Origin of the sequence: Photorhabdus kayaii, assembly GCF_025384895.1 — a bacterium.
GTDB lineage: Bacteria > Pseudomonadota > Gammaproteobacteria > Enterobacterales > Enterobacteriaceae > Photorhabdus > Photorhabdus kayaii.
The window spans coordinates 113,803-216,264 of record NZ_JAJAFZ010000001.1; the positions used below are offsets into that span (position 1 = coordinate 113,803).

The following is a 102,462-nucleotide window of genomic DNA, read 5'->3' on the forward strand; positions in this document are numbered from 1 at the left end:
AGAATAGATAAGTTTTCACATTGGTTAAATCCGGTTTATTAGTGTAATTCCAGGAGAGACATCATGGAATGTGTTTTTTTTAGTTTCAACAAAGATACATTTGATGTTCTAAATATTGCTACCTTAGGCCCATCAGGTACAAGTAGCGAACAATCCGCTATTCGTTTTGGTGAATTTGCCATTAAAAATAAAGTCGCCAAAAGCTACCAGGTTGTTTTATGTAATACTTATGAAGAAGCAAGTAATCAAATTATTTTAAATAACTGTCAGGCATTGGTAGTCGCCAATGCTTATTACAATATCAGTGAGTTTTATATGGATAACAGGTTTAACTTGTCATCCGCATTTTTAAATTACACGCCTAATTATGGTATTGCTATTCGTGATGAATTAACTACAGATAATATCGTCATTGCAACCCATCCGGCACCAAAGGCTTTAATCCCAGAGTTGTTGCCTGATAATCTAAAAATTGCAGATATCATTTTTAAAGACTCAACCAGTTCAGCCGCAAAAGCAGTCGCTAATTCAGAGGTAGATGCCGCACTCACGACAGAAGTGGCAGCAAAATTACACAATTTAAAATTTATTTCTCATATTCGACCAATTCAAATGCTTTGGTCAGTATTTACAGCCGCATAAAAGCTAATGTTGCTTTAAAATAGGCAAATATATATACCCAATGGATTTCAAGATGGATCGCGACGGCAAGGGAGCGAATCCCCAGGAGCATAGATAACGATGTGACCGGGGTGAGTGAGTGCAGCCAACAAAGAGGCAACTTGAAAGATGACGGGTATATACCCAATGGATTTCAATATACAGAGGTCATTATGTCTTTACTTACTCTACACACCATTACTACCACACCTGAAAAAAGTAAAAAATTACTTCAAAGTTCTATTAATGATTTCGGCTGGATACCTAACCAAAGTGGTTATATGTCAGAATCTCCTTCACTATTAGCCGCTTACCAACGAGCACACGACCTATTTATTGATAGTTCACTGAATGAAGAGGAAAAAGCTGTTGTGTGGATTACAACCGGAGTAGAAAATGGTTGTCATTACACGATTCAGGCACACGGCTATATTGCAATTCATAATGGTGTGGACAAAAAAATAGTTAAAGCATTGATTGAAAAAACCGACGATCTCTCCCCACGATTATTGGCACTACGTGAATTTACCATCGAGGTTATTTACTGCCGGGGACAATTGAAAAGAAGTGCTATTGATCTATTCCTAAGCCGTGGTTTCAGCAAAGAGAATATGCTGGATGTTGTGTTAGGGGTTTCTCAAAAGAATATGTCGACAATTCTCAATAGCATTGCCGGAACCGAGATTGATGATAAATTCAAGCTGGACAACCTTTAACTGATCTTGAAAGGCATCAATATGCTTTATGTCGATAAAGAAACCGTTGCGCGTTATTTGACGATGGAACTTAGTCTTAAGCTAAGTGAAATAGCATTTAAATTGCAATCGGAAAGAAAAGTAGAGCAACCTTTGCGCAATATTGTTAAAGGTGAAGACGGCTTAATGGGCACCATGCCGATTTATATTAAGGAGGGGCCATATAAAGGGTTTGGGTTAAAGTCGGTGGTAGTGAGGTTTCAAAGCAATAGCGATAAACCTTCACACATCGGTAGTGTGCTGGTTTACGACGAGCCAGGTGTTTCAGGGATTGCCGCGGTGGATGCCGGCGCTATCACAGAAATCCGCACCGCCGCCGCTTCTGCTTATGCAACCCACCTTCTCGCCGCAAAAGATGCTAGCCGGTTAGCGATACTTGGCACGGGTTTACAAGCAAAAGCACATTTGCAAGCCATGTTATATGTACGCCCGATTAGAGAAGTCACTTTATGGGGTCGTAATGCAGAAAGATGCCGTGAGTTTGTCACATGGTGTGATAAAACACTCAATCTTCCTATTTCGATCAAAGCCTCACCTGCTGAGGCTGTACTCAATAGTGACATCATTTGCACAACTACGGCATCGCGTGACCCTATACTCAGTAGAAAAGAGCTACCGGGTAAATGTCATGTCAATGCCATTGGCGCTTCGGCACTGGGATTCCAAGAACTCAGCGAAGATATGTATAGCAATACAACCCTATTTACTGATTCCAATGAATCGGTACTTGCCGCCTCTCAATCTGTTATTAAGGCAAGGGAGAAAGGTATTCTTAGCGGGTCAGACATTGGGATAGAAATTGGTACCGTTTCTCAATCTCATTCCAATTTGTGCGATCAGGGTGTGACTATCTTTCAATCCGTTGGTTTGGCCGTTCAAGATATGGTATTTTCTCGGGAAGTCATTCGACAACTAATAAAAATGTCTTAATTATTTTGGATGAAAATATGCCAAACTTAAGACGTTCAGTATTAGAAAAATGTCGTTATTGTCTATAAAGAGCCCTATTTGTCACTTGCATACGCAAGTGACATTTTTATGTTCTGTTACTTCAAAGTGTTATTTTGAGAGGAAAGATATGCTAGAAGTGTCCCAAATAGTAACCTATACCGCAGCACTGACTGTTGCTGCGGCGATACCAGGCCCAGGAATAGCAGCATTGGTCGCCAGAAGTGTGAGTAGTGGCGCGTTAGCGGGATTTAGTGTGTTGTTTGGCCTGATTATTGGTGATCTCACTTATTTATCCTTTGCTGTTTTTGGCTTGTCCATTATCGCGAACAGTTTTGACACCTTATTTGTTGTGGTGAGATGGGGTGCCGCATTATATTTGGGTTATCTGGCGTGGCAGTTCTGGTTTGCCGATCATCAACCCATTGGTGAAGACCAACCCATTAAGAAAAAGGAGTTGGCGGCGGCCTGGTTATCTGGTCTCACTCTAACGTTAAGTAACCCTAAAACGATCGCTTTCTATCTCGCACTATTACCTTTGGTGATTAATATGGAATCTATCTCGTTGCAAAACTGGGGATTCATGTTAGTACCACTGACGGTTTTTGTCTTATTCAGCGTAGGAACGGTATTTATTCTCGGCGCTCTCAGTATTCGACATCTGTTATCAAGCCAACGGGCACAACGGATTTTATTTAAAGGTGCGGCTGTCATTATGTTCGTAACCGCTGTAACTATGCTGTTCAAAGCCGATTAAAAAAGTTTAATTTTTTATACCCTATGGATTTCAAGATGCATCGCGACGGCAAGGGAGCGAATCCCTGGGAGCATAGCGAACGATGTGACCGGGGTGACCCACACCATTCCGACTTATACTCCCGGCGACTGGAATTTGAAACGTTGGCAAAGGAAAGAATGGCCGACTGGGCAGTTACAGCCTGTTGATCGCCGCATTGATATCGCGGTCATGTTCGACATGACAAACCGGGCATTCCAGATCCGCTTAGGCAGCGACATTTCCGGCACTTTGTGACCGCAGCAATGGCAGGTTTTCGAACTGGCGAACCACAGATCCAGTTTGACCCCCGCCGCTGCGGCTTTGTATTCCAGTTTCATGAGAACGCTATTCCAGCCCGCACGCCGATAGCAGTGCCTAGTGCCTCTATGAATGGTCACCTTATGGCTATGAAAATGGATTAATTATTATCTGAATGGCATATGGAAATGAAAAAACCCCATGCAAGAAGATGCATGGGGTCATTATTTGGCGGAAGGATAGAGATTCGAACTCTAGGATGGTTTCCCATCGGCGGTTTTCAAGACCGCTGCCTTCGACCGCTCGGCCATCCTTCCATGGCGCGAAATTATGCGCCTAACATGATAATATGTCTAGTCTCTATCGTAAAAATTCTGTAATTTCTTTACTATTCGCTCAATCCTCAATCTATAATATCCTTTTCAGCCCTGATCCTGCTAAAATTAGCCTAAATAGATCGAATCATAAGATTCACCAATTTAACGAGCTCGCTAAACAGCCAAGCAATTATTAAGGCTTTTACTCAACGAATGTATAACAAACAATTTTCTATTAATTCATCAACCATAAACCGTTACTACGGTCTGTTCATTATTCTGCTTTTTGTTTCCCTGTTTTTATACAGCTATAACTACTTCAATGCCTGGCTAATGGGGAAAAAATATGCGCTAAATAGTGTTGCAACCAAAATAGTATTACAGATAGAAGATTATCGTTACCACGCTAATTCTATCTTTAAACAAGCCAATAGCTCATCTTTTAAACCACCAGAACTCGTCACACCGATGAAGCTACGACCTGATGTTTACTGGCTTGAGAATCGTTATCAAACTATCGACACGATTATTTTTGGTCACCACAGCACTGCAAGTGTAGAGTTGGCACAACGCCTTTCCAATTATATGGAGATTTTGTGGGGCACCCGCAATGAATACAACTCCATGTACTATCTGAATGGTAAAGATAACAATCTGTTTCTGATAACCACTCACTCTATTCTTAAACCAGAATTGAGATTTAAAGAAAGTTATCTAACACTGACTGCCGAATCAAAACGTTCAGAAATGCTGATGCAATCCATCGCGTTAGATGAACGGGAAAATATTTCATCAATCCGTAAGTTAAATGGCGAAAATATCTATTTTTATACTTATCGGGCGACGTTCAATTCACCGGGTCAATTGGCAACAGTTATCGCTTTTGATTTGCCTATTTGTCATCTTCTTCCTATGGATATGGCAGCGGCCAACTTCAGTCTATTGTCGGATGACGAGCAACCCCCTAATGAAATTAATAAAGTCAATATTTCACAAAATGGTTTCTGGCTCGAATTTTCTCAATCAATTAAAGGTACGCAATACAAACTGTTGTATCGGATATCACTCAAAGATTTGCTAATCGATTTGTTATATAGAAACATCTGGTTGTTACTGGCTGATTCAGTATTTATTATCCTGTCCTTGGGTGGGCTTATTTACATTCGTAGAAAATATATCGCGCCAAATGCCCTGATGAGCCACGAACTACAAGTCAAGGATGCGTTAAGTCACGATATTATCTCCAATATCCCCATTGGCTTATTGATTTATGATTTCTCAGTCAATCAGATAATTATGTGCAATAACATCGCCGACCATCTGTTGCCGAATGTCGATTTAAATAAAATTAAGATGATGGCAAAGCAACATCATGGTGTCATCCAAACCTCAATTGATGATTCAGTCTATGAAATTAACATGTACAGCATTCGCCTGTTGCCAGAAACTTATCTGTTTTTACTGCAAGATAAAGATCAGGAAGCATTAATTAGCCGGCGTCTACAACTTGCCCATTTGGAACACGATAAGAGTGTACAAGCTCGACGTTTTATGTTGACCAACATTCGTTCTGAATTAAAACAACCAATAAAGGAATTAGATCATATCGCTTACCAACTGAAACAAATTCTTATAGAAAAAAATAGTGTTCGTATCGTCGATAATTTATTAACTAAATCTGAATATATATCCGACTGGATCGAGAATATTTCATTACTCAATGAATTAGAATCAGGTGAATGGCAAGCAAAAAATGAATCGTTTTCATTATCAGTCATTTTAGAAGATATTATTAAAAAAGTGTTTCCTAAGATGAATAATAAAGGATTGAATTATTATTATCACTGTAATATTAATCCTGAATCACTATTTATTGGCGATAGTACTGCCATCAGTAAGATTGTCCTGATGTTAGTCAATTATGCAATCACGCTCACATCTTATGGCAAAATATCTCTCATCGTTAATTATTCTCAGGAATACAAAGAACAAATTCAAATCGAAATTATAGATACAGGAACCGGACTTAATTCAACAGATTTAACAAACTTGAATTATCCATTTTTAAGCAAAGCCACTGGTGATAAATATCAATCCAATTCAGGACTGACCTTTTATCTATGTAACCAATTATGTAGAAAATTAAATGGCCATTTTACTATAAACAGCAAACCCAACCTGGGTACGCGCTATGCTATCAGTCTGCCCTTAATAATCGGCGAAAACCAATGCCCGCCGCTACTGGAAGACATTACTGCCTTGCTGGATATCAGCAATACGGAGATCCGTAAGATCGTGCAAAATCATCTGCATCATTATGGCGCTGTTTACTTCGCTAAAAAGCCAGAAAATATGGATCGAGAATACGATATCATGTTGACGGATAAACCCTACGATTCGGCAAAATCGACTATATTACTGGTTGATAATCTGGCCGGCTTTGAACAGATAAAACCTGACTATATTCGATGTAACTACAATCTGAGTGAAGCGGTTATCAATGCCATTTCGTTATTAATTGAGAGAAGTTTCAGTTTTAACGAATTCACTGCAAATTCAGAAATGTCAGCATTTAACGATGAAAGCAGCGATTACGATTTTGGCAATGTTATAAATAGTTATCAAAAACAGCTAACTGATAGCGATTACCGACAATTATTTGTCGAGACAGTACCGATAGATATTAATAAGCTGTATACTGATATAGAACAATATGATCTGATATCGCTTTCGCAAACAGCACATCGCCTGAAAGGCGTCTTTGCTATGTTAGACCTAGAACTCCTCAAACTTTCTTGCGAAACACTGGAACAACACATAACAGACAGTAACGTAATAGAGATTAAAAATAGCATTGGCCGTATTGAATCCTTCACCAAAAGGCTATTGCAGCAGGGTAACTAATAAGATGAATAACCTTAACGTCATTATTGCTGATGACCATCCGATTGTCCTGTTTGGCATCCGCAAATCACTTGAGCGGCTTGAATGGATCAACGTCGTCGCTGAGTCTGAAGACTCGACCACATTGATCAACAATCTGTCCTGTATTAAAGCAAACGTACTGATCACGGATCTGTCCATGCCTGGGGACATATACGGCGATGGGATCAATTTGATTAAATACATCAAACGCCATTATCCCAGGCTATCCATCATTGTTCTAACCATGAACAATAATCCAGCAATTTTAAGTGCTGTACTCGAACTTGATATTGAAGGCATTGTCTTAAAACAAGGAGCGCCAACAGATCTACCTGATGTATTAACGGCCCTGAAACAAGGGGAAAAATTTATGCCAGACAGCGTTTCTGAACTGTTGAAAAAAGTGACGAAAACCCCCTATGGCGATAAACCGTTATCACAAAAAGAGAGTGAAGTTATACGTCTATTTGCCCAAGGCTTTTTGGTAACAGACATTGCCAAAAAACTTAAACGCAGTGTCAAGACTATCAGCAGTCAGAAAAAATCGGCTATGGTAAAACTGGGGGTAAATAACGATATTGCATTACTCAATTATCTTGCTTCTGTCACTATCGATACGAACAATCACGTTCAGTAAATACTGTTCGTTATTTTAACCTGAAAGTCGTCCTGATGCCCGGTAACTATTTGTTTGTACCGGGCATTTTTTTGTACCGGGGTTTCAAATCATTTGCGTCAGTGTCTGCCTGAGAGTCACCAGAGAAACCGGTTTAGACAAACAATCATCCATTCCCGCATCAATACAGCGTTGTTTTTCTTCTGCTAGTGCATTTGCCGTAATACCAATAATCGGCAGCTTACACCCATCATTCCGTAAATACATTGTTAACGCATAACCATCCATATTGGGCATATTGACATCCGTCAGAATAATATCAATCCCCCCGTTCTTCAGATATTCCAACGCATCTAATCCATCATTTGCCATCGCTGTTTGAAAACCAATGGATTTCAACTGATCGGCCAATAAACGGCGGTTGATAGGATGATCATCTACCACCAGAACCACAATAGTATTAAACCGGGTGTTTGCCTGAAAAACAGGGGCGGCGGTATTCAATACCACATTATGATTCGGTGAAATCAGCCGCTCAATCATTACCGACAAATCATGTAAATGGTAAGTGTTATGTAACCAATAGTTTTCTCTGATTTGTTCCGGTGAGCCAATATAGTCCGTCGATAATTCAATATAAGCGTATACAGAGGAAATAACCGCATCAGGAAAATCGCTGATAATAATTTCACTACCCTCTGTATTTTGCTCACTGTATAAAACAGTGTGTAAGCCATGATGAACCAGAAAACGCTGTAAAAACTCCTCCAGATAAAGATTACGTATAGCCAAGATGATTTTCCGCTGAGACTCATTTATTAACTGAGTTTTTGGCCTATATTTCGCACCATATAAAGGTAAACGAATAGAAAACATACTCCCTATCTGTGGTTGGGAAATGACTTCAATATCACCATCCATCAGATTGATAAGTTTTTCACAAATCGCCAGACCAAGCCCTGTTCCCTGAGATGAACTTTCCGTATTTGGCATGATCTGGAAAAAGGGATCAAACAACTGAGTAAGCGCTTTATCAGAGATACCGACGCCAGTGTCCTTTATTCTGACGTATAAGTAATCTTTATCAACTGTCACATGGATAATCACACATCCGGTATCAGTGAATTTAATCGCATTATTTAACAGATTAGATATAACTTGTTGTAATCGAACCGGATCATTGCAGATATAATCTGGAACACCCGGTTCAATATAGCAATACAAGGTCAATGGCTTTTTCACTACTAACGGTAGATAGTTAGAAATAACATGAGAGATAACTTCCTGACAGGAAAATTCTCTAGATTCAATTTTAAGCTGTTTAGATTCGATCTTTGAAAAGTCGAGAATATCACTGATAATTTTTAGCAACAGCGCTGAGGAGTTATTCATCGTTGATAACAAACGGACAGATTCAGCAGGCAATGAATGTGCTTGTAATAACTCCAGGTTGCCAATAATACCGTAAAGCGGCGTTCTCAACTCGTGGCTGACGGTAGCTAAAAACATAGATTTAGAATAGTTAGCCTGTTCTGATGCTAACGCCATTTCCTGTAATGATTTTTCCATCCGCACACGGACACTAATATCAACCAAGACACAAATTGCCACCTCTTCATTCCTGTAGCGGGAATGAACAAAACTGATTTGCAAATGATGATGATTACTGGTGACAACATCAACATAACTGCTGGTTCTGTCACAAATAATATGAATAATCCGTTCCCGATCTTCGTGCGTTAGCATTCTCAAATAATTATGTGCCAACTCATTACTCAGAATATTACTCCCATCACTGACCCGCAATATACTGATCCCAACCGGCGCTGAAGCCACAATTTTATGATTAAATTGCTCATGTTCTTCCAGGCGGATGGCATTCTCTTCTGCCGGAACAAACATTTTCCGCTCAAACAGATACACCAAGATAATGATGACAAAGGCAGATAATGCATTAAGCACAATACTGCTAATAATCTGTAGCTTAAAACCTTCAAAAATAGTTTTCAGTGACAGGGCATAAATGATACTGAATGAAGATGGCATTAACCGACGTTTTAGCAGTAAATCAGTAAAATTATCATCATAGCCAAAATAAGGCGCTGCCAACTGATAATCAGCATAATGAAGTTTATAGTCATCATTTGCTGGATAATGCAACACCGGGTGATTACTGCTATTCAATAACGTTATTGAAATTGGGCGGTCTTGTCTCTGAATAAAAGAGTCCAATCTGATGAATTGTTCAATGCCTATCATGGCAACCATCTGACCATTGACATATACCGGAGCCAACACGTAGAGATAGCCGCTATCAGATCTTGCACCCGGTATAACCCAATAAACATTTCGTTCTTTACCTTGCTCTTTCAGGCTGATAAGCCTACGTGAATTTTCATAAACTATTTTTTTCAACGTATCGGGTTCAGTCGTGGTATTACGGATAGAAAAACTTACCATACACATACTTTGCGTACCCACCAGAAAAACCTGATTCAACCCCTGAGGCGCCGCAAGATTATCCTTCCAATAGAAGATAAGATTATTTAATGAATTTAAATAACTATGAGTGTTGTTGCGAAAAGTATGACAGTCAGCGTTTTGGTTCAACGGATGATAAGAAAACGCCGGGTTATTATGTGGAAAATCAAAAATAGCATTTTTTCCATTAGAATTCAGTAAATGCTTCTCTGTCATATATTGGATATCCCGCAGAACACTTGCTGTATGACGCACATAAGAGAGCGTGGAATCATAATTAGCATTGTATTCTTGCCGAATATCTGATTTAACTTCATTAAAGATATTAACCAGGTAAAAAGCTGTTAATAAAGCGCCCAATGCCCACAACATTAAGCCAAGCACCCGGAAAAGATAACGGGATATTTTCAGCGATGTACGAAAAGAAGAAAGATATCTCAAAAGGTTACCTGATAAAAACCAGCATTATTCAATGTCATTAATGACAAGATATATACCCGTTATCTTTCAAGTTGCCTCTTTGTTGGCTGCACTCGCTCACCCCGGTCACATAGTTACCTATGCTCCCGGGGATTCTCTCTCTTGCCGTCGCGATGCATCTTGAAATCCATAGGGTATCCAGAGTTTAAAGATTAAAAAGGCCCATCTGTTGCAGATTTTGATACTAATAAAAATTCCTTTAAAAAAACAGGCACCGAAGCACCTGTTTCTTAAATTAAGTGAAAAAATATCCTCACTTAAACCGGATCAACTGACTCACTGCTGTTAGCATCAGGTAAATCGGTGCTATCACTTTTCACTTCTTCCCCTTCTGTTGCCAGCCCGTCTTCATCATCATCTTCAGGCTCAGCAACCCGCTGTAAGCCGACAACTTTCTCATCTTCAGCGGTACGAATAAGTGTTACGCCTTGAGTATTCCGGCCAACAACGCTAACTTCCGACACCCTTGTTCGTACTAATGTGCCAGCATCAGTAATCATCATTATTTGATCGGTTGGTTCAACCTGAATTGCCCCGATCACGTTACCATTACGCTCACTGACTTTAATCGAGATAACCCCCTGTGTTGCACGGGATTTAATTGGATACTCGTTTTCAGCGGTACGTTTACCATAACCGTTTTCAGTGACCGTTAGAATTTCTCCTTCTCCACGCGGGATAATCAGAGAAACAACTTTATCTTTACCATTTAGTTTAATACCACGTACACCGGTAGCTGTACGCCCCATTGAACGAACCGCTTCCTCTTCAAAACGAACAACCTTCCCTTCCGCGGAGAACAACATAACTTCGTTACTACCGTCAGTCAGGTCAACACCGATCAGCTCATCACCTTCATTGAGATTAACGGCGAGAATACCCGCACTGCGCGGACGGCTGAAATCTTGCAACGCGGTCTTCTTCACGGTCCCACTGGCGGTAGCCATAAAGACATACAGCCCTTCTTCATATTCACGCACCGGCAGAATCGCCGTAATTCTCTCATTTTGCTCTAACGGCAACAGGTTAACAATCGGACGACCACGCGCACCACGGCTCGCCTCCGGTAATTGATAAACCTTCATCCAGTACAGGCGGCCACGGCTGGAGAAGCAGAGGATCGTATCGTGAGTATTGGCAACCAACAACTTGTCAATAAAATCTTCTTCTTTAATACGCGCTGCGGATTTACCTTTACCACCACGGCGCTGCGCTTCATAGTCAGACAATGGTTGATATTTGACATACCCTTGATGTGACAAGGTGACAACAACATCTTCCTGATTAATCAAATCTTCAATATTGATATCAGCCGTATTCTCCGTGATTTCAGTACGGCGGGCATCGCTGTATTGCGACTTAATTGCCAACAACTCTTCACGGATCACTTCCATCAAGCGCTCAGGATTTTCCAGAATGAACAGCAATTCGCTAATTAATGTCAGCAATTCACGATATTCATCCAGCAGTTTTTCATGCTCCAGGCCGGTCAGTTTCTGCAAACGCAGATCCAGAATGGCCTGAGCCTGTTGTTCGGTCAGATAATATTTACCGTCATGCACACCATATTGTGGTTCCAGCCATTCAGGGCGGGCAGCATCATCACCAGCACGTTCCAACATGGCAGCAACACTACCTAATTCCCACGGCTTAGCAACCAATGCGGCTTTTGCCTCGGCGGGCGTCGGTGCAAAACGGATAAGTTCGATGATAGGATCGATATTCGCCAGTGCTACAGCTAATGCCTCAAGAATATGGGCACGTTCACGGGCTTTACGTAATTCAAAGATGGTACGACGAGTGACCACTTCACGGCGGTGGCATACGAAGGCCGAAATAATATCTTTTAGATTCAGCAACTTCGGCTGCCCCTGATGCAGGGCCACCATGTTGATACCAAAAGAGACTTGAAGCTGAGTCAGGGAGTAGAGATTATTCAGAACCACTTCCCCCACCGCATCCCGTTTCACTTCAATCACAATCCGCATGCCGTCTTTATCAGACTCGTCACGAAGTGCACTAACCCCTTCGATGCGTTTTTCTTTCACCAATTCGGCAATTTTTTCAATCAGACGGGCTTTATTGACCTGATAAGGAATCTCGTGCACTAAAATAGTTTCACGACCATTCTTCTCATCCACTTCAATTTCCGCACGGGCACGGATATAAATTTTACCGCGACCAGTACGATAAGCCTCCTGAATACCGCGACGACCATTAATAATCGCAGCAGTAGGGAAATCTGGGCCAGGAATATACTGCATCAGCCCTTCAATGCTGATATTTTCATCTTCAATATAAGCCAGACAACCATCAATAACTTCGGACAAGTTATGAGGAGGAATGTTAGTTGCCATACCCACTGCGATACCGGAAGAACCGTTGATCAGCAGGTTTGGTACTTTCGTTGGCATCACTTCCGGGATCTGTTCTGTACCATCATAGTTTGGCACAAAATCAACAGTCTCTTTTTCCAGATCCGCTAGCAGTTCATGGGCAACTTTCGCCATACGCACTTCGGTGTAACGCATAGCGGCGGCTGAGTCACCATCAACTGACCCAAAGTTACCCTGACCATCAACCAACATATAGCGAAGGGAAAATGGCTGAGCCATACGAACAATCGTGTCGTAGACTGCACTATCCCCATGTGGGTGGTATTTACCGATGACGTCCCCGACAACACGGGCAGACTTTTTGTAGGGTTTATTCCAATCATTTCCCAGCACACTCATGGCATAAAGTACGCGACGGTGTACCGGCTTTAGTCCGTCTCGAACATCTGGTAGTGCGCGTCCAACAATAACAGACATCGCATAATCCAAATACGAGCTTTTCAGCTCTTCTTCGATATTGACCGGGGTGATTTCTCTAGCAATGTCGCTCATGGAACCCACTATCCTTCATACATTCCGAATTCAAAGGCTTAGAACTATACCACACCCCAACAGTTTTATAAAAATCAGATACGGGTATTTAAAAATTAAGCCGTGTATACTATCTCAGAACTGAGTGAATCCGCCTGTTTAAAGAAAGTTTAAGGAGCAACAACCGCTGATGAACATCAAAACCCCTTCCACCCCAAACAATGTTGATCAACAGGAAATAGAAAAATTTGAAGCGATTGCTTCTCGCTGGTGGGATTTGGAAGGTGAATTTCAGCCACTGCACCGGATTAACCCACTACGCCTGAATTATATTTTGCAACGTTCTGGCGGCATTTTCGGTAAAAAAGTGTTAGATGTGGGCTGTGGTGGCGGTATTTTGTCAGAAAGTATGGCCCGTGAAGGGGCTGATGTGACCGGACTGGATATGGGTACAGAACCACTTCAGGTTGCCAGACTGCACGCCCTTGAAACAGCTATCCCCGTGACCTATGTACAGGAAACAGTAGAAAGCCACGCCGAAAAATATCCACAAGCTTATGATATCGTCACCTGTATGGAAATGCTGGAACATGTCCCCGATCCACAATCGGTCGTTCATGCTTGCGCTCAATTAGTGAAACCCGGCGGACACGTCTTTTTCTCTACCATTAACCGCAACAAAAAAGCCTGGCTTATGGCGGTAATCGGCGCGGAATACATTCTAAAAATGGTACCGAAGGGAACCCATGATGCGAAGAAATTTATCCGGCCATCAGAATTGATAGGCTGGGTTGACAGAACATCCCTGCGGGAAAAGCATATTATCGGCCTGCATTACAACCCGCTAACGGATAAATTTAGCCTTGGTCACAATGTAGACGTCAATTATATGTTACACACCCAATATGTCTGACATGTTTATCTGACCGATTAATAAAGCGGCAAATAAATCACATTTTCAGGAATTTTTTTACCCATTTTTGCCGGTGTTTCTGTCAGAGCAACCGCTAGTAATGATGCAGGCTTCCGGCTTTTTAATAAATTTTAGTCCTCAAGTTATCCACAAGAATCCGTATTTTTGTGCACTTGATAAAAGCTGATTTTAACATTATCTTGTTGTCATTATTTAGTGTACCCCCTACATATTGTGTTCCTTAACATTCCATTACCACTACTCTCTCGTTGGTTTTTCCGCCACTGAGAGGATTATGTTTTGGTCCTAAGTCAAAGACACAAAGCAGGTGGGAGCGAATTTGAAAGTAAATGTAAGGTATGCCTGTCCATGAACCATAGTCTGCTAGTAACAAAGCGTGATGGCCACAAAGAACGAATTGACCTTGATAAAATCCACCGGGTTGTTAACTGGGCAGCCGATGGACTGAAAAATGTCTCGGTATCACAAGTAGAACTGCGTTCTCAAATCCAATTTTACGATGGCATCAAAACCTCAGATATTCATGAGACGATGATCAAAGCTTCCGCTGATCTTATCTCCGGTGATGCACCTGACTATCAGTATCTGGCCGCCCGCTTGGCAATTTTCAACCTGCGTAAAAAAGCTTACGGTCAATTCGAGCCACCCGCGCTCTATGACCATGTATCCCGTATGGTGAAAATGGGCAAATATGACAAGCACTTGCTTGCAGACTACTCGAAAGAAGAATTCGAGCAAATGAACGAGTTTATTGACCATTGGCGTGATATGAACTTTTCTTACGCGGCGGTCAAACAGCTTGAAGGTAAATACCTGGTTCAGAATCGCGTTACTGGTGAAATTTATGAAAGTGCCCAATTCCTCTATATTCTGGTCGCGGCTTGCCTGTTCTCCGGTTATCCGAAAGAGACACGTCTGGGCTATATTCGCCGTTTTTACGACGCAGCTTCCACATTTAAGATCTCTCTGCCTACCCCGATCATGGCAGGTGTACGCACCCCGACTCGTCAATTCAGCTCCTGTGTGTTGATTGAATGTGATGATAGCCTGGATTCCATTAATGCGACTTCCAGCGCGATTGTAAAATATGTTTCTCAACGTGCTGGTATTGGTATCAACGCAGGCCGTATTCGCGCGCTGGGCAGCCCAATCCGTAATGGTGAAGCCTTCCATACTGGCTGTATTCCTTTTTATAAACATTTCCAGACCGCGGTCAAATCCTGCTCTCAGGGGGGCGTTCGTGGCGGTGCGGCGACACTGTTCTATCCATTATGGCATCTGGAAGTTGAAAGCCTGCTGGTACTGAAAAACAACCGTGGCGTTGAAGGAAACCGTGTTCGTCACATGGACTATGGCGTACAACTTAATAAACTGATGTACGAGCGCCTGATCAAAGGTGAAGAGATTACCCTGTTCAGCCCATCGGATGTTCCTGGGCTATATGAGGCATTCTTTGCTGATCAGGATGAGTTTGAGCGCTTGTACACCAAATATGAGCAGGACAGCAATATCCGTCAGCAACGTCTGAAAGCAGTTGAGCTCTTCTCCCTGATGATGCAAGAGCGTGCTTCTACCGGCCGGATCTACATTCAGAACGTAGACCACTGCAACACCCACAGTCCATTTGATCCTTTAGTCGCTCCTGTGCGCCAATCAAACCTGTGTCTGGAAATTGCACTACCAACCAAGCCATTGAATGATATCAATGATAAAAATGGTGAAATCGCACTGTGTACCTTGTCCGCATTCAACCTGGGGGCAATTGAAAATCTTGATGAGCTGGAAGAACTGGCTACTCTCGCGGTCCGTGCCCTTGATGCCCTGCTCGATTATCAGGACTACCCTATCCTTGCCGCCAAGCAAGGGGCAATGGGTCGCCGTACATTAGGCATTGGTGTCATCAACTATGCTTACTATCTGGCGAAACACGGTGTACGTTACTCAGATGGCAGCGCTAACAACCTGACTCACAAAACATTTGAAGCTATCCAGTATTACCTATTGAAAGCCTCTAATGAACTGGCGAAAGAACAAGGTGCTTGCCCGTGGTTTAAAGAAACCACCTATTCTAAAGGTATCCTACCTATCGATACCTATAAAAAAGCGCTGGATACATTGACCAATGAACCGCTGCACTATGACTGGGAAGCATTGCGCAACGATATCAAACAATATGGTCTGCGCAATTCAACATTATCTTCTTTGATGCCGTCAGAGACCTCTTCACAGATCTCTAACGCCACCAACGGCATTGAACCACCTCGTGGTTATATCAGCATCAAAGCATCAAAAGATGGCATTTTGCGCCAGGTTGTACCGGAATATGAGCGTCTGAAAAGCGCTTACGAACTCTTGTGGCAAATGCCGGGTAATGATGGCTACTTGCAGTTGGTTGGTATCATGCAGAAATTTATCGATCAGTCGATCTCTGCCAATACCAACTACGATCCGACACACTTCCCGAGTGGAAAAGTGCCGATGAATCAACTGCTGAAAGATTTGCTGCTCGCTTACAAATATGGTGTGAAAACACTGTATTACCACAATACCCGTGATGGCGCGGAAGACATTCAGGATGACCTGGAAGAAGTCGTGGAATCTGCTGATTCCGATTGTGAAAGCGGCGCATGTAAGATTTAATTTGAGGAAGTTATGGCCTATACCACTTTTTCACAAGTCAAAAACGATCAGTTACAGGAACCCATGTTTTTTGGTCAGCCAGTAAACGTAGCCCGTTATGACCAACAAAAGTATCCGATTTTCGAGAAATTGATCGAAAAACAGCTCTCTTTCTTCTGGCGCCCGGAAGAAGTCGATGTGTCTCGCGATCGCATTGATTACAATGCGCTGCCAGACCATGAAAAGCATATTTTTATCAGTAACTTAAAATATCAAACGCTGCTGGACTCTATTCAGGGCCGCAGCCCGAACGTGGCTTTTCTGCCCTTGATCTCCATCCCGGAGCTGGAAACCTGGGTTGAAACTTGGTCTTTTTCTGAAACGATTCATTCACGTTCTTACACTCACATCATTCGGAACATCGTTAACGATCCGGCGGTTGTGTTTGATGATATTGTCACCAACGAAGAGATTCTGAAACGGGCGAAAGACATTTCCTCTTATTACGATGATCTGATTGAGATGACTAATCACTACCAGCTATTTGGTGAAGGCACACATCAGATTACCGGTAAAACCATCACGGTGAGTCTGCGTGAACTGAAAAAGCAATTATATCTGTGCCTGATGAGCGTTAACGCACTGGAAGCGATCCGCTTTTACGTCAGTTTTGCCTGTTCATTTGCCTTTGCTGAACGCGAATTGATGGAAGGTAATGCAAAAATCATCAAATTGATCGCCCGTGACGAAGCACTACATCTGACCGGCACACAACATATGCTGAATCTGTTGCGCTCTGGTCAGGACGACCCGGAAATGGCAGAAATTGCCAAAGAGTGTGAACAACAGTGCTATGACCTGTTCGTTCAGGCGGCGGAACAAGAAAAAGAGTGGGCAGATTACCTGTTCAGCGAAGGCTCGATGATTGGCTTGAACAAAGATATTCTGTGTCAATATGTTGAGTACATTACTAACATCCGCATGCAGGCTGTCGGGCTGAAACTGCCATTTGAAACGCGTTCTAACCCGATTCCGTGGATTAACGCCTGGCTGGTGTCTGATAACGTTCAAGTCGCGCCACAAGAAGTTGAAGTTAGTTCATATCTGGTTGGTCAGATTGATGCTGAAGTTAACCCTGACGACCTGAGTGATTTTGAACTCTGATGACAAGCTATAAAGTAACCCTGCATGGTATGCAGGGTTATCATATCTACAGCTCTCCCGAACTACATAACAGTCTGCTAGAGGCACTGGAACAAGGTAGAGTTCAAGCTGAATACCAATGCCGCGAAGGTTATTGCGGTTCCTGTCGTGTCAAATTGATAAAAGGCAAAGTCGGCTATCGACGCAAACCTCTGGCTTTTGTTAATGAAGGCGAAATTTTACCCTGCTGCTGTCATCCGCTTAGTGATATTGAGATTGAGCTTTAGTATTTATCTTAAAAACTAACACTCAATAATGAATACGAATATCCACACCTTGATAGCATGGACAAAGAATCCCCGAATTTATACCCGTCATCTTTCAAGTTGCCTCTTTGTTGGCTGCACTCTCTCACCCCGGTCACATAGTTATCTATGCTCCCGGGGATTCGTTCCCTTGCCGCCGCGATGCATCTTGAAATCCATTGGGTATATAAGGGCTTTTAATTTATTAACAGCAGGTTATATAGTAATTTAGATGGAATGGAACTCCTCAGCCCTACGCTCAAGCTCTGTAAGAAATGACGTCTTTGCTAATTCGTGAGCCTTTGGGCTCATAATACTTATCACCTGAAAACTCTTACTATCCATCCAATGCTGCACATACACTAAATAATTATCCGAACATCGATCAATCTGTGGCTTATATTTTTCCCACGGTATTTCATCTGGCATCCTAATATGCAATTTATAGATATTTGAATCTAAGGTTCTGCTATTATGTTCCCATTGACCATCCCGGCCAAATACAGAAGGTAATAACGCCGTCCTTTTCCAATGCTCTAACAACTTTGCATAAACTATTGCAACCTCATGAAATTCAACATCTTTATGAACAGTAACACTGACTCCCATTATAAAAATTCCGGCTCTGACAGACCAAGGTTTTTATGTTCTGCTAATATCATCAATTTAACTTCTCTAGAAGTAGGTAAATTATCAGGATGATATGTCTTTGTCGGAGGCAGGCTTTGTTCAATAGCCGAAAGAATATCACACGCAGTATATTCAGAGTTCGCTATTGCTCGACCGAACTTCACAATATTCACCCGAAATATTTCTCGCTGAGACGGATCTGTAAAATTCTTACTCAGATTATCAGATGACAGAACGATACGTATTGCCTCTTTTATCCTCATGCAATATTCAATGTTGTCATTGGCTAATTTTCTTATGCGTACTGAATTTGAAAACAATTCACCACTCCCCTTAGCAACACGATGAGCGATAGCTTCAGATAACGACTTTCGCGTGTACTCATTCAGACTTTGCAAGTAAGCAGTTGCCTCTGACAAAGGCAGAAAAACCTGTTCATCTTTCAGGTTAAATGTCAATGTAGATATCAAACCTGCCGATTTTTGTATTTCAACGACCGTCATCGGTAGAACGGTACTTTTAGCCGGAACAGGAGCCAGAGACGCCAATAACGCCGCTGTCATCGCTGGGAGAGTCATTGTTTTCACTTGTCTCTTCATATCCTCACCACCTTCAATGTTGATATGTATTGATTATAAATGTTGTGGATTTGATGATCAATTCACCAAATTTCTGGTGACAAAAAAATATTCTGACCGAAAAGCCCACTAAATCACATTTCATCAAGCTAGCATTGACTATATCAATCAAAGACTATAACTGATTAATGTAAAACAACTACTGTAAAAATTGCACCGTCGAAATCACCTGATATTAATACTGGGGAAAAATCATATTAACTTACTTGCTTGAAAAATAAAAAACATGTTATATACATAGATATTGGATAGAAAAAATGAGATAAGTCAAATCTCAACTATAACCCTCACAAGTATTTAATTAATAAACGATTCGATATGTATATTGCAACACCACCCTACACACATAAAGAATATACCATTTTAGCGGCTAAAGCTGGCAAAGCAATATATGTAGAAAAACCTATGGCATTAACATTTGATTCAGAAGTAAAAAACATGTTATATAATCATATATTGGAACGAAAAAAATGGGATAAATCAGAATTCTATTATAATCTCCACCAAGATTTTATTAAGAAAAAATTCAATATATACCTTATGGATTTCAAGATGCATCGCGACGGCAAGGGAGCGAATCCCCGGGAGCATAGATAACGATGTGACCGGGGTGAGTGAGCGCAGCCAACAAAGAGGTAACTTGAAAGATGACAGGTATATACGTCATTTTTATCCATATATATACCTAATAAAATCAATAATTCAACAATATCAAACACTATTTTATAACCATAATTAATTTATCGGGTTATCTAAAGTTTTATTTGTAATTGTATATTACAATAAGCTTTAAACTCCATTTATTTTATTAAAAAACAATCTATTACTATTTTTTTCATTCAGTTTAACTGAGCTACATCACAATAAATAACTATAGTAAGTACTGTATCTAAATATCCTAAAATTACTCATCTTTTACCTAAGAAAAGACCAATCATCGTACTTGGCAAACCCTAAAAGAAATTCAAGCTAATTGGTATATTAGCTTGAAAAATATCAGTACCAGCAGAAGAAAAGCTTTCCAAATTTGATCTCAAAATACTCTCCCATATTTGGAGGAAAGGAGAATTTAATAGGAGCCATGCAAACATAAAATAACTAAAAATAGTTATTTTTAAATAAAAACATTGTATTCAGAAAAAAATCAACTTATGCTTCATCCCTGTTTATCATAAACTAATTAATGATCATAACCCTCTAATATCTAAACAAAAGTATAAAATGAGAAAAAGAATACTATTTATAGTTGCTGGCTATCCTGGAATCGGAATGGGACATACTTTTAGGGTGGCTGATTTAAGCAAAAGTTTAAAGAATAACGATGTATATGTTTTATGCACTCATGAAAGTATAAACGCTTTTAATTATTTAAAATCTTTAGATATAAAACTTATCCTACAAAATAGGAATATACCCATTTACCAATATGTCAAAAAAATAAATCCAAACTTAGTGATAAATGACACATTAGACACTGATGAAAGTTATATTGACGCCATAAAAAATTTAGGCAAAAAAATCATTACATTTGAAGACACCGGGAGTGGTGTAAAGAAAACAGATCTTACTATAAATGCTATTTATTCTTCAGGAAGATATCCTCATGTCCTTTATGGACATAATTATATTGATCTACGAGACGAATTTATTTCGTCAAATAGAATAAAAATAAATAAAATGGTAAAATCTATATTATTATCTTTTGGAGGAGAAGATCCAAACAACCTAACTTTGCGATTTTTGAAGTTATTATCCACATGTAATTTCTTCCAAGATATTATAGTAACAGTTATTACAGGCCCGGCTTATCCTTTTACCCAAGAATTAAATTCTTTCTTAAATTTTGGAAATTATAAAAATATTCAATGGATAAATAATATTAAGACCGGTATGTCCCAACATATGTTGGCTGCTGATATTGCAATCAGTTCTAATGGAAGAACAGTATATGAACTAGCTGCATTAGGTATTCCATCTATATCAATTTCTGCAAATAAACGAGAAAATTTGCATTATTTTTCTAATACAGTAGGTTTTTTCAAATTAGGTTTACATAATGATATTTCTGATGATGTTTTTATAAATTCCATTATAAAAATATTTGATTATGAAACCAGATTGAAAATTCATAGACAAACAATGTGTTTAGATATAAAGACCGGAAAAGAAAGAATAATAAAAAATATTATTAAATTCCTCAATGACAATACTCCAGAAAATTATTCTACAATATAAAAATAATTTTAATTACTTAAGGTTAGTAAATATGCTAAATAAAGATGAATTATTACAGTTTAATAAAGATGGGTATATTATTAAACCTATCTTATCAGAGTCTAAAATTGATCTATACTTAAATATAATACATAATCATATCAAACAAAATAATGATAAGATGTTTAATATTCAATTTATTCAACCCAAAATGGCAATTAAGGGAATTCAATCAATTATTAATAATAATAAAATTATTGAGATTTGTAGCCATTTATTAAAAGGTGGAGACATCATACTTGATGGTGCCTCATTATTCTACGCAAATAAAGGGGTTGACTACCGTCAAGGCTGGCATCGTGATGTAATACAAATTCCTGATGAAGAAATTCTCGACTCATGGTATTCAGATAAGCATTTCCATAATAATATTCAAATAAACATACCGTTATATAAAGATGAATGTTTATGGTTTGTAAAAGGTAGCCATATTCGTAATTTTAATAATATAGAAAAAGCATTATTTTCTGGTTCAAAAAAAATAGCCCCAATGAAATCGCCTGACATTAATATCGGTGAAAAAATCATACTAAATCCAGGAGAAGCTATCTTTTATAATAATTTGGCAATACATAGAGGATATGGTGGCATACTGAAACATAATCGCGCAACAATACAATTGGGTTACCATACTAATAGATGTGAACCCACATGTCACTTCGGTGTAATGGATTATAAGAAATTTGATGAAGATTATATTAACTCGCTTGATTCAGAAGTAAAAAACATGTTATATAATCATATATTGGAACGAAAAAAATGGGATAAATCAGAATTCTATTATAATCTCCACCAAGATTTTATTAAGAAAGAATTCGATATAAACATATTGGGAAAATAAAATGAAAAAAACAATAAAATGGGGCATTATTGGTTGCGGTGATGTTACTGAAGTAAAAAGTGGCCCTGCCTTTTATAAATTAGATAATTCTGAATTAGTTGCAGTAATGCGGCGCAACGCTAATTTAGCAGAGGATTTTGCTAAGAGACATAATGTCCCTAAATGGTATTCTGACGCTAATTCACTTATTAATGACAAAGACATTGATGCAGTATATATTGCAACACCTCCCTCTACACATAAAGAATATACTATTTTAGCGGCTAAAGCTGGTAAAGCAATATATGTAGAAAAACCTATGGCATTAACATTCGAAGAATGTAATGAGATGATCGCGACTTGTAAATCCCAAAATGTTCCCTTATTTGTAGCTTATTACAGAAGAGCATTGCCAAGATTTTTAAAGATCAAAGAATTAATTGAGTCAGGCGCGATAGGAACACCAAGGATAGTAAACTGTATACTTTATAGAGAGATAGAGAAATGTTACCAAGATCCTCATCATTTACCTTGGGTTGTTAATCCAGAAATTTCCGGTGGTGGGTTATTTGTTGATTTAGCATGTCATACTCTTGATATATTAGACTTTCTTTTGGGAAAGATTATTTCTGTCAAAGGACATGCAAATTCACAAGGGAATGCTTATCCCGCTGAAGATTGTGTATCAATGTCATTTATGTTTGAAAATAATATTCAAGGTGTGGGTATATGGAATTTTGTGTCGAACTCTAGAGGAGATAATGTTGAAATAATTGGTACTAAAGGAAAAATATCTTTCTCTACATTTGGAAATTCAGCCATTTCATATTATGACGAAAATAATAAATTACACCAATTTAATATTGATAATCCAAAGCATATAGAAATGCCATTGATTAATACAATAATTAATGAATTACAAGGAAAAGGATTTTGCCCATCAACAGGAGAATCAGGCTCACGAACCAGTTGGGTAATAGACCAAGTATTAAAAGACTATAGAATTAATAATTATTTACAATATAAAAATTAATAAATTAGTTTTTAGAGGAAAATAAAAACCAAATATATATGAGTTCATTAAAAATATCGGAAGTTAATAAATGGTCTAAAAGACTTTATTAACTTCTTTTTATTACCATTTTTATCAACTAAAACAGTTTTACTATTCATAAGATTTATTCTTAACAGAACAATGCCATATATTCTGTTTACTGATGATTTTATATAATGGATATCGCTATGATCAGTTACGAAATAAAACTTAGGTTCTTTAATCAAACATAACTCCTACAACGTGAAAAAGCCAGCCGTAATGCCGCACCAACTTCCTCAGGAGAACTGTTTGCCGGAATAATGACATAATCAGATTCGACAATACCCTGCCCTGTCCAAAGCTCAAGTTTTTTGTGACCGTAGGGCATAATAGTTATCACACCATCTAACAAGCGAATATTGCAATTGTTCATCTTCTTGAATAACTGACGTTTTGAGCGATAACCATAAGATCCCATCATCTCTGTGATCCAGTTTTTATACTGTTTGTCATTTGCATCATGATCAAAATAATCCCCATACTCATCAAGTGGGATTATCCTACTTTTTGATAAAGCATCAAGCACAGCCTTTCCCAACTCTTGATCAGATGCAACTGGCTGTAATAGGTATTCGCTTCCTAAGGGATCTACCCCTAATAAACCGTTGCCTGAATAGGTTTGTATTGAATAAAAATCACCATTAAACTTAACACCCGCATTCAATCCTTGATCAAAATCTATGTTCATTACTTCACCACCGTAATTTTAGCAGTAAGGCTTATTTAATAACTATTTGAATCTTTTCGAAATAATTAGCGGACACATAATAACTACTACGTGTCCACCTTAATTAACTCTCTAAATCAAAGATCATGAATAATCAATGTAAAAACAAATTGTTATTTTATTGTCAAACATAACTTCTGCAACGTGAAAAAGCCAATCGTAATGCCGCACCAACTTCCTCAGGAGAACTGTCTGCCGGAATCACGACATAATCAGCTTCAGAAATACCATCTTCAGACCAACCTTCCAATTTTTCATGGCTAGATGGTCTTATCGTTATTTGGCCATCAAGCAATTGGATTCCACAGTTATGCATTTTTTTAAAAAGCTGACGTTTTGAACGATAATTGTAAGTTTCCATTAAGAGTTTAACCCATTCTTTATATCTCTCAGCCTTTTTTTCATTGTCAAAAAAATTATCATCGGGATCAATCAGCCGACTTTTAGAAAGAGCATCCAGAATTACAATGCCTAGCTCCTCATCAGAAACATCAGAAGTTAACATATAGTTGCCTCTTGAAGTATCTAAATTAAGTGCACGATAACCAGAATAAGCTGTTACTGAGTAGAAATCACCATTAAATACACATCTGGCATTTTTCCATCGTTCAAAAATTTCACTCATTATTTCACCACTGTAATTTTGACGTTAATATTCTTTTCTGCACCATAAACTATTGCACGGTTAATTTGCTCCCACTGATTTACCGTCGTGGCTTTTGGTACAGCAATGCGAATCTCTCGTTGTGAAATCATCGATGATGTTACTTCTTCACCCTTTTTAACATGCCCACTAAAATCTACCACTGAATCAATGTTCCCTTTTATGGAAGAATAAAGTTGTTTCGGATCTTTAATCCTTGCCGCAGTACGTGTATCCAATGTTTTTACACTGGTAGCCAAACCTGTTTTTTCATCATAAAAATCAAAAGTCTTAAACCTTTCAGGCAACCGAGAACCTGCTGGCATTTGCGTAGCAACAAAATCCTCAAAAGGATACCCATACTATTTCAATCGCAAGACTCCATTGGATAGATCCAGTAAGCAGTAAAAAATTTCCTAATACAACACAAAGACTATCTAAGGTAATAAAAAAATATATATTTGGTAACATCGGTATGGAAACCGATGTTACCCATTTTTACTACATAGCAATATCGCATATCAATCCAAGATAAAATTAGCTTGATATACACTAACTAATAGAATTAAAGAAATTATTGATATCTTCTTTTGATAATCCTCTTATTAGAACACTTACAATATTTTCATCATCGTCCAATCCCAACCACAAAGAGTTGCTACATTTAATCCAACTGGATAACATACATTTCTCTTTTATGACCAACATTATAGATTCTTGATAAATCAATGCCTTAATCACACAATTGAATTCATCGATAAAACGATGATTAAAATCATTATTTTCAGTAAATCTCCATATATTCACATCAACTATAGGAAAACCACATTTACTTTCATATGATTCAATAAGATAATCATCTGCATATTGAATAAACTCTGGATTAATTATAACCAAAGTAATCGCTGCAATTCTGCCATTACTAGGCAAAATAGCAAACTCTAATAAACTCTTCTTATCATCACCAACTCTCCAATATAAAGGAGTTTCGTTTATATTATCAACTAATTGGATATCAATAGGTGTGTAACCATCAATATTAATGATTACTTCCTGATCATTTACTGGCTTGATTATTTTCAGCATCATTATTTATACAACGCATGTTTTAATACTGGATAAGGATCTGTAGATCGCTGACTAAATATTAACTCCCAACGACCTACTTGCATTTTTTCATTAAACTTCAAACCTTGAGATGATGCATTCTTGATCGCATGTTGAAGACTTGACAACATAGCTTGGCTCCCTTCTGTTGTGCTGTGTGACAATCCATTACGCGTTAGATATTCCTCCATATGCTTGGTTGCATTTGGGTTAACCCATACAACTTTTCCATTTACCGTCATCTCAAACGATTTTGGTATTGATGTTCCAGGAATTGCAGGCTGTGTTGCTTTTATAGAATCCCATACTGTTCCTGACTTACTAATATCACGCTTAATTTCATTCAACAATATCCTTGTTTCAGGGGCATTTTTAGCTTTAACCGCAACTTTAAGTTTTTCAATGATTTTTACTGATAACTTCCCACTAGGAATAACACTGAGAGTAGCAAGAAGATAATCTTCCAATTTCTCTGCATCATAAAATCCTTTCGTTGCGCCAATGACAGGGATGTAATCCATAACTGCTAACGCAGCTTGTTGACGAGCTTCCACACGAATTAAAGCCTCTTTATCACCTTCCATTGCAGCCAACATATCTTTTTGGTTTTCTAACGCTAACTGAGTAAGCTGATGATCAATATAGTTATAACGAAAAACTATCTCAGATGCATTTGCACCACTGTAAGCACCATCCGGCGTTCCTGTTACTATTGCTCCCGCTACTGAACCAAAAACTTTTGCTAGCTGGGCATTAGATTCATTATCAGACATAGCCTTTATTAGCTTATTTAACTGACGTTCTGATTCATCACGAAATTTAGGCTCAAACAAGCTATTATCCATAATAGAACCAGCCAATTCCGCAGCCAAAGCCCCTGCCATTGCGCCTTTAACATTTCCTCTGCCAATTTCAGCGCTTATCCCTGCGACAACTGCATGGCTTAACGTTTTACCCGGCACTCCAAGCACTTCGCCGTTGTCACCAATTAATCTGGCACCTTCCGCATTAATCTGGCTGCCAATATTAGCCAACAGAGCCGTAGTCAAATTATCTTTAAAGCTGCCGCCGTTAATGGCGGTATTCAAGCTAGAACTAATAATGGATTGACCCGCTACCCGTTGGACGACTTTATTCCAATCACCATTGCTGATTTGGGGTAATTTCGCTTTTGTGGGATCTAATTTGGTACCATCAGCCGCTTTATCCCATCCCATGTAGGAATCAAATCCGGCCAATGCGCCACCAATCGCCATTGAGGTAATTGTTGATTTAACCGCATCACTGCTACCTAATACTTTTAGCGCTTTGGATATGTCCCCCTGATTATCCACAATAGCAACGGCCGCCTGTGCCGCCAGTGATGACATTCCCGCAGTTAACGCCCCACCCGCAACGCTATTACCCGCATAAGATGCAACAGATGCCGCTAAAGAACTGCCTGCGGTTGCCGCCGCCGCTGCAATCGCAATTACCGCAGAAACCACTGGATTCAAATGCTGGCTCTTGTGATCCCAACTGTCATAAGCGTCTTTGACCACATTCCACTGGATATCTTTATTTTCTCGAAGCCCTTTCAACCAAGCTGTTTCTGGCGTATTTCCCAATACGGCTAATACATTTTGCAATGACTGACCATTTTTAGCTTTAATATCAGCACTAACACCGTTGGCTGCTTCCACTGTCAGTTTTCCACCAGTGAAAATCTGCGGTAATACCCATTGGGTTTCGGTATAACCTTTATCCCTTTGCTTAATATAAAAGCCTTTGGAATAGGTAATAGTCTGTTCAAAAGAGGTATTTTTTACCGCCTTAAAATTAACTTTACCGTGAGTGCTGGTCAGTTTGGCGTTTTTATTAGTCGCAATTTTACTGGCTTCGTAAGTGCTATCATCCCGACTTAACAGGTTAATATCACCACCCGCGGTAAATTCAGTGACTTTATTAGTAACATCATGGCGGGTACGTTTAATGGTTTTCTTTTTGCCATACCACTTACGTTTGGTTTCTGTTTTCTCATAGTGGCTAGATTCTTCCATTGCCTGAGCGTACAGATAACCGCCTTTCGCCGCGACGTCCATCGCACCTTTGGCAGTCAGTTTAGTGGCTTGGAAAAGAATACTGCCGTTTGAAATAACAGTTAATATACCGCCACTAGTCAATGCAGTACCTTGCTGTGTGACTGATTCGGTGAATTCCCTGCCTTTTTCCCGGTAAGCGTGATTCTGCACTGATTCAAAACGCATATTGCCGCCGGAAGAAATCGTTGTATTTCCGCCTGAGCTTAATGTAGCGCCTTGGGTAATCAGCGTTCCATTAGCAGCTAAGGTAAGCTGTTTTCCACCATTAACTACAGCAACGATATGGCGATCATCTTTATTGTTATCGTTCTTATTATCAATAGCGGAATAGCCCAGAGCTAACAAGTTAATATTCCGACCTGCTGATAATAATGTGTTACCTTTGGCGTTAATTTGAGCCGCCTTGCCATTGATATCTGCACCACTGATAATATTGATATTATTTCCTGCGGTTAATCGGCTACTTAATTCACCAGAACGGGATGTGGAAAATAGTTTATTCAGTGAAGGAGATAATTCACGGGGAGCGAGATCAATGTTTTTTGCAGCGGTCAAGTTGATATCTTTTACCGCTGAAACATTAACTCCCTTAATAGATAAATTTCCGCCAGCATTAATCACAACAGAACTTTTAGCATCAAGTTTACCTATTGTAGATAACATCTGATTAAACAGCGTTTGTTCTTTATTTTCAGCGTTCACATCCCCCATTCGTTTATGTGTCAATAACTCACTGTTATTATCAATGGTAATATCATGATTTGCAGTTAAAGAAATATTATGACTTTTCGTTAAGAAAATATTGCGAAGAAGAATATTTTTACCTGCATGTAAGAGTAAATCACCCGTAGCTTCCAAGCTGCTTATTTTACGCGTATTATCAGGATTAAAATATCCTGGCTTACTACTACTCTGAAACTGAACATTCCCGTTGCGGCTGATAATAGTTACATCTTTGGCTTTTAGTTCACCTTGCAAAGCATTAATATTATTAGTTGCTGTCATAGATAAGCTATTTGATGAAATCAATGCTGAATTATTAAGATTAATATCATTCTCGGAAATAATATTTAACCCATCAATAGCCTTTAGTTTATCAGTGATATTGATTTTACCTGCGTGAAGCAAAATGTTTTTTGCTGATAATGTGTCAGGTCGGGCAGTTACTGTTATTTCTGACAGATTTTTTGCATCATCAGGAATCAACGTTCTGATATTTAAGTTATTTTTAAAATCCGCTACTAGATTTTTTTCCGCACTAATTGAAGACGATATATAACTTTCTTCTCCCCAAGTATATAACTCTCCTTGCTTAGTATATTCTGCATCTTCATAAACATAAAATAAATCCCAATCACCCGGTGGTGCATCATCATCTTTGAATTCACTGCCAACCATAGGGTTTGATGTAGTATAATGCCAAAATGTATTTTTCTTACCTAATTGACGACTGATAATATCAATATTTTCCCCGGTGAGAATAAGATCCTTTTTCGCATATATAGATGAAACATCATTTCGCAAATTAGTTGCATTAATATAAGCATTACCACCAGAAACAATATTCCCTGCTGGGCTTATCGCCTTTATTGAAAATCTATCCTGTTTAATATTGATAAAGTTATTTTTTAATAAATCAATAATACCAAACCATTTATCCCGATTAAAATCTTTCAATTTCACAGCCAATGTAATGACGGAATCAACACCTTGTCTGATACCATAAAAACTACCAGCCCATTTATTAATTCCTACGGAGTCAGCCGGAATGGTTTTCCATTCAGTTATGGTTTGATCTCTTATATTATCCAGTTTATCAGTGCGAACAACCAAATCCCCTTTCACAGTCTTTATCGTTGCAGATTTATTTTCAATCAGAGTGCTCTTATTTCCCTGAGAATCTTTCTGTAACCACATATTATTATTGGCTTGCAAAAGTGCTTTATCACCGGTATTACGCAAGGTATCACCAAATATCCGCATATCCCGGCCCGCAGTTACACTCCCTTTATTATCCAATTTAGTACTTGCCAGAGTAATATCCCGTTCCGCTTGTACCTTAATATTTTGCGCAATATGAGTCTCTTTTGCGCAATATGAGTCTCTTTAGCGCTAAGATTAAAATCCGTTTTGGCTTTGGCATTTCCCAGCTCAATTTTGCCATTAACGTTTAAGGTAATATCACGCTGATTGCTGATTAAATCCTTAAGATTAACACCGACACCATCTTCCGTAGCAACCAAACGGATTTTATTGGCATACATGCCGCCTAATGCTTTGGTATCAACGGCTAATTGAGGTTTAACACCTTCTCCAGTGATTTTTTTCACTGTGCCATCGTTAAAATCAATCCGGTTAGCTCCCTGCGTCAGGGATAAATTATTAGCTTGAATTTTTCCATTTAATTCAGTCACTCGGCTGATAATATCGATATAATCCGTTGTCTTACCATCCAACCCTTTGCCACCAATAGTAATCTGGCCTTTTTTAACCTCCAATGCCTCCAATGCGCCCTGTTTATCAAATTGAGGTTTACCCGTGGTCAATGTTGCACTGCCAGTATTGATAAAACCACAACCATCACAAATAATGCCATTAGGGTTGGCAATCATCACATTGGCTTTATGACCAACTATCTCTAGTTTTCCTTGAAGATCCGATCGACCACTACCGGTGACTTCATTAATAATCAATTCAGCCGATTTACCATTCAAGTTAGGGTTAGCGTTAAGTTGCCCGGCTAATTGTGATTTAGCAACCTGAGTGGCGTTATTTAATACGGCACCCTGAGTGGCAATATTAAACTCTTTATAGGTGTTGTGAGATATTCCTGCACCATTAGGCGTAGCAATATTTACGATCGGCACATTACCCTGGTTTTGTACCTGTGTTCGGTTATTATCTGGCGTGATCCCGGCCGCAATAGCAGGATGAAGGGGATATACGGCAGTAAGATAAATTAAAAGATAACAAGCGCCCCTTGCCATAGGGCCGTTACGTCTTTCCATTATTCTGTCCTTTCTTAATTTGAGTACAAAGTTATTGGTATAAATATCCGTATTACATCGCTAAAAAATCAGTGATACAGACCAGTAAACTACCCAGTTATCCGGTTTCAGGTGGTCTGGATAAATCAGAGGTGTTCCCAATGTCATCGTTTGATTGAACTTGCTGTGCGTCAGTGATATGCCAAGCGCTGTACCGGTAACATTACCGCCATCGATTTGCTTGGTTTTTCCCTGTAACCAACCCGTATCCAGCGCTCCCGTTAAGGCCAGTTCACCCAGCACAGGCAACTCTGAAATTTGCCAATTCAGTTCATTACGCCAATACCCACCGCGATTGCCGGTCAGATATTGTTCTTTAAATCCCCGAACAGAATATTGCCCGCCTAACGAGAGACGCTCATTGGCATAAAGGTTGTACGGTGTGGTTTGACCGTAAGCAGATGAAAGGTAATAAAGCGAGTCGGAGATCGGGACAAAATAGCTAGCACTCAGGCTGAATTTGCGAAATTGGCTACGTGGAGCATCCGGGAAATGCGGATCATCTTTTGTTGCGCCTAACACGGGTAAGCCATAACTCAATGCAGGGTTGAACGTGATATAGCCACCCGCCAGTACCGAACTGTAATTAATACCAAGATTGGCAACACTTAATGTCGGGCTGCTGATGGATAATTTCTTTCCTGCAAACAAATTAGCCGTCTGACGATGTGTTATTCCTGCATTCAAAGCCAGTTTCTGCTCACCGTCACGATATAACGTCCGGTTTATTGCTAGCCGGTGAGTTTGATTGTCACCTTCATAACGGTAGGTTTGTGAGCCGATCGGAATCTCCTGAAAAGAATCGTTCCACGCATATTGATAATTGAACAACCAGTCACCATAAGGAATCGTCACATTGGAAGAGAGACTTCGACTACGGTGGTTATTACGAAAATCGTTGTTGCGACTGACAGATAATGACCATTGGTCTGCAAGATGTAATAGGTTATCTACATTCACACTGGCGTTGATTTGCCCGGCGCCAGTACTTTTTTGACCACTATTATCTATCCCCAAACTAGCGCCAACCGGCAAACGAGTCGATATTCGTTTTAAGATAACCGCAGAATGACCGGGCTGTTTTCCTGGCTGAATATCAATGGTTATCTGTTGGGAAGGAAGCCGGTTCAGTTGTTCCATCCCCTGTTCAATATCCCGTAGATTCAGTATGTTACCAACCATCCTCGGAAAGGCCATTTTCAATGAAAGGGATGTCTCACCATCAAGCGTGATTGATTCAACTTTGCCCTCACTCACGGTAATAATGAGCGTACCGGTGGATAAATCCTGTGCTCTGAGCCCAGCCCGAGAAGTGACATAACCTCGCTCGATATAGGCATTCGATACTTTACGCACCAGTTCATTAATATCTGGCAAGGTTAAGCAACGGGTTAAATAAGGTTGTATTAGTTTTTCCCTTACTGATTGGGAAAGGCTCTCAACACCTTCAAATTGAATATAGCGGATGGTATGACAAACAGATTTAGCACCATCAGTTTCGGGCTCTAAATCTGGAGACAAAGTGATGTTGTTACGTAACGCCTCCCGCTGCTGTTGAGCCTGCTGCAATAACGCTTTCTGTTGTTGCGTGATAACCTCTTGATCCGCCGGGCCAATAAACTCTGAAGCATAAGCTTGCCCCGATATAGCGAATAGAACAGATACAACCAATGTCCTAAAACAAACAGATATTCTTTCCATTGATAATTTTTATTTCACCATGCGTTAATTGTTAAGATAATGAATAACGTCTTATTTTAATTGGCAATCTAGATGAAAATAAAAAATTATCTTATTTAAGTGTGAATAAAGTCTGGTTTTTTAAATACTTAATAGAATAAGTAACTTTTTATATTTAATGAAATACATCATTTACGATCATGCAAAAACACAATTGTAATTATTTATTTACACTAAGTGTAACCTTAATTTGACATGAATAAATTAATCCTTTAGCCTGCCTTTCCATAACGATTTCAATCAGTTCAGAAACTAGGGGAAAGCGTGAAGAATCGTACTCTTGGCAGTATTTTTATCGTAGCGGGCACGACAATTGGCGCAGGAATGCTGGCGATGCCGCTGGCAGCAGCCGGTGTCGGTTTTGGAACAACCTTCGTGATGTTAATCGCTCTTTGGGTTTTGATGAGCTATACCGCTTTATTGTTGGTGGAAGTTTATCAATACAGCCCGGCCGATACGGGCCTGGGAACGCTGGCAAAACGTTATCTTGGGCGAGGAGGCCAATGGCTCACCGGTTTCAGTATGCTTTTCCTCATGTATGCTCTGACAACCGCTTATATCAGTGGTGCAGGTGAGTTGCTGTCAGGCAGCCTCTCTTCATGGCTGGATAAACCTATTCCTGTTTCATACGGTGTGCTGATTTTCACTCTTGTCGCGGGTTGTGTTGTCACTATCAGTACTCAATCTGTCGATATGATTAACCGCCTGCTGTTTACGGCAAAAATTATTTTTCTGGTTATTATGCTGACCGTCATGATGCCCCACATTAAAAGCACTAACCTGATGTCAATGCCTTTGGAACAAGGTTTGGTATTATCAGCTATTCCCGTGGTATTCACCTCTTTTGGTTTTCACGGCAGTGTGCCAAGTATCGTCAATTATATGGGGGGCGATACCCGTAAGTTACGCAAAATATTTGTTATCGGCAGTGCTATCCCACTGACTGCCTATATCTTATGGCAATTAGCCACTCTGGGTGCCATCTCTTCCCATACTTTTGTCGGCATCTTAGCGGAGCAATCAGGGCTGAATGGACTGTTAAAAGCGGTGAGAGAAGTTGTCGCGACGCCTCGTGTAGAGCTTGCTGTCCGTCTGTTTGCTGATTTGGCACTGGCAACCTCATTTCTTGGGGTCTCCCTAGGTTTGTTTGACTATATGGCAGATCTGTTCAAACGCCGTAATAATGCGACAGGCCGCCTGCAAACCGGCATCATGACTTTTGTTCCACCACTACTTTGCTCCTTGTACTATCCAAACTTTGTTATGGCGTTAACTTTCGCCGCAGTCGCACTGTCCATTCTCGCCCTGTTACTGCCTTCCATGCTGGCTTGGCGCAGTCGTCAAATTGAACAAAAAGCCTATCGGGTAAAAGGCGGAAAACCCGTTCTGATTCTAGTATTTCTTTGCGGAATTACAGTCATTGCCATCCAGATAGGTATTGTCAGTGGTTTACTGCCAGAAGTAGGTTAATTAACTGTCCGCATCAGCAATGGTGCGGACAAAACGCAAAAGTAAATTAGAAATTCAAACCAGCACCGATATAAAATCCATCAGCCAGTTTGTTATCCCTATTTCCCTCTTTCCCTCTCATGTTCATAACCCGATAACCAGCATCCACCGTCAACGGTTTAAATACGGTAAAACGTAAGCCACCCGCAGCCTCAACATAAGAATCAATACCCGAAGTTAATCTGGATGGCGCACCGTAAGCTTCACCGTACAGCGCTAAAGCGGGCATAATAGTCCAACTCAAACCCACACCTGCGGCTAATGCCTCACCATTTTTCCCATCTTTAGGGGATAAATAGAGAGCCTTACCGCCAATGCTGGCCGTCAATGGACCAACAGGCAGGCTAAATGCGGTTCCCAAACTTCCCAACTGCCCATTATGATCACTGCGTGCCCAGTTGCCATTAAAGGATAATCCAGCACTGTTATCACCAATTGCCGCAGAAGTATGGGTGAAATGGCGGCCAGCCTGAACATTCACGGAAATTGCATTCGCTGATTCAGCAATCAACAACAAACCGGTTGCTACCGCGGCAAGATAAACCTTCATGATATTTCCTCTTTATTTACTTAATGTTAAACATATTACGTAAATACAACTAAACCGATAGACAACAAAAAGAAATGAATCATCTATACTTACTAAATATGTGTGAATTTTTCATTTCATTTGCTTAATAATTAATTATGTAAATAGTTTTATTTTAAACAATAAACAAGAAAATAATAAATGAATTATAAAAAAACACAATATTTGCATTTCGCCATTTGACCAGAACATTTTTTCTTAATCAGCGATTCCGCTGTTTTTTTTCATGTAAAACAGGAGAAGTGTGATGAAAAAGAGAGGACTTACAACGAATGCTGGTGCCCCTGTCGTTGACAACAATAATGTCATGACTGCGGGTCAACGTGGTCCTATGTTGTTACAAGATGTTTGGTTTTTAGAAAAGCTTGCCCATTTTGATCGTGAAGTGATCCCAGAGCGCCGTATGCATGCCAAAGGTTCTGGAGCTCATGGCATCTTTGTGGTTACTCACGATATTACTAAGTACACCCGCGCTAAGATTTTTTCTGAAATAGGCAAAAAAACCGAGATGTTTGCCCGTTTCTCAACCGTCGCCGGTGAGCGCGGCGCAGCAGATGCTGAACGTGACATTCGTGGTTTTGCGCTTAAGTTCTATACTGAAGAAGGGAACTGGGATTTAGTCGGCAACAATACCCCGATATTCTATCTTCGTGATCCGCTGAAGTTCCCAGATCTTAACCATGTTGTTAAACGCGATCCTCACACTAATTTACGTAATCCTGCCTATAAATGGGATTTTTTCTCTCATCAACCTGAATCACTGCACCAATTAACGATTGATTTCAGTGACCGTGGCGTACCTAAATCTTTCCGTCATATGCACGGTTTTGGTAGCCATGCTTTCAGCTTTATCAACGAAGATAATGAACGTTTCTGGGTGAAATTCCATTTCCGTTGTCAGCAAGGCATTAAAAACCTGATGGACGAAGAAGCAGAAGCGCTGGTAGGTAAAGATCGTGAAAGTTCTCAACGTGACTTGTTTGCAGCAATTGAGCAAGGAGATTATCCACGCTGGAAATTAAAAGTCCAAATCATGCCAGAGAAAGAAGCTAATCTGTTATCGTACAACCCATTTGATTTGACCAAAGTATGGCCTCACGGCGATTATCCGATGATTGATGTCGGTTATTTCGAGCTAAACCGTAATCCTGATAACTATTTCTCAGATGTTGAACAGGCTGCTTTCAACCCAGCCAATGTCGTGCCAGGTATCAGTTTCTCCCCTGATAAGATGTTACAAGGCCGTCTGTTCTCTTATGGTGATGCTCAACGTTATCGTCTTGGCGTTAACCACCATCAAATTCCAGTCAATACGCCTCGTTGTCCGTTCCATAATTACCACCGTGATGGGGCAATGCGGGTCGATGGCAACAGCGGAAACACCGTGACTTATGAACCAAACAATGCAGGATTGTTCCAGGAACAACCTGAATTCAAACACCCATCATTGTCTTTAGAAGGAGATGCCGATCACTGGAACCATCGTCAAGATGAAGATTATTTCAGTCAGCCTCGCGCACTATATAACTTAATCAGTAGTAAAGAGCATCAGCGTATGTTTGACCGTATCGCCAGTGAACTGTCACAAGCTCATGAAGATACTCAACGCCGCCAAGTCGAGCTATTTAGAAAAGTTCACCCAGAATATGGCGCCGGTGTTGAAAATGCGCTGAAAAAAATGAAAGGCTGATTGCTAACAACCCCGTATCATTAATTATCTCTGCCCATGACTCCATTAGTGATAATGGGCAGTACGAAAATAAATCAAAATAGCTCAAGGGAAACCGGGTAAATCTATCACCCGTAAATCCATCACCCATTTTTTAATTTGCTGGCGGGAGATTTTAATACCGTTATTTTTAAACTGTTGAGGTAATAGATAGTAAGAAATTTAGCATTGATAAGAGTCAAAACAAATATTTCCCGATTTATTTTTAGCTAATTATAGTTATGGATTTCCATTTAGGAAATTGCTAAATTTCGGCTCACCGTTTTGCTGAATTGCTTTGGGCTAGCCATTGCACCTATTCACTTTCTGGAATGTATTGTATGCAATGGAGTGTTATTCGATCGCTCAGCTTATTAGTTCTACTTTATCCACTAGGCATTGATCTCTATTTAGTATCTGTGCCAAACATAAAATTACACCTTTTAGCTTCTGATATAGAAATGAATCGGGTGTTTTCCGTCTATCTCATAGGAGTTGCAAGCAGTCTATTACTTGCTGGAAAAACTGTAGATCGATTTGGTATGTCATTAACATCAGTGTTTGGATCAGCATTATTTATAGCGTCATCAATATCGTGTGCAATTACTCCTGCTCAAGAAGTTGAGCTGTTTATTACCAGTAGATTTCTTCAAGGATGTGGCAGCGGAATATGTTATATAGCGGCACTTTCAACAGTGAGAAAATGTTCTTACGATAGTGATGAGAGAGTAAAAGCTTACGCTATCCTCAATGGTATTTCATGTACAGTGCCAATCCTAGCACCAAGTATAGGAGCAATAATTGTTCTGTTGGGGTGGAAGTCCATATTTTACTCTATGGCTGCTCTTGGTGTGATAGTTAGTGCTGCCTCTGTTAATATGAACAAGAATATCAGACCACTTGAAAATTTAGGGAATAAAGTACAGTCGATAAATTCTTTTCTAGATCCCAATTTTATCAAGATGGTGATTATTTCCTCTGTCGGGCTTACCAGTGTATTCACTTATGTAAATATCAGTCCACTCGTACTAATAAACAAATATGGCTTAACTACCAAAGAATATGCGCTTTGGATGGGATTATTTGCGGCATTAAGTGTGACGACTTCATTTGGTCTGTCTTTATTGAGACGTTGGATTTCTGATAGAATTTTGCTTAACACAGGGCTAATTATACTGGGTGCTGCTGGATGCCAACTATACCAATTTGAAGATATTTTGGGTACTTATAGCTATATGATAACCTTTTCACTAATAGGTATCATCAACTCTATTTTATTTACAATCACGCTAAATAGAGCTCTAGAGCCTTTTAAGACTAATGCCGGTAGTGCTAGTGGTATTCTTCATACAGCCCAATTAGTGATTGCTGCTTGTTATATGTACATATCTGGGTTGTTCAACATTGTGCTGCATGACATGATGGTTTTTCTATTAATTTTCGGTAGCTTGCTAGGTTTGATATGTGTATATACAGTTGAGCAACGCTAGAAGCCAAAAAACCAGTAATGACTTATCTATAAATACAGGTCATATTTCTAGTTTCTAATTTTATTGAATAAATTTTTTATCGTATCTAACTATTTTATATAAATGAGGGGTTAAGTAATATTGCTAAGATCCCCATCCTTATCGATAGAGAACAGAAATTTTTGAACGAATAACTGTGCGTTATATATTCTTCTATAACGGGAAAGAGTATTTTAAATACGATAATCCGTTAAGAGAATACATAACAAATAATATTTGAACTACAAATATATGAACATTCTCTATTAAAATTATTAAATCAGAAGATAGTTCTATTAATCCAAGATTAAGGAGAATTAATGAAACTAGCTATAATTGGTTGCGGAAATATTGTTCTTAAAGAGCACATCCCTACAATAAATACATTAGAGATTGAAATCGTTGGACTCTGTGATATTTTAGAAGAAAACATTATCGAAGCACGTAAGCTAATTAATTACAAAATACCAAGTTATTCTTGCTATCAAGAAATGTTGGAAGAGGTTCCCACTGATTCTGTTCTTGTAGCTCTTCCTCATTACATGTATGAAGATGTCATTAAGTATTGCTCTGGAAAAAAATTAAAAATCATCAAAGAAAAACCATTTGCCATTAGTATCAATCAAGCTAAAAAATTGAAACAACTAGCCTATACCAATAACGTTGAACTATTTACTGTTTGTCAAAAGCGGTATACTAAATCATACAGACAACTAAAATCAGTAATGGATGAAAACAATGGCAAACTCAAACAAATTAAGATTCGATACACAATCCCAAGCAAGGATCCCAATAGTAATTGGCGCGGTAAGTACAGTAATGCAGGAGGAGGTGTCTGGTTAGATATGGGTTATCATATTGTGGATCTGCTTTGCTATATTTTCAATGTATTATGGCGCAGGTATAGGAATAGGCGATGAAGTTATTGTTCCAAGTTACACATTTTTTGCAACCTGTAGTCCACTCCACCAGCTAGGAGCAGAGTTGAAATTTGCAGACTGTACTGACAACGGAAACATTTGCCCTAAGGCTGTAGAATCTTTGATCACCCCGAAGACTAAAGCTGTCGTTGTCACGCATATGTGGGGTATACCTTGTGATATGGATGAACTTATGGCAGTTTGTGAGAAAAATAACATCCTTCTTTTAGAAGATAGCTCTCATGCACACGGTGCTACTTGGAATAACAAAATGATTGGTAGTTTCACTGACGGTTCTGCATGGAGTTTCCAAGGTAAGAAAATTCTAACTTCCGGGGAAGGTGGTTTCTTTGCAACTAAGCACCGCGAGTTTTACGAACGTGCAGTGCTTGTTGGTCACTTTAACAAACGCGCAAAGAAAGAAGTTCATACAGACAATTTGAAAGAATTTGCTATTACTGGAACAGGTCTCAACCTACGTATGCACCCATTAGGCGCTGCTGTTGTACTGCCGCAGATGGATAAATTCCATCAAATGATGGAAGAAAAACGTGAAACCGCTCGTATCCTGAAACATGAAATCGAAAAAATTAATGGCTTGAAGATAACCCGAATTCCAAAAAAAGCAGACCCAGCATGGTATGCAATGCCTATTATGTTTGATAAGAGTAAATTTACAGTTGGCTTGCACGAATTTGTTGATGCATTGATTAAAGCTGGTGCTGTTGAAGCAGATATTCCAGGCTCCACTTGCCCTATCCACAATTACAGTTTGTTCCACTCTCCAGAGCGTATTTCTAAGAACTACGAAAAGAAAGACCGTGTATTACCTGAGAACTTTAAAAATGCCATTAAATTCCATAATAGCATGTTTAAACTAGATATTTGGTATGGTCCTGAGCGCCAATACTTCATTGATAACTACTTGGCAATTATTACTTCTACAACTGAAAGGCTCCGAAAGTGAATAGGCTCATTCCAAAGGAAATTGCAAAGTTATTTTCTGCTTACGATCGTATCGTTGTAGGTGGCATCATCCGAGACCCAGAAGGACGCGTGCTATTTCTTAAACGATCAGAACATGAATTTCTCCCCAATGTATGGGAGATACCCTCAGGTGGTATTGAGAATGCTGAATCAATAGTTCAAGGACTTACACGTGAAATCAAGGAAGAAACCAACTTAAATTTATTAGAATTAGTTAATTTCGTAAGTTCTGCTGAGTACAAAGCAGGTGAAAATAAATGTATTCAAGTCAATTTTGAAGTGAAGTGCGAAGGTACCGTAAAACTCTCCGATGAACACTCCGAGTATTCATGGGCTTATATCATTGATTTTAAGGATAATCTTGATGATTTCATGATGAAGATACTTCAGGTGTGAGCAGTAAAAGACCACCTCTCTAGGGATGGTTTAAGGATGACAATGAAAATGGGTCACAACATATGACCCATTATTAGGCAACATAAAATGACAGATATGCTTAATATTGCACTCAGAGCGATTAAAAAGGTTAAAAAAATCACTCAAGATGGATTCAACGGCTCTCAGGAATTCGAATATAAACTTGATCGTTCTGTTGTAACAGATACTGATGTAAGAATCGAATCTGAAATTAGAAATCTTTTAGAGCAACAATGCCCGGGAGTCCCTATTCTTGGTGAGGAGTTTGGATTGACTGGATCTTGTAAATTTGAAACTGGTTGGGTTATCGATCCTATCGATGGTACTCGGGCCTTTCTATATGGTGTGCCATTGTTTAGCACTCTAATCGCATTTGTCGAGAATGGAGAACCTACTACGGGTGTTATTAGTTTTCCTGCTATTTCAACTATTGTGTACGCTTCAGAAGGGCAGGGTTGTTGGATGAGTAATAATGATGTCTCATTACGCAGGCTTATTATTCAAAACGGTTCTCCAGATACAATTAGTCATGCCGTAATTTCTGCATCAGGGATACATAGTTCATCATACCATCTAGCCGATGGGACAATTCCGTATAATCTCAATTCCTTGGTGAAGACAGCTAAAGATTTTATGTTTATAAATGACTGTTATCAGCACGCAATGGTTGCAAATGGTCGTATTCATTGTGCCATCGATACTTTAATGAAACCATGGGATAGCGCAGCTATTCTGCCTTGCATTAAAGAAGCAGGTGGGGATTACTGCACGCTAAATGGTAGTAGAGAAAAAGTTATGTTTGGTGGAGGATTGGTATCTGCCTGTAATTCACAACTTTTAGATTCGGTTATAGCTTCACTAAATTCATAGCATAATAAGCTGAATCGCTATTCTGAAGTGGCAATATACCCTATGGATTTCAAGATGCATCGCGGCGGCAAGGGAGCGAATCCCCGGGAGCATAGCAAACTATGTGACCGGGGTGAGTGAGCGCAGCCAACAAAGAGGCAACTTGAAAGATGGCGGATATATATCAATAGAGCAAATGGGATGGATATCCATCTCACCACACCAAATACAGATAAAAATAGCTCAAGGGAAACCAGGTAAATCCATCACCCATTTTTTAATTTGCTGGCGGGAGATTTTAATGCCGTTATTTTTAAACTGTTTAGGTAATAAATAGTAAGCTACCGGGCGCTGAAAAGAAGCCAGTTTATCAATCAACCATTCAGGTAATGTATCAATGACCTCAGATGAATTACTGTCTATCACCGCGACAGGGCGATAACCAAATTCAGGATCAGGTACAGGAATAGCAAAACTTTGCTCTACTTGTGGATAGGTATTAATCACCCGTTCAATATCTTCCGGCTGAATGCCTTCTCCACCGCTGAAAAATTGATTATCCATCCGGCCAAGGATACGTAACTCACCCTTTTCGATTATTCCCCGATCACGGGTATGAAACCAGCCATCACGATCAGCTAACGGTTGTAATTTACCATCCAGCCAATATCCATTAGCAAGGCTGCCAGAACGAATCTGAATTTCCTCATTTATCAGTCGAATTTCTTTGCCCGGTAAAGGATTGCCGACACCGGGAAGATCGTCTGCTCGTTTAATGCATACTGTTGAAGCCAATTCGGTCAAACCATAGCTACACCAACAGCAAATGCCTTGCTGTTCCGCTCTTTGAGTCAATTCAATGGGGATCATTGCTCCACCCAACAGCACTTGTTTCAAATTCAGTGTCTGATTTTGTGACTGTTCCAGTAACCGCCAAAGCTGAGTTGGAACCAATGAAGCGTGAGTACAATCTGCCAAAGCATGATCTAACAGATTGGTATTTCTGAGCACTAAAGAAGCCCCTTTGATTAGCCAGCGCCAAATGATCCCCTGACCCGATACATGAAACAACGGCAATGAGAGCAACCAGCTATCTTGTTGCTGAAATTCGATTACTGAAAGTACATCTTGCGCGCTGGCAAGATGAGCATGAATTGAGTGAACAGCCGCTTTAGGCAATCCAGAAGAGCCGGAGGTCAGTATCATACTGGCCGGGCGCATAGCATCCCACATGACTGAATTATCATCAGAATTTAGTGGTTCACTTTGCCAATCGAGGGATTTGGCATCCATCACAGGCAAGTTGTCACCACAAAAATCAGCCACAAAATCGATATTCAAATGTGGCAGTAATTTAGCCAAGAGCATTTCAGGCAGTTGAGGATTCAGTGGCAATACCCGCGCACCACACTGTAGCGCGGCAAGATAGCAAAACAACATCTCTTCGCTGTTTTTCCCTCGCAGCATTACACCACTGCCTTCAACTATCCCCTGTTGGCGAAAATTGGCCGCTATCGTATCCAAAGAGATAACTAATTGATGCCAGGTTAGGGAACGATTACGCAACTTGACAGCAATATTTTCAGGGCTAAACGATGCCCAGTAGCGCCATGGCCACTGGGTAAATGAATTTAACTGCGCCATGCGATGTCTAACTCGTCCAATCTTGTTACTGGCATCGTGCTGCCCGGCCAACAGCGCACCAACTGAGACTGAACCAATTCCAGCGTATCCAGTCCAGGAATAGTCGCTGGCGTCAGCCAATGAGCAATACGGGCAAGCTGAGTCAAACCGAAGCTGGTTTCAATACTGGAGCTAATCACCGCCTCCAATCCAGCGTTGTGCGCGGCTGAAATCAACTGACAGCAACGGGCAAGGCTTCCTATCAGAGTGGGTTTAATCACAATAGCAGTCACCCCTGCTTGTGCCTCTACGTTAAAACCTTCATCACGGACGCTTTCATCCCATGCAATGGCAATCCCTGTATCACGGGCAAAAGCGAGCGATTGTTCCGGGGTTTGACAAGGTTCTTCCAGAAAGGTAATTCGGTTACGGTAATCAGGATTGACATACTTAGCGAAACTGTCCGCTTTAGCACGGCTCCAACTACGGTTAGCATCCAGCCGCAAAGATAAATCCGGTACCGCTTCCAGTAAAACATTCACTACCATGCCGTCACGTACAGCTTCATACAGCCCGATTTTCACTTTGGCAACTTTTTGTCCACTCATTTTACTGAGACGAACAATCAGTTCATCAGGATCACCATTGCATAGTGGCGCTTTCCGGTAATCAGCGTCTTCCGGTAAGTTACCCTGTAATTCAGCTAATGCACAGCTAATCCCAAATGCGACAGAAGGTAATTCACTTTCATCAGGTTCAGCGCCAAGATGCCACTGTCTAAGCCATGCCATCGCTGCTTCACCCGCCTGTTCAACTGTTTCTTTGCTGAATTCCGGCAATGGTGCAATTTCACCCCATCCCTGTTGACCATTTTCCTGTAAGTGAACCAAAAAACCATCACGAGTTTTAAGCCGCTGATATCGCAGGATAACACCTGACTCCATCGGCAATCTGAACCGGTATAAAATTGCAGTACGCATTACGGGTTACGTTTAAATTTGCTGAAATCAGGGTGGCGTTTCTCAACGAATGCATTACGTCCCTCCTGACCTTCTTCTGTCATATAGAAAAGCATGGTGGCGTTACCTGCCAGCTCTTGCAATCCAGACTGACCATCACAATCCGCATTTAGAGCGGCTTTCAGGCAGCGCAGAGCCATTGGGCTATTTTTCAGCATTTCACGACACCAGCGAACGGTCTCTTTCTCCAGATCCGCATAAGGCACAACTGTATTAACCAGCCCCATCTCCAACGCTTGTTTAGCATCATACTGACGGCACAAGAACCAGATTTCGCGGGCTTTTTTCTGACCAACAATTCGAGCCATATAAGATGCCCCCCAACCGCCGTCAAAAGAGCCCACTTTAGGTCCGGTCTGACCGAAAATAGCGTTATCAGCCGCAATGGTCAGGTCACATACCAAATGCAGTACATGACCACCACCAATCGCATATCCAGCAACCATAGCAACGACCGGTTTTGGACAAGTGCGAATTTGGCGTTGGAAATCCAAAACATTCAGATGATGCATGCCGTTGTCATCCTTATAACCACCATGATCACCACGAACTTTTTGATCACCACCAGCACAAAAAGCTTTTTCACCCATTCCCGTCAGGATAATCACCCCGATATTGTCATCATAACGGGCATCATCCAATGCCTGCATCATCTCTTTAACCGTCAATGGCCGAAATGCGTTACGTACTTGTGGGCGATTAATGGTGATTTTAGCCATACCATCTGTGGATTTGTGATAAAAAATATCGTCAAACCCTTCAGAGCAGTCCTGCCATACAATTGGGGCATAGAGTTCTTCTTCGCTCGGGTAAATCATATTCGTATTCCTATACATTAAAGAGTGATAAAAAATGGTTTACTACCGCAGCAAACGCCGCCGTGTCCGCTCGGTGAGCATTATGCCCAACATGTGGAATAGTTTGCAGCGGCAAAGCGCAACGTTTTGCCAATTGTTGGAATTTCTTATCATTTTCGCCACACAGATAAACAAAAGGTAACGCCAGTTGTTGCAATACCGGTACTAACCAAGGTTGATGTCCAAGTGAAGTATTTTCCAGCATATTAGCCACACCATTGCCATTATTATGACGGCGTACTTTGATCAGTTGCTGACGCTGTGCAGGTAATAAATCAGAAAAAACCGGCTGCTGATACCAATCAGATAAAACCTGTTCAATCGGCTGAGAACGAAAACGTCCGGCCCAATTTCTATCGTGTTCGAGACGATTATTCCGCTCCTGTTGGGAAAATAACCCAGGATTTCCCCCTTCAACCAGCAATCCGCATAATCCCTGATTATCACCATAACAGGCATGATACATAGCAATACGGCCCCCTAAGGAGTAGCCAATCAGCCAGTATTTACTCATTTGCTGTTCTGCTAATGTTTCAGATAAAAGACAACTCATCTCCAGAAGATCTTTTACCCGCACGTCAGTGGAATCACCGTGACCAGGTAGATCGATAACCAATGAAGGATGCTGAGCACACAGATTCACTAATGGCAACCATTCATCACCACAGCCCAATAATCCATGCAACCAAACCAGCCACGGGCGGTCATTGTGACCGTTAAACTTACGACAAGCGAGGCTCACAACATAGCCACCTGTTTTAACAGTTGTTGCAAACACTCAGCCCCTTCTCTATCCGGCACTTTTAGCTCAATCAGTGTGGTTTCATTTTGTTGCCATGCCTGTTCAATACCTTGTTGCAATTCCATCCAATTTTGTGGGCTGGCATATTTCAAGCCGAACATCGCCGCAGCATGATCAAAATTAACGTATTGAGGCATACAATAAAAACGCTGCCTTGCTTCTTCCTGAGTGGGTAGTAAAGAGAAAATCTGCCCGCCGTTATTATTTACCACAATTAATACCATTGGAGCGGAAGGATGACGCAATAGAGCCAAGCTATTGAGATCATAAAGCGCCGATAAATCACCGATAACAGCCAAAGTGGGCTTTGCCGTTGCCCGTTGCACACCTGCCGCAGTGGAAATTAACCCATCAATGCCGCTAGCACCCCGGTTACTGTAAACCGGATATCCCGCAGGTAATTGCCCCAGTGCATCGATCAAACGAATAGTCAGGCTGTTACCGACAAACAGCTGCCCGCGTTCAGGCAGTAATTCACACAATCGATAGGCCACCGTTGCTTCACCAAATTTCCCAGCCAATTCAGTTCTGACACAGTTAACTGCTTTTTCTGACCAGACTTTGAGCTCTTCTGCCCACAATGTACACGATTGTGCCCACGGTATACGCGGCTGTGCCGGATGAGCCAGTAACCAGTCAGCAATATGACAGGTCAATTTTTTGCCACGATGATTGGCAGGATCAAGCCGGCCTGGTATCGGATCAATAATCCAAAACTCCTGCGGCTGGCATTTCGCCTGCCACTGTAACAAGCGTTTCCCTATCAGGCTGGAACCAAACTGCACTACCAGTTGTGCTTGCGCTAAAATCTCCTGCACATGAGGATTATCCAACCATAAATCGGCACAAGGCAATGGCTGCCCAGTTTGTGAAAGCACATTGCCAATCAACGGCCAGCCCAATGCCTTTGCCCATTTAGCAACATTAACGCCCTCTTCGGCACTCATTCGACCAGCCAATACAACGCCTTTTTTCTGTTGCCAACAGTCCCAATCCGCTACTTCTGCCACAACATTAGCTACTGGCTGGCTTAACCAAGGTGTTTTACTTTTCCACCAATCGCCTAACTGCTGCTGCCACTCATCATAAGCAGGCTCTTCATTGCCATATAATGGTTCGGCAAATGGGCAATTAATATGCAAGGCCCCATGCCGCAAATTCTCCATACTATGATCTATGACAGAAGCCAGCCAGCTTGCCGGTATATCTACGGTCGGTCTTGGCAAAGAAATTGTTTGGCATGGATGAGAAGCAAAAATACCATTTTGACGAATAGCCTGACTCGCACCACAATCCATCAATTCTGGAGGCCGATCAGCGGTAAGGAAAACCATTCGTTCACCCGTTAAACTGGCTTCAATTAATGAAGGATAGAGATTTGCCACTGCGGTTCCAGAAGTAACGATAACGGCAACCGGCTCTCTGCTTGCTTTGGATAATCCCAGTGCCAGATGTCCTAATCCGCGTTCGTCAAAATGAGTATGACAAATCAGTTTGTTATTTGCTGCGGCAGCTATTGTCAAAGGCGTGGAGCGTGAACCGGGCGCAATGCAAACATGACGTAATCCGTGGCGAGTAAGTGCTTCCAATAAAAGTTCCGCCCAGCGGCGGTTAAATGCGCTGTTTGACATATTTTACTCAAAGAATTTCTATAAATGCTGGCTATTAGCCTAACGGCACCGATAATTATTTCTTTATCCTAGTTCAATGAATTGCCATTTAATCGGAGATTGTTTTCATTCACCTTTCAGTAAAGTGCGCAACCCGGCAGCTTTATTCTCTATCTCTATCCACTCTTGTTGTGGATCAGACCCCATCACAATCCCCGCACCGGCATACAGTGAAAGTAAATTGTTGTTAATTTGTGCGCAACGTAGTGAAACCGCAAACTCACTCTGCTCACAGGAAAGATATCCTGCGGACCCGGCGTACCAATCACGACTGAATAACTCGCTATCACGAATAAAATCACGCGCCGCTTCACGAGGTAATCCAGCAACAGCGGCCGTTGGTTGTAAACGATGCAAGCAGTCACTATCACTGGCACTCTTTAGTTTTCCCTGAATTCGGCGGCGCAAATGCTGAACCTTTCGCAAACGAATCACATCTGGCGGAGCAACATCGACAGAAACCACTGCGCCTTGAAGACGCTGGCAAATATCATCAACAACTAGCAAGTTTTCATGCTGATTTTTTTTATCACCTAGCAACCATTGCCCCAATTTTTCGGCTTGCTGAGCATCATCAGAATTAGCAACCGTCCCCGCCAGCGCCTCTGTATAAAGCTGAGTCTGCTTACGGTGGTAAAGCCGTTCTGGTGAAGACGCCAAAAATGCCTCATGCTGATTAAAAGCTAGCATAAAATGATAACAACAGTGATTTATCTGGCGACTCGCGGCCATAAACTGTGCAGCCGCTAAAGATTCACTCAGTTCTAGTTGCGTCTTACGCGCCATCACTACCTTCTCCATCTTACGATGGGTAATAGAGTCCAAAGCCTGCTCAATCAAATCACTCCACCGGGCGCGTTCCGGCATATCCTCCGCATTCACTACCACCGCCTGTAACGCAGAGAATTCCTGGTGCGGAACTAATTGTTGCAGAAATTCCTGTGCATTCCTTACATCCTGCGGACCAGCTATATTCAGATACAACCAGCTTTCATCACGGCAGCGGCGTAATTCGATACGGGGCAAAAACAGATAACTCGTTTCCCCTGCTTCTGATTGCGTAATACGAGCTGGTTGAATCCGATCCCAAGCATTCAGCCCCCAGATCCGCATCTGTGGAAACTGACGGTTTCTCTGCAAAAAGTTTTCGGCTAAAGCGATATCACTGAAAAGATGGATTTGCCCACAAGCAGCGACTTCTTCATGGCCCTCTCTGTGATGCCAATAGAACTGCGGATAATGAGACTGCGCTGCCAGCCATTCCAACCAGTAAGTGCTGCAATCTGCTGGCAGAGGAAATGAAATCTGTTGGATACCAACTTCGCTAACTTGTTCATTATTCAGTGTTTTACATACATCAGCGACAACATTAGCAATTTGATTCACCACTTCTGCCCCAAAAGACATGATAAAAAGTAGGATTATACGGGGCATTAATAATAATTAAAGCCCTGATTATTTATGTCTTTATGCTTGTTCGATTCCGTTAGTGATATGCTCTTATCCCAATACTGAAACAGGCTAAATCAGAGACTCAGCCATTCCGATAACAAATATTAAGTTCATTAGCATAATCAATTTTCACGATGCAATTTATACAAAAACGACTCTTTTATTTACTACGGAAAATTTACTAAATAAATACCGTTATTATAAACAACGGAACAAATATTTATTATTCTAAAAAAATCGCCCTATAAAAAACAGATGTCACTTCCATAATAACTAAATATAATTATAAAAAAATCCTTCTTATCTGTTAATTTAAACCATCATATAAACAATTAAGACTTTAATTAAAATATAGATCTAAAAATAACAAAAAATTTATTCAATGACATAAGGAGAATAGAATGCTATTCCATCTGTTTTTTAATATACCATAAATAACAAAGCAAAAAACATCCAACTTATTCTTGATAAAAAAATCACATTACCTATCTTTTAAATCAATAATATAGAAATCATATAATCTCCACATCATGCAACCAACATAACCGATTGTTTTAAAATGTATTTTATAAAAATAACATTAAAATATTTTATATTTATCATCTTAATGTCAATTAAAAAATGAAATTTCAAACTATATGAACAATAAAGACAAAGGATTTATTTTACATTTAATTATTAAAATAATAAAAATTCATACTATTTAATTTCATATATTAGATATACAAAAATCATAAATAATTTCATTTAAGACTGATAAAAATGTAGACAATTATTTAATAAAACTCATGAATTAAACTGTTTTTACAACAATTAATCATGCAAATATATGTATTTTTAATTCAGATTATTCAATAAAAAACACAACGTTAATTTAACAACATGAGTATTATAACGTTCGGTTATGCCTTGATGTATTTAATGATTTTTTAATAAAGCAAGAACCATTAATGGAGAAATATATGTTATTAGCTCAACTTCCAGCGGAAAAAACACTGAACGAAACAGATATTCCCTCGGCTACCTTGCAATTACTGACTGGTAAACAAGAAGGTGTTGCACGCCCCGGAGGAATATTTACCAAAGAAGACCTGATTAATATCAAACTGTATGTTAAAAAAGGTCTATCACTCCCTTTTAATCTTGAGGAAGTAAAAAGCTACTTGGGTTACCAAAAGATCAATATCGCCGGATTAGAACCAGAAGATATTCACACTTTGTTTGAAGAAATCCGCACTCACTCGTTTAGCTGGAGCGATGTGGAAAACGATATTCTGCAACAGAGCATAGACCTAGAAATTATTGGCCAACAAATCACCGAAACGGGTGAAAACATCATTAGCATCATTAATGAAATGCCAATTATCACACGCATAAAAATGAGACTAGGAGAAATATCGGAGAGACAACTCGCCCAGATCACCTACACCCATGAAGACAGAGAAGTATCATCTGCTCTAGAGGAAATCCTTGACACCATAAAAAATGATATTAAAAAACAGCGTGAGAAAACAGAAAAAGTCAAAACCGAAGTATCCGATTTCAAGCTAAAACTGATTGGCGGCAGATTGTCAAACGGCAGCATTGCTCTAGGTTTACAACCACAAGTCGAAAATAAGCGAAAGCTGATGAAAGACTATAAGATGTCAGTCAGCATCGAAGATCTGGACGATAAGATCATTGAGAAAAAAGAGGAAATTGTCCAACTCAAGAAAGACTACGATAAATTCGTAGGCTTGGCTTTCTCCGGTATCGCAGCGGGACTGATCGGCCTCGCTATTACTGGCGGCATTTTTGGTTCCAAGGCAGAAGAAGTACGAAAACGTAAAAACATGCTGATCGAAGAAGTACGCAGCCTGGAAGAGAGCATCAAAGGTAAACGCGCATTACAAAAATCTATTACTAGTTTATCCCTTGATTTTAGCGACATTGATACCCGCTTATTGGATGCAGAAGTGGCTCTGAACCATTTAGATTACATGTGGCAATCCATGCTGACCCAGATAAATGCTTCTAAAGATAAATTCACCCAAATTAATGATGCACTGAACCTGACCTCTTTTATAACTAAATTCCAGCAAGTCATAAACCCTTGGAAAGAGGTGGAAGGTTCCGCTAAACAATTAGTCAAGGTTTTCGATGAAGCATTGAAAGAATACAAACATCGCTATAACTAATCGTTCCCCGTATTACATAGGATTATAGAAAAAAGGAGTCTTAAAATGACTGAAGTCATTACTTTCCCTCAGAAAACTATCACTTATCCAGAAATTAGTGTAAAAACTTTGAGTCAGGCGGTGAAAAATATCTGGCGTTTAACGCACCAACAAAAATCAGGCATTGAAATCATCCAGGACAAAACTCTGCGCATAAGCTTATACAGTCGTGATATCGACGAAGCCGCTCGCGCCTCTGTACCTCAACTACAAACTGTCCTGAGACAACTCCCGCCTCAAGACTATTTCCAGACCATCATCGAAATTGATACTGCTCTGGAAAATTCAGAATTGGATGACGAGACACGTAATACCTTGTTAGATGCACGTTCAGAACAAGTACGCAATTTGAACAAAGATGTTAAAAACGTCATTTCCAACTTACACGCAGAAGCTAACATAATGACCAGCAAAATTGCTGATGTTCGGAATGTCGTTATTTTAGAACGTCTGGAAGAGCGCCTGAAAGAAGAGCAGGAAAGAAAAGAAGAACTGCAAGCTGATATCACGCAGAAAGAGCAAGATAAGGCCAAATTAATCCCAGATCGCGATAAGCTCATCGAAAGTCAAAACATTATCCGTCAATATAATCTGGCCGATATGTTTAAGGACTATATTCCCAACCTCAGTGAACTGGACAAACTGAATCTGGCTAGCCCTAAAAAAGAACTTATCAAACAAGCAATCAAACAAGGAATTGAAATCACCAAAAAGATTCTGAGCAATATCTCCACAGGACTAAAATATGTTGAGCTAGCTGATGCCAGGATCAAATTGGATCAACAAATCGCTCAATTAACCAAAGATGGCGACGACTTAAATATCCAGTTAAAAGGCGTAGAACAACGGATTGCCGGTATAGCTGATGTGCATCAAATCGACAAAGAACGCACTACCCTATTACTCCAGGCAACTAAACTGGAGCAAGTATGGAGCATCTTTGCCAATCAATTACAGGAGACCATAGATGATCAAACCCGTCAGCAAAACCTGGCTAAGCTCATACACGATCAGCTAGCCTACCTTGATAATCTGGAATCGCAATACAGCGGGATTCTGCTGAAATAAAACTTGCAATAACCCGGTAAGGATAATCTTACCGGGTTTTTATATTCCAAATAATGGGTAACAACCAACTGGCTATTTAGAGAATAATTTTCGCCTGCTGTATCACATCAATCAACGGTTGAGGCCAGATACCTAGCGCTAATACCAATAATGCGGAAATCAGAACAACCATCCCGCCGGCAGTCGATGCCCAGTTCCTTGGTGTGTCACGATTAAGCGCTTTCGGCGCAGGCAGGTACAAACTGACCATGACCCGTAGATAGTAATACAGGCCGATAGCACTACCCACCACCACGGCACCCGTCAGCCACCACAGTTCCGCTTTCACACCCAACACAATGACGTAGAACTTACCAATAAAACCGAACGTCATTGGGATCCCCGCCAGTGACAACATCATCACCGTCATCACCGCAGACAGAATAGGTTTATGCCAAAACAGGCCACGGTATGAGTAGAGGGAATCTGCATCCGGCCCTTTATATGGGCTGGACATGAGGCTAACAACGCCAAATGCACCAATACTGCTAAACAGATAACCTGCCAGATAGATACCGACCGTTTCTTCTGAAAGCTGGTGGTTCTGTATCGCCACCAGTGCCACCAGCAGATAACCCAGGTGAGCAATAGAAGAGTAACCAAGCAGCCGTTTGATATTTGTCTGGGTCAGCGCCATCAAGTTACCGAACAGCATAGAAGCAATTGCAATAACGGTTAATACCGTACGCAGTGCTTCACTATCCGCCATTGGTGCTTCAACAAACAAACGCACTACTACTGCGAAAATCGCTATCTTACTGGCTGTTGCCAGAAAGGTGGAGACCGGAGCAGGCGCTCCCTGATAAACATCCGGTGTCCAGAGATGGAAAGGTACCAGTGATAATTTGAAGCCAAGGCCAACAACCAGCATACCCAAGCCTGACAGTATCAAAGGTTGATAGATATAGCTGTCAGACAAACGATGCCCCAGTGCGGCAAAAGAGAGATCGCCTGATTCCGCATATAACAACGCTATACCAAACAGCATGAAAGAAGAGGCTGCCGCAGACAGCAGCATATACTTGATAGCCGCTTCCAGAGAGCGTTTCTGACGATATGCATAACCAATCAAACCAAACAGCGGTAAAGTTAATAACTCAATACCAATAAACAATGATGCTAAGTGGTTTGCACACGCCAGAAGAATCCCGCCCACTGTCGCAATCAGCACCAGTAAATAGAACTCTTCTTTGTTATCTGGGTAATTTTCTAGCCAGGAATAGGCGAAAGTCGTCGTTGCTAAGCTTGCAACCAGTACGAGACCGATATAGAGCATAGCATAGCGATCCACATGAACCAGTGGAGTGACATCCATCGCTTCTTGCTGTCCGACAAAATAGAGAGACAGCAGAGCCAGATTCAAACCTATCACGGTCAGAGTGGTATTAATAAAGTGATCGCGTCGCCACGCAATGGACAGCATCACAACGACTACCGTCAATCCGACGATCAACAGCGGTAACAGCGCGATCAGTTGTTGAGGAGTTATTGTCATGGCGAATTACGGCCTTGTAGTTGAAATTGAAGCTGAATACCAGGTCTGGATGTTATCCATCGCTGCCGCTGAAGTATCAAGGATAGGTTGTGGGTAGAAACCCATCACCACCAGTAATATCAACAGCACCATTACAATGGATACTTCTCGCATATCCATTCGTCTTAGTGGTTCATCTGATTTTGATTCACCGTAGTAAGCACGCTGCATCATATACAGGGCATAGACAGAGGCGAAGACCAGACCAAACACAGAAATCGTTATAATTAACGGAAATTCACTAAAACTACCAAACAGGATCATAAATTCACCGACGAAGTTACCGGTCCCCGGCATCCCTAGTGTCGCCACAGCAAAAGCGAGCGATAACGCAGGCAGGAACTGCACACGTTTCCACAAACCACCCATAAGATTCATATCACGGGTATGTAAGCGCTCATAAAGCTGCCCACAGAGAATAAACAGACCGGCGGCTGACAGACCATGAGCAATCATCTGAATAATTGCCCCTTGGTAAGCAAGCTGGCTGCCAGAATAGATCGCGATTAACACAAACCCCATATGAGAGATACTGGTATAAGCAATCAAGCGTTTGATATCTGTCTGGCTGAATGCCATCCATGCGCCATAGAAGATCCCAAGCACACCGAACCACATCGCAATGGGAGTAAACTCATGAGAAGCTTCCGGGAACAGTGGCAAACCGAAACGCAACAGACCATAACCTGCGGTTTTCAGCAAGATACCCGCCAGGTCAACAGAACCCGCTGTTGGTGCCTGACTGTGCGCATCAGGTAACCACCCATGTAAAGGCACTACTGGCATTTTTACAGCAAAAGCAATGAAGAAACCGAGCATCAGCAAGTATTGAACGGTGTGTGACATGGGTGTATTCAGCAGCTTTCCATAGCTGAATGTCCACTCACCTGTCCCGTTATAGTGAACCAGTACCAGCGCCATAATCGCAATTAACATCACCAAGCCACTCGCCTGGGTGTAAATGAAAAACTTGGTCGCTGCGGTGATACGGGTTTTACCGCCTGAGCCTCGGTGCCCCCACAGTGCAATCAAGAAGTACATCGGCACCAACATCATTTCCCAGAAGAAAAAGAATAGGAACATGTCGATAGCGAGGAACACCCCCATCACACCACCCAAGATCCACAGCAGGTTCAAGTGGAAAAAGCCCTGATATGGCTGATTTTCCGTCCATGAACAGAGAATAGCCATCAGCCCCAGTAGTGCGGTCAACACCACCATCAGCAGCGATAAGCCATCCAGAGCAAGGTGAATACTGATACCAAAACGTGGGATCCATGGCATAAGAAATTCCTCTTGCCATTGAGGGATCCCTTGCGGATTCGCCAAGGTATAGTCCCCCAGCAACCACAGTTGCAGAGAGAGCACCAGAGTCAACCCCATCGAAATTAACGCGATCCAACGCGGTACACGGGTACCGAAGCGTTCAGCCTGCCAACTCAACAGGCCACCGATGAAGGGCATAAGAATTAGCCAAGGTAATAGCATGGCGCAATGTATCCCTTAAATTAAACCAGTAGCAGCAGAGCTAAAACCAGCACTGCACCCAACCCCATAGAGGCAACGTACCAACGGACCTGTCCATTTTCACTCAGACCAAGACCTTTATTACTCCAGCGTGATAACACCGCAGGAATATTCATCAATGAATTTAGCGGATCGTTTCGCAATACATGTGTAATGTTCTTGAACGGCTTAACAAATACCCAATCATAGAGAACATCAAAACCCCAAGCATTAAACCACCATACGGAGAAGAAACGCCCCGGAGCACTTTGTGCCACACCATTCACTAACTGACGTTTACCCAAATACAGTGCCATTGCCAGCAAAATACCCGCGACAGCGATCACACCAGAAACCACTTCCAAGGTCATTTTTCCTGTGTGATCCGTTGCATGGCTTCCCGGCAATACACCCGCCAATGGTGGCACAATTAGTGCGCCCACAAAGGTGGAAAGCACCAGCAATACCAGTAACGGCAGGTGATGGGTGATACCTTTAACAGGATGAGCTTTTGTTTTCGCCTCACCGTGGAATACAATGAAAATCATACGGAAGGTATACAAAGAGGTCATAAATGCACCCGCCAGACCAGCTAGCATAAGGTTGATATGACCATGTGACATTGCTCCCCACAGAATTTCATCTTTACTGTAGAAACCCGCAGTGACAATTGGCAACGCTGATAACGCCGCGCCACCTACCAAGAAGCAGGCATAAACCAACGGAATGGATTTACGCAATCCTCCCATTTTGAAAATATTCTGTTCGTGGTGACAGGCCAAGATGACGGAACCCGATGCCAGGAACAACAGCGCCTTAAAGAAAGCGTGAGTCATCAGGTGGAAGATTGCTGCATCCCACGCCTGAACCCCCAACGCCAGGAACATGTAACCAATCTGGCTCATGGTTGAGTAAGCCAATACACGCTTAATATCGGTTTGTACTAACGCGGCAAAACCTGCCAACACCAGCGTGACAGCACCGACAGTGCCAACCAGTTGCAGGATTTCTGGCGCCATCAAGAATAGGCCGTGACTACGTGCAACTAAGTAAACCCCGGCGGTCACCATCGTTGCAGCATGAATCAACGCAGAAACTGGCGTTGGACCGGCCATCGCATCGGCCAACCAAGTTTGTAACGGCAACTGGGCTGATTTACCTACTGCTCCCCCCAATAACATCAGAGTCGCCCAGGTAATCACCGAAGAACCGGCTTCCAGATGCTGTGGAGCTAAAATCGCCAACTCGCGGAAGTTCAACGTTCCCAGATTGTCATACAAAATGAACATGCCGATAGCCAGGAAGACGTCACCCACACGGGTAACGACAAAGGCTTTCATTGCTGCGGCACCATTCGCCGGATTGGTATAGTAGAAGCCAATCAGCAAATAACTGCACAGCCCTACCCCTTCCCAACCGAGATACATCAGCATCATGTTATCTGCCAGAACCAGTATCACCATGCTGGCAATAAACAGGTTGGTATAAGCGAAGAAACGGGAATAGCCCTCTTCACCACGCATATACCACGAGGCATACATATGGATCAGGAAACCAACACCCGTTACCACACTCAACATGGTAAGCGATAAACCATCAAGAACCAGAGTGAACGGAATACTGAAATTCCCAACTTCCATCCAGTTCCACAGGTTCTGACTGTAAACCAGATCACCCGCCCCATTCTGACTGTTGAAATCGATAGCTACCCATAAGGTAACCAACGCAGCCAAACCAACAGAACTAATCCCGATGGTAGCTGATGTATTTTCAGACCAGCGGCCACGGGAAAATGCCAACAGCAAAAATCCCAGCAGTGGCAGCAGAATTGTTAAATAGAGTAAGTTCATCCGCGCATCTCACTGACTGTATCAATATTCAGATTCTGGCGACGACGATAGAGCTGCAATAACAGCGCCAAGCCAATACTCGCCTCTGCCGCCGCCAAGCTGATAGCCAAAATAAACATCACTTGACCATCTGGCTGGCCCCAATAGCTGCCTACCACAACAAAAGCCAGAGCCGCAGCATTAATCATCACTTCGAGCCCAATTAACATAAACAACAGATTACGGCGGATGATGAGCCCGGTCAGGCCCAACACAAATAGAACTGCCGCCAAAATCAGTCCATGTTGAAGAGGTATCATGGTTGTTCCTCCGCATTTCGGTTGCTGAGCACTTCACCCTGTTTGTGTTCACGGCCAATGTGATACGCCACCACCATACCGGCAAGCAACAGCAAAGAAGCCAGTTCAACGGCCAATACATACGGACCAAACAAACTGATACCCACTTCTTTGGCACTGACAACTTCACCCGTGATATTGTCGGCAATATCCCCATGAGAAACATTGATAATGGTATACACCAGCACAACAAGCAGCATTGTTGACAGTATTCCCGGACCAATCCACGTCCGCGGTTTCAACCAAACACGCTCCTGTTCAACAACGGATTTGCCAAGGTTAAGCATCATCACCACGAAAACGAACAGCACCATAATAGCCCCGGCGTAAACGATGATCTCTAGCGCACCGGCAAAATAAGCACCCAGCGAGAAAAACACCGCTGAAAGCGCCAGCAGAGAAACGATCAGATACAAAAGCGCATGTATCGGATTGGTATGGGTAATTACCCTGATAGTTGCCAATATGGCAATCAGCCCAGCGGTATAAAACGTAAATTCCATGAATATCGCTCCTTACGGCAACAGGCTTTTAACGTCGATAGGTTTCGCTTCATTGTCGGCTTCACCTTTTGATTTGCCGTCAATTGCCACACCTGTCTTACGGTAAAAGTTATAATCAGGATATTTACCCGGACCTGAAATCGTCAGCTCCTCTTTTTCATATACCAAATCCTGACGCTTAAATTCCCCCATTTCGAAATCAGGCGTTAATTGGATCGCTGTAGTCGGGCAAGCTTCTTCACATAAGCCACAGAAAATACAACGTGAGAAGTTAATGCGGAAAAATTCTGGATACCAACGACCATCTTCATGTTCCGCCTTTTGCAGTGAGATACATCCCACCGGGCAAACAGCCGCACACAGGTTACAGGCAACACAACGCTCTTCACCGTCCGGATCGCGCGTCAACACAATACGGCCACGGTAACGGGGTGGCAGATAAACCGGTTCCTCTGGATACATTTGGGTTTCGCGCTTATGAAAGGCATGCAAGCCAATCATCCAAATACTGCGTACCTGGGTGGCAAAACCAACCACTAACTCTTTCAATGTCATGGTTCATTCCCCCCTTATTGAGCGTTGTACAAAATCACTGCCGCAGTCGCCAGCAGGTTAAGTAAGGTCAGCGGTAGACAGATTTTCCAGCCAAACGCCATCACCTGGTCATAACGCGGACGCGGTAAAGAGGCACGTATCAGGATGAACATCACCATGAAGAATGCCGTTTTCAACGCAAACCAGACAAACGGCGGCAGGAACGGACCATGCCAACCACCAAAGAACATTGTCACAATCAGGGCAGAAACCGTGACAATACCGATATATTCACCAACGAAGAACAGACCGAATTTCATACCGGAATATTCAATATGATAGCCATCAGCCAGCTCCTGTTCTGCTTCCGGCTGGTCAAATGGATGACGGTGACACACCGCCACACCCGCGATGGCAAAAGTCAAGAAACCAAAGAACTGAGGAATGACATTCCACATATGCTCTTGTGCATTGACGATATCCACCATATTGAAGGAGTCCGCCTGCGCAACAACGCCCATAAAAGAGAGACCAATAAACACTTCGTAACTCAGTGTCTGCGCAGAAGCACGCATTGCCCCCAGTAACGAGTATTTGTTGTTACTTGACCATCCAGCAAACAGCACCGCATAGACAGCCAAACCCGCCATCATCATGAAGAACAAAATGCCGATGTTCAGATCAGCGGCCATCCAAGTCGGCGTGATCGGCACAATGGCAAATGCCAGCAACAGAGAAACGAAACCAATCACCGGTGCCAAGGTAAAGATCATTCTGTCCGCAAAACGGGGTACCCAGTCCTCTTTGAAGAACATTTTGATCATGTCAGCGACGATCTGTAACGATCCGCCCCAACCTACGCGGTTAGGCCCATAACGGTTTTGAAACAGCCCTAGCAAACGACGTTCACCAAAGCTCATCAATGCCCCACAGACAACCACCACTACCAGTATCACCACTGCCTTCAGAACAGCGATCAGCACATCAATAATTTCGGGGGTTAACCAACTCATTGTGCAACCTCCCGCAGATTATTCACGGAAACACCTGCCAATACCGGAGGAATACCCGGCATTCCCATTGGCAAACCGATCTGCCCTTGAGCAAGATTTTCACTCAGACGAACTGCCAGACGCAGTTGCTGACCAAAACAATCAAACTCCAGAACAGAACCCGTTTTCACACCTAATTGATCCGCATCTTTGCTATTAAGCATCACATAAGGCTCCGGCATGCGTTCCTGAATCACATCGGAACGTTGAGTTAACTCTTCACTACCAAACAAATGATGGTAAGGAGCCACTGTCCATTGGTTATTTTGTGCAGTAAATGCTGTCGGAATCTGATCAAAATAGTTCAAACCGCCGTCAGTGGTTTCAATCAGACGCACACCAGGATCGCCAAAGCGCAGATGACCACCTACCTCCGCCTGGAATTTGTTCCAAGCCTGTGGTGAGTTCCAGCCCGGTGCCCATGCAAATGGCACCTGCTGACGATGGGCATTAGGACTATTGTTACCTTCCATTGAGAAAGCAAATGGCGAATCGACATCCTGCGGCTGACGTTGCTCATGTACGCTGATATTCGCCAACATAGCAGTACGACCACTGTAACGGTGCGGTGAACGAGCCAGTCTCTGACCGCGGATGCGGAACGTCGAATCAGGCGCGGCATCAACAATGCCTTTAAGCTGTGGCATTGCTTCAGCGCAGGCATCAATCACATGGTCAAGCTGCGTCCAATCCAAATGACGTTCAGCATACGTTGTATGCAAGGAGTGCAACCAACGCCAACTCTCCAGCATCACCACCGATTTGTCATAGAAAGAGGGTTCGAAAACTTGGAAATAACGCTGGGCCCGACCCTCCTGATTCACCAACGTGCCGTCACTTTCTGCAAAGCTGGAAGCTGGCAGAATCAAATGGGCTTTATCCATGATAGCAGTGCGTTGATGGTCAACCACAACCAGGTTTTTCAGATTGTTCAGTGCATCGTCTACCTTATCTGCTGCGGCATGCCGATAGAGATCATTTTCCATCACAATAGCCGTATCAGATTTACCACTACTTATACGTTGCAGAGCAACATCCAGTGGCTGGGCCTCCATCATTGCCAATCCAATACTATTCGCATAGATTGCAACAAACGACAAACCGACATCTGAACCTCGGTCTTTCAGTGCCCAGGCAATATTAGCAGCTGCTTGAATAATCGCATCACTGCCGACGTTACTGCCGCTGATAATTAACGGTTTCTTAGCGCCAATCAATGCTTGCGCCACCATATCCACTTTGGCTCTCAATTCGTCAGGCAAATTCTCGACGGCTGGCGCCGTGTTATCCAATGCATGAGCGACTGCAAAACCAAAACGAGCCTGATCATCAACCGGCGCACGATAATTCCACGCTGCGATATCATCCAGATGCGTATCATCCACGTTGGTTACAAACAGAGGATATTTGGCACGCTGACCAATATTCATCACAGCGGCAATCTGCCAATCAGCAACTTTCTGAGCAGCAGCCATTTCGCGGGCTTTACCTTTCACAGCCTGACGAACCGCCAGTGCCATCCGAGCACCGGTTTGCGTTAAATCTTCGCCTAAAATCAATACCGCATCATAGCTTTCAATTTCACGTAGCGACGGTGTATAAACACCACCCTGTTGCAGAATTTCCAGCATTATATCAAGGCGTTGTTGTTCAGCCGCAGCAATCCCACTATAGAAGTTTTCTGCGCCCACCAGTTCACGTAGTGCAAAATTGCTTTCCAGACTGGCGCGTGGAGAACCGATACCGATGACATTTTTGGCCTGACGCAAAATATCCGCCCCACCCTGCATGGCCTGTTCAGCGTTAAGCGAGATCCAATGATCACCACGCAATTGCCGTGGCTGACGAGGGCGATCTTTACGGTTGACATAACCGTAACCGAAACGACCACGGTCACACATAAAATAGTGGTTTACCGTACCGTTATAACGGTTCTCGATACGGCGTAATTCACCATAACGCTCCCCCGGGCTGGTATTACAGCCAATGCTACACTGTTGACAGATACTTGGCGCAAACTGCATATCCCATTTACGGTTATAACGTTCAGAATGGGTTTTATCAGTAAATACCCCGGTTGGACAGATTTCTACCAGGTTACCGGAGAACTCGCTTTCCAACGTACCGCTTTCAGGGCGACCAAAATAGATGTTATCGTGAGCGCCATAAACACCAAAATCAGTGCCGTCGGCATAATCTTTGTAGTAACGTACGCAACGATAACAGGCAATACAGCGGTTCATTTCATGAGAAATAAACGGCCCCAATTCCTGATTGTTATGAGTACGCTTAGTAAAACGGTATTTACGGAATGTATGACCGGTCATCACCGTCATATCCTGTAAGTGACAGTTGCCCCCTTCTTCACATACCGGGCAATCGTGCGGATGGTTAGTCATCAACCACTCAACCACACTCTCACGGAACTGTTTAGCCTCTTCATCATCAATAGAGATAAAAGTGCCATCCGTTGCCGGAGTCATACAGGACATTATCAGACGACCGCGCGTATCATCCGCATTTTGATATTGCTTCACCGCACACTGGCGGCAAGCGCCAACGCTTCCAAGCGCTGGATGCCAGCAAAAATAAGGAATATCTAACCCCAAAGAGAGGCAAGCTTGTAACAGGTTATCAGCCCCGTCTACATCATATTTTTTGCCGTCTACATGTATCGTAGCCATAGTCAGCATGCTTCCAAATGACCTGCTTTTCAGCAAGTGTTAATCAAAAATTCTGCTAATTTCGTGAAGAACCCATTACCAACGCTGCTTTAACAGGTTTGACTGGATACCCGCAATGAAATGGGTGTTCCCATAGTCTTTGGTCACAATTCCAGCTTCGAATTCATCACGGAAATATTTGATGGCACTCTGTAGTGGTTCCACGGCCCCTGGTGCGTGAGCACAGAACGTATTACCTGGCCCAAGGAAACGACAGAGCTGCTCCAACGTTTCAATATCCCCGGGTTGCCCTTCCCCACGCTCTATTGCACGCAGGATTTTTACGCTCCACGGCAACCCGTCACGACATGGAGTACACCAGCCGCAAGATTCACGGGCAAAGAATTCTTCGAGATTACGCGTCAACGAAACCATATTAATTTCATGGTCAACTGCCATTGCCAAGGCCGTGCCCAAACGGCTGCCCGCTTTAGCAATATTTTCGAAATCCATTGGCAGATCCAGATGTTCAGCAGTCAGGAAGTCAGTTCCTGCGCCACCGGGCTGCCATGCTTTGAATTTCAAACCGTCACGCATACCACCAGCATAATCTTCAAGAATTTCACGAGCAGTCGTACCAAATGGCAGTTCCCACAAGCCCGGATTTTTCACCCGACCAGAGAAACCCATCAGTTTGGTACCGGCATCTTTACTCTTGCCTGCACTTAAACCGATATACCACTCTTTACCGTATTCGAGAATTGAAGGAACGTTGCACAAGGTTTCAACGTTGTTGACGCAAGTAGGTTTACCCCATGCGCCGGAAGTGGCTGGAAATGGCGGTTTTGAACGAGGATTCGCTCGGCGACCTTCCAATGAGTTAATCAGTGCGGTCTCTTCACCACAGATATAACGCCCCGCGCCGGTATGAACAAACAACTCAAAATCAAAGCCGCTGCCCATAATGTTTTTACCCAACAAACCCGCTGCCTTAGCTTCTTCGATGGCTTTACGCAGATATACAGCCGCTTCCACATATTCACCACGCAGGAAGATATAGCCACGATAAGCTTTCAGGGCAAATGCACTGATCAACATCCCTTCCACCAGCAAATGAGGAAGTTGTTCCATCAGCAAGCGATCTTTGTAGGTACCCGGCTCCATTTCATCTGCGTTACATAACAGATAACGGATATTCATGCTTTCATCTTTTGGCATCAGGCTCCATTTCAGACCAGTAGAGAAACCAGCTCCTCCACGGCCTTTCAGCCCGGCGTCTTTTACCAGAGAAACCACTTCATTTGGAGACATGCTTTTCAGTGCTTTCTCAGCACCTCGATAACCATTTTTGCTACGGTACTCATCCAACCATACCGGTTGTTTGTCATCACGCAATCGCCAAGTAAGAGGATGGTTTTCCTCAGTACGAATAATTTCTTTTATTCCTGAATATGCTGTCATGGATACTGCTCCAGTAACTTTTCAATCTCTTCAGGTCTGACAGAACTGTGCGTATCGTCATCGATCATCATCGTCGGGCCTTTGTCACAGTTACCCAGACAACAGGTTGGCAACAGCGTAAAACGCCCATCTTTCGTCGTCTGCCCCGGACAGATATTTAGATGTTTTTCAATTGCAGCCTGGACATCTTGATAACCGGTGATATGACAAACCACGCTGTCACAATAACGAATAATATGGCGGCCCACAGGTTGACGGTAAATCTGGCTGTAGAATGTTGCCACACCTTCCACATCACTAGCGGGAATACCAAGCACATCAGCAATCGCGTAAATGGCACCATCCGGTACCCAACCACGATGCTTCTGTACGATTTTCAATGCTTCTATCGAAGCGGCACGCGGATCTTCGTAGTGGTGTTTTTCATGCTCAATAGCATCGTGCTCTTCGGTGCTCAGCACAAAATCTGCTTTTGCCTGAGACTCTGCTACGTTAACCACATCAAGGCGCGCTTGTTGAGCACTCGCGTTAATTTCACTTTGCATAGTTAGCGATCCACATCAGACATAACAAAATCAATACTGCCCAGATACACGATCAGGTCAGAAACTAAGCTACCGCGAATTACCGATGGGATCTGCTGCAAATGCGGATAACTCGGTGTACGGACTCGGGTACGGTAACTCACAGTACTGCCGTCGCTGGTGAGATAATAGCTGTTGATGCCCTTAGTGGCCTCAATCATCTGGAAAGATTCATTTGCTGGCATTACCGGTCCCCATGACACTTGCAAAAAGTGGTTAATCATGGTCTCAATATGCTGCAAAGTACGTTCTTTCGGTGGTGGCGTCGTCAGTGGATGATCTGCTTTGAATGGACCTTCAGGCATATTGTCCAGACACTGTTTCAAGATTCGCAAGCTCTGACGCACTTCTTCCACTTTCAACATCACGCGGTCATAACAGTCGCCGTTATTACCAATCGGCACGTCGAAATCGAAATTTTCATAGCCGGAGTATGGGCGCCATTTACGCACATCAAATGCGATACCCGTTGCCCGCAAACCCGCTCCAGTGGTGCCCCATTCAAGAGCTTGTTTGGAATTATAAGCAGCAACTCCAATAGAACGGCCTTTCAGGATGCTGTTTTTCAGCGCCACTTTCACGTAGGAATCAAGACGTTTGGGCATCCAGTTGAGGAAATCGCGCAATAATCTATCCCAACCACGCGGCAAATCATGAGCAACTCCGCCAATACGGAACCATGCTGGGTGCATACGGAAACCGGTAATCGCCTCCACCAGATCATACACTTTCTGACGGTCAGTAAAGGCGAAGAACACCGGTGTCATCCCGCCAACGTCCTGAATGAAGGTCGAGATGTAGAGTAGGTGGCTGTTAATGCGGAACAATTCCGACAACATAACGCGAATAGTTTTTACCCGGTCAGGCACGTCAATTCCCGCCAGTTTCTCCACCGCCAGCACATAAGGCATTTCGTTAACACAACCGCCTAAGTATTCAATACGGTCTGTATAGGGAATATAACTGTGCCAAGATTGGCGCTCTCCCATCTTCTCCGCGCCACGATGGTGATAACCAATATCCGGGACACAATCAACAATCTCTTCACCATCCAGTTGCAGAATGATACGAAATGCCCCATGAGAAGAGGGATGGTTAGGACCAAGGTTAAGGAACATAAAGTCCTCATTCTCGGTACCCCGCTTCATTCCCCACTCTTCTGGTTTGAAAGTCAGTGCTTCCATTTCCAGATCTTCTTTCTGTCTGGTCAATTCGAAAGGATCAAATTCTGTCGCACGAGCAGGATAATCCTTCCGCAACGGATGCCCTTCCCAAGTCGGTGGCAACATAATGCGGCGCAGGTTTGGATGGCCGTTAAAGACAATACCAAACATTTCCCATGTTTCACGCTCATACCAGTTGGCATTTGGGAACAGAGGAGTTGCAGTCGGGAGATTCAGGTCTTTTTCACTGAGGGCAACCTTCAACATGATATCGCGGTTACGCTCAATAGAAAGCAGGTGATAAAACACAGAAAAATCTGCCTCTGGCAGACCCTGGCGATAAGTACGCTGGCGTTCATCCATGCCATGCAAATCGAATAGCATGACATAAGGTTTAGGCAGCTTCTTCAGGAAAGTCATTACTTCCAGTAATTGTTCACGCTTCACCCAGACAACGGGTATACCAGTACGGGTTGGCTGAACAGTAAAGGCATCCGGGCCAAAGTGGTTACGCAGCTCACTCATGACCGGATCATCAAGATGATCATGAGTTTGCCACGCAGGCCGGGCGCTTTCTTGCGCTATCTGATCTATCATCATTTTTCACCACAACGCTTTGATCAGTGTTCGTTTTGATCAGGATTAGTATCGCAACACATTGCTCTGGTTACATTCATTAGGCTACTTTGAGTCACGCCTACTGTCTAAAGACAGATTCTTAAACTTCGTCTGGCGTACGCAGATTTTTCACTGCGATACGTTCCCCGTGCTTACGTTCTCTTTCTGACTGCATATTGGCACGGTAAACTCCTTGATCTCCCACTACCCAAGACAACGGACGACGCTCTTTGCCGATTGACTCTTGTAACAACAACAGAGCTTGCATATAAGCTTCAGGACGGGGAGGACAGCCAGGAATATAAACATCAACAGGGATAAACTTATCGACACCTTGAACGACAGAGTAAATATCGTACATACCACCAGAGTTGGCGCAGGCTCCCATAGAGATAACCCACTTCGGCTCAAGCATCTGGTCATACAGGCGCTGAATAACCGGCGCCATTTTGGTAAAACAGGTTCCAGCGACCACCATAAAATCCGCTTGGCGGGGTGATGCACGTAAAACTTCAGCGCCAAAACGAGCGACATCATGAACAGCAGTAAATGATGTCGCCATTTCCACATAACAACAGGAAAGACCAAAGTTGTAGGGCCACAGGGAATTTTTACGTCCCCAATTCACCATATCATGCAGAGCATGCTCCAGTTTGCCCATGTAAACACTACGGTGAACATGCTGCTCCAGTGGGTCTGCGACAATTTCCTGTTTTTGCAGGGGATAACGGTCATTCTCACCGTTCGGATCTATGCGGGTGAGTGTATAATCCATCTTTAAATGCCTCGCTATTACTGCGGATGACTATTGTTAATGTTAATCACAACACTTGGTTTACTTACCTGGCGGCTTGAACGAGATGGCGTCCAATTCAGCGCCCCAATACGCACCAGATAAAACAAGCCTGCGAGTAACACCAAAATGAAAATGCTTGCTTCGATAAAGCCTAACCAGCCACTCTCTTTGATAGAGACTGACCATGCATATAAAAACAGAGCTTCAACATCGAAGATGACAAAGAACATAGCGACCAGATAGAACTTGGCCGACATACGGAGACGAGCACTACCGACAGAATCAATACCAGATTCATAAGGGACATGTTTTGCCCGGGCTTTCGCTCTCCCGCCCAAGAAAAATGCCCCTAACAGCATCAAAGCACACAGACCGAAAGCACCTAAAAGAAATACCGCGAATGCCCAGTGATGGGCAAAGAGTTCAGTGGATGTTGACATACTCATTGCTTACTCATCAAAAGTGGTGTCAAAAGTGTCTGCTCTTTTGTCTGGCAGTGTTGCACCACATCGATTCAAGGGAAGGGGTAACAACCAAATCTGAAACACTGTTAATCAATGATTGATGGAGTGAATCTTCTTGGTTTTTACTCCTCTCAACAATATTTTGTCTGTTATGACAAAATTAATCTAACATTTATTTACAAATAACAAACTTAGTCTTAACGGATCGTGCTACCTCACTGCTAAAACGTGTCAGTCAACTGGCATGCGAACAGTGGCGGCAACTAGTTTAACCGATAATTCGTTTTTACCACATCATTATCTCAGGAAAAACCTGCCTTTCCACTGCTACATAGGGAGTATTTCTTTGATCAAGTACACAATTTGACAGAAAAAAATTTTACTACTGATGATAATTCATTCAAATCTGAAGAAATTATATTTTTATCCATAAGCGACGAGAAAAGCTCCCGTTCACTACAGAAATCTTTATTTCATCAATTCAGCAAATTATTACTTTGTTAACAATATAACAATTTGTTAACCAAATCAGGGGGGTGTTAAGAAAAATGCTACCGTATATTTAATGATTACGATAACAACAGAATAAGGTGAATTTAGTTGATGATTACTTATAAATATATTCGAGGAGCTAATACCTCCTTCCATCCATAATGGAGGTATTAGCAAAAGAGAAGTGTTTCAGATATTACTCATCAATAATATCATCATCAGGAAGTTCTTCAGAAACACCCGTTACCACGTATGGCGTTTTCTTATTCTCTATTGCACTAAAAACCGTAAGAACAGATTCATTTTGTTCATTACTATGTCTATACAGAGAGAACTGGGTTTCAGGTAAACGAGGAAGCCCTTCACTCTCCCCTAAAATACGCAGATCAGCATTTTGCATTTCCAAAGGACGAGCAGTAATACCGACTTCTGCATTCACTGCCGTGCGAACTGCCGACAAAGAAGCGGCTTCATAAGCAATCCGCCACGATACTCCCACCTCATCCAGCGTATCCAACGCCAACTGACGGAATGGATTGGTTTCATCCATCACAACCAGTGGCACAGGTTCATTTGACTGTAGCTGGAAATCAGGGGCACAATGCCATAATACTGGTGTTGAGCGCAGAACAGTCCTTGGATGATGACTGATTTTTGCGGTTGTGAGTGCCAAATCGATCTCATGGCTATCCAGCATACTTTCAATAAACTGAGTACGCTTTATCCGGACGTCTATTGCCATCCGTGGATAAACGGAAGCGATGCGATTTAACAAAAAAGGGAGCAGTGTATCCACCGTATCATCGGACGCACCGATTCTTAGTTCACCTTCTGCATCGCTATAGGTTAATGATGCGCTGGCATCATCGTTAGCGCGCAGAATTTGTCTTGCATAACCAAGAAGTTGAAGACCATGCTCAGTAAGAAGCTTATTACGACCATGACGGGCAAACAACTCTCTGCCCACCAACTGCTCCAAACGTTGCATTTGCTGACTTACAGCCGATTGCGTTCTGCATACTGCTGCTGCTGCTGCTGCAAAAGTATTTAAATCAGCAACAGCAACAAAAGTTCTTAGCAGATCGAGATCGAGATTCATTATCGGACGATTTGCATTTATCATTGTTTATTCATCACTTTTTTTTGATTTTAATTACTAACTAACCTGGTGTTTTTACGTAAGCACTATCAAATTTAAATTAACATCGCTTAGACAGTACTCTACTCTATTAAATAGGGCAAAGATTTACTGCTGTTTTTTTACCTATTGAACCCATTGCGGGTTTTATTTTCTCCTCTTCTTAGCAAAAGTTACTCGGATTCCTAAATAAAATTGAGGACAATCCCTATTTACAACACCCTATATGTGATTTCTAGTTTGGTTATTTTGTTTTCTGACTCACGTCAAAGAATAACATAAGTTATATCAGAAAAACTAAATATAAAGTAAAAATCTACAATATCACTAATGTTTAATAATCCTATTCAGATAAATTTACAACTAGTTTCCAGAAATGATCAAAAATATTGTTTGATCTTTCTAAAATATATAGTCCTAAATTGCCAATTCAAGCCAAATCTTATACATAAGAATAAATTATACAAACACAACAATTTTTATTGGCAAATTGCGCTATGCTCACTTTCTCCCCACAATGGCCCGGCCATGCCGTTATCACGCTAAAAACACCCCCATTTCCACACTAAAAAACAACAACAATCCAGATTATAAATTTGATATCATCAGTAAATTCAGAATTTAACGCTAACATAATTTACATAAAAAGATACTCAAATAACAACTCCCCTACTAAAACAACCATTTTAACCAAATATATCAATGCATCTTCAAAACACTCAGAGGGAGGAGTACATTAAATGTTACACGCTATATGCCAAGCGACTTTTTTTTACCAAGATAAGGTAAGACTCTCTATGCTAGCAGTTAAAAAATCCAGCAAATTGGATAATGTTTGTTATGATATCCGCGGCCCCGTACTCAAGGAAGCTAAACGCCTTGAAGAAGAAGGCAATAAAGTCCTCAAATTAAATATTGGCAATCCAGCCCCCTTTGGTTTTGAAGCACCAGATGAAATCTTGGTAGATGTTATCCGTAACTTACCAACAGCACAGGGTTATTCAGATTCGAAAGGTCTGTATTCTGCACGCAAAGCTATCATGCAACATTATCAAGCCCGGAATATGATGGACGTGACCGTTGAAGATATTTATATCGGCAATGGTGTTTCTGAATTAATCGTTCAGGCAATGCAAGCATTACTGAATACCGGTGATGAAATGCTTGTTCCTGCACCTGATTATCCTCTCTGGACTGCGGCAGTTTCACTTTCCAGTGGCAAAGCCGTGCATTATATGTGTGATGAAGGGTCAGATTGGTTTCCTGACTTAAATGATATCCGTAACAAAATTACGCCCCGCACACGTGGGATTGTGATTATTAACCCTAATAATCCAACGGGTGCTGTATATAGTAAAGAGCTGTTATTGGAAGTTGTTGAAATAGCCCGGCAACACAATTTGATTATTTTTGCTGATGAGATTTACGACAAAATCTTATATGACGATGCAGAACATCATTCAATTGCTGCCCTCGCGCCTGATCTGTTAACGGTAACATTTAATGGATTATCCAAAACATATCGGGTTGCAGGTTTTCGTCAAGGCTGGATGGTATTAAATGGCCCGAAGAAACACGCAAAGAGCTACATTGAAGGCTTGGAGATGCTGGCATCAATGCGTTTATGTGCCAATGTGCCAATGCAACACGCTATTCAAACTGCTTTAGGCGGTTACCAAAGTATCAGTGAATTCATTTTACCTGGTGGCCGTTTGTATGAGCAGCGTAACCGAGCATGGGAATTAATTAATCAAATCCCCGGCGTTTCCTGCGTGAAACCTAAAGGCGCTTTATATATGTTTCCAAAAATTGATGCGAAACGTTTTAATGTTCACGATGACCAGAAGATGGTGCTTGACCTTTTATTACAAGAGAAGGTCTTGTTAGTGCAGGGAACCGCATTTAACTGGCCGGAACCTGACCATCTCCGCATCGTGACCCTACCAAGGCTTGATGAACTGGAGATGGCAATTCAGAAATTCGCCCGATTTATTGGCAAATATCATCAATAAAAATAAGAACCGTTTATATACCCTATAGATTTCAAGATGCATCGCGACGGCAAGGGAGTGAAGCCCCGGGAGCATAGGTAACTATGTGACCGTGGTGAGCGAGTGCAGCCAACAAAGAGGCAACTTGAAGGATAACGGGTATAGAAAAATATCGCTGATAACGGACATTATTCATACCATGCGTTCTATCGGAATAGGCGAAAACTTATTTCTGCTATTCCGATAAGTCTAGCCTACCCACTTTTCCTCACTGGTGAAAACCTCACCTGTCAGATCAGGGCGGGATTCTACTTTGTATAAAAATCAATCGTCACACGGATATTGATAATTTCGCATATTCAATATGCTTTTATTGATAGGTTTTAATATCTCTTTTGTATGTTTATTGAGCTCGCAAAGGGTTATTTTTACTCACAATAACCATATTAAAAATGTGAGATCCGACCCTGCCTGTCAGATAGAAATCCTTGATAACCACGTCCATAACTCTCTTTATTGATACCCATTAATCACTCTCCGCAAAATAAGGTCAATAAATTTTCATTTTTTACCGGTAACACAGACTAATTTTTTTATTTTTATGGACGATTTTTGCAGTGATTATATAAGGCATTAGCAAGATATAAAAGAATTAAACATTGCATTTATTAAACTTAATACAAGAGAACGCCTGGATAAATAACAAACTATTGTAAATTATATGAAATTTTTGTATATAAACTGTATGTAAAATGGAGTAAAAATATAAATTTCATTTAAAAAATGATATCTATTACGATTATAACATTGCCAGTTAATAATAAATGTAAATTAATCATATTAACCTTGCTATACAGTCTGGGTACCCGTTTAGATAAATAGCAGATTTCCCTATGAAAACAAGGGATAAAAATAAGAAACGATTTTAAGGTTTACTTTACCCCTATCCACCGCTCACAATAAAAACAATATTTACTGTAAGAGATGATTATGAGCCACTTTTTTGCCCACCTTTCCCGTTTGAAACTGATTAACCGTTGGCCTCTGATGCGTAATGTACGTACAGAAAATGTATCGGAACATAGCTTACAGGTGGCCTTTGTCGCACACGCCTTAGCCATTATCAAAAACCGCAAATTTGGTGGCAATGTAAATGCTGAACGCATTGCGTTGCTGGCTATGTATCACGATGCCAGCGAAGTTATTACCGGAGATTTACCCACTCCGGTCAAATATCACAATCCACATATTGCACGGGAATACAAAAAAATAGAAAAAATCGCGCAGAAAAAATTACTGGACATGCTGCCAGCAGAGCTGCAAGAGGATTTCCGTCCAATCCTAGATGACAGCCAGCATACAACAGAAGAAACTTTTATCATTAAACAGGCCGATTCCCTGTGTGCTTACCTCAAATGTCTGGAAGAGTTATCGGCAGGTAACCATGAATTCAATCTGGCGATAGCCCGACTTGAAAAAACCCTGGCTGATCGTCACAGCCAGGAGATGGATTACTTTATGAAAGTTTTTGTACCGGGATTCAGCCTGTCATTGGACGAAATTAGCCTTGATATTCCACATTAAAATGGAAACAACCAAGGGATGACCAGCACACTTATCACCATCACCAGCATGGTAAATGGCACGCCCAAACGGACAAAATCGGAAAACTTATAACCACCGGGGCCAAGAACCAGCGTATTCACTGGGGACGAAACCGGGGTCATAAATGCGGCGGAAGCTGCCACACCAATAATCATGGCAAATGGCATGGGAGATACTGCCATTTCACGTGCAGCAGCAATAGCTATCGGTGCCATTAATACCGCCGTTGCCGTATTAGAAATAAACAAGCCGATTACGGCACAAAGTATAAACAGACATACCAGCATCACCCTCGGCCCCATATCACCCGCAATATCCATCAAGCCGCGGACAATCAGCTCAATCCCGCCCGTTTTCTGTAATGCCAGAGCAAACGGCATCATCCCGACAATCAGGATAATACTGGGCCAATGAATAGAGCGGTACGCACTTTCCATATCAATACAACGGAATTTTCCCATCAACAGGCAAGCTATCAATGCGGCAATCACATTGGGTACTTCATCGGTAAGCATCATGGCTACCATCAGCGCCAAGCTAAAAAGCGCATGTGGCGCTTGAGACGTTGCCGGAGCCACCTCTTCGATCTCAACCGGCAGATTAAGGACAATAAAATCGCGCATTTTAGTTTGCAGGATACGTATCAGTTTCCAGTCACCAATAACCAGCAAAATATCGCCAAGTTGCAGTGGCACATCAACCAGTTTACCCGACAACGATTCACCATCACGTCGAATACCAACAACATTCAAACCATAGCAGGTACGAAAACCTATTTCCCGCAGTGACTTACCCAATAAATCCGACTCCGGGATCAGAGAGACTTCAGCCATACCTACGTTACGAGATTGTTCAGAGAAATACTCCCCGCGCAGCACCATCGGTTCTAATAATTGCTCACTGCAAAATTGACGCAGATCCACCTCACCGTCTGACATATCAACCAGCAACACATCCCGTTCTCTCAATTCTGTATTGCCCATCGCACTGACCATAACGCGCCGGAAACGCCGCCAACGCTCGATACCAACGACATTAGCCCCATAGTGAGCACGCAAATTTGACTCATCAAGAGAAAGACCTATCAACGGGGAACCTGAGCGGATCGCCAGGCGACGCGCGCGACCTGATAATTTATAGTCGCGGATAAGGTCACGGAAAGTACGACGATGCCATTTATCATGGCCTTTATCCGATTGATTATTTCCCAACCAATGGCGAGCGATCAGCATATAACCCATACCGGCAAACAGCATCAAAATACCAATAGGTGTAATAGAAAAGAATTTGAAACCGGGAAGCCCTTCCCGTATCAACTCACTGTTAATCACCATATTGGGTGGCGTCGCTACCAATGTCATCATGCCACTGATAAGCCCGGCAAAACTCAAGGGCATCATCAACCGACCCGGCGAAATTTTCATCCTTACCGCGACACTGAGCACCACCGGAATGAAAATCGCGACCACACCCGTAGAACTCATAAACGCACCAAGCCCTGCAACAGTCATCATCAGTAATGCCAACATTTTGGTTTCGCTGTTTCCAGCAGCTTTTACCAGCCAATCCCCCATTTGATAAGCAACGCCAGTTCTTACCAATCCTTCACCAATAACAAACAGGGCAGCTATCAACAACACATTGGGATCACTAAAACCGCTGGTCGCTTCACCGAGCGTCAACGTTCCACTCATGACAAACGCGATAATCACCAATAATGCAACAATATCCATGCGCAGTTTATTGGTGGTAAAAAGAACAATAGCTATCAGTAGCAGGGTCAATACCCACAAGAGTTCGCTATTCAAAATGGCCTCTATCAACAAAAAAGAAGATATTAGTGTCAAAAACTTGGCTAGTAGACCATTTTATTAAGAGAAAATCTCCGGTTGCGATCAACAATGTGTCCACTTTTCGTCATGAACCATCATCTCTGATTTTCCAGTACATTGACTGCAATAATCTAGCAACGGGTTTCTCCCGGTTCAAATATCATCAAGAAACGAACGATCAAGTTGTTTAAATGCGCGTTTCAGCAGTTCTGCGAGAGATTGATAAGTTGGCGTTTGCTGCACAGGTGCCATTGCGATACCCGCTGCGGCGAATTTATCACGGATTTCATGAAACCATTTCAGCAATGCCGCGGGTAACGGGGTTGATGCCCGTTTCCCCAACCACCATAACCCTTGCATCGGTAAACTACACGCGAACAGTGCCGTCGCCACCGCTGGACCAAGCTGACCACCCAGTGCGATTTGCCACGTCAGAGTAAAAATAGCCAACGGCGGCATAAACCGGATACCAAAACGAGTTGCCTTAATAATCCGATTTTCAGGGAACGCGGGTGCCAACTGTTTCTCAATCGGCCAAGTTTTCATGTATTGCTGTCCCAGTTGCATCTTTCTCAGCCATCCGTTACTGGGGGGAGGTATTGCGCTCATCATGACCTCAATCAATTAAAAACACATTTTTTAAAAAAACATTGTAACTGATAAAATATTTTTTGTAGGATTAAGTATATTTTGTCTTTGCTGCTCGCTATAGGTATCCTACATTCACTTTTATGTTATACACAGCAGCAAAGCGGCATATTTTACCTTTTTGAAAATTTAAACCTTATCATCATGCTCTTTGCACTTAGCATGATGTTAATCATTTAATGTCATCACTATATGCTCTACGCTGATGAGTAATTGACGCTTTATTAATCACATGTCTTATCTGTAAGACTCAATGACAAACACGATATAGGTACTTCCATGTCAAGTAAGCTGGTACTGGTCCTCAATTGCGGTAGCTCTTCTCTGAAATTTGCTATCATCGATCCTGCTAACGGTGAAGAATATCTTTCTGGTCTAGCTGAATGTTTTAACCTGCCTGAAGCCCGCATTAAGTGGAAAATGGATGGCGCAAAACATGAAGCCGCTTTAGGTGCTGGTGCAGCCCACAGTGAAGCATTGAACTTTATTGTTAATACGATTCTGGCCGAAAAACCAGAACTTTCTGATCAAATCGCCGCAATCGGCCACCGCATTGTTCACGGCGGTGAAAAATTCACGGCATCCGTTACCATCAATGATGAAGTCATTCAAGGGATTAAAGATGCGGTTCCATTCGCGCCATTGCATAACCCTGCTCACCTGATTGGCATTGAAGAAGCGAAAAAAGGGTTCCCACACCTGGCTGACAAAAACGTTGCTGTATTCGATACCGCTTTCCATCAAACCATGCCAGAAGAGGCTTACCTCTATGCCCTGCCATACAACCTGTATAAAGAGCACGGCATTCGTCGCTATGGCGCCCACGGAACCAGCCACTTCTTCGTTTCCCGTGAAGCGGCGAAAACGCTCAACAAACCGGTTGAAGAGCTGAATGTTATCGTCTGCCACTTGGGTAATGGTGGCTCTATCTCGGCTATCGTTAATGGTCAGTGTGTTGACACCTCTATGGGATTGACACCATTGGAAGGTCTGGTAATGGGTACCCGCAGTGGTGACATCGACCCGGCGATCATTTTCCACCTACATGATTCACTGGGCATGAGCGTTGAACAAATCAACAAACTGTTGACCAAAGAATCTGGCTTGCTAGGTCTGACCGAAGTCACCAGTGATTGCCGTTATATAGAAGATAACTATGAAACCAAAGCCGATGCTAAACGCGCTATGGATGTCTACTGCCACCGTCTGGCTAAATACGTTGGTGCTTATTCCGCACTGATGGAAGGCCGCTTGGATGCCATTATCTTTACCGGTGGTATTGGTGAAAACTCCGCACTGGTTCGTGAACAGGTGATGAAAAAACTGGCTCTGTTAGGTTTCGAATACGATCACGACCGTAACCTGGCAGCTCGCTTCGGTAAATCCGGTGCAATCACTACCGACAACAGCCGTCCTGCTTTAGTGATCCCAACCAATGAAGAATTAGTGATCGCTCAAGATGCAGCGCGCCTGACCGCGTAATCACTTTACCCACCGCCAGCCACTGCTGGCGGTACTATTTTTGACCAACGAGCAACCGTAAAGAGGTTTCCGTGTCCCGTACAATTATGTTAATCCCTACTAGCACCAGCGTCGGCTTGACCAGTGTTAGTTTAGGTGTAATCCGCTCAATGGAGCAAAAAGGCGTCAGCCTGAGTGTTTTCAAACCTATCGCCCAACCCCGTTGCTGTGGCACCCAAGATCAAACCACCACCATCATCCGCTCTCATTCCAGCATAAAGACCGCTGAACCGCTGGACATGGCGCATGTGGAATCTTTGCTGACAACCAATCAGAAAGATGTGCTGATGGAAAAAATCGTGGCTCTTTACCACGAAAACACCAAAAACGCAGAAGTCATTCTGATTGAAGGTCTGGTTCCAACCCGCAAACATTCATTCGCCCAATCTCTCAACTATGAAATTGCCAAGACCCTGAACGCTGAAATCGTATTCGTATTGGCGCTAGGTAATGATTCCCCGAAACAGTTGAAAGAACGTGTCGAACTGGCTCGTGCTGAATTTGGTGGCAGCAAAAATCAGAACATTACCGGTGTTATTATCAACAAACTGAATGCGCCGGTTGATGATCAAGGCCGTACCCGTCCGGATTTGTCAGAGATCTTTGATGAATCCTCAAAAGCCATCGTATCTAACATCGATCCGAACACGCTGTTCAAAAATAGCCCATTGCCAATCCTGGGTTGCATTCCGTGGAGTTTTGACCTGATTGCAACCCGAGCCATTGATATGGCAAAACACCTGAACGCCCGTATTATCAACGAAGGCGCAATCAAAACCCGCCGTGTGAAATCCGTGACTTTCTGTGCACGCAGCATTCCACACATGTTAGAGCACTTCCGTCCCGGTTCTCTGCTGGTCACTTCGGCTGATCGTCCAGACGTTCTGGTTTCAGCCTGTCTGGCGGCTATGAATGGGGTTGAAATCGGTGCAATTCTGCTGACCGGTGGCTATGCCATCGACGAGCCGATTAAGCAATTGTGTGAACGTGCCTTCAACACTGGCCTGCCAGTCTTTATGGTTGATACAAACACTTGGCAGACTTCCCTGAGCCTGCAAAGTTTCAGCCTGGAAGTCCCGGCGGATGACCGTGAACGCATCGAAAAACTGCAAAACTACGTCGCACACCATATCAACAAAGAGTGGATCGACTCCCTGACAGCAAACTCTGAGCGCCCACACCGCCTCTCTCCACCCGCATTCCGTTATCAATTAACAGAACTGGCGCGCAAAGCGGGCAAACGCATTGTTCTGCCGGAAGGTGACGAACCTCGTACTGTGAAAGCGGTATCTATCTGTGCTGATCGCGGTATCGCACAATGCGTTCTACTGGGTGATCCAGAAGAGATCCGTCGTGTTGCCGCGGCTCAAGGCGTAGAACTGGGTGCGGGTATTGAAATTGTTGATCCCGTTGCTGTACGTGAGCGTTATGTCTCACGTCTGGTTGAATTGCGTAAAAACAAAGGCATGACCGAAGTCGTTGCGCGTGAACAACTGGAAGACAACGTTGTTCTGGGTACGTTGATGCTGGAACAGGGCGAAGTTGATGGTTTGGTTTCCGGTGCGGTACACACCACGGCAAACACCATCCGTCCACCATTGCAGTTAATCAAAACTGCACCGGGTAGCTCGCTGGTATCATCCGTATTCTTTATGCTATTGCCAGAACAGGTTCTGGTTTACGGAGACTGTGCAATCAACCCAGATCCGACTGCTGAACAACTGTCTGAAATCGCCATTCAATCGGCGGATTCAGCTAAAGCATTCGGTATTGAACCGCGTGTTGCCATGATCTCCTACTCTACCGGCAACTCCGGTGCAGGCAGTGATGTTGAGAAAGTTCGTGAAGCAACCCGTTTGGCGCAGGAAAAACGTCCAGATCTGATCATTGATGGCCCATTGCAATATGACGCCGCAATCATGGCAGACGTAGCGAAATCCAAAGCACCAAACTCACCGGTTGCCGGTCAAGCTACCGTATTCATCTTCCCTGATCTGAACACCGGTAACACCACCTACAAAGCGGTACAACGTTCTGCGGATCTGGTTTCCATCGGGCCAATGCTGCAAGGTATGCGTAAGCCGGTGAACGATTTGTCCCGTGGCGCTCTGGTAGATGATATTGTTTACACCGTTGCACTGACTGCGATTCAATCAGCGCAGGGGGAAGCGTAACCGTTTCTTGCACGCGCCCCACTTAAATTAATCAAGGTCTGACCTCCTTAATAAGGTTCAGACCTTTGAATTTATTCTTCTGCACTATATACCCGTCATCTTTCAAGCTGCCTCTTTGTTGGATGCACTCACTCACCCCAGTCACATAGTTATCTATACTCCCGGGGATTCGCTCCCTTGCCGTCGCGATCCATCTTGAAATCCATAGGGTATAAATGCTACACCAATCTTAATTGATGAAATTGGACACAATTCAGTCCGCCTGGTGATTTGTTTTAATTCAGTACAATTTATAGAAGATTAAGGATCATAATCCGTAGCGGGTTATTTTCAGTACTAATAAGTTTAATCGCTAACACACAACATACCAATATCAGCATCGGCCTTATTAAACGAGGGCCTATTTTAACAGCACAACGAGCTCCTAACTGTGCTCCAGCAAAGGACGCGATAGCCATTGCTAAGGCTAACGGCCATATAATGACGCCTTTAGTGATAAAAATAAACAATGCACCAATATTGCATGAAGCATTTGCTAATTTAGTAAAACTCATTGCCCGCATCATCTCAAGGCCACAGAAGAACATAAAACTCATCATGAGAAAAGAACCCGTTCCTGGGCCAAAAATGCCATCGTAAAAACCAAGTATCGGGGCGACTAAAAATGAAAATAACAATACAGATATTCTTTTCCTATTACTTATCCCACTAAGTTTCGGAGCGAAGATAAAATAAATTGCGACGACAATTAATAATATTGGCACACAAGCTTCTAATATTCTCTTACTCACCACAGTGACAAATAATGCACCACTAATTCCTCCTAATACACTAAAAATTATTAAAAATACTGACTTTCTCCACTCAATTAACCCTTTACGCGCAAAAGTTACAGTAGCTGATATACTAGCTGAAGTTGCTTGAAATTTATTAGTAGCCATAGCACTGATAGGTTCTATTCCTGCTAGAAATAGCGCGGGCAATGTTATTAATCCTCCTCCACCAGCTATTGCATCAAAAAAACCTGCCAAAAAAGCAATAGTCGCTAGTATGCCTATTAGGTCCCATTCCATAATGATTCCACATATTATTAAACGTTTTAAAATAGCTTAAATTATTAATAATGCAAGCTATTCAATAGAATTTCATGATTGTACTTCACACTCAGTCAACCCTTTTTGCAAAAGAATGTGACATACTTACAAATCCGATCAAAAAAACCAAAAAGTATTAGTGCAGAACTTTAAAAGTGCCATTTAATATAGCATTACAAAAAATTAAATATAACTATACTTTATTAAATTTCATTGTAATAATACAACGAGTAATTATTTAGCCTTTAAGCAATAAAGGATCATCTGAGATAACAACTCCTTCCGCATATTTTGCAAGACCAAACAACCGAACTAACAATCGACGATTATCCTTTACTATATCCCGACAATGTAATGCTCGATAATTATTAATAGCAATTGCAGATTCCTGTGTTAATACATATCGATACGGTATAGCATCGTTAACTGCCTGACAAAATATTTCATATGCTTTCTTGACAACATCTGAGGCTTTTTCATCAACAGAAAAACGGTAGGAGTTATATCGGATAGAGAAAGAGAATTTTTCATTAAAATCTATTATAGATACCCCCTTACCATCTTCTCCCTTTTCGTCGGCATAAGAGTCACTATATGTAAAATTAAAGTTGTATGACGACAGTGCCAAAACATTAGTTGCACCTACCCTTTCTAATACTTCAGGCATTGGAATAACAAATGTAGGTTCCATTAGAGGATTCCACATTGATGATAAAATCAAAGAAGACGGTGAAGGAGAGTGACTATTTTTAACTTTCACTGCGCTCCAATATGGTCCTTCGGTGTGAGGGCCAAGGGATAAGCCTGAATGAGAACTTAATTCTACTCTATTATTTTCAGAATCAATATCCTGCAAACCTCCCTCTTTAAAATGAGCAACCAGACGCACTATTTTACCATAATTTTCAATATCATATGCAAAAGCTCTATGTTCAACAAGTTCCAGTAAGATTTGATTACGAGCCGCCAAATAAAGGATAGCATATTGATTATCTAGTGAAGAAAACGAGGGTAATTTATCAGGGAGTATATCATTGGTAACTTTTTTTCATCCCTTCAAAAACTAGAGCGGACATTAAACCATCAGAATATACTCTAATCACTTCTTGTTGGATTTCTGAAAATATTTTTTTTAATTCAATACCAGCTTGTACCACAATCATTCTAATTCCGCTAACCTGTGGACCACCACGTTTAGCAATATCTTCGGAAAAATAGTGAAGCAGGTTAGCTTGATGTTCATTAAATATAAATAAGTTAATTTCCTTATTTTTTTGTACAGTATCCGATGAAATCATCTTTTTATTTTTTTCTACAGCTAGATTACATTCCATTTTTATACCTTTAGTTATTTTAATTTAATTTAATTTAATTTAATTTAATTTAATTATGTATTTTAAACTATATTATCAGTTATTAAAGTAATTACCAGAACAAAAACACACTTTAAGATTCTATATTATTATATTTTGTGACTTTAATGAAATTATAAATCAAAGTTGTATTTTTATTTTTTATAACTTCTTACGCTTATTAATTGTTATTTATTAAAAACACAGTATAACCGATATACAATAATCACTAAATAATACAAAATTTTATTTACTAATTTTCTAAAGAAGTTATTTCATAATTATACTCTTCTTCCAACCAGCCCTTGCTGGCCAATACTGCAAGGTATACGCAAGCCGGTGAACGATTTGTCCCGCGGCGCTTTGGTAGACGATATCATTTACACTGTTGTACTGACTGCGATTCAATCGGTACAAGGAGAAGCGTAACCGTTTCTTATCCGTAGCAGATTAATGACTGATAAAGGCTGAATCCTGTACTTCACTGGATTCAGCCTTTTTATTTATCTGAAAAAATTTAAGGTTAATAATTACAGGGTAACAGAATAGATGTTAAGTCCTATTTTTTGAGCTTTTTCGATAATGATACATAAGCAACCTGAGCTTGTATTTCATTCGTTGATAACCATTTATTAAATTCAACTCCTGTATTATATTGAGGAGGAGCCTTGCACTTCGATCCTTTTTTACCTAACCCATACGATAATGTTCCAGCTTCCCCTTTATATTCACACTTATGTTCAGTTGTGAATTCATTAAATAGCCACCCGTCCTTTTCTGTTTTGAATTCAATCACAACACCTGGTTTATCATTGGATAGATAACTTTTTGAGTAAGTGAATTTAGGCGCAATTCCACAGAAAGAGTTGTCTTGAACACAAGGAATTTTTTCATTCCTATTCCTATCAAATCCTTGATATTCATTTATATGCATTCCTCGATACCAGTACATCGATTCTCCTATCTCATTATCACTATTTACAGTTTTATTACTCTCTAGTGTAAATTTATAATCTGTGTTGACTTCAATTCGAAGAACACAATTTTCATATAAAGACATGACTTTGGTATTTGCCAATCCATTTGCAGTTATTGCATTTTTTACCTGATTCCTAATTTCCGCCATATCTTGCATACAAGCCATACTGAAACTACTCATAGCTAATAAAAACGGAGAAATAAAGAAAACCTTTTTATTCAAATTCATATTTCTTTCCTTACTTGATTTATGGTTTTAGCACGAAATGGAACAAAAATAAATTTCGTTATTATTAAGTTAATATTTAATTTACGGCATAAATAATAATTCAAATCACAATTCAGTCGTAAATAATAAATTAATAACAATAGAGCATTACAATATAAATCATTTAATTCAATCGATTATTATTTCCTTCCTTAAGTAAGGATAGGTTATTAAATTAAAAAACACAAATTACAGAATCATTAAACTAAAAAATATCTTACTTAAACATATAAGAACAAATATAGAAAAATTTCAACAATATATAAAATAAGCAACTTATCAACATTCACTGTTATATATATAACAGAATAACCACTGATTTTTTATATCATAACAATCTAAATAACCTTCACAAGATTGCAATTATGCTCGATTATAAAATACATAAAAATCAAATAATTATTTATCACTATTGTAAAATATTTTTCAATGAAAATTTTTCTGCTATCTAACTGAACACAATTAAATACAAAAAACAATTTAATCGTGCCGCATATATGCGGCACCTTACCTTTATAGTTATCTGCGTATATTCAAGATTGATAATTGCATGGTTTCAGCACAAATAAGCTTATTTTTTCTGTTTCTTTAATAATACATACGCGACTTGGGCTTGTACTTTATTCTTTGATAACCACTCATTAAATATATTTCCTATTCCGCGTTGCTTATATGCAGAATCACAACTTGCCGATGTTCCTGTTACACCAAGCCCATACGTTCCTCCACCTTCAGCTTTAGTCTTACATCCATGTTTAGTTGTAAAGTCATTATATAACCAGCCAGCCTTTTCCGTCTTAAATTCAATAACAACACCTGGTTTTTTATTCGTTAGATAACTTTGTGAGTAAGTGAATTGAGGCGCAATTCCACAGAAACTGTTTTCTTGAACGCAAGAAATTTTCTCGTTCCTATTCTTATCAAATGTTTGATATTCCTTTATCTCCATTCCTCGATACCAGTACATCGATTTTTCTGCCTCATTATCACTATTTGAGGTTTTACTACTCTTTAGCGTAAGTTTATTTGGTGTGTTGTCTTTAACTCTAAGAACACAATTTGTGTATAAAGACATTACTTTGGTTTTTGCCAATCCATTTGCAGTTATTGCATCTTTTACCTGATTTCTAATGTTCTCCGGATCTTTCATACATGCCATACTAACACTACTCATCGCTAATAAAAGCGGGGAAATAAGTAAAACCTTTTTATTAAAACTCATATTTTTATCCTTGCTTTATTTGTTTTTTTGATATCTAATTAAATGAAAATAGATTTCATCATTATATGTTGATTTAAAAACACTATTACAGACAATATATAATAAATTAACCAATATATTAATCTTCATTGTTATCATCTGTCGCAAACAAGGTAGATTATTTAACTGTAAAAAACAAAAACAAATTCCAATATAATTAAATTAAAAAATATGTCATTTACATATAAAAAACAACATGACAATAATATACCAGCAACATAAAATAAAAATAACTACAACAATAGAAAAGATAAAATAATTATTCGTTTTTTTATACCATAATAATCTAAAGAATATTATCTCATCATTGTAATAATATCTCAATAATTCATAAAAGCTCCATTGATAATAAATACTAATAATTATTTATTTAAGGAAATCTGGAGAATAGCAGACATGATGTGTCGTCTAACCAGAAACAGTAAAGTTGAGAGCTGACCGAAGGTTAACACCATTATTCAGATAAAATGCGTAAGATACCTCCTTGCCCAATAAGGCAAAGAGGTAAGAGATATTACGGGCGATAACCAATAAAGGCCATGCGCGACAGCCTCCTTTCGATTGAGACTAATTGTGTGGTGGACAAGAAATTCTGCATCCGCTCGAACGCTTCTTCACCCTCTATTGCAATAAATTGCTCCCTGCGCTTCTCACGCCCGGCACGCCAGCGCTCACTAAGTTCAACAACGCTTTGGGTAAGATCCACCTGCCTTTCGAGGCAAAGACCCGCCTCGCTGATTAAACGCTCGTTCAACCCAAGCGGGCTATAGAGGAAATAACCCGGCATGCCACGTATCACGATTTCGTCTTTACTCAGCATACCCGTTACCAAAGTAGGATCGGTATACAAGAACCGTCCGCCCGGTTTCAGTAGCCGGCACCATTCGCGCAGCAAGGCCAATCGATCCGGAATATGAATTACTGAGTCGATGCACCATAATGCATCAAAAGTGCCGTCAGGAAATGGCAGAGGCTGACGAACATCACTGTCGACGAAGTGGCTTCGATCTTCCAGTCCGAAATCTGCCGCAAGTTGCCGGGCGGTAAGGAGGCCATGAGGATGAATGTCAACCCCCGTCACGCTACAGCCGCTGGTCCTTGCCAAAAACAGAGCCGGCCCTCCAGACCCACTACATACATCCAGCACATGCGAGCTGTCAGATAATTGAAGCCATTGGGAGAACTTTCTAAACTCATCAGCAGAGGACCAGTTGTTCTGCCCCAGGTCTTCGCCATAGGTCTCTTTGCGTACCTCAGATACCGCTTCCGCAGAGAAACTACCGAAAGCCCGTTCGTAAAAACCAGTGCCAGGGCTTGGGGAGGAAGTTTGCATAGTCATAGATAATGCTCCTAGCGAATAGAATTTAATCGGAAGACAAGGTGTTCAATTGCGGCATCCAGTATCGCATTATCGAGATCCGGATCAAAACAGAACCGAACCGACGCATTAGCCTGAGCCGAGCTCAAGCCAATGCCAGTGAGCACGTGTGAAGGCTGTAGTTCCGCAGAATTGCAGGCTGAACCTGACGATATAGCCACCTGATGCAACCCGGATATTAGCGCCTCCGAAGCGATACCTTCGAACTGAACGTTCACGATGTATGGGGAACTGCAAGAGATATCGGTATTCAACACGGCATTCAGCACCCTTTGACGAAGGCGAGTAATAAAATAGTCTCTCAATGCAGTGACTTTTGCCTGGCGTTGCATAAGGGTTGACTGAATCATCTGACACGCAAGACCAAACCCGACAATCAACGGCGTTGGCAAGGTACCGCTGCGCAAATGATTCTGGCCGCCGCCATAGATGAAGGGCCTCAAATGCCCCGCAACACGCGCATCGACGAAGAGTGCCCCAACGCCTTTCGGTCCCCGCATTTTGTGGGCGGAAAACGAAAGCATATCAATTCCAGTTTCCTTGACGTTCATGGGAATTTTGCCGACAGACTGGACGGCATCCACATGTAGCCAAGCGCCTGACCGACGCGTGATTGCAGCAATTTCATCCACCGGCTGAACTGTACCCAGCTCAGAATTCACATGAGCAACGCTGACGATACGGGTGTCGGCGGTCAGTTTAGTCATGACATCTTCCGGTTGTACCCGGCCATTGGCGGCAACTGACATGTACTCGACAGCAAGCCCCCGACGGCTCAACTCCTTACCGACGAGTAACACAGATTTGTGGTCGATAGGGCAAAGTAGCGCTCCCGCAGGAGCGCATTCGTTATGGGCAAAACTTGAAAAAAGCGCAATATTGTTGGCTTCTGTGGCCCCCGATGTAAAGGCGATCTCCTCTGGGCGAGCACCGATGAGAGACGCAACTTGTTGGGCGGCATTCTCTATCGCATGCCGGGCGCGACGCCCCATCACATGGGCGGAGGAAGAATTACCGAATTCATGCTCCATATAGAATCGCATGATGTCGACGACCTCAGGAAAGCATGGTGTCGTAGCACAATGATCCAGATAGATTACGCCAGTCGGGTTTTCATTAACATTCATAGCGACTCCCCATCAGGAAGTGAAGACGGCAACGTTAACAAGCTTCGAGTAGATCTCTTGTGTCTGCATCTCTCCGCTTCCACCGGGGTCCGCAACAATCACCTTCATGCCCGAAAGCCCATACAGAGAGAGCGCGGTGCTTACCCCTGTTTTGACCGGTTGGAAACATTCGCCGGGGGCGAAGATCACCAGAAGACGATGTTGCGCGTTGTAGACCTCGGAGATCATCTCGGTGATCTCTCCCGCACATCCGGTAACGCCGCAGGTAATGAGGGGTCGATAATCGCCGTTTTCGTCCACAAGAGAAATTTCAGTTCCGGCATCAGGGCCATTGTCGAAAACGCGGCGATTTAATAGCCCTGCTTTGACCAACTTATCGGCGCTTTTCTGGAATCGGTATTTCAGCCAAGTCTCCGGATAGGCAATAGGATGTTTCCGGCTTGCGAGCATGTTTTGCTCAGAAAATTGCCCACTGCGCTCTAGGATAGATTTGTACGAGGCCGGAAGCGCGGAGAATTGTTCATAGAAGGCACGTCTTAGTTCAGATGCTGGCCCGCTGTCGCGCGAAACATATTGCCAATCGTTGATGAGCAGCAGAAATTTTATCGCTTCGAATTGATGTTTAAGCTGCTCTGCGATTCGAACACCAAGTTCCCAAGTATATCCTGGAAAAATTCCTACGCGTCGTTCAATTTTTTCTCGCATAGGAGCCGTATTTTCTTCGATGACTCCCGGAACAAGGCATCCTCGCTCTTCATCAAGAAAGAGCATGAAATGCCCTGCCATAATGACGAGATCCGGATGTGGAGTATTAGTTACTTCGGCAAGAATAAGGTCGAGTAGCTCAGCCTCAGATTGAACCAAACGGTGGCTGTTTGAGATGTTAATTTGCTGCATATGTGCCTATATTAATATTATTGATTTTATTAGCAATTTAAAGGCTGTGTTATAGCTCTGGAAACTGTATGACCCATTTCGATTTTCCTGGTGGATCGTTAAATTTCACTCACTATGAACATCCGCCTCCACAACAGTTATCAATTATCAGTAGACAATTGATAATAGATTATATATTTACATATAATCTATTATCAAACAATTAGTAATGTTAATGTTTAATCTATACCCTGTACTATTTAATATACACTAATAGCCAAGATTAATGTTGTATATCCTTGCTGTAGAGAGACCAAAGGCATTGACTAAAACGGTCATTTAACAGCCAAATATCAACGCTGCCGATATCATGATTCCCATCAATTCTATTTTAGCTAAACTCACAAAAAACCAATAATAACAGTCTATTCCATTTACATAATTACATTTTGCAAACATATCATTGTGCTCATATTCAAGCCACGTCATGCTGCTGCCCTACGCTAATTATTGACATTATTTAGCGTGATGTTTTTTTATGACAGACGTCCAGCCTGTCTATCGAACATTATCGGTGAACGATTCAAAATAAATTAAAAAATTTGACGAAAAACAAAATAAATCATCAATAAATTTAATTTAAAAATTTAATAAAAGCACCGAGGTCATGAGGTTTAACAAATTCTCAATCGTAAGTAGGTCAAAAGAAATAACGCAACTTTGACTAAAATATCTGCAAAGGCAAGTCCCGGCCCGCCAAACGATTTGATTATCACCTGAGTTAATTGTTTGGTATCCGTTGAATATCATGCAATCAAATGAGCCGTTTCGGCTAATATGAAATCGCCATTAAAGCCATTTTCCTATCTGTTTCAATTCGTTATTTCTTCATTCCTGTCTATGAACGAAAACTCTCTTTTGATATCTGATAACGTTGTTCTTCCTGTGCCTCATTTTTCTTCTTTACGCGCCATAAAATACTTAACAAAATAAACCATAAAGGCGTGCCACAAAGTGCGACCAGGGTATCCGGGTCAAAAACCATTACCACTATAGTAAAAATGAAAAAAGTCAGAGTCAGCCAAGTCATTAACACCCCCAAAGGCATCTTAAAGATTGAACGTTTATGCACATCAGGGTAATTCTTACGATAAACCAAATAGGCAATCAAAATCACACACCAGCTATAAATCACCATAATCGAAGCAACGGTTGATACCATAGTAAATAACTGCATGACATTCGGTACGATAAATAAAAGTGACGTACCAACCACCATACAGAAACAAGAAAATATCAAACTATGTACAGGAATCGCCGTATTGCGGGAAAGAATTTTAAATTTCCGGTGGGCGTTTTTTTCCGTTGATAAGCCATAAAGCATACGTGTACAAGCATATAATCCACTATTAGCAGAAGACATTGCCGAGGTTAATGCAACAAAATTAACCACTGCGGCAGCGGCAGGCAGACCCGCCAAGGCAAATAATGTCACAAAAGGGCTGGTTTCAGCGGAGATCCGTCCCCAAGAAGTGACGGCAATGATACTCAACATGGAGAAAATATAGAAAATCATAATTCTCATCGGGATATAATTAATTGCTTTCGGCAATATCTTTTCCGGATCTTTTGTTTCTGCCGTCATCGTGCCAACTAACTCAACACCGGTAAAAGAAAAAATCGCTATTTGAAAACCAGCAAAAAAACCAAAAATACCATTTGGCAAAAATACCGATGGATCAGTCAAATTATTCACAGAGGCGATCATACCATCCGGTGATTGCCAGCCTACCATCACCATACCAACGCCAATAATAATCAGCGCTAAAATCGCAATTACCTTAATCATGGCGAACCAGAATTCAGTTTCGCCAAATAAGCGGACAGAAAGAAGATTACAAGTACCCAGTAAACCTAGCGTTATAAATGCGGGCACCCAAAGAGAAACACCGGGAAACCAATATTGAATGTAGCCGCCACACACAACAACATCAGCAATACAAGAGACAATCCAACTCATCCAATAAGTCCAGCCGAGAAAAAAACTGGCTTTGGTACCTAAATAATCCGATACAAAATCAGCAAAAGAGCGATAATTCAGTTTAGTCAGCAGCAATTCTCCCATTGCCCGCATCACCATATAGACAAAAAAACCAACAATCGCATAGGTAATAATGATCGATGTACCCGATACAGCAATGGTTTTTCCTGACCCCATAAATAAACCTGTGCCAATAGCACCACCAATGGAAATCAATTGAATATGACGTGCACTCAGCCCTCTATGAAGCGTTTGTGTATCAGCAAATTTCTCTGCCGAAAGGTTTTGTTGAGTTTTATTATTTTTTTTCATGATAATACCCGTCCGTCATCAAAGAAGCAGTTGACTGCTAAATCTTTCTGAAGAAAAGTTTTCACGGCTTCAGGAAGAAAATGGAATAATGCCTTATTTATTTAATTATTTTTTATTTAAAGCAAGTAACAGTCCCGCCCTTAATCCATTAGCAACCTCAGCATTAGGAAATAAAATAAATTTCGCCGGAAATTTAATTTTCCAATGGCGATCTTGTTGGCTGGCGATTTCAAACCCTTCTGGCAATTCAGTAAAGTTCAAGGTATCTGCGGGGATATGAAGTTGAAAACTGTCGTGACTCTTAATAATGGAATTAATTACCTGGTAATGTTTCAGCTCAGATTTAATACGTGCTGTTATTGGCGATAAAGAAATTAAACCATAAAGCGCATCCGTAATTTTTTGAAATTTGGTTAAATCATTTTCCCCAAAAGGCATTGCTTTACCCATCTCCATTGTACAACTATCCGCCCCAAACTTTTCACTCAGAAAATGGCTGAAAGTCCCGGCTTTCTCACGATGATAAACCAGCGCATCAATATCGCTGTCATGCAACCATTGCATAAATTCAGCAGAAAAGGGGCGATTCTGAGCAGGTAACAAGGCAAATTGCTCATGGTGAGAAGCGCGTATAGCGGTATGCAGATCAATATGCCAGCGAATATTTATCGACGACACCAAAGGTTCAGCAAAAAAGCGACTCACAACGTCTTCAAGTTCAGCCGCACGTGATCGCTCATTTCCTAGCGGAAAATTCAGGTAACGGCCACCAAACATGCGATTCAAATCATGATGTAAATAACGTCGATTCACACGCATCGCAGGCAAATTACCAAAGATGATCAACAAGTTATTTTTTAGTGTTAACGTGCCATCCGCCAACTGTGCAAGTAACTGAATCAATATTTCAATAGGCGCGGTTTCATTACCGTGAATACCGGCAGAAATCACCAAAGACCGATTTCCCCCTTCATCGGGAATCAATTGCAGTACCCCTTCTGCCAGCCAATGCGCATTTATTGTTTCTGGAAATATCAGGTGGTCGGCAAGTTTTTTTTCAAGCAATAACGTTAACAGATCCATATCTGCTCCAATTTAGCGCTGAAATTCATAGATCGATCCTAAATTCAGGATCTGCGTAAGCTCATCCAGCGCGGTATAAACTTCGCGAAGTAATTGGGGATCGGCCAGATCACTAGCACATAATTCATCACGATAATGGTGCGCTATCCATTTGGTCAGACGCTGGTGAAGCTGCGTATTCATCAATGTTGCGGGATTAACAGCGCGAAATTCAGCATCGTTAAGTACCACCCTCAGACGCAAACAGGCGGGGCCGCCGCCATTACGCATACTTTCCCGCAAATCAAAAACACGAACTTCATTAATTGGTGCAGAGGTCTGTGCACTCAGCGACTGCAAATAATCCCAGACAGCGGAATGTTGGCGGCACTCTTCAGGAACAACGATCACCATTTTCCCATCGGTTTTACTCAGTAACTGACTATTAAAGAGATAAGAATCAACCGCGTCTTTGATGCTGATCTGCTCAGCAGGTACTTCAATCGTGACAAAATTCTGTCCCAACACCGCCATTTTCTCTTTAATTTCAGTCAGAACCTGAGACTGATTAAGATAAGCATATTGATGGTGAAAAAGGACATTTCGGTTGCTGACCGCAATCACATCGTTATGGAAAACCCCACTGTCAATGGCGACCGGGTTTTGCTGTACAAAAACGGTTTGTGCCGGATTAAGCTGATGCAACCGCGCAATCGCTTCACTGGCTTCCAATGTTTGCCGCGCAGGATAACATTTGGGCATTGGGCCGCCACGAAATGCGCTACGGCCATAGACAAACACCTGTACGCCGGGCGTATCATAATCACCGCCAAGGCGATTATGGTTTGCCGCCCCTTCATCACCAAAATCTTCATGTTGTGGAAGAGCCTGATGATGGACAAAATAGTTTTGATCAGCAAAAGTGGCTTTTAACGCAGCGGCCGTCGTTTCTATTTCCAACGAACGGTGCAATTTATTGTTTAAATTAGCTACCGTGAAATGAACTCGCTGATCAGCGCTATCCGCCGAAGGTGACACGGTTGCCGCATTTGCAGTCCACATTGATGAAGCAGAACTCAGTTTTGATAATAACACCGGAGAATATTTGGCTGCTTTATGCAGTATCTGCTCATCATTGCCCACAAAGCCTAAATTACGCAAGGCTGGAATATTAGGGCGTTGTTGAGGAGGAAACACTCCTTGAATAAACCCCTCATCAGCCAGCGCTTTCATTTTCATCAACCCTTGCAGCGCGGCTTTACGCGGGTTAGATACGCTGTCTTTATTATTAATCGAAGCCTTATTACCCATAGAAAGCCCCGCATAGTGATGGGTCAGGCCGACCAACCCATCAAAATTTGCTTCAAAACCAGCCATAAATCCCCCTGGAAAAATTATATAAGTTGAAAACCTCTCCCGTTAAACGGTTAATCAGGGAAATGAAGCCCCGGCGCAAGTGTTTCAGGTAAAGTGAGTTCGTCGGTAACCAGAGATGCCATCGGCCAGGCACAGTAATCAGCAGCATAATAAGCACTAGGTCGGTAATTTCCTGACGCACCAATGCCACCGAAAGGCGCTTTACTGGAAGCCCCAGTCAACGGCTTATTCCAGTTCACAATGCCCGCTCTGGCATCTTCCGACAGACGTTGGAACAGAGCAGCATCCGGCGAAATTAAACCGGTAGCCAATCCGAATCGGGTGTTATTGGCGATTGCTAGCGCCTCATCAAATGTGTCATAACGCATAAGCATGAGCAGCGGCCCGAAATACTCCTCATCAGGAACATCAGCGACTTGGCTAACATCAATAATCCCTGGGGTCAACAACGTTGATTGCGGCTGGCATTGCTCCAGCGAAACCAAAGAGATACCACCCAATTTTTGTAGCCGATCTTGAGCTTCCAATAGATTCTGCACAGCCTGTAAAGAAATGACTCCACCAATGAACGGTTGAGGTTGGGCATCCCAATGGGATGGTACGATCCGCTCTGTCACCTCCACCAGACGCTTAATCACCGCATCTCCGTGCGCACCATTTTTGACCAATAATCTGCGGGCACAGGTGCAACGTTGACCAGCAGAGATAAACGCTGACTGCACAATGGTGTAAACAGCGGCATCAATATCGTCGCAACTATCGACGATCAATGCATTGTTTCCCCCCATTTCAAGTGCCAACATCTTCTCTGGCTGACCGCCAAGCACTCGGTGAAAGTGAAAGCCAGTATTGGCACTTCCCGTAAACAGCACGCCATCAATCTGCTTATCCTCCAGCAATGCTGTCCCGGTATTGCGTGCTCCCTGAACCAGATTGAGCACACCTGCGGGCAAACCGGATTTTTCCCATAGTTTCACCGTCTCTTCTGCGGTCATCGGTGTCAATTCACTCGGTTTAAACACCAGCGTATTACCCGCAATAAGCGCGGGAATAATATGACCATTAGGCAAATGTCCGGGAAAGTTATATGGACCAAAAACCGCCATCACGCCGTGAGGACGGTGACGCAGTAAGGCACGGCCGTCTGGCATAATCGTTTCTGACTCACCGGTACGCTGTTCCCACGCTTCGATAGAAATAGCCGCTTTACCTATCATGGATTGTATTTCAGTCCGAGTTTCCCATAACGGTTTACTGGTTTCCTGACTGATAACACGAGCAAGCGTTTCTTTCTCCTCATTCAGCAAAGCCGCAAACGTCTGAACAACCTTAATCCGCTCACTGGCGGGCAAATGTGACCAAGCATAAAACGCCTCACGAGCAGCATGACAAGCGGCTCTGACTTGCGAAGCATCAGCGCTGTTAGCTTGCCACAGAATCTGTTGATCTATTGGGGAAAATTTAGTTATCGACTCACCCTGCCCCTCAATCCATCTTCCCCCAATGTAATGTGCTTTATAATTCATGCTTAATTTTCCTTTGGAAAGAGACTAACCCGTCGCACCTGATCCCCATCGCTTACTTGAAGTGCATCCATCTCTGCGGCTGTTAAAAAAAGTTCATTACTGTCACACGCCACATTCAATAAAAGCGCTCGAAATTCACTAAACTGCTGATTGGCAACGATGCAAGGAACACCATCATCTCTGGTCACTGATTCGACTTTACTGACAGAAATGAGACGACTCTCTTTTACCGCACGTATCCGGTCAATCTCAGCCTGTAATAAAGCGCCGCCATCAAAAATATCGATATGGCCTTGATAGATAAGACCTTCTTTTTCAAGAATTGCCCGCGCGGGTACTGTTTTCTCATGGACCTGCCCAATCACCTTCTGCGCCTCAGCAGATAATAAGGAGATATAAATAGGATGAAGGGGCATGAGTTCGGCAATAAAGGTTTTCGACCCAATACCAGTTAAGTAATCTGCCTGGGAAAAAGGAATGCCAAAAAAATGTTGTCCCAGTGAATTCCAGAAAGGGGAATTTCCTTGCTCATCTGCAACCCCTCGCATTTCAGCGAATATAATTTTAGAAAAAATATCCCTAAATGCGGCGATAAAAAGAAAACGTGCTTTGGAGAGAAATGCCCCATTTCTTCCCTTCTGATATTCCGGATCAAGGAACAAAGTACACAATTCACTGTTACCGGTCTGATCTTGTTCCAAAGTCAACGTTTCAATAGATTTATAAATCCCCAATTCACGTGATGAACGAATGGTTTTTTGTACCCGAAAGTTATAAAACGGTTCCTCTAGCCCAACCGCCACTTCGATGGCACTGACACCCGCCACCCGATTCACGCAGGTATCTTCCAGCACAAAAAGGAATCCCTGCTGAGCCCTGGTCAGTTTTCCCTCAAAAGTATCAACGCTACGTGTAATACGTGAACATAATTGCTCCAGGTTATTAGGAAAAGATGTCAAACCTATACCCGCGCGTTGAGATAAAGACTGAACCCCATTTAAGTCACTATGCCGGACAGCTCGGAAAAGCATCATAACGTCACCTTCGATTTACTATTAACCTACAAACTGCATGATGGCGCTTTCAAGACGAACCAGACCTTCATCAATATCAGCAAATTCGATATTTAAGGCTGGCGCAAAGCGCAACACATCTGGACCCGCGATCAAAGCAATTAATCCCTCCTCTGCTGCCAAGTTAGTTAATTGCTTCGCCTTACCCTGCCAAGCCTTATCCAATTCAGCACCTAAAAGCAGCCCTTTACCTCGCAAGCAACTGAATATTTGGTAACGCTGGTTCAGTTTCGATAATTTATCCATGAAGTAATCATGACGTTGTAAAACGCCGGTGAGCAGTTCCGCTTGATTAACAATAGAAAGCACCTTATTGGCAACTGCCGCCGCCAAAGGATTACCGCCAAACGTGGTACCGTGCGTTCCAGGTTGAAAAACCGCTGCAATATGTTGTTTTGTTAACATAGCGCCGATAGGAAAACCGCCACCGAGACCTTTAGCACTGGTAAGAATATCAGGCTCGACACCATATTCCTGATAAGCATAAAGGTATCCTGTACGGCCCACCCCAGTTTGAATTTCATCAAAAATAAGCAGCGCTTGAAAACGATCACATAAGGTACGTAATTCCTGCAAGAATGTAGGATCTGCGGGAATAACACCGCCCTCACCGATAATAGGTTCGACAATAACCGCACAGGTATTTTCAGAAATATGTTCTCTGATCGCAGATAAATTATTATAAGGAAGATGCGTAATTTCTTGCGGAAGAGGAGCATAATCTTGTGAATATTTTGGCTGCCCTCCTACTGTAACGGTAAATAATGTTCTACCATGAAAAGAATCTTTAAATGAAATAATCTCATTCTTATTTTTTCCATATTTATCAGCGGCATATTTTCTGGTTAACTTTAATGCTGCTTCGTTAGCCTCCGCTCCTGAATTACAGAAAAACGCTTTATCAGCAAAAGTATTTTCCACGAGTCTTTTTGCTAATTTCAGGACAGGTTCATTGGTGTAACCATTACCTATATGCCATATTTTATCAATCTGAGAAATTAACGCATCCTTTAATTCAGGATGTGCATGCCCTAATGAATTAACGGCAATTCCACCGGCAAAATCGATATATTCTTTACCATCTTGATCCCATACTTTCGAACCTTTGGCCCGAACAGGTATGAACTTAGCAGGAGAGAAACAGGGCACCATATAGTGATCAAACCAACTTCTCTGAATATTTTCTAACATAGATCATTTCCCCTTAAAATAGAGAGTACGCGGACGAGAGAAAGTAATATGCCCAGCATCATTTTTCATCTCACACTTACACACCTTATTTAATGTATGCCGAGTAAAAGGTTTACCAAACTGAAACCTAAAAAGCCTTAAAGATAATAAGATTACAGGATCTATTTAATATTATTCTTATTAATCCCATGACTATTTCCTAAAACAGAGTTGCTCAGCCATTAGACAGATACTGTTGCCCACACTTAACAAAGTCAACACAAGTTGTACACAAAAAAAATACTTTTTGATCTCGTTCAAAATTCCAAAAAGTATTTTTATGCATTGTCTATGCACATTTAATGAATAAATAGGGAATAAACAGTGAATAAATTAAATCTACTACATATAGATGAAACGAATAAATAAATAATTATTCATTAATAACGCATGAAATTTATCTATTCAAATATAAAATAAAATTTGACCGAATTTAACTTTCAAAAACCAGAGTAAACCGATAACCAAAACAACAAAAGAAGTGAACAATTTGATGATAACTTAATATAAAATTAACTATCCAGTTAAGAAAATTGACTATACCCGTCATCTTTCAAGCTGCATCTTTGTTGGCTGCACTCGCTCACCCCGGTCACATAGTTATCTATGCTCCCGGGGATTCACTCCCTTGCCGTCGCGATGCATCTTGAAATCCATAGGGTATAATCTCATTTGATTTTCTGCAATTTTCATTGGCAAACGCTGAGCTTCATTATTAAAATTGAAATCATTATTTTTATTTATTATGTGAATCTACCAACATTAAGTATTTTTAAATATAAACTAAACGCTTGTATATTTAATTATAAAAAATTTTATTTTGGCAAATGTCATGAAAATTAGCTGCCTATTTTAAATAATAGACATGATATTAATCCAAAATGCGACCTATTCAATATTTAAAAAATCATTCAATGCGACAAATTATACAAAATATAAGATTAAGTTGAAAAACAATTTATTAGGAATTATTTTAATAGAAGGAATTAAAATAATATCGTTAACGTAAATAGAAAAAAGATCAGTACAAGTTAAAACTAATTTGATCACTGATTAAAAATACTGAATTACCTGAATCGATTAGGATATGTCACGGACAGTCAAGGATAATATGAACTTATTCCGCATCATTTATAGGGAAAGGGATAGCAAACGGCTTGAACTAAAGGCGCTAAATGCACCTTTAGTTTGTTATTATCTTATTTTAAATTATCAGTGAAAAATGATGTAATCTTGTCAAATGGAATGAATTTCGTCCGATCATATAAGTCCACATGCAATGCGCCGGAAACAATGTAAAGCTCCTTAGGCTCAGCGGCCAATTTGTAAGCATCCTCGCTGAAATAACGGGAATTAGCTTTTTCACCCGCAATGAACAGAATCGGACGGGGCGAGATTGCCTCTATTTGAGAGAACGGAAAGAAATTCATTAATGCCGGGTTACTGGTCAGAGACATTGCTGTTGTTGAGCGAGGATGGTACCCCCTCGGCGTCCGGTAGTAATCATAGAACTCGCGAGCGACAGCCGGTGACTCGGCGGTAATTTCTTCTGGAGTCCCTATAACATAGCGTTTCTGTCCACCTTCAAATTCGACGTAACGCTGCTGAACAATGTCTTCAAGTGCTTTGACCCTATCCTCTTTGGTCATTGTGTCCCACAATCCCTGACGGCGATCCCGGCCTATATCATACATACTGATAGTCACTATGGCCTTCATACGAGGATCAACAGCCGCAGCACTGAGTGCAAACCCTCCGCTCCCGCAGATACCAATGACACCAATGCGATTTCTGTCAACAAATGAGCGGGTGCCAATAAAGTCAACAGCGGCACTGAAGTCTTCCACAAAAGCTTCTGGAGAGGCAATCGAACGAGGTTCGCCGCCACTCTCGCCGTTATAGGATGCATCCCAAGCCAAAGTGACAAAACCACGCTCTACCATTGCCTGGGCGTATAAACCCGAACTCTGCTTTCTCTGCTATTACCCATGTTTACCCATGAGCAATAACGCCAGGATGGGCTGAATGCTGTGCAGCCCAGGTAAAAATGGCAGATAACGACAGTAATACCGCGCCAAAGACGAAGGGACTTTTCCAGCCCATGACATCGAACATTGCTCCACCGGAACTGGCTCCCAGCGTAATAGCCAACTGAATAGTCGCGACCATGAGGCCACCACCAGCTTCCGCATCATCCGGCAGTACGCGGCTCAACCAGAGTCCCCAAGCAACTGGTGCTGGCGTGGCGACTAATCCCCAAGTTGCCAGTAACGCCGCAACCGCCATGCCAGAACTGCCGAAAATGGTAAGGACTACCGCAACCACTGCCATCGCGAGAGGGATAGCAATCAGGTAGGCAAACAACCGTTTTTTTAATAACAATCCGATGAAGTATGTTCCAACCAAACCACTAGCACCCAACAGAAGGAGTATGAGGGATAATTCAGTAACACTGATGCCAGTAATCGTTTCCAGAAACGGTCGCAAATAGGTAAAAACAGCGAACTGACCCATGAATAACCACATAATGCCAGCCATACCCAAGGCAACCTGCGTTTTTTTCAGCAACCTGAATGGATTAACTGCTTCGCTTTTTTTACTGGCTTCCATCGCAGGAATCCCCCGCCATTGCCAGACAAATGCCAGTATGGCAAGTGGGATCACTATAAAAAAGGCACCTCGCCAGCCAATATACTGTCCCAGAAAGCTACCCAGCGGAGCTGCAATGGTCGCCGCCAGCGCATTGCCGCCGTTTATCAGAGCCAGCCCTTTCGCAACAGAATCAGGTGGAAGCAGCCTCATCACGGTCGCCGTCGCCATTGACCAGAAACCACCAATGGCGATGCCCAATAAAGCCCGTCCGACCATGAACTCCACGTTACTAGCGGCCAGTGTCACAATCATCCCGGATATTGTCAGAAGTAGCGTGAAACTCAGCAGCACTTTTTTCCGGTCGAATTTACCTGTCAGGGGAGTATTCAGCAGGCTGGTCAGCACAGCAAAAAAACCTGAAACTGAAATAGCCTGACCTACCTGCCCTTGGCTCATCTGCAAGTCCTGTGCGATTGGACTCAGCAAGCTGACGGGCATAAATTCTGACGCAATCAGTACAACAACACAGAGAGCCATGGAAAAGACCGCTCCCCATGCAGGAGGCTGGGTTGAATGCGTGTATGACCTTACATCAGTATTAACCGTTTTCATTTTTCTCCGGCATTCATCTGATAGCAGAACGGAATGACGTGTTTTATGCATCCCAAACAGCTATGGCGATAATCAAACTCATGTAGATCTTAATTGCATAATGTTTCTTTGATTAGACGTTATAATTAGCATTCTTTTATGAGAAAAATTCAACAATTGAGGTTTCAAGATGGACGATCTTCAAGCATTTTTGTTAGTGGCAGGGGAGCAAAGCTTTACAAAGGCCGCGGCAAGAATGGGCGTCACGCCATCGGCACTCAGCCACACCATTAAAGCTCTGGAAGAAAGACTCGGGGTACGTTTATTAACCCGTACAACACGTAATGTCGCACCGACAGAAGCAGGGGAAAGATTATTACATTCTATTGGTCCTCTTTTTGAGCAGATTAACGCTGAAATTGAAAGATTAGGTGAGCTTCGGGATAAGCCTGCGGGTACGATTCGGATCACTTGCTCAGACGATGCGGTACAGATGATCCTGAGGCCCATGCTTGCCAGATTTCTTGCCAGATATCCTGATATTAACGTGGAAGTCAGTATCGATTACGGTTTCACGAATATTGTCAGTGAGCGGTTTGATGCCGGAATCCGGCTTGGCGAAGCTATCAGTAAGGATATGATAGCAGTACGTCTTGGCCCGGACTGGCGCCTCTCCGTAGTTGGGACACCCGCCTATTTTGAGCAGCATCCAATTCCGCAATCTCCTCATGATCTGACAAACCACCGTTGCATTAATGTCCGTCATTCAGTTGCTGGCGGCGTTTACGCGTGGGAATTTGAAAAAGATGGCAGAAAGCTGAATATTCGGGTCAATGGTCAATTTACCTCAAATAGTACTATTCATATTTTAAATAGCGCACTGGATGGTATAGGGCTGGCTTATGTCCCTGAATATTTAACTAAACCCTACATTGCCGACGGGACACTAAAAGAAGTCTTAGCGGACTGGTGCCCATATTTTCAGGGATTTCATCTTTATTATCCCAACCGGCGACAGGCTTCGCCGGCTTTTATGGCTTTTGTGGAAGCCGTCAGATATCACGTCTAGAGTGATGAACATAATACTCTTCTGGGCGGAGACAGGAAAAGTATCAACGGTTCCCTGATAATAAAAGTAAGGCTCCATCTCCAGTGCCAGTGTCCGCGGGCGGAACGGGTTGGGTCATCTGTTGCCAGTGAATGCCGCGGATGAGCCAGTCAAACTGGGCGGGCGTCATCCCCCAGCTACGTTCGCCCTGCTTCGGCCAGACAAAATGGGCCCGGTGCAGACGGCGGGTACACAGCCAGACGCCGTGTCGGTCCCAGCGCAAGACCTTGAGGCGGGAGCGGGCCTTGTTGCAGAAGACAAAAGCGGCTTCTTCCTGCCAGCGCAAATTCAGTCCCTCAAGGTGTTGGGTCAGGGCATCAATACCCCGGCGCATGTCGACGGGCTCTCGCACCAGAAAGAGCTGTTGCGGTTTCAGCATCGGGCCAGTACCCGCATCACGTCAGGCAGCAGCGTTAATGGACAGGCGATGGCATAGCCGTCTGGGGTATGCAGGGTGACGGTGTGCGCGTCGTCAGGCTGGAGTGAAACCGGCAAGAGGGCGGGCAGTGTCTGGCTGAGAGGTTGGGGTATTTTGTTACTGTCGGCAATCCAGTCGCGGAAAGAGGAAAAACTCAGCTGATGCTGTTCACAATACTGTTTTCGGGTCAGGCCACTGTGGCGCCATTGGGTCACATGGTGTTGTTTTTGCTCCGGGGTATATCGGCTACGGCTCATGGTTCCTCACAAGGTTAAGACAAAAACCTAGCGTGCATGAACCGAATGAGAGGAGCAAGGTGAGTTCACCGGACGTTTACGATTAAGCAGCAGATGCGGGCACTGATAACCGGTTTTGTGGGTTAAGGGGAGAGCATGATATGACGATAGCGATTGAACATTTGCAGGATATTCAGTTAACCCACATTGAAGCACTGGCCTTGGCCCAACTGGTGAAGCGGCTGAACTGGGCGGAGATACGCTCTTGTGCCGTAAATGACGAGGAGGCGTATCAGATTAAGGATGCGATCTCTAAGCTTCAATCTGCTCTGGCTTACTGTGGGTATGCGCCAAGATAGATTATAAATAAGGCCGGAAGATCACAAGGATCTTTTCGGCCTTAACATCATTTAATTTGCTATTTCTTCCCAAAATTCATTTGTTCGAGAACCAACATATTTAATGATTTTTGTGGATGTTTCTTTGCCTAAAAAAATAGTTCCAACGCCTCTGATAAATAATTCAAAATTAGCTGAAACTTGTTCAAAGTCATCCATTGATGATTCACTGGTCATAACAAAAACCTCACCATTAATAGTGTTTAGTAATATGGTGTAAGGATCAGATATTGCTATAACGATAAATTCTTTAGGTCTATTTTCACCAATCCACCAATGATTAAAAGTGCCCTCACTGTTAATATTTACTATCATCTCAAGATAATCAGAACCATTACCAAATGATATGTTTCCTAATGAAAGGTTATCTAAATCATAGTCTTTTATGAATGACAGAAATTCTTTAGGGAATATGATATTCAGCTTTTTTTCTGAAATTTCAACGTCTAATAACGGTTTGTATCTTTTAGATAATTTCAGATCATCAAAATCATCGCCTAACAGTGAGAATTTCTCATCTAATTGTTCACTTATTTCTTTGATCGTTAGTAACATAAAATTCTCCTTTTTATTTTGTATGCCATATACCGCCACTGCCAACATGAGTTGAACTCGGGACAGGTATTGCGTAACGCCCAAAATCAACATGATGGTGAATTAATGTTTCACCTTTGTAATTCACATGTTCTGGGAACGCTTTAATCCATTGATTATCTATTTTAGGTGATAATCCTAACTCTTTTATTCGGTACATATTACTTTTACTCAAAGAATCTGGTTGTAAATTATTCCATTGTTGCCAGAATTCTTTATTGTTTCTGATACCACCATTAGCAGTCATTTTGCCACTAGTGAAAGTACTTGTGTCTATTGAATACTTGGGGTCAGGTCTATTTGGGATTCTTGGATCTACCCTTGTTTGATAAGGATTGTCACCCCTTGAAATTTCTTTTATTCCAGGGCAACTAGTAAGACCAAGGGGGTCTTAGGGACTGTCCCGACACGACCCTACTTTTTGGCCGGGATTTTTTCTTTAATAACAACCTGTTAAAGAGCTACTTCGCCTCACTGCACTCACCCGCGCGAACCCAAAACCCAGAGGTGCACTTTGCCGATTTTAGCTCACTTTTTCCCCGATGTCATAATCGGGTTTCGGCCCGCTTTTTCTGCCAGAACCGGGTTTTATCGATAACCCGTGGCGGCGGGGCAGCTTGCCTGCGCCGCTGACGCGGGTTGGCCGGGCGCGGGCTGGCGAAGCCCGCTTATCGACGGATTTCAGCGGAGAGCCCCCGCTCGCGGGGGCGGACGGGGCGGAGATGGCGAGTACGGAGACGAGCAAGGAGCCCGCGACTGCGAGCCGGACGCAGCCAGTGCAGCAGGGTTGGGCGGGGGTAATAAACCGCGGCCAGCTCGCTGGCCTGCTTTCAGGGGGGTTGACCTTAACAGGCGGACCGACAACGGTTTAAGGCGGATTTTCGCCCCGGAGCCGCCACGGACGGCGGCGACTGCGGCGGCCGGTTTTGGCACCGCGACTGACAGCAGCGGGCGCAGCCCGGTGCGCCTCTGGGGCTGAGA

General features: G+C 42.0%; 86 protein-coding genes, 1 tRNA gene and 3 pseudogenes (1 of these 90 only partly in view). 33 read left to right on the top strand and 57 right to left on the bottom strand.

The window, feature by feature from the left end; genetic code table 11:
• From LGZ98_RS00690 to LGZ98_RS00710, 5 genes are all read left to right on the top strand, one after another.
• Nucleotides 1-42 carry the 3' portion of a branched-chain amino acid transaminase gene (locus tag LGZ98_RS00690; protein ID WP_113042565.1) on the top strand. Its footprint begins 906 nt before the window's first position, so 42 of the gene's 948 nt are visible here — the last part of the coding sequence; its start codon lies beyond the left edge, outside the window; the stop codon is at nucleotides 40-42.
• 21 nt (nucleotides 43-63) lie between these two features.
• Entirely contained in the window at nucleotides 64-642 is a 579-nt protein-coding gene (locus tag LGZ98_RS00695) for a prephenate decarboxylase (RefSeq protein WP_113042563.1), read from the top strand.
• A 101-nt stretch (nucleotides 643-743) separates the two neighbouring features.
• On the top strand, nucleotides 744-1,376 hold the full coding sequence (locus LGZ98_RS00700) for a carboxymuconolactone decarboxylase family protein (protein ID WP_229015611.1): 633 nt from the start codon (nucleotides 744-746) through the stop codon (nucleotides 1,374-1,376).
• A gap of 21 nt (nucleotides 1,377-1,397) precedes the next feature.
• Nucleotides 1,398-2,345 carry an ornithine cyclodeaminase family protein gene (locus LGZ98_RS00705; RefSeq protein ID WP_191214761.1) on the top strand — a complete coding sequence of 316 codons (948 nt, stop codon included), beginning with the start codon at nucleotides 1,398-1,400 and terminating at the stop codon, nucleotides 2,343-2,345.
• Nucleotides 2,346-2,493: 148 nt separating this feature from the next.
• Nucleotides 2,494-3,120 (top strand): LysE family translocator, encoded by a 627-nt coding sequence (locus tag LGZ98_RS00710; protein ID WP_113042559.1) that lies wholly within the window; start codon nucleotides 2,494-2,496, stop codon nucleotides 3,118-3,120.
• Between the two features lie 183 nt (nucleotides 3,121-3,303).
• On the opposite strand, the pseudogene LGZ98_RS00715 reads toward LGZ98_RS00710, so the two are convergent.
• Both LGZ98_RS00715 and LGZ98_RS00720 read right to left on the bottom strand, forming a co-directional pair.
• Nucleotides 3,304-3,500 (bottom strand): annotated as a pseudogene (locus LGZ98_RS00715) (zinc ribbon domain-containing protein); the annotation flags it as partial.
• Between the two features lie 128 nt (nucleotides 3,501-3,628).
• Nucleotides 3,629-3,716, bottom strand: a tRNA-Ser gene (locus LGZ98_RS00720).
• A gap of 213 nt (nucleotides 3,717-3,929) precedes the next feature.
• Between LGZ98_RS00720 and rcsD the strand changes: the two genes are divergently transcribed.
• Both rcsD and rcsB read left to right on the top strand, forming a co-directional pair.
• Nucleotides 3,930-6,620, top strand: a complete 2,691-nt coding sequence (gene rcsD / locus LGZ98_RS00725) for a phosphotransferase RcsD (RefSeq protein WP_262977564.1) — start codon at nucleotides 3,930-3,932, stop codon at nucleotides 6,618-6,620.
• 4 nt (nucleotides 6,621-6,624) lie between these two features.
• Nucleotides 6,625-7,278, top strand: a complete 654-nt coding sequence (gene rcsB, locus LGZ98_RS00730; protein ID WP_113042555.1) for a response regulator transcription factor RcsB — start codon at nucleotides 6,625-6,627, stop codon at nucleotides 7,276-7,278.
• An 84-nt stretch (nucleotides 7,279-7,362) separates the two neighbouring features.
• On the opposite strand, the gene rcsC is transcribed toward rcsB, so the two are convergent.
• Together rcsC and gyrA are read right to left on the bottom strand one after the other, a co-directional pair.
• Nucleotides 7,363-10,179 carry a two-component system sensor histidine kinase RcsC gene (gene rcsC / locus LGZ98_RS00735; RefSeq protein WP_262977565.1) on the bottom strand — a complete coding sequence of 939 codons (2,817 nt, stop codon included), beginning with the start codon at nucleotides 10,177-10,179 and terminating at the stop codon, nucleotides 7,363-7,365.
• Between the two features lie 296 nt (nucleotides 10,180-10,475).
• Nucleotides 10,476-13,106, bottom strand: coding sequence for a DNA topoisomerase (ATP-hydrolyzing) subunit A (gene gyrA, locus LGZ98_RS00740; RefSeq protein WP_262977566.1), 2,631 nt, complete (start codon nucleotides 13,104-13,106; stop codon nucleotides 10,476-10,478).
• A 169-nt stretch (nucleotides 13,107-13,275) separates the two neighbouring features.
• On the opposite strand from gyrA, the gene ubiG reads away from it, so the two are divergent.
• The 4 genes from ubiG to yfaE all read left to right on the top strand — a co-directional run bounded on the left by ubiG (nucleotide 13,276) and on the right by yfaE (nucleotide 18,068).
• Nucleotides 13,276-13,998, top strand: a complete 723-nt coding sequence (gene ubiG, locus LGZ98_RS00745) for a bifunctional 2-polyprenyl-6-hydroxyphenol methylase/3-demethylubiquinol 3-O-methyltransferase UbiG (RefSeq protein WP_113042549.1) — start codon at nucleotides 13,276-13,278, stop codon at nucleotides 13,996-13,998.
• A 369-nt stretch (nucleotides 13,999-14,367) separates the two neighbouring features.
• Nucleotides 14,368-16,659 (top strand): class 1a ribonucleoside-diphosphate reductase subunit alpha, encoded by a 2,292-nt coding sequence (gene nrdA / locus LGZ98_RS00750; protein WP_113042546.1) that lies wholly within the window; start codon nucleotides 14,368-14,370, stop codon nucleotides 16,657-16,659.
• Nucleotides 16,660-16,671: 12 nt separating this feature from the next.
• The gene (gene nrdB / locus LGZ98_RS00755) at nucleotides 16,672-17,802 is read left to right on the top strand and encodes a class Ia ribonucleoside-diphosphate reductase subunit beta (protein WP_262977567.1); all 1,131 of its coding nucleotides are present in this window, start codon (nucleotides 16,672-16,674) and stop codon (nucleotides 17,800-17,802) included.
• A complete protein-coding gene (gene yfaE, locus LGZ98_RS00760; RefSeq protein ID WP_011147271.1) occupies nucleotides 17,802-18,068 on the top strand; it encodes a class I ribonucleotide reductase maintenance protein YfaE in 267 nt (88 codons plus the stop codon). The genes nrdB and yfaE overlap by 1 nt, the downstream gene beginning before the upstream one ends.
• Nucleotides 18,069-18,076: 8 nt before the next feature.
• Here yfaE and LGZ98_RS00765 read toward each other — a convergent pair whose 3' ends face one another.
• The 3 genes from LGZ98_RS00765 to LGZ98_RS00775 all read right to left on the bottom strand — a co-directional run bounded on the left by LGZ98_RS00765 (nucleotide 18,077) and on the right by LGZ98_RS00775 (nucleotide 19,315).
• Nucleotides 18,077-18,205, bottom strand: a complete 129-nt coding sequence (locus tag LGZ98_RS00765; protein WP_262405112.1) for a hypothetical protein — start codon at nucleotides 18,203-18,205, stop codon at nucleotides 18,077-18,079.
• Nucleotides 18,206-18,314: 109 nt separating this feature from the next.
• Entirely contained in the window at nucleotides 18,315-18,695 is a 381-nt protein-coding gene (locus tag LGZ98_RS00770; protein WP_110087293.1) for a type II toxin-antitoxin system YafO family toxin, read from the bottom strand.
• Nucleotides 18,695-19,315, bottom strand: coding sequence for an iron-sulfur cluster assembly scaffold protein SufA (locus LGZ98_RS00775; RefSeq protein ID WP_113042539.1), 621 nt, complete (start codon nucleotides 19,313-19,315; stop codon nucleotides 18,695-18,697). The genes LGZ98_RS00770 and LGZ98_RS00775 overlap by 1 nt, the downstream gene beginning before the upstream one ends.
• Before the next feature lie 357 nt (nucleotides 19,316-19,672).
• Between LGZ98_RS00775 and LGZ98_RS00780 the strand changes: the two genes are divergently transcribed.
• The 5 genes from LGZ98_RS00780 to LGZ98_RS00800 all read left to right on the top strand — a co-directional run bounded on the left by LGZ98_RS00780 (nucleotide 19,673) and on the right by LGZ98_RS00800 (nucleotide 23,481).
• Nucleotides 19,673-19,951 carry a Gfo/Idh/MocA family oxidoreductase gene (locus LGZ98_RS00780; protein ID WP_262977568.1) on the top strand — a complete coding sequence of 93 codons (279 nt, stop codon included), beginning with the start codon at nucleotides 19,673-19,675 and terminating at the stop codon, nucleotides 19,949-19,951.
• A 4-nt stretch (nucleotides 19,952-19,955) separates the two neighbouring features.
• On the top strand, nucleotides 19,956-20,093 hold the full coding sequence (locus tag LGZ98_RS00785) for a hypothetical protein (RefSeq protein WP_158536564.1): 138 nt from the start codon (nucleotides 19,956-19,958) through the stop codon (nucleotides 20,091-20,093).
• A 482-nt stretch (nucleotides 20,094-20,575) separates the two neighbouring features.
• The gene (locus LGZ98_RS00790; RefSeq protein ID WP_113042535.1) at nucleotides 20,576-21,589 is read left to right on the top strand and encodes a PseG/SpsG family protein; all 1,014 of its coding nucleotides are present in this window, start codon (nucleotides 20,576-20,578) and stop codon (nucleotides 21,587-21,589) included.
• Nucleotides 21,590-21,620: 31 nt separating this feature from the next.
• Nucleotides 21,621-22,469, top strand: coding sequence for a phytanoyl-CoA dioxygenase family protein (locus LGZ98_RS00795; RefSeq protein ID WP_113042532.1), 849 nt, complete (start codon nucleotides 21,621-21,623; stop codon nucleotides 22,467-22,469).
• A 1-nt stretch (nucleotide 22,470) separates the two neighbouring features.
• Nucleotides 22,471-23,481, top strand: coding sequence for a Gfo/Idh/MocA family protein (locus tag LGZ98_RS00800; protein WP_262977569.1), 1,011 nt, complete (start codon nucleotides 22,471-22,473; stop codon nucleotides 23,479-23,481).
• 244 nt (nucleotides 23,482-23,725) lie between these two features.
• Here the strand turns inward: LGZ98_RS00800 and LGZ98_RS00805 are convergent, their stop codons facing one another.
• From LGZ98_RS00805 to LGZ98_RS00840, 7 genes and pseudogenes are all read right to left on the bottom strand, one after another.
• A complete protein-coding gene (locus LGZ98_RS00805; protein WP_113026115.1) occupies nucleotides 23,726-24,232 on the bottom strand; it encodes a contact-dependent growth inhibition system immunity protein in 507 nt (168 codons plus the stop codon).
• Between the two features lie 163 nt (nucleotides 24,233-24,395).
• A complete protein-coding gene (locus LGZ98_RS00810) occupies nucleotides 24,396-24,896 on the bottom strand; it encodes a contact-dependent growth inhibition system immunity protein (protein WP_262977570.1) in 501 nt (166 codons plus the stop codon).
• Nucleotides 24,896-25,261: pseudogene (locus LGZ98_RS00815) on the bottom strand (endonuclease toxin domain-containing protein); the annotation flags it as partial. The gene LGZ98_RS00810 and the pseudogene LGZ98_RS00815, both read right to left, overlap by 1 nt.
• A 205-nt stretch (nucleotides 25,262-25,466) precedes the next feature.
• Nucleotides 25,467-26,003, bottom strand: coding sequence for a hypothetical protein (locus tag LGZ98_RS00820; protein ID WP_011147280.1), 537 nt, complete (start codon nucleotides 26,001-26,003; stop codon nucleotides 25,467-25,469).
• The gene (locus tag LGZ98_RS24105) at nucleotides 26,003-30,121 is read right to left on the bottom strand and encodes a DUF637 domain-containing protein (protein WP_449301170.1); all 4,119 of its coding nucleotides are present in this window, start codon (nucleotides 30,119-30,121) and stop codon (nucleotides 26,003-26,005) included. The genes LGZ98_RS00820 and LGZ98_RS24105 overlap by 1 nt, the downstream gene beginning before the upstream one ends.
• Entirely contained in the window at nucleotides 30,100-31,110 is a 1,011-nt protein-coding gene (locus LGZ98_RS24415; protein WP_262977572.1) for a two-partner secretion domain-containing protein, read from the bottom strand. Before LGZ98_RS24415 ends, LGZ98_RS24105 begins: the two co-directional genes overlap by 22 nt.
• A 60-nt stretch (nucleotides 31,111-31,170) precedes the next feature.
• Nucleotides 31,171-32,850, bottom strand: coding sequence for a ShlB/FhaC/HecB family hemolysin secretion/activation protein (locus tag LGZ98_RS00840; RefSeq protein ID WP_262977573.1), 1,680 nt, complete (start codon nucleotides 32,848-32,850; stop codon nucleotides 31,171-31,173).
• A 303-nt stretch (nucleotides 32,851-33,153) separates the two neighbouring features.
• Here LGZ98_RS00840 and tyrP point away from each other — a divergent pair, with 303 nt between their 5' ends.
• Nucleotides 33,154-34,359: a tyrosine transporter TyrP gene (gene tyrP, locus LGZ98_RS00845; protein ID WP_113026111.1), complete on the top strand. Its 1,206-nt coding sequence runs from the start codon at nucleotides 33,154-33,156 to the stop codon at nucleotides 34,357-34,359.
• A gap of 46 nt (nucleotides 34,360-34,405) precedes the next feature.
• Here the strand turns inward: tyrP and LGZ98_RS00850 are convergent, their stop codons facing one another.
• Nucleotides 34,406-34,948, bottom strand: coding sequence for a YfaZ family outer membrane protein (locus LGZ98_RS00850; protein ID WP_113042520.1), 543 nt, complete (start codon nucleotides 34,946-34,948; stop codon nucleotides 34,406-34,408).
• A 286-nt stretch (nucleotides 34,949-35,234) separates the two neighbouring features.
• On the opposite strand from LGZ98_RS00850, the gene LGZ98_RS00855 reads away from it, so the two are divergent.
• The 6 genes from LGZ98_RS00855 (at nucleotide 35,235) to LGZ98_RS00880 (ending at nucleotide 41,397) form a co-directional block, all read left to right on the top strand.
• Entirely contained in the window at nucleotides 35,235-36,677 is a 1,443-nt protein-coding gene (locus LGZ98_RS00855) for a catalase (protein WP_113042518.1), read from the top strand.
• Between the two features lie 359 nt (nucleotides 36,678-37,036).
• Nucleotides 37,037-38,185, top strand: a complete 1,149-nt coding sequence (locus LGZ98_RS00860; protein WP_262977574.1) for an MFS transporter — start codon at nucleotides 37,037-37,039, stop codon at nucleotides 38,183-38,185.
• A gap of 338 nt (nucleotides 38,186-38,523) precedes the next feature.
• On the top strand, nucleotides 38,524-39,123 hold the full coding sequence (locus tag LGZ98_RS00865) for a Gfo/Idh/MocA family protein (RefSeq protein WP_262977575.1): 600 nt from the start codon (nucleotides 38,524-38,526) through the stop codon (nucleotides 39,121-39,123).
• Entirely contained in the window at nucleotides 39,089-40,090 is a 1,002-nt protein-coding gene (locus LGZ98_RS00870; protein WP_113042514.1) for a DegT/DnrJ/EryC1/StrS family aminotransferase, read from the top strand. The genes LGZ98_RS00865 and LGZ98_RS00870 overlap by 35 nt, the downstream gene beginning before the upstream one ends.
• Complete coding sequence (locus tag LGZ98_RS00875; protein WP_113042513.1) at nucleotides 40,087-40,506, top strand: NUDIX domain-containing protein; 420 nt, start codon at nucleotides 40,087-40,089, stop codon at nucleotides 40,504-40,506. The genes LGZ98_RS00870 and LGZ98_RS00875 overlap by 4 nt, the downstream gene beginning before the upstream one ends.
• A gap of 87 nt (nucleotides 40,507-40,593) precedes the next feature.
• Nucleotides 40,594-41,397 carry an inositol monophosphatase family protein gene (locus LGZ98_RS00880; protein ID WP_229015665.1) on the top strand — a complete coding sequence of 268 codons (804 nt, stop codon included), beginning with the start codon at nucleotides 40,594-40,596 and terminating at the stop codon, nucleotides 41,395-41,397.
• Nucleotides 41,398-41,619: 222 nt separating this feature from the next.
• Here the strand turns inward: LGZ98_RS00880 and menE are convergent, their stop codons facing one another.
• The 6 genes from menE to menF all read right to left on the bottom strand — a co-directional run bounded on the left by menE (nucleotide 41,620) and on the right by menF (nucleotide 48,733).
• The gene (menE, locus tag LGZ98_RS00885; RefSeq protein ID WP_262977588.1) at nucleotides 41,620-43,020 is read right to left on the bottom strand and encodes an o-succinylbenzoate--CoA ligase; all 1,401 of its coding nucleotides are present in this window, start codon (nucleotides 43,018-43,020) and stop codon (nucleotides 41,620-41,622) included.
• A complete protein-coding gene (menC, locus tag LGZ98_RS00890; RefSeq protein ID WP_113042511.1) occupies nucleotides 43,008-43,979 on the bottom strand; it encodes an o-succinylbenzoate synthase in 972 nt (323 codons plus the stop codon). The genes menE and menC overlap by 13 nt, the downstream gene beginning before the upstream one ends.
• On the bottom strand, nucleotides 43,979-44,836 hold the full coding sequence (gene menB / locus LGZ98_RS00895) for a 1,4-dihydroxy-2-naphthoyl-CoA synthase (RefSeq protein WP_113042508.1): 858 nt from the start codon (nucleotides 44,834-44,836) through the stop codon (nucleotides 43,979-43,981). The genes menC and menB overlap by 1 nt, the downstream gene beginning before the upstream one ends.
• Before the next feature lie 10 nt (nucleotides 44,837-44,846).
• Nucleotides 44,847-45,617 carry a 2-succinyl-6-hydroxy-2,4-cyclohexadiene-1-carboxylate synthase gene (gene menH, locus LGZ98_RS00900; RefSeq protein ID WP_262977589.1) on the bottom strand — a complete coding sequence of 257 codons (771 nt, stop codon included), beginning with the start codon at nucleotides 45,615-45,617 and terminating at the stop codon, nucleotides 44,847-44,849.
• Complete coding sequence (gene menD, locus LGZ98_RS00905; protein WP_262977576.1) at nucleotides 45,614-47,308, bottom strand: 2-succinyl-5-enolpyruvyl-6-hydroxy-3-cyclohexene-1-carboxylic-acid synthase; 1,695 nt, start codon at nucleotides 47,306-47,308, stop codon at nucleotides 45,614-45,616. Before menD ends, menH begins: the two co-directional genes overlap by 4 nt.
• 105 nt (nucleotides 47,309-47,413) lie before the next feature.
• The gene (gene menF, locus LGZ98_RS00910; protein ID WP_262977577.1) at nucleotides 47,414-48,733 is read right to left on the bottom strand and encodes an isochorismate synthase MenF; all 1,320 of its coding nucleotides are present in this window, start codon (nucleotides 48,731-48,733) and stop codon (nucleotides 47,414-47,416) included.
• Nucleotides 48,734-49,749: 1,016 nt separating this feature from the next.
• Between menF and LGZ98_RS00915 the strand changes: the two genes are divergently transcribed.
• Complete coding sequence (locus tag LGZ98_RS00915; protein WP_113042503.1) at nucleotides 49,750-50,976, top strand: alpha-xenorhabdolysin family binary toxin subunit A; 1,227 nt, start codon at nucleotides 49,750-49,752, stop codon at nucleotides 50,974-50,976.
• Between the two features lie 45 nt (nucleotides 50,977-51,021).
• Entirely contained in the window at nucleotides 51,022-52,083 is a 1,062-nt protein-coding gene (locus tag LGZ98_RS00920; protein ID WP_113042501.1) for an alpha-xenorhabdolysin family binary toxin subunit B, read from the top strand.
• Nucleotides 52,084-52,159: 76 nt separating this feature from the next.
• Here LGZ98_RS00920 and nuoN read toward each other — a convergent pair whose 3' ends face one another.
• The 14 genes from nuoN to hexA all read right to left on the bottom strand — a co-directional run bounded on the left by nuoN (nucleotide 52,160) and on the right by hexA (nucleotide 68,803).
• A complete protein-coding gene (gene nuoN / locus LGZ98_RS00925; protein ID WP_228902004.1) occupies nucleotides 52,160-53,617 on the bottom strand; it encodes an NADH-quinone oxidoreductase subunit NuoN in 1,458 nt (485 codons plus the stop codon).
• A 6-nt stretch (nucleotides 53,618-53,623) separates the two neighbouring features.
• Nucleotides 53,624-55,144 (bottom strand): NADH-quinone oxidoreductase subunit M, encoded by a 1,521-nt coding sequence (gene nuoM / locus LGZ98_RS00930; RefSeq protein ID WP_113042497.1) that lies wholly within the window; start codon nucleotides 55,142-55,144, stop codon nucleotides 53,624-53,626.
• Between the two features lie 20 nt (nucleotides 55,145-55,164).
• Nucleotides 55,165-57,012: an NADH-quinone oxidoreductase subunit L gene (gene nuoL, locus LGZ98_RS00935; RefSeq protein WP_262977578.1), complete on the bottom strand. Its 1,848-nt coding sequence runs from the start codon at nucleotides 57,010-57,012 to the stop codon at nucleotides 55,165-55,167.
• The gene (nuoK, locus tag LGZ98_RS00940) at nucleotides 57,009-57,311 is read right to left on the bottom strand and encodes an NADH-quinone oxidoreductase subunit NuoK (RefSeq protein WP_262977579.1); all 303 of its coding nucleotides are present in this window, start codon (nucleotides 57,309-57,311) and stop codon (nucleotides 57,009-57,011) included. Before nuoK ends, nuoL begins: the two co-directional genes overlap by 4 nt.
• The gene (gene nuoJ, locus LGZ98_RS00945) at nucleotides 57,308-57,853 is read right to left on the bottom strand and encodes an NADH-quinone oxidoreductase subunit J (protein WP_011147298.1); all 546 of its coding nucleotides are present in this window, start codon (nucleotides 57,851-57,853) and stop codon (nucleotides 57,308-57,310) included. Before nuoJ ends, nuoK begins: the two co-directional genes overlap by 4 nt.
• Before the next feature lie 12 nt (nucleotides 57,854-57,865).
• Nucleotides 57,866-58,408: an NADH-quinone oxidoreductase subunit NuoI gene (nuoI, locus tag LGZ98_RS00950; RefSeq protein ID WP_011147299.1), complete on the bottom strand. Its 543-nt coding sequence runs from the start codon at nucleotides 58,406-58,408 to the stop codon at nucleotides 57,866-57,868.
• 14 nt (nucleotides 58,409-58,422) lie between these two features.
• Nucleotides 58,423-59,400, bottom strand: coding sequence for an NADH-quinone oxidoreductase subunit NuoH (nuoH, locus tag LGZ98_RS00955; RefSeq protein WP_011147300.1), 978 nt, complete (start codon nucleotides 59,398-59,400; stop codon nucleotides 58,423-58,425).
• A complete protein-coding gene (gene nuoG / locus LGZ98_RS00960; RefSeq protein ID WP_113042582.1) occupies nucleotides 59,397-62,123 on the bottom strand; it encodes an NADH-quinone oxidoreductase subunit NuoG in 2,727 nt (908 codons plus the stop codon). The genes nuoH and nuoG overlap by 4 nt, the downstream gene beginning before the upstream one ends.
• Before the next feature lie 75 nt (nucleotides 62,124-62,198).
• Nucleotides 62,199-63,563, bottom strand: a complete 1,365-nt coding sequence (gene nuoF, locus LGZ98_RS00965; protein WP_113042493.1) for an NADH-quinone oxidoreductase subunit NuoF — start codon at nucleotides 63,561-63,563, stop codon at nucleotides 62,199-62,201.
• Entirely contained in the window at nucleotides 63,560-64,108 is a 549-nt protein-coding gene (nuoE, locus tag LGZ98_RS00970; RefSeq protein ID WP_112877600.1) for an NADH-quinone oxidoreductase subunit NuoE, read from the bottom strand. Before nuoE ends, nuoF begins: the two co-directional genes overlap by 4 nt.
• Nucleotides 64,109-64,110: 2 nt before the next feature.
• Entirely contained in the window at nucleotides 64,111-65,910 is a 1,800-nt protein-coding gene (nuoC, locus tag LGZ98_RS00975; RefSeq protein WP_113042491.1) for an NADH-quinone oxidoreductase subunit C/D, read from the bottom strand.
• Nucleotides 65,911-66,028: 118 nt separating this feature from the next.
• A complete protein-coding gene (locus LGZ98_RS00980; RefSeq protein WP_011147305.1) occupies nucleotides 66,029-66,703 on the bottom strand; it encodes a NuoB/complex I 20 kDa subunit family protein in 675 nt (224 codons plus the stop codon).
• Nucleotides 66,704-66,720: 17 nt separating this feature from the next.
• The gene (locus tag LGZ98_RS00985) at nucleotides 66,721-67,170 is read right to left on the bottom strand and encodes an NADH-quinone oxidoreductase subunit A (RefSeq protein WP_011147306.1); all 450 of its coding nucleotides are present in this window, start codon (nucleotides 67,168-67,170) and stop codon (nucleotides 66,721-66,723) included.
• A gap of 706 nt (nucleotides 67,171-67,876) precedes the next feature.
• A complete protein-coding gene (gene hexA, locus LGZ98_RS00990) occupies nucleotides 67,877-68,803 on the bottom strand; it encodes a transcriptional regulator HexA (RefSeq protein WP_228902020.1) in 927 nt (308 codons plus the stop codon).
• 812 nt (nucleotides 68,804-69,615) lie between these two features.
• Between hexA and LGZ98_RS00995 the strand changes: the two genes are divergently transcribed.
• The 3 genes from LGZ98_RS00995 to yfbR all read left to right on the top strand — a co-directional run bounded on the left by LGZ98_RS00995 (nucleotide 69,616) and on the right by yfbR (nucleotide 72,393).
• Nucleotides 69,616-70,830, top strand: a complete 1,215-nt coding sequence (locus LGZ98_RS00995; RefSeq protein WP_011147308.1) for a pyridoxal phosphate-dependent aminotransferase — start codon at nucleotides 69,616-69,618, stop codon at nucleotides 70,828-70,830.
• Nucleotides 70,831-70,915: 85 nt separating this feature from the next.
• Nucleotides 70,916-71,056, top strand: a complete 141-nt coding sequence (locus tag LGZ98_RS01000; protein ID WP_158536563.1) for a hypothetical protein — start codon at nucleotides 70,916-70,918, stop codon at nucleotides 71,054-71,056.
• Between the two features lie 743 nt (nucleotides 71,057-71,799).
• The gene (yfbR, locus tag LGZ98_RS01005) at nucleotides 71,800-72,393 is read left to right on the top strand and encodes a 5'-deoxynucleotidase (protein ID WP_113026094.1); all 594 of its coding nucleotides are present in this window, start codon (nucleotides 71,800-71,802) and stop codon (nucleotides 72,391-72,393) included.
• Here yfbR and LGZ98_RS01010 read toward each other — a convergent pair.
• Nucleotides 72,390-74,222, bottom strand: a complete 1,833-nt coding sequence (locus LGZ98_RS01010; protein ID WP_262977580.1) for an SLC13 family permease — start codon at nucleotides 74,220-74,222, stop codon at nucleotides 72,390-72,392. The two genes, yfbR and LGZ98_RS01010, sit on opposite strands and share 4 nt — an antisense overlap.
• 177 nt (nucleotides 74,223-74,399) lie before the next feature.
• Entirely contained in the window at nucleotides 74,400-74,855 is a 456-nt protein-coding gene (gene yfbV, locus LGZ98_RS01015) for a terminus macrodomain insulation protein YfbV (RefSeq protein ID WP_113026092.1), read from the bottom strand.
• A 318-nt stretch (nucleotides 74,856-75,173) separates the two neighbouring features.
• On the opposite strand from yfbV, the gene ackA reads away from it, so the two are divergent.
• Both ackA and pta read left to right on the top strand, forming a co-directional pair.
• Nucleotides 75,174-76,376, top strand: a complete 1,203-nt coding sequence (gene ackA, locus LGZ98_RS01020) for an acetate kinase (RefSeq protein ID WP_113042483.1) — start codon at nucleotides 75,174-75,176, stop codon at nucleotides 76,374-76,376.
• 71 nt (nucleotides 76,377-76,447) lie between these two features.
• Nucleotides 76,448-78,589, top strand: coding sequence for a phosphate acetyltransferase (gene pta / locus LGZ98_RS01025; RefSeq protein ID WP_262977581.1), 2,142 nt, complete (start codon nucleotides 76,448-76,450; stop codon nucleotides 78,587-78,589).
• 290 nt (nucleotides 78,590-78,879) lie between these two features.
• Here the strand turns inward: pta and LGZ98_RS01030 are convergent, their stop codons facing one another.
• The 3 genes from LGZ98_RS01030 to LGZ98_RS01040 form a co-directional block, all read right to left on the bottom strand.
• A complete protein-coding gene (locus LGZ98_RS01030) occupies nucleotides 78,880-79,662 on the bottom strand; it encodes a TSUP family transporter (RefSeq protein ID WP_112894039.1) in 783 nt (260 codons plus the stop codon).
• Nucleotides 79,663-79,921: 259 nt separating this feature from the next.
• The gene (locus LGZ98_RS01035) at nucleotides 79,922-80,653 is read right to left on the bottom strand and encodes a Fe(II)-2OG oxygenase family protein (RefSeq protein WP_205068555.1); all 732 of its coding nucleotides are present in this window, start codon (nucleotides 80,651-80,653) and stop codon (nucleotides 79,922-79,924) included.
• 61 nt (nucleotides 80,654-80,714) lie between these two features.
• On the bottom strand, nucleotides 80,715-81,017 hold the full coding sequence (locus tag LGZ98_RS01040; RefSeq protein ID WP_205068553.1) for a hypothetical protein: 303 nt from the start codon (nucleotides 81,015-81,017) through the stop codon (nucleotides 80,715-80,717).
• Nucleotides 81,018-81,347: 330 nt separating this feature from the next.
• On the opposite strand from LGZ98_RS01040, the pseudogene LGZ98_RS01045 reads away from it, so the two are divergent.
• A pseudogene (locus LGZ98_RS01045) lies at nucleotides 81,348-81,464 on the top strand (phosphate acyltransferase); the annotation flags it as partial.
• A 130-nt stretch (nucleotides 81,465-81,594) separates the two neighbouring features.
• On the opposite strand, the gene LGZ98_RS01050 reads toward LGZ98_RS01045, so the two are convergent.
• The 13 genes from LGZ98_RS01050 to LGZ98_RS01110 all read right to left on the bottom strand — a co-directional run bounded on the left by LGZ98_RS01050 (nucleotide 81,595) and on the right by LGZ98_RS01110 (nucleotide 98,748).
• Entirely contained in the window at nucleotides 81,595-82,242 is a 648-nt protein-coding gene (locus tag LGZ98_RS01050) for a hypothetical protein (protein ID WP_262977582.1), read from the bottom strand.
• Between the two features lie 610 nt (nucleotides 82,243-82,852).
• Nucleotides 82,853-83,503: a hypothetical protein gene (locus tag LGZ98_RS01055; RefSeq protein ID WP_262977583.1), complete on the bottom strand. Its 651-nt coding sequence runs from the start codon at nucleotides 83,501-83,503 to the stop codon at nucleotides 82,853-82,855.
• A gap of 553 nt (nucleotides 83,504-84,056) precedes the next feature.
• On the bottom strand, nucleotides 84,057-84,881 hold the full coding sequence (locus LGZ98_RS01060; RefSeq protein WP_113044149.1) for a class I SAM-dependent methyltransferase: 825 nt from the start codon (nucleotides 84,879-84,881) through the stop codon (nucleotides 84,057-84,059).
• 11 nt (nucleotides 84,882-84,892) lie between these two features.
• Entirely contained in the window at nucleotides 84,893-86,047 is a 1,155-nt protein-coding gene (locus LGZ98_RS01065; RefSeq protein WP_113044150.1) for a cysteine desulfurase family protein, read from the bottom strand.
• A 12-nt stretch (nucleotides 86,048-86,059) separates the two neighbouring features.
• Nucleotides 86,060-86,944, bottom strand: coding sequence for an LPD16 domain-containing protein (locus tag LGZ98_RS01070; RefSeq protein WP_262977584.1), 885 nt, complete (start codon nucleotides 86,942-86,944; stop codon nucleotides 86,060-86,062).
• 877 nt (nucleotides 86,945-87,821) lie between these two features.
• A complete protein-coding gene (locus LGZ98_RS01075) occupies nucleotides 87,822-89,276 on the bottom strand; it encodes an amino acid permease (protein ID WP_113044152.1) in 1,455 nt (484 codons plus the stop codon).
• 105 nt (nucleotides 89,277-89,381) lie between these two features.
• Nucleotides 89,382-90,359 carry a succinylglutamate desuccinylase gene (astE, locus tag LGZ98_RS01080; RefSeq protein WP_113044153.1) on the bottom strand — a complete coding sequence of 326 codons (978 nt, stop codon included), beginning with the start codon at nucleotides 90,357-90,359 and terminating at the stop codon, nucleotides 89,382-89,384.
• A gap of 12 nt (nucleotides 90,360-90,371) precedes the next feature.
• Nucleotides 90,372-91,715 (bottom strand): N-succinylarginine dihydrolase, encoded by a 1,344-nt coding sequence (astB, locus tag LGZ98_RS01085; protein ID WP_113044154.1) that lies wholly within the window; start codon nucleotides 91,713-91,715, stop codon nucleotides 90,372-90,374.
• A 50-nt stretch (nucleotides 91,716-91,765) separates the two neighbouring features.
• Nucleotides 91,766-93,241: a succinylglutamate-semialdehyde dehydrogenase gene (gene astD / locus LGZ98_RS01090; protein WP_113044155.1), complete on the bottom strand. Its 1,476-nt coding sequence runs from the start codon at nucleotides 93,239-93,241 to the stop codon at nucleotides 91,766-91,768.
• A 2-nt stretch (nucleotides 93,242-93,243) separates the two neighbouring features.
• Entirely contained in the window at nucleotides 93,244-94,272 is a 1,029-nt protein-coding gene (gene astA, locus LGZ98_RS01095; RefSeq protein WP_229015733.1) for an arginine N-succinyltransferase, read from the bottom strand.
• Between the two features lie 24 nt (nucleotides 94,273-94,296).
• A complete protein-coding gene (astC, locus tag LGZ98_RS01100; RefSeq protein WP_113044157.1) occupies nucleotides 94,297-95,505 on the bottom strand; it encodes an aspartate aminotransferase family protein in 1,209 nt (402 codons plus the stop codon).
• A 1,238-nt stretch (nucleotides 95,506-96,743) separates the two neighbouring features.
• Nucleotides 96,744-97,487 (bottom strand): alpha/beta hydrolase, encoded by a 744-nt coding sequence (locus tag LGZ98_RS01105; protein WP_113044158.1) that lies wholly within the window; start codon nucleotides 97,485-97,487, stop codon nucleotides 96,744-96,746.
• A gap of 49 nt (nucleotides 97,488-97,536) precedes the next feature.
• Nucleotides 97,537-98,748 (bottom strand): MFS transporter, encoded by a 1,212-nt coding sequence (locus LGZ98_RS01110; protein ID WP_262977585.1) that lies wholly within the window; start codon nucleotides 98,746-98,748, stop codon nucleotides 97,537-97,539.
• Between the two features lie 169 nt (nucleotides 98,749-98,917).
• Between LGZ98_RS01110 and LGZ98_RS01115 the strand changes: the two genes are divergently transcribed.
• Nucleotides 98,918-99,796: a LysR family transcriptional regulator gene (locus LGZ98_RS01115; RefSeq protein WP_113044160.1), complete on the top strand. Its 879-nt coding sequence runs from the start codon at nucleotides 98,918-98,920 to the stop codon at nucleotides 99,794-99,796.
• Between the two features lie 43 nt (nucleotides 99,797-99,839).
• Here the strand turns inward: LGZ98_RS01115 and tnpB are convergent, their stop codons facing one another.
• On the bottom strand, nucleotides 99,840-100,214 hold the full coding sequence (tnpB, locus tag LGZ98_RS01120; RefSeq protein ID WP_228902616.1) for an IS66 family insertion sequence element accessory protein TnpB: 375 nt from the start codon (nucleotides 100,212-100,214) through the stop codon (nucleotides 99,840-99,842).
• Nucleotides 100,208-100,510, bottom strand: a complete 303-nt coding sequence (gene tnpA / locus LGZ98_RS01125; protein ID WP_228902615.1) for an IS66 family insertion sequence element accessory protein TnpA — start codon at nucleotides 100,508-100,510, stop codon at nucleotides 100,208-100,210. Before tnpA ends, tnpB begins: the two co-directional genes overlap by 7 nt.
• A 140-nt stretch (nucleotides 100,511-100,650) precedes the next feature.
• On the opposite strand from tnpA, the gene LGZ98_RS01130 reads away from it, so the two are divergent.
• Complete coding sequence (locus LGZ98_RS01130; protein WP_228902614.1) at nucleotides 100,651-100,848, top strand: DUF7706 family protein; 198 nt, start codon at nucleotides 100,651-100,653, stop codon at nucleotides 100,846-100,848.
• A gap of 51 nt (nucleotides 100,849-100,899) precedes the next feature.
• Here LGZ98_RS01130 and LGZ98_RS01135 read toward each other — a convergent pair whose 3' ends face one another.
• Both LGZ98_RS01135 and LGZ98_RS01140 read right to left on the bottom strand, forming a co-directional pair.
• Nucleotides 100,900-101,442 carry an SMI1/KNR4 family protein gene (locus LGZ98_RS01135; RefSeq protein ID WP_228902613.1) on the bottom strand — a complete coding sequence of 181 codons (543 nt, stop codon included), beginning with the start codon at nucleotides 101,440-101,442 and terminating at the stop codon, nucleotides 100,900-100,902.
• A 13-nt stretch (nucleotides 101,443-101,455) separates the two neighbouring features.
• Nucleotides 101,456-101,728 carry a hydrolase gene (locus LGZ98_RS01140; protein WP_228902612.1) on the bottom strand — a complete coding sequence of 91 codons (273 nt, stop codon included), beginning with the start codon at nucleotides 101,726-101,728 and terminating at the stop codon, nucleotides 101,456-101,458.
• Between the last annotated feature and the right edge of the window lie 734 nt (nucleotides 101,729-102,462).

Bases quoted from the DNA above. Each gene is read 5' to 3' on its own strand.
- LGZ98_RS00695 (WP_113042563.1), top strand. From the start codon at position 64: ATGGAATGTGTTTTTTTTAGTTTCAACAAAGATACATTTGATGTTCTA.
- LGZ98_RS00705 (WP_191214761.1), top strand. From the start codon at position 1,398: ATGCTTTATGTCGATAAAGAAACCGTTGCGCGTTATTTGACGATGGAA.
- LGZ98_RS00710 (WP_113042559.1), top strand. From the start codon at position 2,494: ATGCTAGAAGTGTCCCAAATAGTAACCTATACCGCAGCACTGACTGTT.
- rcsD (WP_262977564.1), top strand. From the start codon at position 3,930: ATGTATAACAAACAATTTTCTATTAATTCATCAACCATAAACCGTTAC.
- rcsB (WP_113042555.1), top strand. From the start codon at position 6,625: ATGAATAACCTTAACGTCATTATTGCTGATGACCATCCGATTGTCCTG.
- gyrA (WP_262977566.1), bottom strand. From the start codon at position 13,106: ATGAGCGACATTGCTAGAGAAATCACCCCGGTCAATATCGAAGAAGAG.
- ubiG (WP_113042549.1), top strand. From the start codon at position 13,276: ATGAACATCAAAACCCCTTCCACCCCAAACAATGTTGATCAACAGGAA.
- nrdA (WP_113042546.1), top strand. From the start codon at position 14,368: ATGAACCATAGTCTGCTAGTAACAAAGCGTGATGGCCACAAAGAACGA.
- nrdB (WP_262977567.1), top strand. From the start codon at position 16,672: ATGGCCTATACCACTTTTTCACAAGTCAAAAACGATCAGTTACAGGAA.
- yfaE (WP_011147271.1), top strand. From the start codon at position 17,802: ATGACAAGCTATAAAGTAACCCTGCATGGTATGCAGGGTTATCATATC.
- LGZ98_RS00770 (WP_110087293.1), bottom strand. From the start codon at position 18,695: ATGGGAGTCAGTGTTACTGTTCATAAAGATGTTGAATTTCATGAGGTT.
- LGZ98_RS00775 (WP_113042539.1), bottom strand. From the start codon at position 19,315: ATGAAGAGACAAGTGAAAACAATGACTCTCCCAGCGATGACAGCGGCG.
- LGZ98_RS00780 (WP_262977568.1), top strand. From the start codon at position 19,673: ATGTATATTGCAACACCACCCTACACACATAAAGAATATACCATTTTA.
- LGZ98_RS00790 (WP_113042535.1), top strand. From the start codon at position 20,576: ATGAGAAAAAGAATACTATTTATAGTTGCTGGCTATCCTGGAATCGGA.
- LGZ98_RS00795 (WP_113042532.1), top strand. From the start codon at position 21,621: ATGCTAAATAAAGATGAATTATTACAGTTTAATAAAGATGGGTATATT.
- LGZ98_RS00800 (WP_262977569.1), top strand. From the start codon at position 22,471: ATGAAAAAAACAATAAAATGGGGCATTATTGGTTGCGGTGATGTTACT.
- LGZ98_RS00805 (WP_113026115.1), bottom strand. From the start codon at position 24,232: ATGAACATAGATTTTGATCAAGGATTGAATGCGGGTGTTAAGTTTAAT.
- LGZ98_RS00810 (WP_262977570.1), bottom strand. From the start codon at position 24,896: ATGAGTGAAATTTTTGAACGATGGAAAAATGCCAGATGTGTATTTAAT.
- LGZ98_RS00820 (WP_011147280.1), bottom strand. From the start codon at position 26,003: ATGATGCTGAAAATAATCAAGCCAGTAAATGATCAGGAAGTAATCATT.
- LGZ98_RS24415 (WP_262977572.1), bottom strand. From the start codon at position 31,110: ATGGAAAGACGTAACGGCCCTATGGCAAGGGGCGCTTGTTATCTTTTA.
- LGZ98_RS00840 (WP_262977573.1), bottom strand. From the start codon at position 32,850: ATGGAAAGAATATCTGTTTGTTTTAGGACATTGGTTGTATCTGTTCTA.
- LGZ98_RS00850 (WP_113042520.1), bottom strand. From the start codon at position 34,948: ATGAAGGTTTATCTTGCCGCGGTAGCAACCGGTTTGTTGTTGATTGCT.
- LGZ98_RS00855 (WP_113042518.1), top strand. From the start codon at position 35,235: ATGAAAAAGAGAGGACTTACAACGAATGCTGGTGCCCCTGTCGTTGAC.
- LGZ98_RS00860 (WP_262977574.1), top strand. From the start codon at position 37,037: ATGCAATGGAGTGTTATTCGATCGCTCAGCTTATTAGTTCTACTTTAT.
- LGZ98_RS00865 (WP_262977575.1), top strand. From the start codon at position 38,524: ATGAAACTAGCTATAATTGGTTGCGGAAATATTGTTCTTAAAGAGCAC.
- LGZ98_RS00870 (WP_113042514.1), top strand. From the start codon at position 39,089: ATGTATTATGGCGCAGGTATAGGAATAGGCGATGAAGTTATTGTTCCA.
- LGZ98_RS00880 (WP_229015665.1), top strand. From the start codon at position 40,594: ATGACAGATATGCTTAATATTGCACTCAGAGCGATTAAAAAGGTTAAA.
- menE (WP_262977588.1), bottom strand. From the start codon at position 43,020: ATGGCGCAGTTAAATTCATTTACCCAGTGGCCATGGCGCTACTGGGCA.
- menC (WP_113042511.1), bottom strand. From the start codon at position 43,979: ATGCGTACTGCAATTTTATACCGGTTCAGATTGCCGATGGAGTCAGGT.
- menB (WP_113042508.1), bottom strand. From the start codon at position 44,836: ATGATTTACCCGAGCGAAGAAGAACTCTATGCCCCAATTGTATGGCAG.
- menD (WP_262977576.1), bottom strand. From the start codon at position 47,308: ATGTCAAACAGCGCATTTAACCGCCGCTGGGCGGAACTTTTATTGGAA.
- LGZ98_RS00915 (WP_113042503.1), top strand. From the start codon at position 49,750: ATGGAGAAATATATGTTATTAGCTCAACTTCCAGCGGAAAAAACACTG.
- LGZ98_RS00920 (WP_113042501.1), top strand. From the start codon at position 51,022: ATGACTGAAGTCATTACTTTCCCTCAGAAAACTATCACTTATCCAGAA.
- nuoN (WP_228902004.1), bottom strand. From the start codon at position 53,617: ATGACAATAACTCCTCAACAACTGATCGCGCTGTTACCGCTGTTGATC.
- nuoM (WP_113042497.1), bottom strand. From the start codon at position 55,144: ATGCTATTACCTTGGCTAATTCTTATGCCCTTCATCGGTGGCCTGTTG.
- nuoL (WP_262977578.1), bottom strand. From the start codon at position 57,012: ATGAACTTACTCTATTTAACAATTCTGCTGCCACTGCTGGGATTTTTG.
- nuoK (WP_262977579.1), bottom strand. From the start codon at position 57,311: ATGATACCTCTTCAACATGGACTGATTTTGGCGGCAGTTCTATTTGTG.
- nuoJ (WP_011147298.1), bottom strand. From the start codon at position 57,853: ATGGAATTTACGTTTTATACCGCTGGGCTGATTGCCATATTGGCAACT.
- nuoI (WP_011147299.1), bottom strand. From the start codon at position 58,408: ATGACATTGAAAGAGTTAGTGGTTGGTTTTGCCACCCAGGTACGCAGT.
- nuoH (WP_011147300.1), bottom strand. From the start codon at position 59,400: ATGAGTTGGTTAACCCCCGAAATTATTGATGTGCTGATCGCTGTTCTG.
- nuoG (WP_113042582.1), bottom strand. From the start codon at position 62,123: ATGGCTACGATACATGTAGACGGCAAAAAATATGATGTAGACGGGGCT.
- nuoF (WP_113042493.1), bottom strand. From the start codon at position 63,563: ATGACAGCATATTCAGGAATAAAAGAAATTATTCGTACTGAGGAAAAC.
- nuoE (WP_112877600.1), bottom strand. From the start codon at position 64,108: ATGCAAAGTGAAATTAACGCGAGTGCTCAACAAGCGCGCCTTGATGTG.
- nuoC (WP_113042491.1), bottom strand. From the start codon at position 65,910: ATGATGATAGATCAGATAGCGCAAGAAAGCGCCCGGCCTGCGTGGCAA.
- LGZ98_RS00980 (WP_011147305.1), bottom strand. From the start codon at position 66,703: ATGGATTATACACTCACCCGCATAGATCCGAACGGTGAGAATGACCGT.
- LGZ98_RS00985 (WP_011147306.1), bottom strand. From the start codon at position 67,170: ATGAGTATGTCAACATCCACTGAACTCTTTGCCCATCACTGGGCATTC.
- hexA (WP_228902020.1), bottom strand. From the start codon at position 68,803: ATGATAAATGCAAATCGTCCGATAATGAATCTCGATCTCGATCTGCTA.
- LGZ98_RS00995 (WP_011147308.1), top strand. From the start codon at position 69,616: ATGCTAGCAGTTAAAAAATCCAGCAAATTGGATAATGTTTGTTATGAT.
- yfbR (WP_113026094.1), top strand. From the start codon at position 71,800: ATGAGCCACTTTTTTGCCCACCTTTCCCGTTTGAAACTGATTAACCGT.
- yfbV (WP_113026092.1), bottom strand. From the start codon at position 74,855: ATGAGCGCAATACCTCCCCCCAGTAACGGATGGCTGAGAAAGATGCAA.
- ackA (WP_113042483.1), top strand. From the start codon at position 75,174: ATGTCAAGTAAGCTGGTACTGGTCCTCAATTGCGGTAGCTCTTCTCTG.
- LGZ98_RS01030 (WP_112894039.1), bottom strand. From the start codon at position 79,662: ATGGAATGGGACCTAATAGGCATACTAGCGACTATTGCTTTTTTGGCA.
- LGZ98_RS01040 (WP_205068553.1), bottom strand. From the start codon at position 81,017: ATGGAATGTAATCTAGCTGTAGAAAAAAATAAAAAGATGATTTCATCG.
- LGZ98_RS01050 (WP_262977582.1), bottom strand. From the start codon at position 82,242: ATGAATTTGAATAAAAAGGTTTTCTTTATTTCTCCGTTTTTATTAGCT.
- LGZ98_RS01055 (WP_262977583.1), bottom strand. From the start codon at position 83,503: ATGAGTTTTAATAAAAAGGTTTTACTTATTTCCCCGCTTTTATTAGCG.
- LGZ98_RS01060 (WP_113044149.1), bottom strand. From the start codon at position 84,881: ATGACTATGCAAACTTCCTCCCCAAGCCCTGGCACTGGTTTTTACGAA.
- LGZ98_RS01065 (WP_113044150.1), bottom strand. From the start codon at position 86,047: ATGAATGTTAATGAAAACCCGACTGGCGTAATCTATCTGGATCATTGT.
- LGZ98_RS01070 (WP_262977584.1), bottom strand. From the start codon at position 86,944: ATGCAGCAAATTAACATCTCAAACAGCCACCGTTTGGTTCAATCTGAG.
- LGZ98_RS01075 (WP_113044152.1), bottom strand. From the start codon at position 89,276: ATGAAAAAAAATAATAAAACTCAACAAAACCTTTCGGCAGAGAAATTT.
- astE (WP_113044153.1), bottom strand. From the start codon at position 90,359: ATGGATCTGTTAACGTTATTGCTTGAAAAAAAACTTGCCGACCACCTG.
- astB (WP_113044154.1), bottom strand. From the start codon at position 91,715: ATGGCTGGTTTTGAAGCAAATTTTGATGGGTTGGTCGGCCTGACCCAT.
- astD (WP_113044155.1), bottom strand. From the start codon at position 93,241: ATGAATTATAAAGCACATTACATTGGGGGAAGATGGATTGAGGGGCAG.
- astA (WP_229015733.1), bottom strand. From the start codon at position 94,272: ATGCTTTTCCGAGCTGTCCGGCATAGTGACTTAAATGGGGTTCAGTCT.
- astC (WP_113044157.1), bottom strand. From the start codon at position 95,505: ATGTTAGAAAATATTCAGAGAAGTTGGTTTGATCACTATATGGTGCCC.
- LGZ98_RS01105 (WP_113044158.1), bottom strand. From the start codon at position 97,487: ATGGTAGAGCGTGGTTTTGTCACTTTGGCTTGGGATGCATCCTATAAC.
- LGZ98_RS01110 (WP_262977585.1), bottom strand. From the start codon at position 98,748: ATGAAAACGGTTAATACTGATGTAAGGTCATACACGCATTCAACCCAG.
- LGZ98_RS01115 (WP_113044160.1), top strand. From the start codon at position 98,918: ATGGACGATCTTCAAGCATTTTTGTTAGTGGCAGGGGAGCAAAGCTTT.
- tnpB (WP_228902616.1), bottom strand. From the start codon at position 100,214: ATGCTGAAACCGCAACAGCTCTTTCTGGTGCGAGAGCCCGTCGACATG.
- tnpA (WP_228902615.1), bottom strand. From the start codon at position 100,510: ATGAGCCGTAGCCGATATACCCCGGAGCAAAAACAACACCATGTGACC.
- LGZ98_RS01130 (WP_228902614.1), top strand. From the start codon at position 100,651: ATGACGATAGCGATTGAACATTTGCAGGATATTCAGTTAACCCACATT.
- LGZ98_RS01135 (WP_228902613.1), bottom strand. From the start codon at position 101,442: ATGTTACTAACGATCAAAGAAATAAGTGAACAATTAGATGAGAAATTC.
- LGZ98_RS01140 (WP_228902612.1), bottom strand. From the start codon at position 101,728: ATGACTGCTAATGGTGGTATCAGAAACAATAAAGAATTCTGGCAACAA.